The sequence below is a fragment of the Kribbella sp. NPDC058245 genome (assembly GCF_042882005.1).
GTDB lineage: Bacteria > Actinomycetota > Actinomycetes > Propionibacteriales > Kribbellaceae > Kribbella.
Map to the genome: position 1 here is coordinate 129,915 of NZ_JBHVWY010000018.1, position 93,608 is coordinate 223,522.

The 93,608-nt window shown below is 67.6% G+C and carries 84 protein-coding genes; 43 read left to right on the forward strand and 41 right to left on the reverse strand.

Features of this window, described 5'->3' with window-relative positions; translation table 11 throughout:
- Nucleotides 1-209 precede the first annotated feature (209 nt).
- Nucleotides 210-2,567 carry a hypothetical protein gene (locus ACFVWG_RS34210; protein ID WP_391547609.1) on the forward strand — a complete coding sequence of 786 codons (2,358 nt, stop codon included), beginning with the start codon at nt 210-212 and terminating at the stop codon, nt 2,565-2,567.
- Here ACFVWG_RS34210 and nudC read toward each other — a convergent pair whose 3' ends face one another.
- A complete protein-coding gene (gene nudC / locus ACFVWG_RS34215) occupies nt 2,568-3,461 on the reverse strand; it encodes an NAD(+) diphosphatase (protein WP_391547610.1) in 894 nt (297 codons plus the stop codon).
- A gap of 39 nt (nt 3,462-3,500) precedes the next feature.
- Between nudC and deoD the strand changes: the two genes are divergently transcribed.
- Nucleotides 3,501-4,214 carry a purine-nucleoside phosphorylase gene (deoD, locus tag ACFVWG_RS34220; protein ID WP_391547611.1) on the forward strand — a complete coding sequence of 238 codons (714 nt, stop codon included), beginning with the start codon at nt 3,501-3,503 and terminating at the stop codon, nt 4,212-4,214.
- Nucleotides 4,215-4,240: 26 nt separating this feature from the next.
- Nucleotides 4,241-4,774, forward strand: coding sequence for a hypothetical protein (locus ACFVWG_RS34225; protein WP_391547612.1), 534 nt, complete (start codon nt 4,241-4,243; stop codon nt 4,772-4,774).
- On the opposite strand, the gene ACFVWG_RS34230 is transcribed toward ACFVWG_RS34225, so the two are convergent.
- Nucleotides 4,775-5,416, reverse strand: a complete 642-nt coding sequence (locus tag ACFVWG_RS34230; RefSeq protein WP_391547613.1) for a TetR/AcrR family transcriptional regulator — start codon at nt 5,414-5,416, stop codon at nt 4,775-4,777.
- A 173-nt stretch (nt 5,417-5,589) separates the two neighbouring features.
- On the opposite strand from ACFVWG_RS34230, the gene ACFVWG_RS34235 reads away from it, so the two are divergent.
- The 3 genes from ACFVWG_RS34235 (at nt 5,590) to ACFVWG_RS34245 (ending at nt 9,203) form a co-directional block, all read left to right on the forward strand.
- Entirely contained in the window at nt 5,590-6,396 is an 807-nt protein-coding gene (locus ACFVWG_RS34235) for an SDR family NAD(P)-dependent oxidoreductase (protein WP_391547614.1), read from the forward strand.
- A 122-nt stretch (nt 6,397-6,518) separates the two neighbouring features.
- Complete coding sequence (locus tag ACFVWG_RS34240) at nt 6,519-7,643, forward strand: DUF5938 domain-containing protein (protein ID WP_391547615.1); 1,125 nt, start codon at nt 6,519-6,521, stop codon at nt 7,641-7,643.
- Nucleotides 7,644-7,652: 9 nt separating this feature from the next.
- Complete coding sequence (locus tag ACFVWG_RS34245; RefSeq protein WP_391547616.1) at nt 7,653-9,203, forward strand: long-chain fatty acid--CoA ligase; 1,551 nt, start codon at nt 7,653-7,655, stop codon at nt 9,201-9,203.
- Here the strand turns inward: ACFVWG_RS34245 and ACFVWG_RS34250 are convergent.
- Nucleotides 9,200-9,877, reverse strand: a complete 678-nt coding sequence (locus tag ACFVWG_RS34250; RefSeq protein ID WP_391547617.1) for a GPP34 family phosphoprotein — start codon at nt 9,875-9,877, stop codon at nt 9,200-9,202. The two genes, ACFVWG_RS34245 and ACFVWG_RS34250, sit on opposite strands and share 4 nt — an antisense overlap.
- A gap of 404 nt (nt 9,878-10,281) precedes the next feature.
- Here ACFVWG_RS34250 and ACFVWG_RS34255 point away from each other — a divergent pair, with 404 nt between their 5' ends.
- Complete coding sequence (locus ACFVWG_RS34255) at nt 10,282-10,839, forward strand: Uma2 family endonuclease (RefSeq protein WP_391547618.1); 558 nt, start codon at nt 10,282-10,284, stop codon at nt 10,837-10,839.
- A 272-nt stretch (nt 10,840-11,111) separates the two neighbouring features.
- Here ACFVWG_RS34255 and ACFVWG_RS34260 read toward each other — a convergent pair whose 3' ends face one another.
- The 5 genes from ACFVWG_RS34260 to ACFVWG_RS34280 form a co-directional block, all read right to left on the reverse strand.
- The gene (locus ACFVWG_RS34260; protein WP_391547619.1) at nt 11,112-14,345 is read right to left on the reverse strand and encodes a UvrD-helicase domain-containing protein; all 3,234 of its coding nucleotides are present in this window, start codon (nt 14,343-14,345) and stop codon (nt 11,112-11,114) included.
- Nucleotides 14,345-17,560 (reverse strand): ATP-dependent helicase, encoded by a 3,216-nt coding sequence (locus ACFVWG_RS34265; RefSeq protein WP_391547620.1) that lies wholly within the window; start codon nt 17,558-17,560, stop codon nt 14,345-14,347. The genes ACFVWG_RS34260 and ACFVWG_RS34265 overlap by 1 nt, the downstream gene beginning before the upstream one ends.
- 231 nt (nt 17,561-17,791) lie before the next feature.
- The gene (locus tag ACFVWG_RS34270; protein WP_391547621.1) at nt 17,792-18,094 is read right to left on the reverse strand and encodes an MGMT family protein; all 303 of its coding nucleotides are present in this window, start codon (nt 18,092-18,094) and stop codon (nt 17,792-17,794) included.
- A 10-nt stretch (nt 18,095-18,104) separates the two neighbouring features.
- Nucleotides 18,105-18,944, reverse strand: a complete 840-nt coding sequence (locus ACFVWG_RS34275) for a TIGR03560 family F420-dependent LLM class oxidoreductase (RefSeq protein WP_391547622.1) — start codon at nt 18,942-18,944, stop codon at nt 18,105-18,107.
- A 270-nt stretch (nt 18,945-19,214) separates the two neighbouring features.
- A complete protein-coding gene (locus ACFVWG_RS34280) occupies nt 19,215-19,481 on the reverse strand; it encodes a DUF2277 domain-containing protein (protein WP_355457548.1) in 267 nt (88 codons plus the stop codon).
- Between the two features lie 88 nt (nt 19,482-19,569).
- On the opposite strand from ACFVWG_RS34280, the gene ACFVWG_RS34285 reads away from it, so the two are divergent.
- Both ACFVWG_RS34285 and ACFVWG_RS34290 read left to right on the forward strand, forming a co-directional pair.
- Nucleotides 19,570-20,229 (forward strand): TetR/AcrR family transcriptional regulator, encoded by a 660-nt coding sequence (locus ACFVWG_RS34285; protein WP_391547623.1) that lies wholly within the window; start codon nt 19,570-19,572, stop codon nt 20,227-20,229.
- A complete protein-coding gene (locus ACFVWG_RS34290; protein ID WP_391547624.1) occupies nt 20,207-20,995 on the forward strand; it encodes a maleylpyruvate isomerase family mycothiol-dependent enzyme in 789 nt (262 codons plus the stop codon). The genes ACFVWG_RS34285 and ACFVWG_RS34290 overlap by 23 nt, the downstream gene beginning before the upstream one ends.
- A gap of 1 nt (nt 20,996) precedes the next feature.
- On the opposite strand, the gene moeZ is transcribed toward ACFVWG_RS34290, so the two are convergent.
- The 4 genes from moeZ to ACFVWG_RS34310 form a co-directional block, all read right to left on the reverse strand.
- Nucleotides 20,997-22,187 carry an adenylyltransferase/sulfurtransferase MoeZ gene (gene moeZ, locus ACFVWG_RS34295; protein ID WP_391547625.1) on the reverse strand — a complete coding sequence of 397 codons (1,191 nt, stop codon included), beginning with the start codon at nt 22,185-22,187 and terminating at the stop codon, nt 20,997-20,999.
- A 140-nt stretch (nt 22,188-22,327) separates the two neighbouring features.
- Nucleotides 22,328-25,078 carry a Calx-beta domain-containing protein gene (locus ACFVWG_RS34300; protein ID WP_391547626.1) on the reverse strand — a complete coding sequence of 917 codons (2,751 nt, stop codon included), beginning with the start codon at nt 25,076-25,078 and terminating at the stop codon, nt 22,328-22,330.
- Between the two features lie 152 nt (nt 25,079-25,230).
- Nucleotides 25,231-27,930, reverse strand: a complete 2,700-nt coding sequence (locus ACFVWG_RS34305) for a Calx-beta domain-containing protein (protein WP_391547627.1) — start codon at nt 27,928-27,930, stop codon at nt 25,231-25,233.
- Nucleotides 27,931-28,030: 100 nt separating this feature from the next.
- Nucleotides 28,031-28,945, reverse strand: a complete 915-nt coding sequence (locus tag ACFVWG_RS34310; RefSeq protein ID WP_391547628.1) for an alpha/beta fold hydrolase — start codon at nt 28,943-28,945, stop codon at nt 28,031-28,033.
- Between the two features lie 43 nt (nt 28,946-28,988).
- On the opposite strand from ACFVWG_RS34310, the gene ACFVWG_RS34315 reads away from it, so the two are divergent.
- From ACFVWG_RS34315 to ACFVWG_RS34335, 5 genes are all read left to right on the forward strand, one after another.
- On the forward strand, nt 28,989-29,399 hold the full coding sequence (locus ACFVWG_RS34315; RefSeq protein ID WP_391547629.1) for an MmpS family transport accessory protein: 411 nt from the start codon (nt 28,989-28,991) through the stop codon (nt 29,397-29,399).
- Between the two features lie 1,285 nt (nt 29,400-30,684).
- Nucleotides 30,685-31,611 (forward strand): non-homologous end-joining DNA ligase, encoded by a 927-nt coding sequence (gene ligD / locus ACFVWG_RS34320; protein WP_391547630.1) that lies wholly within the window; start codon nt 30,685-30,687, stop codon nt 31,609-31,611.
- Between the two features lie 112 nt (nt 31,612-31,723).
- A complete protein-coding gene (locus tag ACFVWG_RS34325; RefSeq protein ID WP_391547631.1) occupies nt 31,724-32,356 on the forward strand; it encodes a TetR/AcrR family transcriptional regulator in 633 nt (210 codons plus the stop codon).
- A gap of 124 nt (nt 32,357-32,480) precedes the next feature.
- Complete coding sequence (locus ACFVWG_RS34330; RefSeq protein ID WP_391547632.1) at nt 32,481-32,708, forward strand: DUF3107 domain-containing protein; 228 nt, start codon at nt 32,481-32,483, stop codon at nt 32,706-32,708.
- Between the two features lie 145 nt (nt 32,709-32,853).
- Nucleotides 32,854-33,126, forward strand: a complete 273-nt coding sequence (locus ACFVWG_RS34335) for a GlsB/YeaQ/YmgE family stress response membrane protein (RefSeq protein ID WP_391547633.1) — start codon at nt 32,854-32,856, stop codon at nt 33,124-33,126.
- A gap of 13 nt (nt 33,127-33,139) precedes the next feature.
- Here ACFVWG_RS34335 and ACFVWG_RS34340 read toward each other — a convergent pair whose 3' ends face one another.
- Both ACFVWG_RS34340 and ACFVWG_RS34345 read right to left on the reverse strand, forming a co-directional pair.
- Complete coding sequence (locus tag ACFVWG_RS34340) at nt 33,140-34,342, reverse strand: glycosyltransferase (protein ID WP_391547634.1); 1,203 nt, start codon at nt 34,340-34,342, stop codon at nt 33,140-33,142.
- Nucleotides 34,343-34,397: 55 nt separating this feature from the next.
- On the reverse strand, nt 34,398-35,078 hold the full coding sequence (locus tag ACFVWG_RS34345) for a ferritin-like fold-containing protein (protein WP_391547635.1): 681 nt from the start codon (nt 35,076-35,078) through the stop codon (nt 34,398-34,400).
- 318 nt (nt 35,079-35,396) lie between these two features.
- Here ACFVWG_RS34345 and ACFVWG_RS34350 point away from each other — a divergent pair, with 318 nt between their 5' ends.
- Nucleotides 35,397-38,192: a DEAD/DEAH box helicase gene (locus ACFVWG_RS34350; RefSeq protein WP_391547636.1), complete on the forward strand. Its 2,796-nt coding sequence runs from the start codon at nt 35,397-35,399 to the stop codon at nt 38,190-38,192.
- A gap of 79 nt (nt 38,193-38,271) precedes the next feature.
- Nucleotides 38,272-39,162, forward strand: coding sequence for a DUF4349 domain-containing protein (locus tag ACFVWG_RS34355; RefSeq protein WP_391547637.1), 891 nt, complete (start codon nt 38,272-38,274; stop codon nt 39,160-39,162).
- A gap of 604 nt (nt 39,163-39,766) precedes the next feature.
- Here ACFVWG_RS34355 and ACFVWG_RS34360 read toward each other — a convergent pair.
- On the reverse strand, nt 39,767-40,519 hold the full coding sequence (locus ACFVWG_RS34360; protein WP_391547638.1) for a ParA family protein: 753 nt from the start codon (nt 40,517-40,519) through the stop codon (nt 39,767-39,769).
- An 84-nt stretch (nt 40,520-40,603) separates the two neighbouring features.
- On the opposite strand from ACFVWG_RS34360, the gene ACFVWG_RS34365 reads away from it, so the two are divergent.
- On the forward strand, nt 40,604-41,506 hold the full coding sequence (locus ACFVWG_RS34365) for an alpha/beta fold hydrolase (RefSeq protein ID WP_391547639.1): 903 nt from the start codon (nt 40,604-40,606) through the stop codon (nt 41,504-41,506).
- Here ACFVWG_RS34365 and ACFVWG_RS34370 read toward each other — a convergent pair.
- The 5 genes from ACFVWG_RS34370 to ACFVWG_RS34390 all read right to left on the reverse strand — a co-directional run bounded on the left by ACFVWG_RS34370 (nt 41,490) and on the right by ACFVWG_RS34390 (nt 49,113).
- The gene (locus ACFVWG_RS34370) at nt 41,490-44,747 is read right to left on the reverse strand and encodes a DUF2961 domain-containing protein (protein WP_391547640.1); all 3,258 of its coding nucleotides are present in this window, start codon (nt 44,745-44,747) and stop codon (nt 41,490-41,492) included. The two genes, ACFVWG_RS34365 and ACFVWG_RS34370, sit on opposite strands and share 17 nt — an antisense overlap.
- Nucleotides 44,748-44,857: 110 nt before the next feature.
- Nucleotides 44,858-45,880, reverse strand: a complete 1,023-nt coding sequence (locus tag ACFVWG_RS34375; protein ID WP_391547641.1) for a hypothetical protein — start codon at nt 45,878-45,880, stop codon at nt 44,858-44,860.
- The gene (locus tag ACFVWG_RS34380; protein WP_391547642.1) at nt 45,877-47,397 is read right to left on the reverse strand and encodes a family 43 glycosylhydrolase; all 1,521 of its coding nucleotides are present in this window, start codon (nt 47,395-47,397) and stop codon (nt 45,877-45,879) included. Before ACFVWG_RS34380 ends, ACFVWG_RS34375 begins: the two co-directional genes overlap by 4 nt.
- A gap of 97 nt (nt 47,398-47,494) precedes the next feature.
- Entirely contained in the window at nt 47,495-48,601 is a 1,107-nt protein-coding gene (locus ACFVWG_RS34385) for a hypothetical protein (protein WP_391547643.1), read from the reverse strand.
- A complete protein-coding gene (locus ACFVWG_RS34390) occupies nt 48,598-49,113 on the reverse strand; it encodes an RNA polymerase sigma factor (protein WP_391547644.1) in 516 nt (171 codons plus the stop codon). Before ACFVWG_RS34390 ends, ACFVWG_RS34385 begins: the two co-directional genes overlap by 4 nt.
- A gap of 189 nt (nt 49,114-49,302) precedes the next feature.
- On the opposite strand from ACFVWG_RS34390, the gene ACFVWG_RS34395 reads away from it, so the two are divergent.
- From ACFVWG_RS34395 to ACFVWG_RS34405, 3 genes are all read left to right on the forward strand, one after another.
- Entirely contained in the window at nt 49,303-50,118 is an 816-nt protein-coding gene (locus tag ACFVWG_RS34395) for a hypothetical protein (protein ID WP_391547645.1), read from the forward strand.
- Nucleotides 50,115-50,426: a hypothetical protein gene (locus ACFVWG_RS34400; protein WP_391547646.1), complete on the forward strand. Its 312-nt coding sequence runs from the start codon at nt 50,115-50,117 to the stop codon at nt 50,424-50,426. The genes ACFVWG_RS34395 and ACFVWG_RS34400 overlap by 4 nt, the downstream gene beginning before the upstream one ends.
- A 93-nt stretch (nt 50,427-50,519) precedes the next feature.
- Nucleotides 50,520-50,756: a hypothetical protein gene (locus ACFVWG_RS34405; RefSeq protein WP_391547647.1), complete on the forward strand. Its 237-nt coding sequence runs from the start codon at nt 50,520-50,522 to the stop codon at nt 50,754-50,756.
- A gap of 24 nt (nt 50,757-50,780) precedes the next feature.
- Here the strand turns inward: ACFVWG_RS34405 and ACFVWG_RS34410 are convergent, their stop codons facing one another.
- The 7 genes from ACFVWG_RS34410 to ACFVWG_RS34440 all read right to left on the reverse strand — a co-directional run bounded on the left by ACFVWG_RS34410 (nt 50,781) and on the right by ACFVWG_RS34440 (nt 57,081).
- Nucleotides 50,781-51,725 carry an ATP-binding cassette domain-containing protein gene (locus ACFVWG_RS34410; RefSeq protein ID WP_391547648.1) on the reverse strand — a complete coding sequence of 315 codons (945 nt, stop codon included), beginning with the start codon at nt 51,723-51,725 and terminating at the stop codon, nt 50,781-50,783.
- Between the two features lie 11 nt (nt 51,726-51,736).
- A complete protein-coding gene (locus tag ACFVWG_RS34415) occupies nt 51,737-52,552 on the reverse strand; it encodes an ABC transporter permease (protein ID WP_391547649.1) in 816 nt (271 codons plus the stop codon).
- Complete coding sequence (locus ACFVWG_RS34420; RefSeq protein WP_391547650.1) at nt 52,545-53,342, reverse strand: ABC transporter permease; 798 nt, start codon at nt 53,340-53,342, stop codon at nt 52,545-52,547. Before ACFVWG_RS34420 ends, ACFVWG_RS34415 begins: the two co-directional genes overlap by 8 nt.
- A gap of 233 nt (nt 53,343-53,575) precedes the next feature.
- Nucleotides 53,576-54,409 carry an alpha/beta fold hydrolase gene (locus ACFVWG_RS34425; RefSeq protein ID WP_391547651.1) on the reverse strand — a complete coding sequence of 278 codons (834 nt, stop codon included), beginning with the start codon at nt 54,407-54,409 and terminating at the stop codon, nt 53,576-53,578.
- A gap of 299 nt (nt 54,410-54,708) precedes the next feature.
- Nucleotides 54,709-55,569 carry a RecB family exonuclease gene (locus tag ACFVWG_RS34430; RefSeq protein ID WP_391547652.1) on the reverse strand — a complete coding sequence of 287 codons (861 nt, stop codon included), beginning with the start codon at nt 55,567-55,569 and terminating at the stop codon, nt 54,709-54,711.
- A 13-nt stretch (nt 55,570-55,582) separates the two neighbouring features.
- Nucleotides 55,583-56,200 (reverse strand): MarC family protein, encoded by a 618-nt coding sequence (locus tag ACFVWG_RS34435; RefSeq protein ID WP_391547653.1) that lies wholly within the window; start codon nt 56,198-56,200, stop codon nt 55,583-55,585.
- On the reverse strand, nt 56,197-57,081 hold the full coding sequence (locus tag ACFVWG_RS34440; protein ID WP_391547654.1) for a PHP domain-containing protein: 885 nt from the start codon (nt 57,079-57,081) through the stop codon (nt 56,197-56,199). Before ACFVWG_RS34440 ends, ACFVWG_RS34435 begins: the two co-directional genes overlap by 4 nt.
- A 114-nt stretch (nt 57,082-57,195) precedes the next feature.
- On the opposite strand from ACFVWG_RS34440, the gene ACFVWG_RS34445 reads away from it, so the two are divergent.
- Nucleotides 57,196-57,600 (forward strand): NUDIX hydrolase, encoded by a 405-nt coding sequence (locus ACFVWG_RS34445; protein WP_391547655.1) that lies wholly within the window; start codon nt 57,196-57,198, stop codon nt 57,598-57,600.
- On the opposite strand, the gene ACFVWG_RS34450 is transcribed toward ACFVWG_RS34445, so the two are convergent.
- Nucleotides 57,601-58,311, reverse strand: coding sequence for a helix-turn-helix domain-containing protein (locus tag ACFVWG_RS34450; protein WP_391547656.1), 711 nt, complete (start codon nt 58,309-58,311; stop codon nt 57,601-57,603).
- A gap of 86 nt (nt 58,312-58,397) precedes the next feature.
- On the opposite strand from ACFVWG_RS34450, the gene ACFVWG_RS34455 reads away from it, so the two are divergent.
- The 3 genes from ACFVWG_RS34455 to ACFVWG_RS34465 all read left to right on the forward strand — a co-directional run bounded on the left by ACFVWG_RS34455 (nt 58,398) and on the right by ACFVWG_RS34465 (nt 61,049).
- Complete coding sequence (locus ACFVWG_RS34455) at nt 58,398-59,228, forward strand: NAD(P)H-binding protein (RefSeq protein WP_391547657.1); 831 nt, start codon at nt 58,398-58,400, stop codon at nt 59,226-59,228.
- A gap of 17 nt (nt 59,229-59,245) precedes the next feature.
- On the forward strand, nt 59,246-60,001 hold the full coding sequence (locus tag ACFVWG_RS34460) for a GNAT family N-acetyltransferase (RefSeq protein ID WP_391547658.1): 756 nt from the start codon (nt 59,246-59,248) through the stop codon (nt 59,999-60,001).
- Nucleotides 60,002-60,266: 265 nt separating this feature from the next.
- Nucleotides 60,267-61,049 carry a hypothetical protein gene (locus ACFVWG_RS34465; RefSeq protein WP_391547659.1) on the forward strand — a complete coding sequence of 261 codons (783 nt, stop codon included), beginning with the start codon at nt 60,267-60,269 and terminating at the stop codon, nt 61,047-61,049.
- Nucleotides 61,050-61,062: 13 nt separating this feature from the next.
- On the opposite strand, the gene ACFVWG_RS34470 is transcribed toward ACFVWG_RS34465, so the two are convergent.
- On the reverse strand, nt 61,063-61,479 hold the full coding sequence (locus ACFVWG_RS34470; RefSeq protein ID WP_391547660.1) for a DUF4267 domain-containing protein: 417 nt from the start codon (nt 61,477-61,479) through the stop codon (nt 61,063-61,065).
- Nucleotides 61,480-61,567: 88 nt separating this feature from the next.
- On the opposite strand from ACFVWG_RS34470, the gene ACFVWG_RS34475 reads away from it, so the two are divergent.
- The gene (locus ACFVWG_RS34475) at nt 61,568-62,122 is read left to right on the forward strand and encodes a TetR/AcrR family transcriptional regulator (RefSeq protein WP_391547661.1); all 555 of its coding nucleotides are present in this window, start codon (nt 61,568-61,570) and stop codon (nt 62,120-62,122) included.
- Here the strand turns inward: ACFVWG_RS34475 and ACFVWG_RS34480 are convergent.
- Nucleotides 62,119-62,694 (reverse strand): histidine phosphatase family protein, encoded by a 576-nt coding sequence (locus ACFVWG_RS34480; RefSeq protein ID WP_391547662.1) that lies wholly within the window; start codon nt 62,692-62,694, stop codon nt 62,119-62,121. The genes ACFVWG_RS34475 and ACFVWG_RS34480 overlap by 4 nt on opposite strands.
- A 104-nt stretch (nt 62,695-62,798) precedes the next feature.
- On the opposite strand from ACFVWG_RS34480, the gene ACFVWG_RS34485 reads away from it, so the two are divergent.
- The 8 genes from ACFVWG_RS34485 (at nt 62,799) to ACFVWG_RS34520 (ending at nt 72,873) form a co-directional block, all read left to right on the forward strand.
- A complete protein-coding gene (locus tag ACFVWG_RS34485) occupies nt 62,799-63,812 on the forward strand; it encodes a LacI family DNA-binding transcriptional regulator (protein WP_391547663.1) in 1,014 nt (337 codons plus the stop codon).
- 27 nt (nt 63,813-63,839) lie between these two features.
- Entirely contained in the window at nt 63,840-65,123 is a 1,284-nt protein-coding gene (locus ACFVWG_RS34490; RefSeq protein ID WP_391547664.1) for a sugar ABC transporter substrate-binding protein, read from the forward strand.
- Entirely contained in the window at nt 65,123-66,058 is a 936-nt protein-coding gene (locus ACFVWG_RS34495) for a carbohydrate ABC transporter permease (RefSeq protein ID WP_391547665.1), read from the forward strand. The genes ACFVWG_RS34490 and ACFVWG_RS34495 overlap by 1 nt, the downstream gene beginning before the upstream one ends.
- Nucleotides 66,058-66,870, forward strand: coding sequence for a carbohydrate ABC transporter permease (locus tag ACFVWG_RS34500; RefSeq protein WP_391547666.1), 813 nt, complete (start codon nt 66,058-66,060; stop codon nt 66,868-66,870). Before ACFVWG_RS34495 ends, ACFVWG_RS34500 begins: the two co-directional genes overlap by 1 nt.
- A 10-nt stretch (nt 66,871-66,880) precedes the next feature.
- Nucleotides 66,881-68,467 (forward strand): glucoamylase family protein, encoded by a 1,587-nt coding sequence (locus tag ACFVWG_RS34505; protein WP_391547667.1) that lies wholly within the window; start codon nt 66,881-66,883, stop codon nt 68,465-68,467.
- 151 nt (nt 68,468-68,618) lie between these two features.
- Nucleotides 68,619-70,430 (forward strand): xylan 1,4-beta-xylosidase, encoded by a 1,812-nt coding sequence (locus tag ACFVWG_RS34510; RefSeq protein ID WP_391547668.1) that lies wholly within the window; start codon nt 68,619-68,621, stop codon nt 70,428-70,430.
- Nucleotides 70,431-70,525: 95 nt separating this feature from the next.
- Complete coding sequence (locus ACFVWG_RS34515) at nt 70,526-71,827, forward strand: alpha-L-fucosidase (RefSeq protein WP_391547669.1); 1,302 nt, start codon at nt 70,526-70,528, stop codon at nt 71,825-71,827.
- Nucleotides 71,828-71,895: 68 nt separating this feature from the next.
- The gene (locus ACFVWG_RS34520; protein WP_391547670.1) at nt 71,896-72,873 is read left to right on the forward strand and encodes a hypothetical protein; all 978 of its coding nucleotides are present in this window, start codon (nt 71,896-71,898) and stop codon (nt 72,871-72,873) included.
- Here the strand turns inward: ACFVWG_RS34520 and ACFVWG_RS34525 are convergent.
- Together ACFVWG_RS34525 and ACFVWG_RS34530 are read right to left on the reverse strand one after the other, a co-directional pair.
- A complete protein-coding gene (locus tag ACFVWG_RS34525; protein WP_391547671.1) occupies nt 72,870-73,373 on the reverse strand; it encodes a MaoC family dehydratase in 504 nt (167 codons plus the stop codon). The two genes, ACFVWG_RS34520 and ACFVWG_RS34525, sit on opposite strands and share 4 nt — an antisense overlap.
- Nucleotides 73,374-73,481: 108 nt before the next feature.
- Nucleotides 73,482-74,021: a general stress protein gene (locus tag ACFVWG_RS34530; RefSeq protein ID WP_391547672.1), complete on the reverse strand. Its 540-nt coding sequence runs from the start codon at nt 74,019-74,021 to the stop codon at nt 73,482-73,484.
- A gap of 76 nt (nt 74,022-74,097) precedes the next feature.
- Between ACFVWG_RS34530 and ACFVWG_RS34535 the strand changes: the two genes are divergently transcribed.
- Together ACFVWG_RS34535 and ACFVWG_RS34540 are read left to right on the forward strand one after the other, a co-directional pair.
- On the forward strand, nt 74,098-75,207 hold the full coding sequence (locus ACFVWG_RS34535; RefSeq protein WP_391547673.1) for a magnesium and cobalt transport protein CorA: 1,110 nt from the start codon (nt 74,098-74,100) through the stop codon (nt 75,205-75,207).
- Nucleotides 75,208-75,427: 220 nt separating this feature from the next.
- The gene (locus ACFVWG_RS34540; protein WP_391547674.1) at nt 75,428-76,459 is read left to right on the forward strand and encodes a winged helix-turn-helix domain-containing protein; all 1,032 of its coding nucleotides are present in this window, start codon (nt 75,428-75,430) and stop codon (nt 76,457-76,459) included.
- A gap of 114 nt (nt 76,460-76,573) precedes the next feature.
- On the opposite strand, the gene ACFVWG_RS34545 is transcribed toward ACFVWG_RS34540, so the two are convergent.
- Both ACFVWG_RS34545 and ACFVWG_RS34550 read right to left on the reverse strand, forming a co-directional pair.
- Nucleotides 76,574-77,764 carry an acyl-CoA dehydrogenase family protein gene (locus ACFVWG_RS34545; RefSeq protein WP_391547675.1) on the reverse strand — a complete coding sequence of 397 codons (1,191 nt, stop codon included), beginning with the start codon at nt 77,762-77,764 and terminating at the stop codon, nt 76,574-76,576.
- 115 nt (nt 77,765-77,879) lie between these two features.
- A complete protein-coding gene (locus ACFVWG_RS34550) occupies nt 77,880-79,364 on the reverse strand; it encodes a serine/threonine-protein kinase (RefSeq protein WP_391547676.1) in 1,485 nt (494 codons plus the stop codon).
- A 120-nt stretch (nt 79,365-79,484) separates the two neighbouring features.
- On the opposite strand from ACFVWG_RS34550, the gene ACFVWG_RS34555 reads away from it, so the two are divergent.
- Nucleotides 79,485-80,138 carry a peptidylprolyl isomerase gene (locus ACFVWG_RS34555; protein WP_391547677.1) on the forward strand — a complete coding sequence of 218 codons (654 nt, stop codon included), beginning with the start codon at nt 79,485-79,487 and terminating at the stop codon, nt 80,136-80,138.
- A gap of 319 nt (nt 80,139-80,457) precedes the next feature.
- Here ACFVWG_RS34555 and ACFVWG_RS34560 read toward each other — a convergent pair whose 3' ends face one another.
- Together ACFVWG_RS34560 and ACFVWG_RS34565 are read right to left on the reverse strand one after the other, a co-directional pair.
- Nucleotides 80,458-81,420 (reverse strand): HpcH/HpaI aldolase/citrate lyase family protein, encoded by a 963-nt coding sequence (locus tag ACFVWG_RS34560; RefSeq protein WP_391547678.1) that lies wholly within the window; start codon nt 81,418-81,420, stop codon nt 80,458-80,460.
- A gap of 110 nt (nt 81,421-81,530) precedes the next feature.
- Nucleotides 81,531-82,424 (reverse strand): GNAT family N-acetyltransferase, encoded by an 894-nt coding sequence (locus ACFVWG_RS34565; RefSeq protein ID WP_391547679.1) that lies wholly within the window; start codon nt 82,422-82,424, stop codon nt 81,531-81,533.
- A gap of 47 nt (nt 82,425-82,471) precedes the next feature.
- On the opposite strand from ACFVWG_RS34565, the gene ACFVWG_RS34570 reads away from it, so the two are divergent.
- The 6 genes from ACFVWG_RS34570 to ACFVWG_RS34595 all read left to right on the forward strand — a co-directional run bounded on the left by ACFVWG_RS34570 (nt 82,472) and on the right by ACFVWG_RS34595 (nt 87,776).
- Entirely contained in the window at nt 82,472-82,978 is a 507-nt protein-coding gene (locus ACFVWG_RS34570) for a hypothetical protein (RefSeq protein ID WP_391547680.1), read from the forward strand.
- A gap of 101 nt (nt 82,979-83,079) precedes the next feature.
- The gene (locus tag ACFVWG_RS34575) at nt 83,080-84,342 is read left to right on the forward strand and encodes a magnesium transporter MgtE N-terminal domain-containing protein (RefSeq protein WP_391547681.1); all 1,263 of its coding nucleotides are present in this window, start codon (nt 83,080-83,082) and stop codon (nt 84,340-84,342) included.
- Nucleotides 84,332-84,859 (forward strand): DUF1003 domain-containing protein, encoded by a 528-nt coding sequence (locus ACFVWG_RS34580; protein ID WP_391547682.1) that lies wholly within the window; start codon nt 84,332-84,334, stop codon nt 84,857-84,859. The genes ACFVWG_RS34575 and ACFVWG_RS34580 overlap by 11 nt, the downstream gene beginning before the upstream one ends.
- 31 nt (nt 84,860-84,890) lie before the next feature.
- The gene (gene htpX / locus ACFVWG_RS34585) at nt 84,891-85,790 is read left to right on the forward strand and encodes a zinc metalloprotease HtpX (protein ID WP_391547683.1); all 900 of its coding nucleotides are present in this window, start codon (nt 84,891-84,893) and stop codon (nt 85,788-85,790) included.
- 4 nt (nt 85,791-85,794) lie between these two features.
- Entirely contained in the window at nt 85,795-86,358 is a 564-nt protein-coding gene (locus ACFVWG_RS34590; RefSeq protein WP_391547684.1) for a hypothetical protein, read from the forward strand.
- 269 nt (nt 86,359-86,627) lie between these two features.
- The gene (locus ACFVWG_RS34595; protein ID WP_391547685.1) at nt 86,628-87,776 is read left to right on the forward strand and encodes an Mrp/NBP35 family ATP-binding protein; all 1,149 of its coding nucleotides are present in this window, start codon (nt 86,628-86,630) and stop codon (nt 87,774-87,776) included.
- Between the two features lie 136 nt (nt 87,777-87,912).
- Here ACFVWG_RS34595 and ACFVWG_RS34600 read toward each other — a convergent pair whose 3' ends face one another.
- The 5 genes from ACFVWG_RS34600 to sigE form a co-directional block, all read right to left on the reverse strand.
- Nucleotides 87,913-88,248, reverse strand: a complete 336-nt coding sequence (locus ACFVWG_RS34600) for a sec-independent translocase (RefSeq protein WP_391547686.1) — start codon at nt 88,246-88,248, stop codon at nt 87,913-87,915.
- A 48-nt stretch (nt 88,249-88,296) separates the two neighbouring features.
- Entirely contained in the window at nt 88,297-89,748 is a 1,452-nt protein-coding gene (locus ACFVWG_RS34605) for a trypsin-like peptidase domain-containing protein (RefSeq protein WP_391547687.1), read from the reverse strand.
- 77 nt (nt 89,749-89,825) lie between these two features.
- The gene (locus ACFVWG_RS34610) at nt 89,826-90,881 is read right to left on the reverse strand and encodes a transcriptional regulator (protein ID WP_391547688.1); all 1,056 of its coding nucleotides are present in this window, start codon (nt 90,879-90,881) and stop codon (nt 89,826-89,828) included.
- Between the two features lie 3 nt (nt 90,882-90,884).
- On the reverse strand, nt 90,885-91,502 hold the full coding sequence (locus ACFVWG_RS34615) for an anti-sigma factor family protein (protein ID WP_391547689.1): 618 nt from the start codon (nt 91,500-91,502) through the stop codon (nt 90,885-90,887).
- On the reverse strand, nt 91,499-92,173 hold the full coding sequence (sigE, locus tag ACFVWG_RS34620; protein WP_391547690.1) for an RNA polymerase sigma factor SigE: 675 nt from the start codon (nt 92,171-92,173) through the stop codon (nt 91,499-91,501). The genes ACFVWG_RS34615 and sigE overlap by 4 nt, the downstream gene beginning before the upstream one ends.
- Before the next feature lie 245 nt (nt 92,174-92,418).
- Between sigE and ACFVWG_RS34625 the strand changes: the two genes are divergently transcribed.
- Entirely contained in the window at nt 92,419-93,426 is a 1,008-nt protein-coding gene (locus ACFVWG_RS34625; protein ID WP_391547691.1) for a serine hydrolase domain-containing protein, read from the forward strand.
- Nucleotides 93,427-93,608 lie beyond the last annotated feature (182 nt).

Here is a 93,608-nt window from a genome sequence, read left to right on the forward strand (position 1 = left end):
TAACGACACCGCCCGAACGACCTTGTTGGTGGCCCGGGTCGGGGGGAAGCTGCTCTTCGACCACTGAACCGTCGGGGCGCGGCTCCTTCCTTTGGGGACAGCCCCCGCGTTCTGTTTCCGGTCCCGGCGGGGCGGAAGTTTCCCGAACCATGGACTTACGGTCATGGCCGTTTTACCTTCGAGGGAACTACGCCGCAGGGAGAACCGCCATGATTCCGCGTCGTCCTTTTCGCGCTGCCCTGTTCCTAGCGGTCCTGGCCGTCATCAGTGGTTTGTTCACCACGGCCCACGCCGCTCCACCCGCCGGGAGACCGGACCCGTTCCCGTCCGAGGTCGGACCGGAGCGCCCTGATACCGGACGGCGCACGATCGCGCCGGACCCGGTCACCAACCTCGGCGCACCGATCAGCTCGCTCACCGTCATGGAAGGCACCGTCGGGCGTACGCCGGACGGCCGCGACGTCGTGTACGCCGTACCAGCCGGTGAGAACGCCAACCTGAACGTCGTCGACGTGCACAGCCGGCAGCTCCTCAACACCGTGCCGCTGCCTGGTGCGGCCGGTGCCTGGGGGATCGTCATCGCCAGTGACGGCAGGCTGTACGTCGGTACCTATCCGAACGCGCACCTCTATCGCTTCGACCCCGTGACGGCCGTGGTGACCGACCTCGGCCAGCCCATCGCGGCCGAGTCGTTCATCTACGGCCTCACCGCCGACCAGAACGGCAACGTGTACGGCGGGACCTATCCGAACGCCCACGCCTTCAAGTACGACGCGGGCACCAGCCAGGTCACCGACTACGGCTCACTCGATCCGGTGGAGCAGTACGCGCGGTCGACCGTCTACGACCCTGACCACAACGCACTGTTCGTCGGCATCTCCACACCGGTCGGGAAGATCCTCCGCATCGACCTGGCCACCGGTACGACGCAGAACGTGACTCCGCCCAGCCTGGTCGCCACAGACATCATTGACCTCGACTACGCGGGCGGACGGGTGTTCGCCAACGCCAGCGGCAAGCTGGCGGTCATCGACGCGGTCACCTTCGAGCAGGTCAAGTTCACCGACACCGCGACCGGGACGCTGGTCCTGACCTATCCACTCGCGGCCCGGGGCGTCTCCAACGCCGGTCCAGGTGGCGTCTACTTCACTACCGCGACCACGCTCAACCTGATGCGCTACGACCTCGATGCCAACACCGTCGGCACAGTGACCACGCCGCCGACCCGCATGACGCGTGGTGCAGCCATCGGCTACGGCTGGGTGACCGAGAACGGCCAGCAGATCCTCTACGGCCTCGCCGGCAACTACTCCGGCGGAACGTTCCGCTACGACCCAGTGGCTCGCACGCTGGCGCAGTGGAGCTCACCGTTCCAGTACGTGCCAGTGGCGCTCCAGCACACGATCGCTGACCCCGCCACCGGCAGGGTCTACGTCAACGCGTACCTGAACGGCTCCACGTCGTACTACGACCCCGCTACCGGCAAGTCCACAGTCACTGCCCGCCAGGGCCAGGTCGAGGGCTGGAACTGGGGCACCGGCAGCAAGATGTGGGTCGGCATCTACCCGTACGGGCGGCTGCAGCTCTGGGACACGGCTCTGCCCGAGAGCACGACCAATCCGAAGATCATCTTCAGCCTGGTCGACAGTGATCATCAGAACCGCCCGTTCGACGTCGTACCGTCCGGCGACAAGGTGTACGTCGGCACCACGCCCGGGTACGGCGAGTACGGTGGCGCGATCACCGTGTACGACGTACCGAGCAACACGTTCAAGGTCTACCGGAACCTGGTGACCGACCAGTCGATTGCCACCCTGCTCCCTATCGGCGACAGCCTGTGGGCCGGATCGGCCATCGAAGGCGGTCAGGGCACCGAGCCCAAGGCCACTGAGGCTCACCTGGTGCAGGTCGACCCGACCACGGGCACCGTGACGGCGGACGTCGTACCGGTGCCGGGGGCGGCCAGCATCAACGAGCTGACCATCGGACCGGACGGCAACATCTGGGGTCTGGCCGACGGCAACGTGTTCGTGGCGAACAAGATGACCGGCGCGATCCTGCGCACGTACACGGTCTTCTCCGGACGGATCACCGGACACGACGGAGCGCTCTCCTGGCGCGACGGCTACCTGTACGGCGTCTCCGGCGGCCGCCTGTTCGTCCTGGACGGTCTGAGCGGGACGTCGACCATCCTCCGCGACCACGGCCTCAACCGGCTCACCCAAGGACCGGACGGCACGTACTACTCATTGCTGCGACTGGACGGCTGGACGATTCCGACCAACCTGGCGTCGTACAAGCCACCGGTCGACCCGTGCCCCAAGTCGGACCTGCGGACCAACGTGTGGACCGGCAACATCAACAGCCACGTGCTGAACCGCCACCTGGAGTACGGCTGCACGCTGGCCGACAAGCTGCCCGATGCGAAGGCACAGTGGCCCAGCCACGGGGCCTACGTGGTCGCAGTGGACCGCGCACTCCGGCCACTCGAGGCTTCCGGTCAGGTGGAGTACTGGGAAGGCATCCTGATCAGGTTCGCTGCTGCCATCTCCAACGTGGGGCGGTGATCACCAGCTCCCGGTGAGCTCCTCGCCGTACCAGCCCTCGATCAGGCGGCGGGAGATCGAGATGTTGCCCGGGAGGGCCATCGTGCCGGCTTCGACCAGCGCACGGAGGTCCTCCCGGGTGAACCACCGGGCCTCGGCGATCTCGTCGCCGTCCACGTCGATGTCGGTCCCGGTCGCCTTCGCGTAGAAGCCGAGCATGAGGCTGGACGGCAGCGGCCACGGCTGGCTACCGGCGTACTGGATGTCCTCCCCGATGACCACGCCGGACTCCTCGAACACCTCACGCCGTACGGCGGCCTCCAGCGACTCGCCTGGCTCGACGAACCCGGCCAGCGTGGAGTACCGCCCCTCGGGCCAGGCCTCGTTCCGGCCGAGCAGGGCGCGGTCCTCGTCGTCGGTGACCAGCACGATGATCGCCGGGTCGCTGCGCGGGAAATGGTGCAGGCCGCAGTTCGGGCACTCCCGGACGTGTCCGGCCTCGATGACCACGGTGTGCTCACCGCAGTTCGCGCAGTGCGTGTGCACGGCGTGCCAGTTGGCCAGTCCGATGACGTGGACCGCCATACCGGCCTCACGGTCGCCGAGCACCCCGCCGATCTCCCGCAGGCCGGCAAACGACTCGTCTGCCTCACCAGGAGTCAGTACGGCGAACACTGCGCCACCGTCGATGCCCAGGAAGACCCGGACTCCCTCCGGAGCCTTGGACGGCGCGATCAGGTCCAGTGCGGTCCGGTCGGCGGTCACTCTGAGCTTGTCGCCGGCCACCACGAGCACCTGCGTGTCCGGAGCGGCCCACGCCTTCTCCAACCAGTCCTCGTCGCGCCTGCGATCGGCAGCGCGGTCCAGAACGGAGCGGGACAGAGTCAACGAACCAGGAGCGATCGAGTAGGCCACGTAACTCAACATATCCCGGTCGCGTGAGAGCATCCCCGCATGAGTATTCACATCGCCGCCGAGAAGGGGCAGATCGCACCGCGGGTCCTGTTCCCCGGTGATCCGCTGCGGGCCAAGTGGATCGCGGAGACCTACCTGTCCGACGTGATCTGCTACACCGAGGTCCGGAACATGTTCGGGTTCACCGGCACCTACAAGGGTGAGCGGATCTCCGTCCAGGGCTCCGGGATGGGTCAGCCGTCCGCCTCCATCTACGCGAACGAGCTGTTCGCGGAGTACGACGTCCAGACCCTGATCCGGGTCGGGACGTGCGGTGCGCTGAAGGAGGAGGTCCGGGTCCGCGACGTGATCGTGGCGATGTCCGCGAGCACCGACTCGCAGATGAACCGCCTGCGCTTCCACGGCATCGACTACGCGCCGACGGCCGACTACCAGCTGCTGCGCGCCGCTGTGGACGCCGCCGAGGCAGCCGGGCTGAACGTGCACGTCGGCCAGGTGTTCTCCGGTGACCTGTTCTACAACGACCGTCCGGACCTGGTCTCGCGGACCGCGGAGTACGGCGTACTGGGGATCGAGATGGAGGCCTCGGCGCTCTACACGCTGGCCGCCAAGTTCGGCCGCCGGGCGCTCGGCATCATGACGGTGTCCGACCACCTGATCACCAAGGAGGAGACGACTGCCGAGGAGCGGCAGACCACGTTCTCCGAGATGATCACGATCGCCCTCGATGCTGCGATCGGGGTGCCGGTCTGAGCCGCGTCAGGAGCGCCGCTACCGCGATGGCTGCGCTTCTGCTGCTGACCGCCTGCTCCTCCAACAGCGCGACCCCAGAGGGTTCGCCGTCCGCACCGAAGCTGGAGCCGGCCTCGTCGGTGCCCACCTCCGGAACCACGTCAGGACCCGTCGCGACTACTCCGGTCAAAGCGGACGCAGTGGTGGCTGGACTGACCAGTGCGGGCTTCAAGTGCGGCACTGACGAGGCCTACGCCCTCTGTACGTCGGGCGCCGCGTCGGTGTCGATCCTCAACGGTGACCACCCGCGCCCACCCGTGGTGTCGGTGAACGCCAGCGGACCGGTCGACACCGCGTCCGCCGAGATCGCCAAGGTGCTGCCGAAGGTGCTCGAGGTCGCCCACATCGGCCAGCCCCAGGAGATCGCCACCTGGTACGGCGACCAGAAGGGCAAGCCGACCGCCACCATGACCTCGGGCGACTGGCTGATCAACTACGCGGCCGAGACGGAAACCGAAGAGCCCGGTGTGCACCTGACCGTCACCGACAAGCTGTGCAAGTCCAGCTGTCAGGCGGAGTAGTCACGCCACAGTGATGAGCTTTGGCAGGACGCGCTGGACGCGTCCTGCCAGGCGCTCAGCCACTCCGGCCGGGTCGTCGGCATAACCGACCACGGCCTGCTCGAACAGCCCGTCGACCAGCGCGTACGCCGTAGGCGCGTCCACTGCGGGTTCACCACCGACCAGTTCGGCGTACCGGCTCAGGATGCGCCAGATCATCGCTTCCAGCAGCTGGTCGATCGCCACGACGTCCGCGCGCAGCTGCTCCTCGAACATGCTCTGGGCGCGCAGGTCGTACCAGAGGCGGTGCATCGGGGTCTCTTCGACCAGCGTCTGGGTCATCTTGGCCAGGAAGCCCACACCGAGCTCGTCGGCGGTCGTAGCGGTCTCCACGACCTCGTCGTACCGCTGGGCGCACTTGGTCTTGTAGTAGCGCACGCAGTAGCTGATCAGGTCGATCTTGTCGCGGAAGTAGTAGTGCACGACGCCGTGCGTGAACTCGGAGTTGTTCGCGATCTCGCGCAGGCTGGTGCGGGCGTAGCCCAGCTCACCGAGCGTCTTCAGCGCCGACTCGGCCAGGGCGATCCGGCGGCGCTCGACCTTGTCGATCCCGGAGATCCGCGCGGGTCGCTCCGGGGACGTGAGGTCTGCTGCCGAGCTCATCGCCACTCCTGTCGTGGGGTTGATGCGTCAGCCTACCCGCCGCAAGCCAGGCGCGTCCTGCGGCGGGTCGACTTCTTGACAAGTGTCCAGCAAAGTCTTGACGCCTGTCAAAGGACGGTCCAGAGTGGTGCCGGAATCACCCTCCGCAGCCACTCGAGCAAAGGAGCTCCCCGATGGGCGGACTCGATCTCTCCGGGCGTAAGGCCCTTGTCACCGGCGGGGCCCAGGGACTGGGCGAAGGGATGGCCAAGGCCCTCGCCGCAGCGGGCGCCAAGGTCGTCGTCGCCGACCTGCAGAAGGACGCCGGCGCCGCGGTCGCCGACGCACTCGACAGCGAGTACGGCGCCGGCAACGGCTTCGTCGCCCATGACGTCACCGACGAGGGCAGCTGGGAGAACGCGGTCGTCGCGGCCACCGACGTCCTCGGCGGTCTGGACATCCTGGTGAACAACGCCGGGATCGAGATCACCAGCCTGCTCACCGAGGTCACCGCGGACCAGATCCGCAAGATGCTCGACGTGAACATCCTCGGCACCGCACTGGGCATCAAGTACGGCCTGCGCACGATGCGTCCGGACGGCCTGGCCGGCCAGGGCGGCGCGATCATCAACATCTCATCGGTCGCCGCCACTATCGCCTTCCCCGGGATCGCGATCTACTCGGCCACCAAGTCCGCGGTCGACCGACTCACCCGCGTCGCCGCGATGGAGTCCGGCAAGCTCGGGTACGGCGTTCGCGTGAACTGCATCTACCCCGGTCTGGTGCCGACTGCGATGGGCGCCGGGCTGGCGAACGACGTCGCCGAGCTCGGTCTGTTCGGGTCACCGGAAGAGGCAGTGGGCGCAGTCATCGGACTCACCCCGGCCGGACGGCTCGGTGAGGTCGCCGACATGGCCGACGCGGTCGTCTTCCTGGCGTCGAACGAGGCCCGCTTCATCACCGGCATCGGTCTGCCGGTCGACGGTGGAATGGGGATGTGACCCATGGCTGAATTGAATGCGACGCCTCCGGCGCCGCGGTCATTGGGTTTTAACTCCAGCCCTTCCCTCGTCACTCCAGTCGCTTCGCTCCCTACGCTCCTCAGTCCAGGTCAGGAGACCCAATGACAGGCAAGCCTGTCGTCGTGTACGGCGCCTCCGGGTACACGGGCCGTCTGGTCTGTGAGTACCTCCGCCAGTACCACGTCCCGTTCGTGGCCGCCGGCCGCAGCGAGGACAAGCTCAAGTCCTCCATGGCCTCGAATGTGGCCGGCATCGAGACGGCCGACTACGAGATCGCCACTGTCGACCATGACGTGTCAGCACTCACCGATCTGTTCAAAGGCGCGTCGGTGGTGCTCAACACCGTCGGACCGTTCAGTGAGCTCGGTCCTGCGGCCGTAGAGGCTGCCCTGGCAGCAGGTGCGCACTACACCGACACCACTGGTGAGCAGGACTGGCTGATCACCTGCGACGAGAAGTACGGCGAGCAGTTCGCCGATGCCGGTCTGCTGCTGGCCCCTGGTATCGCTCAGATGTACACGACGGGTGAGATCGCCGCACAGCTCTGCTTAGAGCAGCCAGGGCTCGACACCTTGGACATCGCGGTGTTCTGGGGCGGCAGCCCGACCATCGCCTCGACCCGCACGATTCTGGTGAACGCTGCGACGTCAAAGGCACATTTCCTCGAGCAGAACCAGTACGTCGAGTTCCCCGAGCAGGGGCTCGTTTCCCTCGTCGTACCGGGGCAGCACGAGCTGGCGCTGTCCCTGCCGTGGGGTGGCACCTCACACCCGGTCTGGTTCAAGCGTGATCCTCGGGTCGCCAATGTGAAGGCGCAGGGGGGTGTCTTCAACGCTGCGCTGATGAACGGCGTACCGCAGATCGTGGCGGCCGCACTGGACGCCACGAAGGACATGGCTCCCGACGACCGCAACGAAGCCCTCACTGCGACCGCACGCCAGGTCATGGACCAGATGCCGCCGCGGGAGAACCCACGCGTCAACAAGTCCCTCGACTCGGTGCACGCCTCCGGTCCACTCGGCCGGGCGCACTGTGTCATCCACGGCAACAGCAACTACCAGCAGACCGGACTCCTGCAGGCGTATGCGGCGTACTCACTGCTGCAGACGCCGCCGAAGCGCGTCGGGTTCGCCAGTGGTTGCCAGGCCTTCGGTCACCGGGAGCTGCTCGGCGTACTGCGTAGCTTCGGGCTGGTCGCCGAGCCGCAGCTGACTGTGGTGCATTAGGAGCTCGCTATGCGGCTGGTCGACTACCTGGACAAAGGCGCGTCACTCGGACCGGACAGGCCCTGCCTGACCACCGACGGCGAGACACTCACGTACGCCGAGGTCCAGGAGCTGTCGTACCGGATCGCCAGCGGATTGGCGGCCCGCGGCGTCCGGCCGGGCGGAAAGGTGGCGATCCTTTCCGCCAACGACCCGATCGCGTTCAGCTGCGTGTTCGGGATCAGCCGGGCCGGTGCGGTCTGGTGCCCGATCAATCCGCGCAACGAGGCGGCCGAGAACCGGGAGCTGCTCGACCGGTTCGACTGTGAAGTACTGATCTACCAGCCGGCGTTCGCGCCGCTGGTGGACCGGATCCGGGATGCGCTACCGAAGGTCCACACCTTCGTGTGCCTGGATTCCGGTCAAACCTCCGGCACCGACCCCCACGGTGACCGGACTGTCGGCTGGGACACGTTCTGCGGGGGCGCGTCCCAGCCGGCCCCTGATTTGCACGAGCCCGACGGGCTGGCGCTCATCGTCGGTACTGGCGGCACCACTGGCCAGCCCAAGGGCGTCATGCTCAGCAACACCAACCTGGAGACCATGACGGCGCTCACGCTGATGGGCTACCCCATCGGCGTCCGGCCGGTCTATCTGGCGCTCGCGCCGCTCACTCACGCCGCAGGTGTGCTCTGCTTCCCCATGCTGGCGTCCGGCGGCGAGATCGTCATCATGCGCGCACCGGACGTGCATGCCTTTCTCAAGCTCATCCCGCAGCACGGTGTGACTCACACGTTCCTGCCGCCGACACTGATCTACATGGTGCTCGCAGCGGAGGAGCTCGACCACACAGACCTCTCGTCCCTGCGCTGCTTCTGGTACGGCGCTGCGCCGATGTCGGTCGCCCGGCTCGAAGAGGCGTTGCGGCGGATCGGTCCGGTGATGGCGCAGCTGTTCGGTCAGACCGAGGCGCCGATGATGATCTCGATCCTGCCGCCGGCCGACCACTTCGATGCCTCCGGCAACATTGCGCACGACCGGCTCGCCTCCGCCGGGCGGCCGTCCGCACTTGTCACCGCGGCGATCATGGGGCCGGCCGGAGAGTTGCTTCCGCCCGGTGAGCGCGGCGAGATCGTCGTCCGGGGTTCGTTGGTGATGCGCGGGTACTACCGGGACGCCGAGGCGACGGCGACAGCATCGGCGTACGGGTGGCATCACACCGGCGACATCGGCTATCTCGACGAGGACAACTACCTGTACATCGTCGACCGGGCCAAGGACATGATCATCACTGGTGGATTCAATGTGTACTCGACCGAGGTTGAGCAAGCATTGATGAGTCATGACGCTGTCCAGGATTGTGCAGTGATCGGCCGCCCGGACGAGAAGTGGGGCGAGCGGGTCGTGGCCGTCGTCCAGCTGCAGGCGGGTGCCACTGCCGATCCGGCCGAGCTGATCGCGTTCGCGAAGGCACGGATCGGCAGCGTCAAAGCGCCCAAGGAGGTGCTGATCTGGACCGATCTGCCACGTTCGAAGGTCGGCAAGGTCCTCAAGCCGGACATCAAAGCCCGGCTTCTTTAGCTACTGGCGCCACCAGCTGTTGCCGAGACCACGATGGCTGCGGTGATCGCAGCCTGCATCTCGGCGACGGCCTTCTTCACCGCGGCCGCAGCCCAGTCGGAGTCGGCAATGACCTTCGCACGCGCCCGAAGCTGCCGCTTGTCGACCGCATCGGTGATCACCTTCGGTACGACGTCCAGTGCGCTCAGCAGCGCGATCAGTGCGCCGGTCCGCTGATCCGGCATGGTTCCGACCTTCAGAACGCTTTCGAGCGCAGCCCGCACCTCACCCTCGTGCTGCGCGTCCTTGGCCGGCCAGCGAGTGACCGGGAACAGTCCGAGCACCTTGCCCTCGTCCGCCTCCAGAATGCCGCGCTCCGCCAGCCGGGCGAGCAGTTGGTCGCGCATCTTCTTCGAGAGGCCGCTCAGCATGTCCTTCGGCTTCTTACCGGCCTTGCCGACCGCATAGGCGAGGCGGTCGTCCAGGATCGGGTCACCGGTCGACGAGGTGTCCAGCACCTTCAGCCGGCCGGCCTTCTCACCGTCAGCGCCGCTGGTGATGTCCACCTTCCCGAGCGTGGTCAGCTCGATCAGCAGCGCACCACCGAGTGCGTAGTCCAGTTTCGGTGACCCGACGATCGGCTTGCCGGTCTCGTCGTCGTACATCAGGAGCAGCAGGTCCTCGGCAATCAGCATGTACTCAACGTAAGCAACCTCCCGGGTCACCCACATCCGCCGCGCGGGCTACCCACGGCATCCGCCTGCAGTAGTGGTGAACCCCCACAACGTCCGAAGACTCGCGGGCGCTCGTCGGCGATTCTTCGGACGCTACGGGGATGATCCACGGAGCAGTTGAGCGATCAGGGTGGCTCGCCGTCCGCTGGCTCACCGCCGCCGGCCTGGGCCCGTCCTGGCTTCCCCACGCCGACGCCCCTTCCTGGGACACCCCCATCGCCCACCAAATGGACCGCGTCGACGTCCTCCCCCGGCAGCCGTTCAGTAGTCCCCCGCCGTCGCCTGACCGGGGCACCCCTCGGGGCATCCCAGGGCAGATCGCCCAAACGGCCAAACCACCCCGGAACCGGCGACATGCTGGTCGCATGTACGCAACGTCAACCGAGCCGTACGGGGCAGATCCCTTCACACTGGCCTACCTGGAGACCACTCCGGACAACGGCAAACGCCACGAGATCATCGACGGCGTGTTGTTCGTGAGCCCGGCCCCCGGGCGCGACCACCAGCGTGCCTTGCTCCGGCTGGCCCAAACTCTCGAGATCGTTCGCCCCGACGGACCGGAAGTTCTGCCAGGTCCGTACGAATACCGTCCGACCGACGAACGCTCCCTCCAACCCGATCTCCTCGTACTGTCGCCCGACGACGCGAATCCGGCATACACCGACAACCCCTTGCTGGTGGTCGAGATCATCTCGCCGTCCACGCGGCTGATCGACCTGCACCTGAAGCGGAACGTGTACCTCGAAGCGGGGCTTACGTCGTACTGGATCTTCGAGCCCGAGGCCCTGGTGCTGACCGTGCTGGAACTGGAAAACGAGCAGTACGCCGAGCGGACATTCACAGGCGACGAGGTCTTCGAGGCAACGCTGCCCTTCCCGGTCCAGGTAGTTCCGGCCGAGCTGACCCGCTCTCGTCTCGCATGACGGCCCCGGTCTATCGGCTAGTGGGCGACCGCGTTCAGTCGCTCCTCGTGGCGGCGTGTCCGGATGCCCTTCAGCTATCGGCTGCCCGCTGAGGATTCGCTGCTAGCTGACCTCATCGTCCGCCACTGCCTCGAGGTGCGTCACGGGCTCGTTGGCGGGCGCATCGCGGGCGGCCAGGTGTCGGGGGGTCGCACTGGCTGTGGGGGGCTTGAACACGCTATTTCTTGTTCACGGCCACGAGGTCCTGTTCATGCCCCCGATGAAGGGCGGGGTCAGCCGTTCAGGAGGTCGATGAGTTTTTGTTTGTCGGGGAGGGTTTCGGGGCGGATGATGTCGGCGGTGCGGACGTAGTAGAAGGCTGCGCCTACGGAGTCGAGGGGGATGTTCATGAGCTCGGCCCAGGCGACTCGGTAGATGGCTAGCTGGAGGGGGTCGGCGGATTCGGAGCGGCTGGTTTTCCAGTCGACGACGTCGTAGCCGCGGGAGCCGTCGGGGCGGACGACTTGATACACCGCGTCGATGCGGCCGCGGATGGTGCGGCCGCCGAGGGCGAGGGCGAAGGGGGCTTCGATCTCGTAGGGGGAGGTTTCGCCGTAGGGGCCGGTGCGGAAGGCTTCCATCAGGTCGGTGAGGTCGGTGTCGTCGACGATGTCTTCGTCGGCTGCGCCGGGGAGGTCGTCGGGGTCGATCAGGAGTTGCTGGCCGAAGTAGGACTCGACCCAGGCGTGGAAGCGGGTTCCGAAGCGGGCGGCGCGGTTGGGTTTGCGGGGCATCGGGCGGGCGAGCTCGGAGGCGAGGCCGTCGGGGTCCTTGGCCAGGCGCATCACCTGGGTCGCTGACAGCGCGCTCGGCAGCGTCACGTCGTACGCCTTGCGGCTTCGGCTTTCCCTTGCCTCGGACAACAATCTCTCAAGCTCGGAGTCCCAGCGCGCAACCAGCGCCTGCTCATCCAGCAGCAGTGACTCCTCCGCCTCTGCCGACGGTCCTTCGGCCCGCGCCTGCTGCACGAGCCCGGCCGCCTCGAGCCGGAGCCGGTACGCATCGGCGTCGAATGCGGCCGGCCAAGGTGCCGTGGTTGCCTCGGCGAGCTCCGGGTTCTCCGCTTCGAGATCCGGCTGATCAGCCCAGGCGACGACTCGCTCACCGGCGTGCTTCTTCAACGTCTCCAGGTACGACGAAGGTCCGCGCGGCCGCTTCTGGGTGGGACCCCACCAGTGACCGGTCGCGACCAGGATCTCCTTCGCGCGCGTGAAGGCGACATATCCGAGGCGGCGCTCCTCGAGTGCGTTCACGTCCTTGCACTCATCCGCGAACGCCTTCAGTCCGGCGTTCGACAGGTCGTGGAAGTCGGGCAACGTGTCGGCGTCACCGCGCAGCGGCCACGGGAGGACCTTCGCGTTCGTCGTCCATTTGTCCCGGCCGCGATCGGACGGGAACACCTTCTGCACCAGCGTCGGCACGAAGACGATCGGCCACTCCAGTCCCTTGGACCGGTGCGTGGTGAGCAGCTTCACCGAATCCGCCTCACTCGGTACGGCGAGGTCCAGGCCGGCGGCGTACTCCTCCTCGGCCGCGAGATAGGCGAGCAGTCCGTCGAGCGAACCGTCCGACTCGGTCGAGACAAAGTTGCCTACGGCATCGAGGAACGCGGCCAGGTGATCGCGCCGGCCCGAGTCGAGGTGATCCGGGGTCGCGGTCAGCTCGACGTCCAGGCCGATCGTCGCGATCACCCGTCGTACCAGGTCGAGCAGGGGTTCACCGGCGTGCGCCCGCAGCTCGCGCAGTTCGGTCGACAGCTCCTTGAACCGGACCAGCGCCTCGGCCGAATATCCCCACGCCTCGGATCCCGGGTCGTCGACCGCTTCGGCCAGCGAGATGACCTCGGTCGAGTCCATCCCGGCGACCGCCGCGTCGAGCGCGGCGACGAGGTCGTCGGCGGCCGGACGGGCGCCGGTGTCGGCAAGGGAGCGGGAGCGATTCGCGAGCAGGGCAAGGTCGCGGTGGCCGATCCGGTACCGCGGTCCGGTGAGGATGCGGAGCATGGCGGCGTTCGCGGTCAGGTCGTTGACAGCCTGCAACGTGGCGACGACGTCGACGACCTCAGGCAGCGCGAGCAGTCCGCCGAGGCCGACCACCTCGACCGGGACCTTGCGAGAGATCAGGGCCTCGTGGACGGCGCTCAGGTCGACGTTCGTCCGCATCAGGATGCCGATGTCTTTCCAGCGCCGGTTCGGCGTCCGGTGCGCGGCGACGATCGCGTCGGCGACCCACTCGATCTCCTGCGAGCGCGTCTCGAACAGACCGACGGTGATCGCACCCTCCGGCGCGTTGTCCGGTGCCTCGAGCGGGATGACGCCCGGGTGCGCTTCGTACAGCTCGGCGGCATGCTGGTTGGCCGCGGCGAGGATGCGGCTGCCGCAGCGGCGGTTGACGCTCAGCACATACCGATGGGCCGGCGAGCCGTCACGGTTCGGGAAGTGTTCGGGAAACTCGTCCAGGTTCGCGACCGAGGCACCACGCCAGCCGTAGATCGCCTGACACGGATCGCCAACCGCAGTGACGGGGTGACCGCGCCCGGCCGGGCCGGCGAACAGCGCGGTGAGCATCCGGCGCTGCGACACCGAGGTGTCCTGATACTCGTCGAGCAGCACGACCTTGTACCGCGCGCGCTCAGCGACCGGAACCTCCGGGCACTCCTCGGCCAGCCGCGCGCCGAGCGCCATCTGGTCGGCGAAGTCCACGACGCCGCGTTCGCCCTTGTAGGCCTGGTACTCCTCGACCAACTGCAGGATCTCACTACGCTTCAAAGCGGTCTCGGCGAGCTTCTTGACCTCAACCGTCTGCTTCCGCGCTGCCGCAGCCTCCTGCCGAACAGCCTCGTCATGCTCCCGTACGGCGTCTGCCCGGAGCAGGTGGTCCGCCAGCTCACCGTCGAGCGAGAGCAGGCTGTTGACCAGCGTCGGCACGTGATGCGACGCGAACCGGATCGGTCCGGCCGATCGCCGGACGACGCGTCCTGCCAACTGGAACCTGGTCGCGTCGGCCAGCACCCGCGCATCCGGTTCGAGCCCGAGCCGCAACCCGTGCTCGGCGATCAACGTGCCCGCAAACGCGTGGTACGTCGACACCACCGGCTCACCCGGCTCCTCTGGTTCCCAGTTCGGCACGTTGCTCCGCAGGTGCGCGGCCAGAATCGGATGCTGGTCCGGCGGCAACGTCGACCCCAGTACGCCGGCCTTGGTCAGGTCCTCGCGGATCCGCACATCCAGCTCGTTGGCGGCCTTCTTCGTGAACGTCAGCCCGAGCACTTCCTCCGGCTTGACCTGCCCCGTGCAGATCAGCCACACCACCCGAGCCGCCATCGCCGTCGTCTTGCCCGACCCGGCCCCCGCCACAATCACCCCAGGCGCCAAAGGCGCGGTGATCGCCGCCAACTGCTGGTCCGAGAACGGAATCCCCAGCAGATCGCACAGCTCAGCCGTCGTCTGCAACTTCGCAGCAGTCATCAGACGATCTCCCGGCCTTCGGGCTGGATGGGGCAGAGGGCGCGGGCTTCGCAGCGGGAGCAGCCGTCGTTGCGTTGGGCGGTGAAGGCTTCGGTGCGGACCATTTCCTCTGCGTCCTCTACGGCTTCGTCGAGCCAGGTCTTGCCGTCTTCATCGGGTTCCAGTGGGCCTTGGTGCTGGACTTTGGGGAAGCCGCTGTCGTCGTGGCGGAGCTGGACGAGCTCGGCGCCGCCGGCCACGGCACCCTCTCCGGCCTGCGCTACCTGGCGGGAGGCGATGGCTCGCTGGTAGATGGCTAGCTGGACGTGGCGGGCCAGCGCCGGCTTAGTTGGGAGGTTTCGCCCGGTCTTGAGGTCGACGACGCGGATGGTGCCTTCGCCGTCGGTTTCGACGCGGTCCATCCGGCCCTTGACCCGGACGGCGGGCTGCTCCGCATCGGGCAGCAGTACGTCGAACTCCACCTCGGACCCGACCAGCGTCCGCTCAGGGCGACCCTGGTGCCAGGCGACGAACCGCCGCAGCGCCTGCTCGGCCTCGACGCGCTCGCGGTCGGAGATCCACGCGGACTCGAAGTCGAGCTGGGTCCAGACCTTGTCGAGCCAGAGGTTCAGCTCATCGGTCGACGGCGGCAAAGCCCCGGTCGCGACCGCATCGGCCAGCGTGTGCAGCACCTGGCCGAAGCCGATCGCCGACGTACTGGGTGTTTCACCGCCCGCACGTCGAGTCAGGAACCAGCGCAGTGAGCAGTCCACAATCGTCGTCAGCGCACTCCCCGACAGCGGCACCGGAAGCTCCGGATCCGCGATCGGTCGCTCGGACTTCGTCCGCTCGCGCACACCCCACCAGCGCCCCGGGTCGGCGGTCGGCACCAGCGCCTGCTCGCGGTCGTCAACGGCATCGGCCAACTGCGCCAACCGGTCCGCCGCGACCCGCTTCAGCGCAGGCGATGAGGCCGGATCCGCCAGCACACACCGCAGATCCGCCACCAGACCAGGCAGCGACAACGGCCGACGCGGCCGCCCTGCCACCAGCTTCAAAGGAATGTCGAGCTCGGCCAAGAAACGTGACGGCTGATCCCCATCCGCCTCAGGCGCCTGCACTGCAGTCACGATCAACCGCTCGCGCGCCCGCGTGATCGCGACGTAGAACAGTCGCCGCTCCTCAGCCAGCAACGCCCCGGCAGACAACGGATCAACCAACCCGTCGCGCCCAAGCCGGTCCGGCTGCAGCAACGATCCACGCCGCCGCAGGTCCGGCCACTGCGCCTCCTGCACACTCGCCACCACGACGAGCCGCCATTGCAAGCCTTTCGACCGGTGCGCAGTCATCAACTGCACACCCGCCTCGCGATACGTCCCGTCGAACCGGTTGTCCCCCGCGATGTCCAGCGACTCCAGCTCACTCAGGAACGCCGAGACGCCCTTGAAGCCGATCTGCTCCTCGGCCCGCCCCGCCGCATCGAACAACGCACACAACGAATCCAGATCCCGGTTCGCCGTCCGCGCCGTCTCGCCGCCGGAGTGGGCCTGACCGCGCAACCGCCGCAACCACGGCGACTCCGACCACAGCGACCACATCACCTCGTCCGGCGCGGCACCGGCGTTCACGATATTCCTTGCCTTGAGCAACCTCTCCCCCAGCGCCGCGAACCGCGCCTCGGCCGGAGAGGCCTCCTCGTCGAGCAGCAACGGGTTCAGCAGCGCATCGCGCAGCAGCTCATCCGAAGACTTCGGCAACCGCTGCCCGTCGGCCGCGTCGCGATCGCGCCGTCGCAGCACCCGAGCCAGCCGCCGCAACTGGCCGGCGTCCATCGCTCCCAACGGCGACAGCGCCAACGCCCGTACGACGTCCACCGTCAGCGTGACCGGATCTGCCACCGCTCGCAGCGCCAGCAACATCGGGCGCACAGCAGGTTCGCGCGACAGCGGAAGTTCGTCACCCGCAACGTCGACCGGGATGCCGGCAGCCGCGAGCGCGCGTCGCAACGGCGGGATCGAACGACTCCCGGATCTGACGAGCACTGCCATCTCGTGCCACCCGACACCGTCCTGGACATGCGCTCGCCGCAGCAGATCGGCGATGTGCTCCAGCTCCGCACCACTGGTCGAGTACAGATTCGCCTCGACCTTCCCGGCCCCGTAAACACACGACGACGCATCGGGGTTCCGGAACCGGTCGAACGTCTCGCGATCCAGCGTGCCCGGCACCCCGAGCCGGTTCACGACATTGCGCGACACGCGCTGCAGCGTCGTACCGAATCGTCGTGTGGTTGCCAACGCGATCTGCGGTGCCTCCGCACCTGCCACAGTCGGGAACTCTTCGGTGAACCGCAGCAGCCCGCGCACATCGGCACCGCGGAAGGTGTAGATCGACTGGTCCGGATCACCCACGACCACCAGGTCGCGCCCGTCTCCCGCGATCGCCTGCAGCAGCATGGTCTGACCGGGATCGGTGTCCTGATACTCGTCGACGAAGACCGCCTTGAACTCCGCGCGCAGCTTGTCCTGCACCGCCGGCTGCTGGGCCAGGATCACCGCGCGGTGAATCAGCTCGGAGTAGTCGAGCACCTGCTCGGCATCGAGGATCTGCAGATACTCCTCGAAGAAGTCACCGACCGCGACCCACTCGGCGCGCTCGGCCGACCGCCCGATCGCGGTCAGGTCCTCGGGGTCGAGCCCGAGCTGGCGCGCCTTGCCGATCACGGCCTGCACCTCGTCGGTGAACCCGCGCGTCTTCAGCGCCGGATGCAGACTGCGCGGCCAGTGCACCGCGCCGACCTCGCGGCTCCCGGACAGCGCCTCGCTCAACCGCAACGACTGCTCCGGGCCCGACGGCAACCGCAGCGGTACGTCGAACGCGTCGGCCGGCGTGAAGCGTCGCAGCAACGCATAACAGAAGGAATGGAACGTCATCGACGGCATCACCCGCGTCGTCTTGCCGAGTCGTCCGGTGATCCGATCGCGAAGCTCGGTGGCCGCCTTCCGCCCGAAGGTCAGCACGAGCACCTCGTCCGGACTCAGGCCACGGTTCCGCACCCGGTCGACGACGGCCTCGACCAAGGTGGTCGTCTTCCCGGTCCCCGGACCGGCGAGCACGAGCAGCGGCCCACCCGGATGATCGACCACGGCCTGCTGGTCCGCATCCAGGACCGGCGCCTGCGCCGCGCGTCCCTCGGCCCGGACGAGCCGATACCGGGATCCCTGTCTGCTGACCATCGCACCATCCCACCAGACCCCACCGACAGTTCCTTTTCGGGCACCCCGATGCTGCCGATCATTCCCGAAAAACGGACACCGCAACTATTCCGGCTACGGTCGCATCATCCGTTGTGAACAACGGTTCCCGAGACGCGACCGGGCCGGTCACCCCAACGACTGGCCCGGCCGCCCGGCACCGGCGGTGCAGGCTCGGGGCGGAGCCGCGCACCGCCGGTGTCTTCCAAAGAATTACTCAGCACGCAAAGGATCCCAGCGAACCTCACGCAGGTTCACGCGACCGTTCGTCACCCGCACCCCGTCCGAGCGCAGGTTGTGCAACTGCTCGTCGCCGACCTCGTCAGCCGGAACGCCGGATGCCCGGATCACTCGCCACCACGGCACACCACCGCCGTACTCGCGCATGATCGCGCCCACCTGGCGCGGCCCGCCCTGACCGACGTACTCGGCAATGTCTCCGTACGTCGCGACGCTGCCCGGCGGGATCGACTCCACCGCCCGCAGCACCGCCTCGACGTACTCGTCCCTGTCCACGAATCCAAACCTAGGCCAACGGAGCCAGGGCCTTCGCGAGCGGCTCGAGAACGGACGGCGATGCGTCGAGCGGCAGGTTCATCACCACGAGGTCGACTCCTGCTTCCCCGTACGCCGCTGCTGCCGCAACCGCGTCATCGAGTGGCTGGTCCGGGTCGATCCGGACGTTGACCGAACAGGTGATCTCGTTGACGTCCCGGCCGACCTCCTCGCAGCGCTGCACGAGAACATCCTTGAGCGGCTTCCACTCCTCCGGATTCGCGACGATGACGTTCCAGTGCTGGGCCCACTTCGCCACTGCGCGCAGCGTGCGCTTCGGACCTTTGCCACCGATGGCGATCGGCGGGTGCGGCGTCTGCACGGCCTTCGGCTCGCAGTACGCGTCGGTGAGCTTGATGTACTGCCCGTCGAAGTTCGCCGACTTCTCGGTGAGCAGCGCGATGATCGCCTGCACGCCCTCGTCGAATCGGTCGAAGCGCTCCTTCAGCGGATACAGCTCGATGCCGTACGCCGCGGTCTCCATCTCGTTCCAGCCCGCGCCGATGCCGAGCTCCAGCCGGCCGCCGGAGATGATGTCGGTCGTCGCCGCCATGTTCGCCAGCACCGCGGGATGGCGGTAGATCATGCCGGTCACCTGGCAGCCCACCCGGATCCGCGACGTCGCCTGGGCCAAAGCGGCCAGTGTCGTCCACGCCTCGAGGTTCGGTCCGGCCATGTCACCGGTGAGGGGGTAGAAGTGGTCCCAGTGCCACGCGGATTCGAAGATCTCCAGCTGGTCCGCGGCGACCCACACATCACGCATCTGCTGCCACGTGGTGTGTTCCGGCCTGGTCTTGACGGCGAATCGCATTCCGGCCTCCAGTCAAACAAGCAAACGCTTCCCGAGCCGACGATAGCTCGCGCGCGCACGGCACGCCGGACAGCGGAGGCGCCACGCCCGGGGTCTCGCCGACACTGAGTACAGGAACGGCAACGAAGAGGGGTCGGGGTGCTGGGGATCCGCCACGGGAACGCTCGAAGTCGCCGGGTCGGACGGGATCGCGGTGGCAACAACGCGTTCGAGTAGTTCCTTCAGCATCCCGACCGGTGGCCGCCCCGCTGTCGCCGATCGATCGGCGACCTAGTCGAGTCCGAGGCGTGCGCGCACCTCGGGCCGGCGTAGCGGCGGCACGGTCTGCGGCGGGACGCGGCGATCGGGCATCTCGGCCAGCAGCTCTTCGGTGATGCGGGCGACCTCGGTCGCCGCGCGCTCGATCGGCCCCCGCGTGGTCGCACTGAGCGAACCGACGCCGGTCACCTTGCGTACGTATTGCAGCGCGGCCGCGTAGATCTCCTCAGAGGTCGCGGCGGGCTCCAGTCCCCGGAGCACAGTGATGTTTCGGCACATGTCCCGACAGTACGTGCTGCCAGGGACAATCAGGCAGAAAACCTACGGGGTATTGACTTCCCTAACACCATTCGGGTTTCCTCAGGGGATGAGCAACGCTGGACTGGACCGTCGGACCCGGCGCCGGCAGGAGACCATCGAGGAGATCCTGACCGCCGCCATCGAGCTGATGGAGGCCGAAGGGGTCGCCTCCCTCAGTCTGTCCGCGGTGGCGCGGCAACTCGGGATGCAACCGCCGTCGCTCTACCAGTACTTCCCGTCCAAGATGGCGATCTACGACGCGCTCTTCCAGCGCGGCGCCGAGTTCTTCCGCGACGCCCGCCGGGAAGCTCAGGCGGCCGCGGGGACGGACGACATCCGTGAGCTCGACCTGATCGCGGTGACGGCGTACACCCGCTGGTGCCTGGAGCATCCGGTCTACTCACAGCTGCTGTTCTGGCGGACCATCCCCGGATTCGAGCCGAGTCCGGAGGCGTACGCCCCGGCACAGGAGACGCTCGAGGACCTGCGGCAGCACCTGCAGGCCGGGGTCGACCGGGGACAGCTACGGCCGGAGGCCGCGACCGACGAGGGCCTGGCCCTCTACACGTCGATCACGGCCGGCCCGGTCTCGCAGCAGCTGGCCAACGAGCCGGATGCCTCGTTCGAGGAAGGACGCTTCGTCCGGCTGCTGCCCACCGTGCTCGACATGTTCTACCAGTACTACGCACCATCAGGGGGACGACATGACAGCAGTACTAGCGACTGACATCGGCCGCGCCGACCGCACCACCTGCGCCAAGCACCGCGGTGCAGAGCTCCAGCTCTGGCATGAGCTGCTCGCTTCCATCCACGGCACGGACTGGCAACGCCGTACGGTCTGTGACGAGTGGGACGTCGCCGACATCGCCGGGCACCTGATCGGACAGGCCGAGGACGTCATCCGGCCGCTGTCGTTCCCACGACGGTTCCTGAAGGCCAAGCGGGCCTACCCGAACACTCCGAAGTTCGACGCGCACATGATGGTGCAGGCCGACGAACACCGCGGGACCCCGCCGGACGCACTGCGCAGTACGTTCGACCAGGTCTGGACCAAGGCGACCCGGAAGATCCTGCGAAACCCGGCACTGATCCGCCGGATCAGCTTTCCGGTGGAGGAGCACCCCGGGTTCTCGCTGAATCTCGGGTACGTGCAGGACATCCTGCTCGCGCGGGACCTGTGGATGCATCGCGACGACGTCTGCCAGGCACTCGGCAGACCGTTCGACGCCGGCCAGTACGGCGAGGAGCTGATCGCGCAGGTGATGCGCGACGTGATCGACGGGCCGTTCTGGGGCGACCGTCCGGCCGTGGACGTGGAGCTCACCGGCCAGCGGGGTGGGACCTACCGGCTGGGGAGGGGCGAGCCGGTCGGTCGCGCCGCTGTCGACGCCGTCGGCTACATGCGCACCCTGTCGGGCCGCGACGACAGTCCGGTGGTGTCCGGCGACCCGGCGGCGGTTGTTGCCGTCGCCGGGTGCCGGATGCCGTTCTGATTCAGTACGACGGCTGGCTCGGGTCGATCTGGTCGACCCAGGCGACGACGCCGCCACCGACGTGCACCGCGTCGGAGAAGCCCGCGCCCTTGACGATCGCGAGCACCTCGGCGGAGCGGACGCCGGACTTGCAGTGGAAGACCAGCTGCTTGTCCTGCGGGAGCTTCTCGAGGGCGACACCGGTCTGGAAGTCGGCCTTCGGGATCAGCACCGAGCCCGGGATCCGGTTGATCTCGTACTCGTTCGGCTCGCGGACGTCGATCAGCGCGAAGTCCTTCTCGCCGTTCTCCTTGAGCTTGATCCACTCGCTGAGCTGCTTGACCGAGATGGTCGAACCGACGGCCGCGTCCGCGGCCTCCTCGGTGATCGCGCCGCAGAAGTTCTCGTAGTCGATCAGCTCGGTGACGGTCGGGTTCTCGCCGCAGATCGCGCAGTTCGGGTCCTTGCGGACCTTTAGGGCGCGCCAGTTCAGGTCGAGCGCCTCGTAGATGTTGAGCCGGCCCAGCGACGGGTCGCCGATGCCGGTCAGCAGCTTGATCGCCTCGGTGACCTGGGCCGCGCCGACCGACGCGCACAGCACACCCAGGACGCCACCCTCGGCGCAGGACGGGACCATGCCGGGCGGCGGCGGCTCCGGGTAGAGGCAGCGGTAGCAAGGGCCGTGCTCGGCCCAGAAGACGCTGACCTGGCCGTCGAAGCGGAAGATCGAGCCCCAGACGTACGGCTTGCCGAGCAGCACCGCGGCGTCGTTCACCAGGTACCGAGTGGCGAAGTTGTCGGTGCCGTCGACGATCAGGTCGTACTGCTCGAAGATCTCGAACACGTTGTCGTTGTCGAGGCGGACCTCGTGCAGCACGACGTTGGTGTTCGGGTTGGTCTCCAGGATCGAGTCCCGGGCCGACTGGGCCTTGGACTTCCCGACGTCGGACTGGCCGTGGATGATCTGGCGCTGCAGGTTCGACTCGTCGACGGTGTCGAACTCGACGATGCCGAGGGTGCCGACCCCGGCCGCGGCCAGGTAGAGCAGCGCGGGGCTGCCCAGACCGCCGGCCCCGATGACCAGGACCTTGGCGTTCTTCAGCCGCTTCTGGCCGGCCATCCCGACCTCGGGAATGATCAGGTGCCGCGAGTACCGGCGGACCTCGTCGATGGTCAGCTCGGCGGCCGGTTCGACCAGCGGTGGCAGTGACACGTGTCGGCTCCTCGGTAACGGGTGCGAGTCTCAGGCTGTCCAGGTTTCAACCGTCGGCCTGCCTTCCATGTTCCCGCACAATGCCGGAGACCCCAGCCCGGGTCCGAATCCCGGGACTGGGGTCTCACTCAATGGTCGGGTCAGTCGTTGTCGGTGATCGTCGCGGTGACGGTCACCGGCAGCTTGACCTCACCGCCGTCGACCTGATCCAGGACCGCCGAGAACGTCTCGGTCGGCTCCTTGACCTTGTCGTCGACGATCTTCACGAGCGCCTCGCCGGTGAGCTGGCCGGGCTCGATGTAACCGTCGATGACTCGCGAACCGGGATCCCACTCCTCGTTCTCGCTCACATAGTCCTGCTTGAACACGGCGGTGCCGTCCTTCAGCGTCCCGCGCAGACCGACGTACTTGTCGCTCGGCGCGGACAGCTTCAGCGGGAAGGCCGCATCACCGTTCTTCTCCGCGGTGGTGAGATTCCCGACCGTCAGCGCCGGCGTCGGGTCGTCGTCGATGACCTGGCCCAGGCCGAACGACTTGTCGAGCAGCGCCTCGTGCGGCACCGACAGCGTCAGGTTGAACTGCAGGTCGTAGCTGTCCCGCGTGTTCGACTTCACCGGCACACTGATCTTCTGCTTGACCTGTCCCGGCTTGAAGACCACCGTGCGCACCACGTCACCCACCGTGGTCCCGAGGTCACCGGAGGTCTCGGCGTAGACCGTGACCGGCCGGGTGGCCGCGTGGTTCAGCCGCACGTAGAAGTCGACCGTCTGCGTGCCCGTGTTGCCTTCGTTGACCTTGACGTCCGATGCGGACACCTTCGGCAGCTTCGTCGCCGGTGCCGAGACACCGACGCCTGCTGACGAGAAGGACAGGTCACTCAGGTACACCGTGCCCTTGGCGACCTGGTCGGTCCGCAGCTCGACCGAGCGCACGTCCCTGAGGTCGAGGCCCTTCAGCGAAGACAGCGGGATCCGGACGGTCCGCAGCAGGTTCTTCGGCAGACCGTTCTCTTTCGGCCCAGGCAGCCGCATCAGTGCGTCACTGACCTTCGACACCGGCACCGAGACTGCCTTGCCATGCCCATCGACTACCCGGACGCTCAGATCGAGCTTCGCAGCACCCACTGGGTCCGGAGCCGTCCGGAACGACAGAGCAGCAAACTTCCGTACGTCGCGTTGTGCGGCCGGCAGGTTCAACTTCAGTACGCCGGTCTTGTCGCGCCATGACAGTCGCGTGGCCGCCAGGGTCGGCGTACGGGCTGCAAAGTAGGCAGGGTCCCAGTGCGGTGCGTCACCGGAGCCGTCTGTCGACAGACAGGTCGGAGTGGCCGCCCGCGCCTGTGCCAGCTTGGCACCAGCACACACGACCGCGGACGCCTTGCCAGTGAGCGCACCCTTCGGCAGTGCCTGGTCGAAACGGTTCACGTCCCGACGCGACGCCAGCGGCGCCTGTGCGACCACCCGGACCACCGCGCGACCAGCAGACGCCGCACGGGCGTCAGAGCCGTCGAACAGCGGCAGGAACTGCTTCTCGTTACCCAGGTGCAGCCGGAAGAAGCCCGACAGGTACGCCGTACCGACCGCCTGCTGCTCCTTGGCCTTCAACCGACCGGCATACTTCTCGCCGCACGGAGACGCCTTCGCCTCGCCACCCCAGTCGTCGTTGGACGGCGCCTCGGACTGCCCCGGGGTCCACTCGGTGTTGAAGAAGTTGTGGTTCGCGCCGAGCACCGTCACCGTCGACCGCGGAGCGGTGTCACCGGTGACCGAGTAGCGGGTGTCGTCGTAGAACTTCTGGCCTTGCAGGTCGGAGACGTCACCGTCACAGGTCGGCAGGATGACGCTCATCGCGACCCCCGGCACCGTCGACCGCGCGAAGTCCACCGGAGCCAGCGGCAGCACCGCACGGATCCCGAACTCGCCACCACGGTCGGCGTTCACCACGGCAGCGCGGGCAACGCCCTCACCGCCGCGCGAGTGACCCATCAGGCCGACGTTCTGCAGGTCGACCTTGCCGACGTACTTGGTGCCGAACGGCGCACCGCCAACAGTCGACCACTTCTTCCACAGGGCCAGGTGGTCGAGGATCAGCTCGGCCCGCGCCTGCGCACCGGCGTCGTACACACCGCCGTCGTACGCGTTGACCGCGTTGGAGCTGATCGACACGACCTGGTAGCCGTTGCTGGCCAGGGCCTGCGCCGCACCGTCGTACCCGCGGTAGCTCGGTATCGGCTTGCTGCCCTTGGCGCACGGCCAGGGCTTGTCCTGCGGCTCGTTCTCGTCGCCGCCGTAGCAGTACTGGTGGCGGCCGTGCAGGAAGAGCACGAACGGCCGCTTGCCGGTCGCGCCGACCGGTGTGTAGACCTTGCCGACCACCTCGGACTTCTGCCCCAGTCCGGGCAGGAAGACCGCCTCGTCACCGAGGTTGTACTCCGAGGTCTCGACCTTGAACTTGCCCAGCTTGGCCGGGTCGTCCTTGAGCAGCGCGCCCAGTCGCGGCTTCAGCCAGTAGGCGTCGTTCGGCCCCACCGCTGCCGCACCGCGGCTCTGCGCCTTCTTGGTGTCCTTGACGTCACCGGACCACACCAGCTGGACGTCCTTGGCCTTCAGGACCTCCGGGTCGGTGGTGACCAGGGAGAGCGTCCGCTGATCGGGTGCCTGCTTGGCCACCCCGATCGGCTCGCCGTCCACGGCCAGCAGCGGCAGTGCCGAGCGCATCGGCGCCGGCGCTCCCAGCCGCAGCGTGAGCTGGTAGCCGCCGGCCACCTGACGGACGTCCCAATTGTTGCCTTTGGCAATTGCTGGTGCGGGCGCCGGCGCCGCGGACGCGAACGGCGCCGTCGTCAACCCCAGCCCTAGTAGTGCGACCATCCCCAGCGACAGGTGCCTCAATCTGCCGATCTCTCGCACAGTTGTCCTCTCGAGTTTTGACGAAACAGACCACAAAGCTGACTTCGTGGGCGAGAGGAAAGTTGACCTGACCAGCCGCTCGATCATGTCTCAGTCCGGCGACAGCTTCGACTCGATCGCGCGATCGGGTCGCGTCAATCGTTGTCTTTGATCGTTCCGATCCCCGTGAGTGGCAGCTTGAGGCCGTCGATCCCGTCCACCGTGTCGATGACCGCCGTGAAGTTCTCGGTCGGTTCCTTGGCCTTGTCGTCGGTCACGAAGACGGTCAGTTCACCGGTGAGCTTGCCGACCTCGACACCTCCGGTGAGCGTGTGCTCCGGCGGGTCGTACTGCCCGTGGTAGTCCTTGCCGAGGACCGCCGTGCCGTCCTTCCACACCCCGCCGAAACCGATGTGTTTGTCGCTGAGCGCCGACAACGTGACCGGGAAGGTGACCTCACCCTTGCCCTCGGCCGTGACGAGATTGCCGAGGACGAACTTGGGCGACGGGTCGTCGTCGAGCACCAGGCCGTGCCCGAAAGCCCTGGTCAGCAAGGCCTCGTACGGCGCGGACAACACCACCTCGAACTTGATGTCGTAGCTGTCCCGGGTGTTCGCCTTGACCGGCACCCGGAGTGTCTGCCGGACCTCTCCGGGTTTGAAGACGACAGCTCGCGCCACGTCGCTCACCGGCATCACCTCCGCGAACGGAAGGCTGGTCTCGGCGTAGACGACGACCGGCCGGATCGTCGGCCTGGACAGCCGCACCACGAAGTCGGCGTACGTCGTGCCCTTGTCGCCCTCCTTGACCATGACGTCGGCCACTGCGACCTTGGGCGTCGTCAGAGCCGGAGCGGAGACTCCGATGCCAGGCGACGAGAAGGACAGATCACTCAGGTACGCCGAGCCTTTCGCCACCCGGTCGGTCCGCAGCTCGACCGTCCGGACGTCACGCAGGTCAACACCCTTGAGCGACGCCAGCGGGATCCGCACGGTCCGCAGCAGGTTCTTGGGCAGTCCGGACGCCTTGTTGCCCGGCATCCGCACCAGAGCGTCACTGACCGCGGACACCGGTACGGACGACGCCCGTCCACGACCGTCGATCACTCGGACGGTCAGATCGGTGGTCGGCGTACTGGCTGGATCTGGTGCGGCTCGGAAGGACAGAGCGGCGTACCGACGCACGTCACGTTGTGCACTGGGCAGATTGAGACGCAGTACGCCGGTCTTGTCGGTCCAGGACAGTTTGGTGACCGCGAGGGTGGGCGCGCGCGAGGCAAACGCAGCTGGGTCCCAGTGCGGCGCATCACCAGAGCCGTCGGTCGCCAGACAGGCACCCTTGCCCGTCTCACCGACACAGACCGACGCAGTGGCCTTGCCGGTCACAGCACCCTTCGGAAGCGCCTTGTCGAAGGCGGTCACGTCACGCCGGGAAGCCAACGGTGCTTGGGCGACCACGCGCACTACAGCCTTCCCAGCGGACGCCGAACGCGTGTCAGAGCCGTCGAACAATGGCAGGAACTGCTTCTCGTGGCCGAGCTGCAGCCGGAAGAAGCCGGCCACGTACGCCGTTCCGACCGCCTGCTGCTCCTTTGCCTTCAACCGGCCGGCGTAGGTGGAGTCACACGGCGCACCGTTGCCCTCACCACCCCAGTCGTCACTGGACGGCGCTATGGACTGGCCTGGTGTCCACTCGGTGTTGAAGAAGTTGTGGTTCGCCCCGAGCACAGTGACCGTGGAGCGGGCAGCACCGTCGCCGGTGACGGAGTTTCTGGTGTCGTCGTAGTACTTCTGGCCCTGCAGGTCGGACACGTCACCGTCGCAGTACGGGAGCACGACACTCATCGCCACACCCGGTACGGCGGAGCGGGCGAAGTCGACCGGTGCCAGCGGCAGTACGGCGCGGATGCCGTACTGGCCACCGCGGTCCGCGTTCACCACGGCAGCGCGGGCGACACCCTCGCCACCACGTGAGTGACCCATCAGACCAACGTCCTGCAGGTCGACCTTGCCGACGTACTTGGTGCCGAAGGGCGCACCGCCGACAGTCGACCACTTCTTCCAGAGGGCCAGGTGGTCGAGGATCAGCTCGGCCCGCGCCTGCGCGCCGGCGTCGTACGCGTCGAAGTCGTAGGCGTTGATCGCGTTGGAGCTGATCGAGACGACCTGGTAGCCGTTGCTCGCGAGCGCCTGCGCGGGACCGTCGTACCCGCGGTAGCTGGGGACCGGCTTGGAGCCCTTCGGGCAGGGCCATGGCTTGTCGCCGTCCCCCTCGCCGTAGCAGGACTCGTGTCGGCCGTGCAGGAAGACCACCAGCGGACGTTTGCCGACGGCACCGACTGGTGTGTAGACCTTGCCGAGCATCTCGGACTTCTGTCCCAGTCCGGGCAGGAAGACCGCCTCGTCACCGAGGTTGTACTCCGAGATCTCGACCTTGTAGCTGCCCGTCTTGCCCGGGTCGTCCTTCAGCAGCGGGCCCTTGCGCGCCTTCAGCCAGTAGGCGTCCGTCGGTCCACCGGCCAGCGCACGGGCGCTCTTACTCGGGTCCCCCGGCCACGCGAGCTGTACGTCGTGAGCGTCCGCCGCTGCCTTGTCGGTTGTGACCAGAGTCAGCGTCCGGCCGTCCGCCGATTGGCGAGCCACTCCGACCGGCTTCCCGTTCACAGCGAGGAGCGGCTGGGACGCACGCATCGGTACCGGTGCGTCGAGATGCAGGGTGACCCGGTAGCCGGCCGGCACCTTCTGCACGTCCCACTGCTTACCCTGCACAACAGCGGGAGCGTCCGCGTGCGCGGTCAGCGGTGCGACCGCCAGCACAGTGGCCAGCCCCAGGGTGATACTGCCGAGAACCCGCACGGTCTTCCTCTCGTCGACGGACAGCTCTCCATGAGATAGCCCGAGCGAGCGAAAGGTTGACCGACTTACTACCTTCGATCTGATTCCAAAATCGGCTCAGTTACGCGATCAGCTCCCGGAAGGCGCTGGCCACCTGCTCCGGGTGCTCCATCTGAGCGACGTGACCCGACCTCGGCAGGTACAGCAACCGGGCGTCCGGGAACGTGCGCTGCGCCTTCGTCCGGATGCGCGCGTCTACCAGGCGGTCGCGGCCGCCGTACACGAGCAGGACTGGGCACTGGACGCTGGCGGCGTCCGCCCATAGCGACCGGCGCGGTGGTGTCAGTGACGAGCGCAGGATGCTCTTGGCGGCGTCGGTGGTCGCCTGCATGTTCCAGGGGTCAGTGTCTCGGCGGTGCAGCTCCGCCTCGTAGTTGGCGCGCACCTCCTGCGGCAGGGTGCGCGGGTCGCCGAAGACCATCGACAGTGACGCTTGGAAGCGTCGGTCGAACGGCAGCCGCTGAGCTCGCTGCAGAACCACCGGTCCGATCCGCGGCGTGGCCAGCGCGGTGAACCACAGGGCACTGGCCGACACTCGCGGATGCGGCAGCGCTGGGGACACCAGCGTCAGTGACGCGACCAGATCCGGTCTCCGCGCGGCCAGCGCCACCGATGCGGCGCCACCCATCGAGTTGCCGAAGACGTGCGCCGGCTGGTCGAACTGACCCTCCAGCAACTCGACCAGAACGTCGGCCTGCTCCGAGATCCCGGCCGAACCGGCCAGCGGCGTCAGCCCGAACCCGGGGAGGTCGGGAGCGATCCCCCGCACCGTGTCGTTCAGCAACAGCCCGAGCGCGGTCCAGTTCAACGACGAGCCGCCCATGCCGTGCACATAGAGCGCGGGCGGAAGCTCCGCCGCCGCGTCCGGCACGTCTCTGACCAGCAGGTCCACGCCTGCGACCGGCACCTGACGAGCCGGCCATTCCTGTGTCGCCAGCGGCACTTCAGTGCCGGTTACTGCCCCGTAACTCTCCACGATTCCCATGGTAGGACCCCGCCAGCCGCAACACTTGCGACCTATGAAGCGCAGAGTCCCCAAACCACTACTGATCGTGCTGCTCGTGGTGGTCCTCGCCTACCCGGCGTTCCAGATCTTCCTGCTCGGCTACACCGGTCTCCGGATGGTCATCGCGAGCCAGGAGACCCACGAGGTCGTCTACAAGGTCACCGGTACGGCGAAGCAGCCGGACATCGACTACCTCCGTGACGGCCACGACGACTCCGTGGACCTGAAACACGCCTCTCTGCCCTGGGAGAGCGAGAAGCTCAAGACCAAGGGCCGCAACCAGCTCCTGTCCGTCAACGCCGTGCCGCAGCTCGACGACGACACCAGTTCGGTGCACTGCGAGATCTGGGTGGACGGGAAGCTGGTCGACAGCAACGACTCTCTGTACGCCGGCTTCAACGCGGACTGCACGCACCAACCGTGAATCCCGCACCCCATCGCTGCGATGTGCCCGGTCCCGTACGGCGCTCGGCTGCTCGCCAATCCCACTGCGGCCGGACATGTACGACGTGTGGTTGCTCGCCAATCCAACTGCGGCCGGAGACGTGCGCCTACGGTTACTCGCCAATCCAACTGCGGCCGGACATGTACGAAGTGTGGTTGCTCGCCGATCCGACTGCGGCCGGGAACGTGCGCCTTGGGTTGCTCGCCGCTGCGGCCGATTTACAGTGGCGGGTGGCTGGCGCCCGGCGCGGGGCTGAGGGGGATGGATCCGTCAGCGACCACAGTTGAGGTTGCCCGAGCTTCCGGGCTTCGGTTGCGGCCGGAGACGTGCGTCTTGTGGTTGCTCGCCATTCCGTCTGCGGCCGGGGATGTGTGCCTTGGGTTGCTCGCCGCTGCGGCCGATTTACAGTGACGGATGGCTGAGCCCGGCGCGTGGCTGAGGGAGATGGATCCGCCGGCGACCACAGTTGCCGCCGCCTGAGCTTCCGGGCTTCGGTTGCCGCCAGTAGCAACGAAGCCTGAAAAGTGACCCACCGTGGCGAACGCTCCCGCACAGGCCCCCGCCCCCTCCGCATCTCATGGGTTCCCCCACCAGCTTGTGGGTTCTGCACCCGCATGCGAGTCCAAAACCCACCACCTCATGGGGTAACCCATCAGATGGCAGAGGCCCGGGGTGCCGGGTGCGCGGGGGGTTGGGAGCGGGGGTACTGCCGCGCCTGGCAACCCTCGCTAAGTGGTGCATTTTCGTCACCGGGGTCCCTAAAACTCACCAATTAGCGCGATAACCCAGCGCTCCGGTCCGCCCGGCTCGCTAATTGGTGGATTTTCGTCACCGAGTCCCCAAAACTCACCAATTAGCGCGACTGGCCCGCGCTGGGGGCCGGCTGCTCGTTATCGGTGACTTTTTCGGCGCATGGACCCGAAAAACTCACCCATAACGCGGAACATGCCCCCATGCCGGCCGTCCCGTTCGCTGGGGTGGAACGTTTTGTCCAAATGGCGACCAAGACCGTCTCCTCGGCGCAGATCTTGGACCCCAGCCACAACCCGGAAGCCCAAACAACGGGAACCGCGGTCGCCGACAGATCCATCCCCCTCAGCCCCGCGCCGGGCGCCGGCCACCCGCCACTGTCAATCGGCCGCAGCGGCGAGCAACCACAAACCCACGCCCCCGGCCGCAGACGGATCGGCGAGCAACCACGCCGCCGTACCGGCTGCACCGCAGCCACACCGACCCAAACGTTTCTGGGTGGAGACTGGGAGGTATGGCAGCAGCTTCGCAGCAGGTGACTACCGAGGTTGACGGGCAGACTTTGAAGCTCACGAACCTTGGCAAGGTGCTGTATCCACAGACTGGGTTCACCAAGGCCGAGGTGATCGACTACTACCACCAGGTCGCCGCACTGCTGCTGCCACACCTGTCGGACCGCCCTCTGACCCGGAAGCGGTGGCCGGACGGCACGGAGGCGTCGTACTTCTTCGAGAAGAACGCACCGCGCGGTACGCCGTCCTGGGTGCGGACCGAGACCCTGCCGACGCCCGGTAGCTCGACCGGACGGGACGAGGCCGACTTCGTAGTCGCGGACGACGTACAGACCGTGGTGTGGCTCGCGAACCTGGCTGCGCTCGAACTGCACGTGCCGCAGTGGCGGATCGGTCTGTCGGACGGCGGCAAGGACCCGCAGGCCGACCTGATCGTGTTCGACCTCGACCCGGGGCCGGGCGCGACCATCGTGGAGTGCTGCGACGTCGCGCTGGCCCTGCGTGAGCTGCTCGGTCACTACGGGTTGGAGGGCTGGCCGAAGACATCTGGCAACAAGGGCATGCACTTGTACGTGCCGATCGAGCCGGCGTCGTCCCGCCGTACCAGTGCGTTCGCCAAGCAGCTGGCCGAGCAGTTGGCCGAGGCCCTGCCCGAGGACGTGACGGCGAACATGACCAAAGCGCTCCGGCCGAACAAGGTCTTCATCGACTGGAGCCAGAACGCCAGTGCGAAGACCACGCTGGCGCCGTACTCGCTGCGAGGTTCTGACGAGCCGCGGGTCTCCACCCCGATCGACTGGGACGAGGTGGCTTCGACGACCTCTCCGGAGGAGCTCAAGTTCCTCCCGCACGAGGTGCTGGCCCGGATCGAGGAGTACGGCGACGTCCTGGCCGAGCTGTACGACGATCCGCGCCCGCTGCCGGAGTAAACCGGGGTCAGATCGCGGGGAAGCTACTGACCGGGAGGACCGGTGGGTAGGATTCGGCCTACGACCCGGTGGCGCGACCTGCCGCCGGTGCCGCACCACCGAAGGAGCCGACGTGTCGACGACACCGGAGACCGCACCGAAACGCGGCAGCCGCCTGCCCCGGCTGGCCCGCCGCGCGCAACTGCTCGAGGCGGCCCAGGAGGTCTTCGTCGCGAACGGGTACCACGCCGCCGCGATGGACGACATCGCCGAGCGCGCGGGCGTCTCCAAGCCCGTCCTGTACCAGCACTTCCCGGGCAAGCTCGAGCTGTACCTGGCGCTGCTGGACACCTCCTGCGAAGCGATCGTCGCCGCGGTGCACGACGCGCTGAAGTCGACGGACGACAACAAGCTGCGCGTCGCCGCCACCATCCACGCGTTCTACGACTACGTGGCGAACGCGCAGGGCGCGTTCCGGCTGGTCTTCGAGTCGGACCTGACCAACGAGCCGGCTGTCCGTGAGCGGGTCGACCGCGTCACCCACGCCTGCGCCGAGGCGGTGTCCGAGGTGATCAGTGCGGACGCCGGCCTGAACCGGGAGCAGTCCATGGTGCTGGCCGTCAGCTTGGTCGGCATGGCTCAGGTCAGCGCGCGCTACTGGCTGGCCTCGGCCGACCAGTCGCTGCTGGGCCAGGAGCAGGCCGCCGACATGGTCGCCTCACTCGCGTGGCGCGGCATTCGCGGCTTCCCGCGCACCGACGGCTGACCGCACCACGCCGTACGGCGGATGTTCTGCTCTCGGCGGACGGGTGAGAGACCCGGGCCGGCAACGGATAGGCTCGAAGTGTCACCGGCGAGAGCCGCCGGTCGGAACGTGCCCGGAGGGTTTCGTGGAGGTCAAGATCGGCGTGCAACACGTCAATCGCGAGTTGGTGCTCGAGAGTGAGCAGAGCCCGGACGAGGTACAGGCGCAGGTGTCGGACGCGCTCAGCGGCAAGAGCAATCTGCTGGAGCTGACCGACGACAAGGGCCGCCGGATCCTGGTCCCGGCCGACCGGCTCGCCTATGTCGAGATCGGTGAGCCTTCGGTCCGGAAGGTCGGCTTCGGCGCGATCTGATTCCGTTCCGGACACGTCTGCGCGTGTCCGGGTTCCGGATTCCGGTTCGGTGGGCACCATGTGCGGTGAGACCTGCGTCGTAGTGGTCTGGTAGCTACGGGGCGCCGCCCAGACGCAGGTCCGTCACCCCTCACAAGGAGGAACCGTGGGTTACTGGATCTGGATGATCATCGTCAGCCTGCTCGCAGGCGTCATCTTCGGGCCGCTGGCGCGGCTCGTGCTTCCAGGCAAGCAGAACATCAGCCTCGGCTGGACCATCCTCGGCGGCGGTATCGGCGCCTTCATCGGTGGTCTGATCGCTCACTTCGCGGGTGTCAAGGACACCTCCGGCCCGGACTGGATCCAGTACCTGATCCAGATCGTCTGTGCCGCGATCGTCATCGCGATCATCGCAGCACGCAAGCCCAGGACAGCCTGACCGACCTAGGGCATCACCCGACGGCCGCCACCCCACCCGGGGCAGGCGGCCGTTGTGATGCCAGCCCTTCGTAGAGCGCCAGCAGCTTCTCGGCGTGCTCACGCGGCGCAGGCCGGTACCGCGGCGCCCAGGCCCGGTTGGCGTCCGGCACACGCAGCACCTGGCCGACCACTGCGGCCATCCCGGCCGGATCGGCCGGTGCGAACGTCCGGGTCCGCTCGTGGCCACGGAACAGCCACGGGTCGACGACCACCAGCGGACAGCCGGCAGCCTCTGCCTCGTGCGCGACCAGCGACTGGGTCTCTGAGACCGAGGCGATCACCACTGCGTCCGCGGCCAGGTAGTACCCGGCCAGCTCAGCCCGCGGCAGTACGCCGGGCATCCGCACCCGCGGGCCGATGCCCAGCCGGTCGATGAGCTCGGTGACTCGCTTCCGGTCGGCATAGCCGCCGACCATGACCAGGCAGGCGTCCGGCCGGATCCGCAGCAGCTCGGCGAACGACTGCAGCAGCAGCTCGTGGTTCTTCTCACCACTCAACCGGCCGACCGACAACACGATCGGATCCTTCGCACCGAGGTTGAGCTGCCGCCGGATCTCCAACGCGGACAGCGACGGGGCAGGCATTGGGAGCGTCGGACTCGGCAACACCACAGTCGGCGCCTCACAGCCGAGGTCGTCCAACTGCTGCACCACCTTGGCTGTCGGCGCGACCACCAGGTCGACAGCACGCAGCAGGTTCTGCACCTCAGTGCAGTCGCGCTGGTAGCCGCGCGGCGCGCCGAGGCCGACCCGCCAGGCCTTGCCCGCAAGCCACATCGCCAGCCGGATCTCCGCGTAGTGCTGGCGGTAGACCTCAAGATCCGTGTGCCACGTCAGTACGACGGGGAGCTTCCGGCGCCACGCGGAGTACAGACCGGCCACGCCGACCGGGCCCAGCGTGTGCACGTGGACGACGTCGTACTCCGGCTTGTTCCGGGTCGGCCGGAGCATGCCCAGCCGGTAGTCCCGACCCCACGCCTCAGTGCCGGGCACCGACCGGATCGGCAGCCTGCTCTGGTGGCTCTTGGCGTCGTACGGCGCGACCACCTCGAGCTGGACGCCGAGCTCACACAGCGCTCGTCCGGCGGCCTCCAGCGAGACGGCCACACCGTCGGCCCGCGGAACCAGGGTGTCGGAGTAAATGCCCAGGCGGACCGGGCGGTAGGACAGTGTCATGCAGGCAGGCTCTCCGGCGTCGACCCCCGTCAACAAACGAACGGGAGACATGCAATCAGGCCTGCAGGCCAAGCGCAGTCATCCTTGCGGTATGTGCCTCGGTCAGTCGGGTGAACATCCGGCCAATGGCAGCCAAATCGAGCCCGGGCCGGTCGACGCTGCCGGCCAGCAGTGCGGCCAGTGAGTCGCGGTCCGCAGCGATCCGCTGAGCCTGGCTGAGCGCCTCACCGACCAGCCGACGGCCCCACAGCGCGAGCCGGCCGCCGAGCTTCGGGTCTTCCTCGATCGCGGCCCGGACCCGCTCCACGATGAACTCGGCCTGTCCGGAGTCGGCGAACACCTCAAGCACCAGGGCCCGGGTCTCCGCGTCCACGAACGACGCGATCTCGCGGTAGAAGTCGTTGGCCAGCCCGTCCCCGACGTACGCCTTGACCAGACCTTCCAGCCAGTCCGACGGCGCGGTGTGGTCGTGGAAGGCATCCAGCGGCGTGACGAACGGCTGCATCGCCTCCATCGCATCCACGCCGAGGATGACGAGGCGGTCGCGTAGTTGCTGGAAGTGCCCGAACTCGGTGGTCGCCAGTGCGGCGAGCTCCGCCTTGTCGTTGAGGGTCGGTGCCAGCTTGGCGTCCTCGGCCATCCGCTCGAAGGCGGTCAGCTCGCCGTACGCGAGGACTCCCAGCAGATCCACCGCCGCGGCCCGGTAGGCGGGATCGTCGAAGGCCGTCTGTTCCATGCCCGGCACCTTATCCGTGATCCGGGCCGGGTGGCTCGTCGAGGAGCGCTGGAGGTGCCGAACGTTTCTCGCCGAGTCACTGGAACGGCCGTCGAAAATCTGCGTGGCGCAAAGCACACGAAACGGCGTTGACGCGGGTTGCGGTTACACTGGTGAGCGATTCGCCGGTGACGCGCCCACATGGGCACGCTGGTGCGAGGTGCTTGCACAGTGTCCCCGCGCCTCTTCTGACGAGGCTTCACTCGCCTCTGGCGCCCGGCCACTGTCCGTTCAAGCATGTGAGAGGCGATCAGCCTGACCACCTTCCGAGAGCTCGGCGTGCTGCCCGAGATCTGCGACGCGCTCGACCGCGTCAACATCGTGGAGCCCTTCCCGATCCAGGAAATGACGCTCCCCGTCGCCCTGATGGGCACCGACCTGATCGGCCAGGCCCGGACCGGGACCGGCAAGACGCTCGGCTTCGGGATTCCGTTGCTCCAGCGCACGATCTCCCCCGGCGAGGCCGACTACAACGAGCTCGCCGCCCCCGGGAAGCCGCAGGCCCTGGTCGTCACGCCGACGCGTGAGCTGACCATCCAGGTCGCCAAGGACCTGGTCACCGCGTCCACCGTCCGCTCCGTGCGGATCCTGACCATCTACGGCGGCGTCGCGTACGAGCCGCAGCTGGACGCGCTGAAGACCGGTGTCGACGTCGTCGTCGGTACGCCGGGCCGGCTGCTCGACCTGGCCAACCGCGGTGTCCTCGATCTGAGCCACATCAAGGTTCTGGTGCTCGACGAGGCCGACGAGATGCTCGACCTCGGCTTCCTGCCGGACGTGGAACGCATTCTGCGCAAGACGCCTGAGCTGCGGCAGACGATGTTGTTCTCGGCAACTATGCCGTCGGCCGTCATCGGCCTGGCCCGCACCCACATGCGGCACCCGCTGAACATCCGGGCCGAGTCGCACGACGACTCCCAGATGGTTCCGACGACGGCACAGTTCGTCTACCGGGCGCACGACCTCGACAAGCCCGAGGTGGTGGCCCGGATCCTGCAGGCCGACGACCGCGGCCGGGTGATGATCTTCTGCCGGACCAAGCGCGAGGCCGGCCGGCTGACCGACGACCTGATCGACCGCGGCTTCAAGGCCGCCGCGATCCACGGCGACCTGAACCAGCAGGCGCGCGAGCGGGCGCTGACCCGGTTCCGCGGCGACAAGGTCGACGTCCTGATCTGCACCGACGTCGCCGCCCGCGGGATCGACGTCGAGGGCGTCACGCACGTCATCAACAACACCTGTCCCGAGGACGAGAAGGCCTACGTCCACCGGATCGGCCGGACCGGTCGCGCCGGTGCGAGCGGGATCGCGGTGACCTTCGTCGACTGGGCGGACCTGGTTCGCTGGAAGACGATCAACCAGGCGCTCGACCTGCCGTACCCGGACCCGCAGGAGATCTACTCGACGTCGCCCGAGCTGTACCACGATCTCGGGATCCCGACCGAGGCGAAGGGCCGGATCAAGCCGGCCGCCGATCGCGAGGAGCGCGAGCCGCGCGCCGAGCGCCCGGCCAAGCGCCGTACCGATGGCCGTCCCGAAGGGCGTCGTGACGACACCCGTCCCGAGGGCCGTCGCGACGAGAGCGGCGAGTCGTCCGGCCGCAAGCGGAGCCGGAACCGGACCCGCAAGCGCACCCGTTCGGGTCAGCCGCTCGAGGCAGGCGCGGACGTCACGACCAGGACCGAGGTCCCGCCGGCCGTTGAGGCCCGCGACGCCGGCGAGGCACCGCGCGAGCGCAAGCCCCGCAAGCGCAACCGGAACCGCAATCGCCGTTCGGGCGCGACGCCCGAGGTCGTGAACCAGCAAGCCGGTACGCCGATCTTCGCGTCCCCCGCGGCCGAGTCGGCTGCACCTGCTTCGGCTGCACCTGCTGACGCCGCGCCTGTTCAGGCTGCTGCTCCGGTCGAGGCCGCTGCTCCGGTGGAGCGGAGCGAGCGTCCGTCGCGTCGGTCCCGTAACCGCCGGTCGTCCACCGAGGCGCCGGCAGCGCCGGTGACCGAGGTCGCGGCCGCGGCTCCGGTCGAGCAGGTTCCCGCGGTCGTCCAGGCACCCGCCAAGGTTGCTGAGGTTCCGGCCAAGGTTGCTGAGGCTCCGGCTAAGAAGGCTGCCGCGCCCGTCAAGAAGGCTCCGGCCAAGAAGGTGGCTGCTGTCGAGGCTCCGGCTCCGGTGAAGAAGGCTCCCGCGAAGAAGGTTGCGGTTGTCGAGACTCCGGCGAAGAAGACCGCTGCCAACAAGGTTGCGGTCGCCCCGGCGCCGGCCAAGAAGGCTCCGGTCAAGAAGGCCGCTGCTGTGAAGACCACCGCGCCCGCCAAGAAGGCGGCACCGGTGAAGAGCACGGCGAAGAAGGCAGCAGCCCCGGCGAAGAAGGTTGCCGCCAAGAAGGTTGCGGCCGCTCCGGCTCCCGCCAAGAAGGCGCCTGCCAAGAAGGTCACTGCGGTGAAGACCGCAGCTCCGGCCAAGAAGGCAGCGCCGGTGAAGAGCACGGCGAAGAAGACGGCTCCCGCCAAGAAGGCACCGGTCAAGGCCACGGCCAAGAAGGCGACCGCCGTGAAGACTGCGGCGCCCGCCAAGAAGACGGCTCCCGTCAAGAAGACCGCGGCGAAGAAGGTTGCCGTTGTCGCGGCCCCCACCAAGAAGGCGCCTGCCAAGAAGGCCACCGCGACGAAGACCGCGGCACCGGCCAAGAAGACCACGGCGAAGAAGGTGGCGGCACCGGCCAAGAAGGCGCCCGCCAAGAAGGCCACTGCGGTGAAGACCGCGGCGCCCGCCAAGAAGACGGCGGCGAAGAAGGTCACCGCATCGCCGGCCAAGAAGACCGCAGCCAAGAAGGTCGCGGTCGCCCCGGCCAAGAAGGTTCCGGCCAAGAAGGCGGCGCCGGTGAAGAGCACGGCGAAGAAGGCCGCGCCGGTCAAGAGGGCGACCGCTGTGAAGAGCACCGCCAAGAAGACCGCGCCCGTCAAGAAGGCGACTCCGGTCAAGAAGGCGACTGCTGCCAAGAAGACGGTGGCGGTCAAGAGCACGGCGAAGAAGACGGTGGCCAAGAAGGCACCGGCGAAGAAGACCGCTCGCAAGTGATCAAGTTGTAATTTCGCGCTGCAACACCCAGCCCCTCGTGGAGCGTCCCTGGACGTAACCACACGAGAGGGGCTGGGTGATGAGGCGCAAGGGTGGGATGGCGGTGCTCGCCGCCGCAGGACTAGTGCTGCTGGTCGGCTGCGGGGCGAGCGGCTCCAGCAACGACAGCGCGTCCGGGGGTTCGGCACAGCAGCCGGAGAGCGCCGCGGCTGACAGCGGCGGCAAAGCAGTAGGCAGCCAAGCACAACCGAAGGCTCCGGCCGCGGATCAGCCGCCCGTGACGCGGGCGATCATCAGGACCGGTTCGCTCACCGTCGAGGCCGACGACGTCGAGAAGGCGCGCCAAGAGGCCATCACGGTGATCAGCGGTCTCAAGGGCCAGGTCGCCTCGGAGAACACCGGCGACGACGCCAACGGCAAGATCTCCTCGGCGAATCTCGTCGTGAAGGTCCCGACAACCTCGTACGACGTCGCTGTCGACCGCCTGTCCGCTTTGGGGAAGCGGCTGCAGATCCGGCAGGAGTCGACCGACGTCACCGAACAGGTCGTCGACGTGGACAGCAGGATCCGCACTCAGCGCGCGAGCCTGGACCGGATGCGCGCACTCCTCGCCAAGGCGAACACGATCGGCGAGATCGTCTCGGTCGAATCCGAGCTGACCCGCCGCGAGGCGGACCTCGAGTCCATGCTCGCCAAGCAGAAGAACCTCAGCCTGCAGACCGAACTGGCCACCCTCAATCTGACGCTGACCAGCAAAGACACCCCGCCGGTCATCACCGAACCGGATCGCGGATTCCTCGGCGGCCTCAAGGGCGGCTGGCACGCGTTCACCGCCACGTTCTCCGCGCTCGCCACCGCACTCGGCGCAGTACTCCCGTTCCTCGTGCTGATCGCGCTGATCGCCGTACCGGCCTGGTGGTTCCGCCGCCGTCTCCGCCGCCCAGCACCCCCGACCGCCCCAACCCAGTAGACCCCGGCCCCGCCTAAGAGGCCTGGCCCGCCCCGCCCCGGCCCCGCCTAACCCCGGCTCCGTCTGGCCCCGGCTCCGTCTGGCCCCCGGCCCCGTCTGGCCCCCGGCCCCGCCTCACCCGCGGCCTGGCCTACCCCGGCGCCGCCGGCTGCCCGGCGCGTCCACCGCCCCCGCCACCCGCCACCCCCTGCGCGCCATTTGAGGGGATCTCCGTTGAAGTTGACCCTTCTCCCTCCAAATTTCGGACTGAGAACCGGCAACCTCAGGGGATCTCCCCTCAAATTGCCGGAGGGGAAGGGAGGCGCACGACGCCGGTACGGTGGGCTGCGAGCGCAGCGGGGGCTGGGAGCGCGGCGGGGCTGGGGTGGGAGCGCGGCGGGGCTGGGGTGGGAGCGCGGCGGGGCTGGGGTGGGAGCGCAGCGGGCCGGGATCACGGCGGCGCGAGACGGTGCACCACAGGTCTCACGCCACTATTTCCTGTCTCACGCCACTACTTCCTGTCTCACGGCACTACTTCCTGTCTCACGCCACCAGTGGTGGCGCGGGCGTAGGCAGGGTGGTTCCGCCGCAGTGTCCGCCGGCCGGCGGCTCCCGACAACCCTGCTTAGAGGAGGGTGGCGGCTAGGGCTCGGTAGGCCTTGGCGCCGACGGAGGTGGGCGAGGTGGTGAGGATGGTCTCGCCGACCGCGGGGGCCTCGGCGAACCGGATGGACTTCGGGATCGCCGGGGCGAGCACGTCGAGCGAGTAGGTCTCGGCGATCGTCTCGAGGACGGCGCGGGCGTGCGTTGTGCGGCCGTCGTACAGGGTCGGCAGGACGCCGAGAACGTTCAGTCCGGGGTTGGTCAGCTGCTGTACGTCGTGCACGGTGTCAAGTAGTTGCCCAACGCCACGATGTGCCAAAGTCTCGCACTGCAAGGGAATCAGTACGTCGCTCGCCGCCGACAGCCCGTTGACCGTCAGCAGGCCGAGGGTCGGCGGGCAGTCCACGATGATCCAGTCGTACGACGAACGCACCGATCGCAACGCGGTCCGTAGTACCTGCTCCGGGCCGCTCTCGCGCGCCAGCTGCACCTCCGCGGTGGCCAGCTCGATCGTCGCCGGCAGCAGGTCCGGGCCTTCCTCGAACTCGATCAGTACGTCGAGTGCCTGCACCCCGCCGAGCAGCACGTGATGGATCGACTTGTCCAGGTCCTCGGGGTCGATCCCGATCGAGAAGGTCAGGCACGCCTGCGGATCGAGGTCCACCAGCAGCACCCGCTGACCGAGCTCGGCCAGGGCAGCACCGAGCGTGGCGACAGTGGTCGTCTTGGCCACGCCGCCTTTCTGGTTGGCAACCGCGAGAGTGCGAGGAGGCACCCGGCCATTGTGCCGCACTGCGGAACGCCCGGTGCATCTGCGGGTGTCTGTCCGTCGCGGGCTGAACGGCTACTCTCTTGACTTGTGAGTACGCCACGAACCATGACGCTGCCGGACGGGGTTCATCCAGCCACTCTGGAGACCGACCGTGGCTCTTTCGCGACGCTGCGAGCCGTGCCGGAGATCGGTACGCCGCTCGGCACGGTGCTGCTCGTTCCGGGCTGGACGGGGAGCAAGGAGGACTTCACGCCGCTGCTCGATCACCTGGCGCGGTATGGGTGGATCGCGGTGGGTGTCGACCAGCGAGGTCAATTCGAGACTCCCGGTCCGGACGACGCATCGGCGTACACGCTTGAGGAGTTCGGCGCCGACGTGGTGGCGATGAGTGTGGCGCTCGGCGGCTACAGCCAACTGGTGGGGCACTCGTTCGGCGGACTGGTCGCGCGCGAGGCCGTGCTCATCGATCCGTCGGTGTTCTCGACGCTCACCCTGCTCTGCACCGGCCCGGCCGGCTTCACCAACGAGGAGACCCTGCAGGGACTCCAGATGCTCGCCTTCGGCCTCGAGAACCTGCCGATCGAGCAGGTCTACGACCTGAAGCTGGAGCACGACGCCAAGAACCCTGGGTACGTCGAACCGCCGGCGGAGATCGCGGCGTTCGTCCGCAATCGCTTCATCAGCAACACCCCGGCCAGTCTCGCGGCAATCACCCGGCACCTGACCAGCGCGGTCGACAAGACCGACCAGCTGGCCGAGGCCGGAGTCCGCACCCAGCTCGTGTACGGCGAGACCGACGACGGCTGGCCGCTCCCGGTCCAGAACGACGTGGCCGAGCGGCTCGGTATCGAACCCCAGATGGTTCCCGACGCCGGCCACTCCCCCGCCATCGAGCAGCCGGCCGCCACCGCCCGCCTGCTCATCGACTTCTTCCACAAGCGCAGCGGGTTCACGGACCCTCCGACGCCGTCGGCTACGGACGCAGACTAGAAGGAGCGGGCCACTCGCCGTTGGGGGCGAAGTAGTCCTGCCAGAGTTCAGCTTGTGGGCTGGGCACGAAGTCGTGGCCGTTGGAGCGGGCAACGAACACGTCGCCGGCCGTGCCGCGCGTGAACGTGACGATGTCGGAGAGCCCGTCGCCGTCGAAGTCACCTGAGCCCGGTACTTCGCCGTTCGGGGCGAAGTACTCGTGCCACAGATCGCCGTCGCCGGTGAACCCGGTGCCGGTCGAGGTCGCGACGTACACGTCACCCGCCGTACCGCCGGTGAACGTCGCGATGTCGTCGCGGCCGTCGCCGTTGTAGTCACCGACATCGGGCGTCTCGGTGCCGACCGCGAAGTGCCCGTGCCACTTCCAGCCCGATCCGAGGAACGACTTCCCGTCCGACAGCGCGACGTAAACACTCGCCGCCGTACCACGGGTGAAGGTGACGATGTCGTCGCGGCCGTCACCATCGAAGTCGCCGACGTCGAGCAGTTCTCCGGGCAGGCCGAAGCCGCCGTGCCACAGCCAGCTGTCTTCGACGAACCGGCCACCGTCGGACAGAGAGACGTACACGTCGTTCGTCGAGCCGCGGGTGAAGGTGACGATGTCGTCCTTGCCGTCGCCGTTGAAGTCGCCGACCATCGGTACCTCGTCACCGACGGCGAAGTGATCGTGCCACTTGGTGGCCGGCAGATAGCCGTCGACGCCGTTCGAGAGCGAGACCCAGACATCCGCGGCGGCACCGCGGGTGAACGTGATGATGTCGTCGCGGCCGTCGCCGTTGAAGTCGCCGGTCGCCGGGATCTCGGTCCCGATCGCGAACGACGGGTGCCACAACGCGCCGGCGCCGAACTTGCTCCCGGTCGACTTGGCGACGTACACATCGGCCGCGTCACCGCGCAGGAACGTCACGATGTCATCCTTGCCGTCGGCATCGACATCGGAGGTCGTGGCAACCTTCGCCGCGGAGGACAACGACGCCGCCGTACCAAGGTTGCCTGCGGCATCGACTGCGATCACCTTGTAGAACCGTTGCTGTCCACCCTTGAGCGCCTTGTCCAGGAAGCCCGGCGTGGGCGCGGTTCCCACCAGGTCGGCCGATCCGTCGGCAGTGGCCGCCGCATAGATCCGGTACGACGTTGCCCCGAGCACCGGGTTCCAGCTCAGCAGCACCGCGTGTTCCCGAGGTGTCGCGGTCAGTCCACCAGGCGCGGTCGGCGTTCCAGTGGCGACGTACGGGTCGACGATGCTCGCCGCGAGATAGCGAGCCGCGGTCCAGGCCGGCGTACCGGCGGCTGGGGTGAGCGTCACCTTGATGCTGGACTTGCCTGCCGTTGCTGAAGCAGGCAAGGGGAATTGGTCGGTGAGCCAGCGCATCCCGCCGTTGCCGAGCGGCTGCCGCCACGTGCCGACCGGTACGCCGTCCACGCTGACGGCCGCCTCCTGGTACTTCTGCGCCTGATCCGAGATCCGCTTGAGCAGCACACCTCGGTTGACCGCGTCGACAGCCAACTGGAAGGTGATCGGTCCCTGACCCGAACGCACCTGGTCGGTGATCGGCAGGTAGTCGAAGTCCCCTTCGGCAACGCTGTTCAGAGTCGCCGAAGTGCCGCTGTCGGCGTACTGGTGTGCAGTGCGAGCCGCCGCGTCGCCCAGATCGATGGCGTCGGTCTCGCGGGTGCTGACCGTGGGTTGGGTGTAGAGGAACGCGGTCGAGCCGTAGTCGGCGAACCAGTCGTTCTGCTGCCCGTGCTCGATGCCGAAGCGCAGCGCGGAGTCGTACGAGATGGATTCGGTCAGCAGCAGCCGATAGACGGCGTCGCACTCGCGCGCGCAGCCCGACCCCTGGACCTCGTGGGCGGTGTTGCCGGTGAAGGCCGCGCTGAACGGGCCGCCGGCGAAGTACCAGCCGCCTTCGTAGAAGTCCTCGGTGCCGGTGCCGTGCTGCTGCGGCGACATCGAGCCGTCGATGTAGACCCGCTCGTCACCCTCGAGGTAGCCGCGATTCGTCCCCATCTCCGCGCCGATCGCCATCGTCTGCGCGACCCCGACGAGCTTGCCGCGACCGGTCTGGTCGGCGACGATCCAGTCGTCGCCCCAGCTCGTCTTCCCGCTGCGCGAGGCCGCGGTGAAGTACGCCGCGGGGCCGCCGGGCGCGAGATCCGTTGCCCACTTGGCATCCGGTGCACTCGTCAGCTGGAGCTCTACATTGCCGACGGCCGCACCGGTGGAGTTCACCAGCGACACCGCGGCCGACTCGCGGTACGGCATCGGCCACCAGGTCGTGAACCAACCGCCTGCGGCCGGATCGGCAGCGAACATCAGCGACTTCACCGAATACGCGCCCAGACCGGTCCCGAAGAACTCACCGACCGGCGAGTCGACCGTCCGCCGACCGTCGAACGACAGCCGCAACCGCAGCCCAGCCAGTACGGCGTCCGATGGCGTCGCGCCGACGAATCGCAACCGCAGCGCACTGATCGCACCCGGCCCCTGAACGGTGCCGAAGGCAACTTCCTGACCGGCCGGGATCGGGTGCGTCTCCCCCGCGGTGGTCGCACCGGCCGCGGCCGGCTTCGGGTCCGCCGTACCGGCTGCGCGCAGTCTGGTCAGTACGTCGTTCGCCGGGTCGGCGGGGTCGAACCTCGTGACGCCGTCCGCGTCCGGGAAGTGCCGGTAGTTCACGTGGTAGAAGAGCGGGTTGTGCTGGACCACGATCTGCATGGACTGCCGGTACGCCATCGGCACCTTGATCTGGAAGCCGCCGCCGGCCTGGGTCGCAGTGGCGACCAGCGGGTGCACGAAGGGGGCACCAACCCGGCCGTCGGTGACGTCCTTCAGGGACCGGTTCAGCACGGTCGTCCCGTCCAGCGTGACCGCGATCGTCCCAGTGTCGGTGACGTCTGGAACGTTGTTGTGCAACCTCGTAAACCAGATCGAGTCGATCTGACCGGGGCCGGCGTCCTCGGCGATCACACACCCGGCCGCGACCTGCCGCAGGCACGAGTCCGTGCCGTCGAAGCCGTCCTGGTTACTGCCGTTCCGCGCGAACCCGGAGAACTCACGGGTGCTCGTCCCGGCGGCGAGGTACGGCAACCGGTCGAGCTGCCGCAGAGTGTCCCAGCCCACCGCGCCCTTCCCCACCACTGCCGGAGCGTCGGCCAGGGCGGGGACCGGCGCGCTGAGGGGTACGGCCAGGGCGAGCGAGGCCAGCAGGGCAACAGGCAGGCGGAAGCGTCCGGACATCAATGGTCTCCTCGGGGGGGACGGTGGTGAGACTCCGTCAGCAGAGTCTCACCACGCGCAGGAAATCGATATCTGTACGACCTAGGTCAAAAGGTTGGGTCCGAAGTGCTTCAGGTGTGGTCCGGCGGGAAGCACCCGGTCGAGGTGATCGCGCGCGGGCTCGGCTCGTGGCCGTCGTACCCACCGGCGGAGACCGAACGGCCGCGGTCGAACAGGTGGTAGATGTTGCTCCACTCCGGCAGCTCGACGCGGCTGCCATCGGCCTTGACGATCACCGCGCCCTCACTCAACGACGGCTCGATCGCCACATCGCCGTTCACGTTGATCGAGTTCACCGGACGTGCGCGCGACTCGACCGCCAGCGTGCTGAGGTTCCACACCAGGCCGGCCCAGCTGCCGTCGGACAGTTGTTCCTTGCCGCCGATCCAGTCACCCCGGATCTCCTGGACCCGGGTCGTCTCCGCCTGCTTGCCCGGCAGCTGGCTGCCGGACGACTGCCAGTCGGTCCAGATCCAGCCGGCGTTCCCGGTCGGCGTCTGCACGTTGCCGACCACGACGCCCTTCTCGTTGATGTCGACCACCAGCGCCGACCACTTGGCGTCCAGCCGGATCGCGGCGCCACCCTTCGGCCAGACCACCCCGGCGAAGCCGAACGTCGCCGGGTCCCAGCCGTAGCCCGCGATGTCACCGCGGTTGTTGATCGCGCTGACGGTCACGTCCTCCAGCCCCGCAGGGCCGGCCAGGTCCTTGTACGAACCACCCGACCAGGTCCACGGGTGGCTGCCACCGGTTTCGTCGCCGGTATAGCCGACCACGGTGCCGTCGTTATTGACGTCCACCGCAGTGGAGCCGACCCCAGGCTGCCGGTCGAGCCACTGGGGGACGCCGTTTGTCCACAACACCGGACGCATCGCGGAGTGGTCCGGCAGGGTGCTCTCACCGAGCAGGTAGCGCCCGGTGTCGTCACCTTCGGTCACCCAGGCAGTGCCACTCGACGGCGTCCCCGGAGCCGGTTCGAGCACATTCATGGTGCAGCCGAGCGTCGTGGCGTGCGCCGGGACGGTCAGCGTGGTCAGGAGTAGAGCGGTCGCAGCGAGCTTGGCGATCGCCAGGGGTCCTCTCGAATGCTTCATCCGACCTTCTCCAGCTTCCACTGCTGACAAGCTCCCTGCCAGTACGGCCAGACCCGGACGTCGGCCCCGCTCGCGGTCGAGCAACCGTCGACGTCGAGCGTCTTGCCGCCGACCTTCGAGGTGACCTTGTAGTACCCGTTGCCGAGGGCATCGAGATACCACTCCTGGCAGTCGCCACCCCAGTACGGCCACTGGATCACGTCGGCGTGGTTGTCGGGCGAACAGCCGGCCACGTCGAGCGCCTTGCCGCTGTGGTTGGCGAGCAGCTTGTACGAACCGTCACCGTTGTAGGTGAGCTTCCACTGCTGACAGCTGTTGCCGTTCGCCGTTCCGACCTGCACGTTCGCCGCGTCGGCAGTGGAGCAGGAAGCAACCTCGAGCAGGTTGTTCGGGTTGTTCTTCGGCGACAACTTATAGGTGCCATCGGCCACAATGTCGCCACCCGGGTCGCCGCTCGGCAGGGTGATCGTCTCCCATGCAGCCTTCGGTACGCCGAGTTGCGGCTTGCCGGCGGCGTCGTACGAGACCTTGCCGATCCGAACCGCACGACCCGCGCTGCAACTGCCGACCGGTGCGCCGTTCGAGCTGGTCACGCCGTGGTAGACGATCCAGGTCTCCTTGCCGTCCGGCGAGGTGAAGAATCCGTGGTGGCCGGTGCCGAAGACCCAGCCGGCGTCGTTGCGCTTGAAGACCGGACCGGTGGACTTGGTCCATGAGGACTGGCTGAGGACGTCGGTGCCGGTCAGCTCCAGAGCGCCGAGCGAGTAGTCGGCCGACTCGCACGCGCTGGCCGAGTAGTAGATGTAGACCTTGCCGTTGTGGACCAGGGATACCGGCCCCTCGGTGACCTTGCGGCCGTTCTGTTCCCAGGGCTGGTCCGGGGTGGTGAGCAAGGCGGGCGGACCACTGATCGTCCACGGGTCGCTCATCGGCGCGACGTACAGGTTCTGGCCGTTGGCGCGGCCGCTCGACCAGATGTGGAACAGGCGACCGTCGGGGAGTTTCATGACGCTGCCGTCGATCGAGTGGAAGTCGCCGGTGTCGAGCTTGGCCTTGAAGGTGTACGGGCCCATCGGGTGGTCGGCCTCGAGGACGAACATCCGGTGCTGGGAATCGGTGCCGTTGTCGGCGGTGTAGTAGAGATACCACTTGCCGTCGAGCTGGTGGATCTCCGGCGCCCAGAGGTTGCAGCAGGCCTGGTCGGGCCGCGGCGGTGGTTGCCAGAGCGTCTGCTGAGGCGCGGACGCGAGGCCCGCGACCGAGGGAGCCGAGACGCCGACGAGTTTGTCGCCGTGCGTGTAGAGCAGGTTGTAGTTGCCCTCGGCAAAGACCATCCAGGGATCGGCGGCGTTCTCGCGGATCGGATTGCGAGTGGTGTTGGGGCGGGCCGGGAGCACCTCTTGCTGCGCCTGTTGTGGTCGTGACGCGGGCACCGGAGTGGCGTCGCTGGTGATCGGCAGGAACGCCGAGAGCACCAGCGATGCCCCTACTACGAGTCCGGACAGTACTCTGGCCATACCTCACCAACCTCACGCCTCGTGTCGATGCGGACACGATGGCATGGCGAGGACAGGTCCGTCCGGTGTTTCGATCCTGCTCGAAGGTCTACTGCAATCAGTGGACGGGACGGATCTCCGGCTCCACGCGCAGGTCGCCGAGACCGATCGGGGACAGCGCCGCCTTCACCGCGTCCGTGTAGACCAGCAGTCGCACGTTCTCACTGGCGCCGTCCATCTGGGTGTAGCTGGTGGTGATCCCCAGGTCGGCACGATCCATCAGCCCGCCGACATCCTTGGAGATCCGGTCGGCATCACTCTGACTCAGCCGGGCCGGCCCGACACAGAGATTCCCCGTGTAGACCTGCTCGAACGCCTTGCGGAACGCGGCGCGATCACCGTGCGCGACCCCGATGAAGGCAACGACCACCTTGGTCGTACCCGGACCGTCCACGGAGTAGGTCACCGGGCCGAACGCCTGCCCGCGATGACTGTCCAGGAACTTGGTGACCGCGGGAGCCTCGAGGTTGGCCGGCTTCGCCTTCCAGCCGCCCTGCGGCGGCAGGCACTGCAGCGGTGGGGTGACGAAATCGCGGTCCGGTTCGGGCGCGCTCTGCTGCTGGACGTCGATGGTCTTGTCGTTCCAGATGCCAGTGAGCGCAGCACGGCCCTCGCGGACGCCGTCGATCGTCTTCAGGTCCGCCAGCCGACTGACGTCCACGCCCTTCAACGTGACCCCGAGGCCGGGCGGGCAACTGGGCTTCGGCGCGGAGCCGGGCAGGTAGCCGATCATCGGGATCGGGTGGGACGGGCAGAAGATCGGCGCGGTATTGGGGGCCGCGATGATGTCGCCGCTGAGGTGGACCTTGTCGCCGTTGCGGACCAGCAGGTCGTCGTTCGAGCCGGTCTGCTGGTTGCCATTAGCAACGGACTCGACAGCCTGTGGGGTCGGTCCTGCGGGCGGCAGGCTCGCCGGTCCCACCTGCGGGGCCGACTGTTGTACTGGCTGGCGGCCGGTGTCGGGGAGCACGGTCAGCGTGACGGCCGCGATGGCCGCGACACTGGCCGCAGCGAGCGCCGGTACCCAACGCCGTGGGCCGTTTCCGGCGCTTTTGGTGCCGTTGGTGATCCGGTCCAGGTCCGGCTCAGGTGCTGACGGCTGCTCGGCGCGCCACTGCGCACCGGCCTGTCGCAGCAGGTCGTCGACCTCGTCGATCGGATTCATTCGCTGACCTCCAGCAATGTACGCAGGCGGGCCCGCGCATCGGACAACGTGGACTTCACGGTGCCCTCGGAACACCCCATGACCGCGGCCGTGTCGGCAACCGACAGATCCGCGAAGTAAAAACAGTCGACCGCCAGCCGCTGCCGCGCCGGCAACTCCCCCAGCGCCTGCCCGACGTCGATCCGCCCCTCGACATCAGGCCGCACCCCCGGCCCGTCGTACTCCTCCAGTACGCCGGCCGGCCGCACCCGCTTGACCGCCTTGCGCGCCTGGTCCGCCGTAATCGCCAGCAACCACGCCGACGCGGTCCCCCGGCTCCCGTCGTACTGGCTCCGCTTCACCCAAGCCCGGGCCAACGCCTCCTGCACAATGTCGTCCCGGTCCGCCCCGACCCCCAACCGCCCCGCCAACCGAGCCATCGCCCCGACATGCGGCCGCACCCACTCGACAAAGGCAGACCCGTCTCCCGGCGGCCCCTCCACCACCACGGCCTCACCCGTCAAAGTCGGCATACCTGTTCTACCCCTCGAATCCCACTCAGGTTGGGTCCCAACCCACATTTCAACGACCCCACCACCCCCAAGTCACCCCCACCCCACCCTTCGTAACCACCCCGAGTTATCCACAGATCCCCATACTCACCCCACAGCCCCCACCAAACTCCCTACCGTCAAAGGAGACCCACGACCTGGGGAGACCACATGCCACCCACCCGCGACGACCCGCCCGACCCCACCACGCTCCTCCGAAGCTTCTCCGCTCACCACGAGCTCGACTGGGGCAGTACGCCGTACGACGCAGCCGACATTGCCCACCGCCACGGCGCCAAGGCAGCCCGCAAAGCCCTCCGCCTCCTAGCCCAAGCCGCAGCCGTCGAGCCCGACCGAACAGCCGAGTTCCTCGCCTCCCTCCCGCCCAACGGATCGGCCTACCAACTCAACCGCCGAGTGAAGTCCCCAGAATCCCTCGCCCGAAAGCTCGGAGATTGGGCGAAAGACAGGAGCCGACGGCCTGTCGACGACCTTCTCCGCTACACGGTCGTGATGGACCGGCCGGACCAACTTGTCGCGGCGGCCCGGCACACCATCGACCAACTGACCGACAGAGGATGGCGCGTTCGCCATGCGATGCAGTCGTACACGAACGGCTCCCGGTACAAGGGCCTGCATGCCTACCTGGAGGTACCGGGTGTCGCCCGGGTCGAAGTGCAGTTCCACTCCGTCGCTTCGCTGGAGGTGAAGGAACTGACGACTCCGTGGTACGAAATCGAGCGCAGCGCGACAGCACCCGACGAGGAGCGCGAAGCAGCCAGACAGCGATCCGTCGAGGCGTCCAACACCCTCGATCCACCAGCAGGTATTGCTGAGCTGCGAACGCTGGGTGATCGACCCGTGGCCGTCAACAACTACAGTGACTCACGGCAAGCCCTGGCGAAAACCTCGCAGGAACAGCCTGATCTGACTCGGCCGACACCTCGGGCACCGGCCATTGAGAAGAACGACGGAGTGGCGCGATGAAACTGTTTCTCGTGAAAGAGGACGAGCGACTCGTATGGGTAGCCGCCCTGGCGCATGAGCGCATGTACGGCTACGTCGCCAACACCGGGAAGTTCCACGACAACAACCCTCTGCGGAACGACTACTACATGGAACGGTGGTTCACCTACGTGGAGATCGGTCCGGCTGAAGCACGTCGGCTGATCGCCCAAGGCGTTGGCACCCTGGACGAGGTCGAGGACGACGAGGTGCTTGTGGAGTGGCGCGCGGATCCCCAGCCGCTCGACCCGGCCGACGTGCTGTCGATGGCGGCCGGCTACCGCGCATGACCCGATTGTTCTTGATCAAGGACGGGGCGCAGTGACTTCAGTTCGTAACTGGAGGTAACACTGTCGACCATTGGGCTTTGTAGCGTCGTCGGTGTGACATCAGGCAGGCCCGCTCCTTCGTCGCCACGGCGCCGTGTCCGGGTGTGGTTCGGGCAGAACCAGATCAGCGACTACATCGGCGAGCCCGCGTACGCCAACCGCTACGAGGCGGCGATGCGCCGGCGCTTCCCCGGCCTCGAGATCACCAATGTCCCCTTGCGTTCCGATGGCCGCCTGGAATCAGCCGGCAGGCCCGCCTCCGACGCGAGTCACGCGCTCTTCTCGGCCTAAGAGCTCGTTCGACCCGACCGGAGGTCAGGGGGTGGGGGTGTAGAGCTGGGTGATGATGGATTCGATGGTGGGTTCGGCGATGGTCAGGTCGGCCAGGGGGTAGTTGGCGGCCAGGTGGGCTACCAGAGGGGCTGCGCTGGTGGTCGGGGGAAACGTGAGGTGCTGGCGGGGGCCGTCGACCTTCGTCACGGTGGCGCCGGGGATGGTGATGGGGGGCAGTGAGGTGGCCAGGTCTACTACCAGGGTTCTGGGGGCGGACTGGCTGGAGCGGAGGTCTGGGAGGGTGCCGTCGAAGATCTGGCGGCCGTGGTCGATGACCATGACTCGGGTGCAGAGGGCTTCGATGTCGTCCAAATCATGAGTGGTGAGGATGACGGTGATCTTGCGTTCGGCGTTGATCTGGGCAAGGAACTCGCGGAGACGGGCCTTGCTGATCACGTCGAGGCCGATAGTGGGTTCGTCGAGGTAGACGATCTCGGGGTCGTGCAGGAGGGCTGCGGCGATGTCGCCGCGCATCCGCTGACCCAATGACAGCTGGCGGACCGGTACATCGAGGAGGTCGCCGAGGTCGAGGAGTTCCACGAAGGTCGCCAGATTCTCGCGGTGCCGCGCCATCGGGACGCCGTACATCTTCTGCAACACCGCGAAGGAGTCCTTCAGCGGAAGGTCCCACCAGAGCGTCGTGCGCTGGCCGAAGACGACGCCGATGCGCTTGGCGAGCTTGAGGCGGTGACGGGACGGGTCGACGCCGGCGACGCGGATGGTGCCGCCGGTGGGGACCAGGATGCCGGTGAGCATCTTGATGGTGGTGGACTTCCCGGCGCCGTTCGGGCCGATGTAGCCGACGACCTCGCCGGGTTCGACGTTGAACGACAGGCCGTCGACCGCACGGACCTCGCGCTTGGTGCGGCGCAGACCGTTGCGTGAGGTGACGGTGAAGGCTCGCGACACGTTGTCTAGTTCGATCACTGGCACGATTTTCAGCTCCCTGTACTGCGATAGCGACGAAGCCCGCCGCGCCAGCCGAGGGCGGCGAGGGCGACCATGACGGCGGCGGCGACCGGGGACAGCAACCCGATCCAGGACGGCAGCCCCAGCGGAGCCTGCTTGCCCAGCACGAACAGCACCGGGTAGAAGTTCACGAAAGCCAGCGGTACGACGAACGTGACGGCCCGGACGATGTCCTTCCCGAAGGCGGTCAACGGGTACTGCGTCAGCGTCCGCCCGCCGTACGTGAACGAGTTGGACAGCTCGGCGGAGTCGATCGCGACGAACTGGAAGGCTGCGCCGAGCACGAAGAACGACCCGAAGATCAGCGCACCGGCGAGCGTCCCCACGAGCAGCATGAGGCCTTTGGCAACAGTCCAGTGGACGTCGATGTGGACCAGCGCGACCACCAGCACCGTCACCGCCTGCAGGATCCGGCCGACCTTGTCGAGCCGGAACTCGTCGGCCGCGGTCTGGATGATCGCCGGCACCGGCCGCACCAGGTACGAGTCCAGGGCACCGCTGCGGATCCGCCGCCCGACCTGTTCGATCTTCCCGACGATCAGGTCGGCGATCCCCATCGTCAGCGAGGACGTTGCGTACAGCAACGCCATCTCGGCCAGCGAGAAGCCGCCGAACGCGTTGATATGACTGAACATCAGCAGTACCGCGACGAAGTCGGTGATCGTGATCAGGATCCCGGTCACCATCATCAGCGCGAACGACGCCGGATAGGCCAGCGTGGACCGGATCCACATCACCGCGAGCATCCAGAACTGTCCCGGAGCCTGCCGGATTCGCTCAACCACCCTGGACCACCACCTTGCGCATCGCCAGCTGGGTGAGCGACTGCCCGGCCAGGAACAGCACCAGGATCCAGCCGATCTGGAACAGCAACGCGCCGCCGATCCCGTTCGGGTTCCGGCCCAGCCAGATGTCGATCGGCACCTGCAGCGTGCCGGCCCACGGCGTCGCCCGGGCCAGCTCACCGAACCAGCCCGGGAACACCACCAGCGGCAGGATCGTCCCGGAGAAGAACAGCGACACCATCATCGCGGCCGCCTCCATCCCGCGGGAGTCGGTGATCCAGAACGCCGACAGCGCGACCAGGTACCGGATCCCGAAACTGACCAGGATCGCCAGCACGAGGCCGACGGCAACGGCCAGCCAGGCCACCACACCGGACGGGAAGTTCAGGTCGAAGACCAGAGCTCCCACCAGCAACGGGATCCCGCCGCGCACGATCAGCTGGAACATCGCCCGGCCCATGTCCATCGAGAGCCACCACAACAGCAGATGTGTCGGCCGGTACAGGTCGACCGCGATCTCCCCGCTCCGGACCCGTTCCCCGAGCTCGATCGTCGTACTGGCGCCGAAGATCCCGATCGGCAGCAGCAACCCCTGCTGCAGCCACACGAACGTCAGCGCATCGTTGACGTCGTACCCGCCGAGCCCCGGCCGCTCGTGCCACAACGTCAGGTACACCCCGCACAGGATGAACCCGAACACCGAATTGGTGAACGCGCCGGACACAGTCGCGATCCGGTACGTCGAAAAGCGTCGGAACGACCGGACTGCGATCGCCCAATAGACGCCCACGGCAACCTCCTCTCACAAACCTCAAGAGCGGTGTCCGAGAGCTCACAGCAGCACGCAGAACTCCCCCGAATCCATCAGGACCCGGGGGTTCGGACACCACTGTGGCAGGCATGGGTGATCCATGCCGTGTTGTCAAGGAAAGGTGCCGACCGTACGACGCCCGCCAGGCGGCCGTCAACTGAGTTAACCAACCGGGCCGGCCGGAGACCCCTCAGACTCCGGCCGGCCGGGGGTCAGTCGGTCTCGAGGACCCGGGCGAGAAGGGTGGCGAAGGGCTCGGGGTGGCTGGCGTAGCCGCCGTGGGCGCCGGGGAAGGTGACGACGGGCCAGCCGAGGGTTTCGGCGATCTGGTGGATCGGACGGGCCGGGAGGTGCTCGATCGATTCCACGCCCGCGGCGGGGACGATGCGGGCGGCGGCTGCTTTCAGGGCGTCCAGGTCGGGCTGGTAGCGGGTGAAGGGCAGCAGCTTGTGCTTGTAGAAGTTGGCCGCGTTGGACTGGAAGCGCAGGAACATCTCCAGGATCTCCGGGTACAGGTCCTCCGGCTTCGGCGGCTCGTCCTCGTCGGTACCGATGCCGCGGCTGAACAGGACGTCGGCCGCTTCGACGCCGTCGGTGCGGTAGGTGTCGTAGACCTGCTCGAAGAACGCGCGGTGGTCGGCCGGGTTGGGCAGGACCTCGACGCACGGGGGTTCGTGGGCGATCAGCAGCCGGACCCGGTCGGGGTGCCGGGTGATCAGCTCGAGGCCGGTGATCGCGCCTGAACTGCTCCCGAACACGTACGCCGGTTCGTCGCCGCCGACCGCGTCGAGGAGGGCCAGCGCGTCCTCGGCCGACTGGTCGACCCGCTCGTCGGCTGCGCCACCGTCGTACGGGCTGCGTGAATTGCCGCGCGGATCGTACGCGACGACCGTGTAGTCCGCGGCGAGCCGGCCGACGATCCCGTCGAAGATCCCCGCGTCGGTCCCACCACCGGCGATCAGCAGCAGCACCGGCCCCGACCCCGTGACCTCGTAGTGCAGCGTCGCACCCGGCACGGCCAGTTTGTTCACCGTCTTGGTACCCATCGCAGCCAACCCCTCTCCACTCGTTGCCCCCAGCGTGCCGGGACCCGCTGGCACGCCACGCACACAGCGCTGACACGGCCCCATCCGCAGCCCACAACGTCCGAACGATCGGAGAGCCCGCCTCCGGTTCTTCGGACGTTACGAAGATCCCGCGGCTAACGTCCGAACGATCGGAGAGCCCGTCTCCGGTTCTTCGGACGTTACGAAGATCCCGCGGCTAACGTCCGAACGATCGGAGAGCCCGTCTCCGGGTTTTCGGACGTTAGGGCGCGGCTCCGGGAGGACGCGGTGCGAGGGGGTCAGTCGAAGTCTTCGGTGGGGGTGACGTCTTCGAGGGCGGCCCAGGGGTCGCGGGGTGGGGCTACTCGGCGGCCTTGGGGGCAGATGCGGGCGAAGTCGCACCAGCCGCAAAGGGGTGAGGGTTCGGGCGGGAAGGCTTCGTCGGCCTCGGCTGGGGTGAGGCCTTCGGCCCAGCGGGCCTCGGCGGCGGAGGCGTCGTTGACGATGGATTCGGCGCGGCGTTGGTGCCGGGCGAGGGAGGCGTCGTCGTGGTCGGCGGCGGCGACGGTGTTGGTCGGGAGGTGGTGCAGCTCGACGCGGGTGCACGGGCGGTGCAGGACCCGGCGCGCGCCGAGGACATACAGCGCCATCGCGAGGGACGACCGCGCGTCGTCCGAGGTGAGCGGGCGGCGGCCGGTCTTGTAGTCGACGATCGCCAGCTCGGTGCCACCACCGGAGCGGGCCGGTCGCTCGTCGATCCGGTCGACCCGGCCGCGCAGCGAGGCGCGCTCGGTGGTGAAGGCGACTGTCCGCTCCACCCCGCGAGGTTCGTAGTACGGGTCGGATTCGCGCAGATACCCGAGCACCATCTCGGTGGCTCGGTCGCGCCACTCCAATGACTGGGCTTCGTCGCGGAACCCCTCGTTCCGCCAGCCTTCCCGGATGCGCGTGACCACTTCGTCCGGCGTACGGCGGGAGGCCGGCCACCGACCGAAGAAGTCCGCGAGCACCTCGTGGACGATCCCGCCGACCGTGTTGTGCGCCCACGGCGGACCCTTCGGCGGACGCGGCCGCTCCAGGTACGTGTAGCGGTATTTGCGCTTGCAGTCCGCGAACGTCATCAGCTTGGTCGGCGTCGCGACGAACAACCGCGTCGGCATATCGGGCAGCAAGTCAGCCTGCCTTGATGAAGTCGCTCACCGCGTCCGCCACCAGCTGGACGGCGATCGCGCTCAGCAGCAGACCGGCGATCCGCGTCACCAGCAGTACGCCGTTCTCTCCGAGCAGCCGCATGATCAGCCCGGAGAACCGCAGCGTCAGCCACATGATCAGGTGGATCAGGATGATGCCGACCGAGATCGCGACCACATCCGGGAGCGAACCGTTCGCGCGCTGCACGAACACCATGGTGGCGACGATCGCACCCGGGCCCGCGAGCAACGGCGTACCGAGGGGAACGAAGGCGATGTTGACGTTCTTGGTCTGAACCGGGTCCTCGGCGGTGTCGGTCAGGAGCTGCAACGCGATCAGCAGAAGCAGCAGACCGCCCGCGCACTGCAGGGCCGGGAGCGTGATGCCGAGATGGGACAGGATCTGCTGGCCGAAGGCCGCGAACACGACGATCACGCCGAACGCGACCAGCACCGCCTGCCACGCAGCCCGCTTGCGGACCGCGCGGGACTGGCCGGCGGTCAGTGAGATGAACACGGGCACGGTGCCCGGCGGGTCCATGATCACGAAGAGCGTGACCACGACCTCGCTGAGCAGACCGACGTTGATGATGCTGTTCACGGCAGGTACGCCTCAGGAGCCTGTACGCCGGGAGCGGCGGCCGCGTTGACCTTCGCCACCTCGAGCAATCGCTCGAACTGCGAAGGGTCTGTCGTGTTCACACCGAGGTCGTGGTCGATCTTGCCCGCGCCGTGGTGGTCACTCGAACCGGTCCGGATGATCCCGAGATCGTCGGCGATCCGGGTCAGCGCGGCCCGCGACTGCGGCGAATGGTCCTGATGCTCGACCTCGATGCCGGCCAGACCATGCTCATTGACCAGCTGCGCGATCATGTCCTCGGTCATCACCTTGTAGCTGGACCGGCCCCACGGATGCGCGATCACCGGTACGCCGCCGGCCTCCCGCACCAGGTCGATCGCGTGCCCGGGGTCGATCGCGTAGTGCGAGACGTGCCCGGCCCGGCCGTCGGCCAGGAACCGGTCGAAGGCCTCGGTCCGGTTCGCGACGGTGCCGTTGGCAACCAATGCGTCGGCGACGTGCGGTCGCCCGACCGACGGCGTACCGGTCGCTTGGGCGAGCACCTCGTCGACGGTCAGCGGGACGCCGATGCTGTTGAGCCGGGCAACAATCGCCGGGATCCGGTCGGTACGGCCCTCGCGAACCGTCCGCAGCTCCTCGGACAGCTGCTGCGACGACGGATCGAGCAGATAGCCGAGCAGGTGCACGCTGATCCCCTGAAGCTTGCAGGAGATCTCGATCCCCGGCACGAACCCGATCCCGAGGCGCTCGGCCGCCAGCCGCCCCTCCGTCCAGCCGTCGGCGGTGTCGTGGTCGGTGAGCGCGATCACGTCGAGCCCCGCCTGCTGGGCGTGCGTGATCAGGTCGTCCACCGGGTCGGTGCCGTCCGAGCGGTTCGAATGGGTGTGCAGGTCGATGCGCACGAGCGGTTGGGATCCCTTCGCCGTACCTGATATGGACATCTGTCACCGCAGATGCTATCCGCCGTTGACCCCTGGACCTGCCGCTTATCCACAACAACGCTTACTGTGCCTGCCATGGACCCGGAACGCATCGACTGTGTGGGAGCACTCGTGTACGACGAGCAACGCCGCCTGCTCGTCGTCCGCCGCGCCAACGACCCCGGCCGCGGCCTGTGGGCCCCACCCGGCGGTCGCGTCGAGCCTGGCGAGGACGATTCCACCGCCGTGGTCCGCGAGGTGGCCGAGGAGACCGGTCTCACGGTCGCGGTCGGCACCCTGGTCGGCGAGGTCGAACGCGAAGCCCCACAAGGCCGCCTCTACGTGATCCGCGACTACGAAGCCACTCCTACCTCCGGCACCCTCACCCCCGGCGACGACGCGACCGACGCCCGCTTCGTCACCCGCTCCGAACTCCTCGCCCTCCCCACGACGACGTTACTCATTTCCACGTTGGACCAGTGGAACGCCCTCCCGAGTTGATCAGCAGGCGGTCACCGGGACCCGCCCGGCGGCGAAGGCAGCCGGGGTCACCCCCATCAGGGAACGGAAATCGGCGATCAGGTGCGACTGATCGGCGTACCCGGTCTCGGCCGCAGTGACGGACCACGACGAGCGCTGCCGCCCGATGACGTCCCGCACCCGGCTGATCCTGGCGAAGTGCTTGGGCGACACGCCGACCGCCTGCCGGAAGACCCGCCGCAGATAGCGCTCGCTCACTCCAAGACGGTCCGCCGTGTCGCTGGTGCTGGTCCCACCAGCCAACTCCTGCACCGCGGCGCCGACCAACTCATACCTGGTCGGCAGGTGTTCTGGGAGCCGCTCAAGCAAATAGTCACCCAGTACGTCGATGCCCCGCTGCGGCTGGTCGCGCAGCAGCCCGAGCCGCTCGCCAAGCCGATCCGCGGACGGACCGGTCAGCTCAGCCAGCGGGATCACCTGGTCGGTCAGCTCGTCAGCGGCCACTCCCAGCAATGCGGTCGCGCGGCCCGGCCGGACCCGCAACCGCACGCAGACCGGGAGGAACTTAGGCACCGGGTACGACGCTTTGGTCCGCGGACCGATCACCAGTACGTCGCTCACCCCGGCCGGTGTCACTCGCCACAACAACGTGGTCGCGGGGTCGGGCGGGAGCACCGTGACCGGTTCGTCGGCCCGGCTGATCCCGTCCAGCCAGGGCTCGAGGGTGCGCACCTATCCAGCGTAGCCAGGTGATGACGAGTGGGCGTAGTACCGAAAGTTCCTATCCCTCGGTACGCCGGGCCGCGCAGGGTGAGCGCATGATCCTGATCTCTGGTGCCACCGGCACCATCGGAAGTGAACTGGTCCGGCAGTTGGCTGCGCGCGGCGTACCGGTCCGGGCGATGACCCGGGATCCGGGCCGGATGCAACCAGTGGCCGGAGTCGACGTCGTACAAGGGGATTTCGACGACGCGGAGTCATTGCGGAAGGCAACCGCCGGGATGGCGGCAGTCTTTCTCCTGAGTCCGCCGGGAGGATCGGCACCTGAGCACGATCTGGCGATGTTGCGGGCGCTCGACGGTGTTCGGAAGGTGGTCAAGCTGTCGGCGATCGGCCTCGGCGGTGCGGCCGCCGAGTGGCATCAGGTGGGTGAGGCGGCGGTTCGCGAGAGTGGGGTCGCGTGGACGTTGCTGCGGCCGACCGGGTTCGCGTCGAACGCGCTGCGGTGGTTGCCCGCCCTTCAGGCAGGTCAGCCGATTCCGAATCTGACCGGATCCGGGACGCACGCCTTCGTGGATCCCCGCGACGTCGCCGCGGTCGCAGCCGAGGCGTTGCTGTCTTCGGACCACGATGGGCAGCTCTACACCTTGTCGGGACCCGAGTTCCTGAGCGTGCCGGATCAGGTGGCACAACTCTCGGAAGTCATCGGGCGCGAGCTCACGGTGGTCGACGTACCGATCGAGATCGCGGCGGAGCAGCTGCGGGCGAGCGGGGTCGACGAGCTGGTCGTCTCGACGATGGTCAAGGGGACGAAGCTGATCCGGTCCGGCGCGGAGAAGACCATCACCACCGATGTCCAGCGTGTCCTCGGCCGGCCCGCCGGTACCTTCCGCGGCTGGCTGGAAAGGCATCGCGAAGCCTTCGCCTGATCGACCACACTGGGGCGATGGACGTCGTACAAGCGATCGAGGAGAACGCCGCCGAACTGCTGATGGCGATGGGCGCGGCCGGCGGCGGTTCGCAGCGCGACGACACCACGGCCCGGTGGACGATCGGCGGATCACCGCTCGACTACCACAACGCAGTCGTCGCAGGCTCCGGTGAGCAGGTGATCGCGGAGTCGGTGGCCGAGCTGCGCCGGTACGACGTACCCGGCTGCTGGCATGTCGGACCGTCCATGCGAACCGCCGACCTGGGTGAACGTCTCCTGGCGGCCGGGTTCACGCATGGTGGGAGCGAGCCGGGGATGGCGGTTGCCCTCAGCGAGCTGGTCCGGCCGAGCGGCGTACCGGGGCTCGAGCTTGTGCGAGTCGTCGACGACGCCGGGCTGGCCGTTTGGGCCGACACCCTGGGGCGGGGATTCGGTGAAGGCGAGAAGGAAGCCCGCTGGGTCGCCTCGGTCTACCGCAAGCTCGGGTACGCCGATCCGTGGCGGCACTACCTCGCGACCCTCGACGGCTCCCCCGTCGGCACCATCACCATCTACTTGGCGGCCGGCGTCGCCGGCGTCTACTTCGTGATGACCGTCCCCGAAGCCCGCCGCCGCGGCATCGGCGCGGCCCTCACCCACGAGGCCCTCGCCCACGCCAACACCGAGTACGCCGTACTCGGCTCCTCTCCCGCCGGCCGCTCCGTCTACGAGTCCCTCGGTTTCCGCACCCACTGCACCGTCGACCTCTACGAGCTGGCCGCCTCCGATTAGCGGGGATCTGCTGCCTCTGAGCGGCAGTAGATCCCCGCAAAACGGTTATCCACAGGACGTCTGACGCGGTCGGCGGAAATCCGTCACGCTGGTCTGGTGGGTTGGTGGTGGGAGCGGCAACTCGATGCCGAAGGGCTAGAGGCGCTGATTGCGCATCAGGGCCAGATCGTGTCGCGGGCGCAGCTGTTCGCGGCGGGCTGGTCGGAGGCGCAGGTCCGGCAGCCGTTGCGCGCGCGGCGCTGGCGGGTTGTGCATCCAGCGGTTTATGCCACGCACACCGGCCCAGTCGGGTACGACGGGGCTCCTGGTTGCCGGGTTGCTCTATGCCGGCCCCGAGGCCGCGTGGAGTCACTACACCGCGGCCGAACAGCTCGGGCTGATCAAACCCGACGATGGCCGGCCCGTACACGTGGCGACTCCGGAGCACCGCCAGATCGCGTCGCGACCTGGGCTGGTGATCCACCGGGACAGGCACTGGGCCGATCGGCTCGCTCGAGCCGTGCCGCCTCGCCGTACGGCGGCGCACGCCGTACTGGACGTGGTCGGCGGATCGCGAACCCTCGACCAGGCAGCCGCGGTCGTCGCCGAGGCCTGCCAGAGCGGCAGGGTCACGGCGGCCGACCTGCTGGCGGCGTTGGATGTTCGGACGCGGTTGCGCCATCGGCGGGAACTGCGACCGATCATCGCGGACGTGGCTGCAGGCTCGCATTCGCTACTGGAGCTTCGGTACCTGCAGGATGTCGAACGGCGGCACGGGCTCCCGGTCGGGGAGCGTCAGCGGGCGGTGGACGACGAGTACACCGACGTGTACTACGAAGGGTTGAGCGTCGAGTTGGACGGGCGGCTGCATCTGGTACCGCAGCAGCAATGGCGGGACCTGGACCGCGACAACCGCGCGACGCTGCGGGGGGAAGCGACGCTGCGGTACGGCTGGTTCGACATCACGAGCCGGCCGTGTGCGGCCGCCGTACAGGTGCTGGCGGGCATTCGCCGGCGCAAGCCCGCCACGAAGGCCCACGCCTGCAGCCCGTCATGCCCGGTTCGGTGAGCTTTGCGGGGATCTACTGCCCCTGAGAGGCAGTAGCTCCACGCAAAGGGGCTGATTCGGGGGTTTGGGCGGGTTCGCGGAGGAGGAGGGCGGCGTCGAGGAGCATGACGGCGGCGGTCAGGGCGTGGACGAGGAGAGCGGTGGCCAGGGAGCCGCCGTGGGTGGCGACGACGATGGCGTCGGTGATCGGGACGATCGCGGTGACGGCCATGGCGACGCCGGTGGAGCGGCGCTGCCGCAGGGCGAAGAGGGCCAGGATGATCAGCGCCAGGGCGATGTCGCGGATGCCTTTGGCGGGGAAGAAGCCGCCCGCGTCGGCGACGAGGCCGTACCCCGCGCCGGCGGCGGGGCCGTCGAAGAGGAAGCGGGGGCCGAAGGTGAGGGGGAAGAGGCCGAGCAGGATGGTCAGGACGGTGGTGAAGCGGCGCATCATGTTCTCCGGTTTCTAGCGGTGCTAACTTTCCTAGCGAAGCTAACATTGCGAGCGCTAGATTGTCTAGCACTGCTAGCATCGGGATATGCCGAGCCTGGATCGTCGTGAACGCGCCCGTATCGAGCGGGGGGCGCTGATTGTGCGCACCGCCCGTGAGCTTGCCGAGGCGGACGGGTGGGATGCCGTGACAACGCGACGGCTGGCCGAGGCGGTCGAGTACAGCCAGCCCGTTCTCTACAGCCACTTCAAGAACATGCAGGCGATCGTCACCGCGGTAGCGCTCGACGGGATCGCCGAGCTGGCCGTCGTACTGCGGTCTGCGCGGGAAGCCGATGGGTTGAGAGGCCTGGCCGAGGCCTACCTCGGGTACGCCGAGGCGCATCCGGCCGTCTACGCGGCGATCTTCACGCGCCGGACCGATCTGATCTTCGGCTCAGCCGACAGCCCGGAGATCCTGAAGGCAACCTTCGGTGAACTACGCGCCGCCGTAGAGCCCTACGCCGACGACGACGCGGAGACGCGGACCGAGGTGTTCTGGAGCGCCCTGCACGGTCAAGCGACACTCAACCAAGACCGCCGGTTGCGACCGGCCCAGCGCTCCGATCGCATCGCGCAACTCGTTCGCCTCGTGACCGCTTAGCTGTTCCAGCGCAGGATTGCGGGGGAACCGCGGTCCCAGCCGAGGGTGGAGACGGTGGCGGTGTCGAGGACGAAGTGGCGGCCTTCGGTGACGCCTAGTTCCAGCCAGCGGGCGGCGAGGGCCCGGAGGGCGTGGGAGTGGCCGAAGATGAGGGTGTCACCGTCGGTCGCGGCGATCCGGGCGACGACGCGGTCGAGGCGGGTCGAGACCTCGAGGGGCGTTTCGCCGTTGGGTACCGGGTCCGCCCAGACCGTCCAGCCGGGGACAGTTTTGCGGATGTCCGCGGTGGTCACGCCTTCGTAGTCGCCGTAGTTCCATTCGGCGAGGTCGTCGTCGACCTCGGCGTGCGGGAAGCCGGCGAGTTCGGCGGTACGGCGGGCGCGAGCGCGCGGTGAGGTGAGGACGAGGTCGAAGTCCTCGTCGGCCAGCCGGGCCCGGAGTGAGGCAGCGACCGCTTCACCTTCCGGAGTCAGCGGAAGGTCGGTGACGGAGGTGTGCCGGCCGTTCTTGCTCCATTCGGTCTCGCCGTGCCGAACCAGGAAGAGCCGGTCTTTGCGTTCCGCAGTGGTCACGCTTTCATCCTGTCAGATCACCCGCCGGGTGGATCCGAGGCCTTGACCGTTTGATCGATCCAAGGCAGGGTAACGAAAGTGTAAGCGCTTCCACTGGAGGTTTCATGGCGCCCGGCCGCCCGGCGACGATCTACGACGTCGCAGCACGCGCGAACCTGTCGATAGCGACGGTTTCCCGTGTACTGCAAGGGACTGGACCGGTTTCGGAGAAGGCACGCGCACAGGTCGGGCAGGCTGCGGCCGAACTCAACTACATGCCGTTGCGGGCCGCGCGGAGTCTTGCGGTGCAACGGCATGAGGCGCACGGGTTGGTGCTGCCGGATCTGAGCGGTCCGTTCTACGGCGATCTGCTGATGGGATACGAGCGCTGGGCAGGTGCGCACGGACAGAGCGTCGTACTGACAGTCACGCAGGGCAATGCGGATCCGCGACGGTCGGTGCGGGATCTGGCCGGCCGGGTCGACGGGATCGTTGTCCACGGCAACGCTCTCGAACGGTCCACGATCCAGGAACTGCACAAGGCCGGCGTACCGCTGGTGCTGGTCGCGCATCCACCGCTGACGGGGTGCGATTCGGTTCGCACCGAGAGTGCGTCGAGTGCCGAGCGGCTCACATCCCGGCTGCTCGACCACGGTCGCCAACAGCTCGTGTTCGTCGGTGATCCGGCCAGCTCGTACGACGTTTCCGAGCGGTACGCCGGATTTGCCGCCGCACTGCGGTCTCGAGGCAAGGCAGTCGGCGAACCCCTTCGCGTACCACTGACGGAGGAGTCGGGGAAGCAGGTCGCCGAGAAGGTCCTTGCCACGGACAACCGTCCGGACGGACTGGTGTGTGCGAACGACGAGCTCGCGCTGGCGGTGCTCACCACCTTGCGGGCCGCGGGCATCGCCGTACCGGATGACGTTGTAGTGACGGGGTGGGACGACGTGATGGCAGCTCGTTATGTGTCGCCAGGTTTGACGACCGTGCGACAGCCGATGGCTGAGCTGGGGCGGCTGGCGGCGCAGCGGCTGCACGAGCGGGTGACCGGAGAGCGGTCCCGTGCACGGAACGACGTACTCGCCACTGAGCTTGTCCTGCGGGACAGCTGTGGCACCTCGGGGGCAATACAGCAGTAGGCAGTAACCGAGTGAGGAGACAAATCAATGTTCACCCACAGCATCCGCCGCCGACTGGTGATCGGCTGCGCCTTAGCGCTGACACTGGCCGCCTGCGGCCGGTCGACCGACAGCCCGGACGCCGGCGCTCAGGCGACCACCACCGTGAGCGACGGACCCGCCACCGGGAACCTGACCGTCTGGGCGATGGGCACCGAAGGTGAGAACCTGCCCAAGCTCATGGAGCAGTTCGAGCAGGCCAACCCTGGCGTGAAGGTGACGGTCACGCCGATCCCCTGGGATGCGGCGCACAACAAGTTCACCACCGCGATCACCGCGCAGAGTGTGCCGGACGCCGCGATGGTCGGCAGCACGTGGATGGGTGAGTTCGCCGATCTCGGCGCGCTCGATCCGACCCCGCAGGGCTTCGACAACTCGTCCTTCTTCGAGGGTGCGCTCGACACGACCAAGGTCAAGGACGTCCAGTACGGCGTTCCCTGGTACGTCGAGACGCGGCTCGTGTACTACCGCAAGGACCTGGCCAAGAAGGCCGGCATCACCACGCTCCCGACCGACTGGGCCGGCCTGAAGGCGATGGCGAAGGCCATGCAGGAGAAGGCCGGATCGAAGTACGGGATCAACCTGCAGCCGGGCGGAACCGGGTCCTGGGAGACCGTGATGCCGTTCGCGTGGTCGGCCGGCGCCGAGATCACCGGGGACGACCAGAAGTCGTTCACGCTGGACACGCCTGCCATGCAGGAAGGACTGCAGTACTTCCAGAGCTACTTCACCGACAAGATCGCCGGGACCGACCTGCCGCCGAACCAGACCGAGGCCCAGTTCGTGAACGGTACGGCGCCGATGTTCATCTCCGGACCGTGGATGGCCGGGTCGGTCGCGAAGGTCGGTGGGCCTGCGATGAAGCCGAACATCGGCGTCTTCCAGCTGCCGAAGAACAAGACCGCGACCTCCTTCGTCGGCGGCGCGAACTTCGCCGTCTTCAAGAACTCCAAGAACAAGGACAGCGCCTGGAAGCTGGTCAAGTGGTTGTCGGAGGCAAAGACCCAGGCCGCCTGGTTCAAGCTGTCGACCGATCTGCCGGCCGTGAAGAGTGCCTGGGCGGACCCGACGATCGCGGACGACCCGCTGCTCCCGGTCTTCGGCAAGCAGCTCGAGGACGCCAAGGCACCCCCGGCGATCGTGAACTGGGAGCAGGTCGCCGCGGCCTTCGACGCCGAGGTCGAGAAGATGGTCAAGGCCGGCCAGTCCCCCGCCGACACCGCCAAGGCCATTCAGACCAAGGCCAGCCAGATCGGCACCGGCGGTAGCTGATGGCAACGATCACGGAGCCGCGGACGGTACGACGAACGCCGCCGCCCGAAGGTGGTCGCCGCGGACCGGGCCGGGAGACCCTCGCGGCCTGGGTTCTGGTGCTGCCGTTCGTCGTGCTCTTCCTCGCGTTCACAGCGGGGCCTGTGCTCGGTTCGCTCGGGATGAGCTTCACCGATACCCGCCAGCGCGATCTGCGGACGCCGTTCGCGGTGGAGGGTGTCGGGTTCGGCAACTACGTGAAGGCGTTGCAGGACGAGACATTCCGCAAGGCGGCGTTCAACACGGCGTACTTCGTCGTGGTCGGGGTCCCGCTGACGCTCGTGGTCGCGCTGGCGGCCGCCGTACTGCTGGATCGTGGCGTGAAGCGGTTCCAGGCTTTGTTCAAGGTCGGCTACTACCTGCCGGTGGTCACGTCGATCGTCGCGATCGCGGTGATCTGGCGGTTCGTGCTCGCACCTGATGCCGGGCTGCTGAACACCGTGCTCGGCTGGTTCGGCATCGACGGACCGAACTGGCTGGGGTCGAAGACCTGGGCGATGCCGTCGCTGATCGCGATGGCGATCTGGCGCAACTTCGGCTCGGCGATGATCATCTTCCTGGCCGGGCTGCAGGGCATCCCGCAATCGGTCGAAGAGGCCGGTCAGCTCGACGGTGCGGGCTCCTGGCAACGATTCCGGCATCTGATCCTGCCGTTGCTCAGGCCGACGATCCTGTTCACCAGCGTGACCACGGGGATCGGCTACCTGCAGTTCTTCGAGGAGCCGCTGGTGATGACGCAGGGCGGTCCGCTGAACAGCACGATCTCGGTGTCGATGTACACCTACCAGCAGTTCGGCTTCGGCAACTACGGCCTGGCGACCTCGATGGCCTACCTCCTCTTCGTCGTGATCGCCGTCGTCACGTTCATCCAGTTCCGGCTGCTGAGGGAGAAGTGATGCGCCGCACCTGGTGGATCTACCTGATCGGAGTCCTCGGCCTGATCGCGGTCGCCGCGCCGTTCGTCTGGATGCTGCTCGGCAGCTTCAAGACGCAGGGCGAACTGCTCCGCGTCCCGCCGACCTGGCTCCCCGAGAACGCCACCACCGAGAACTACGCCGCCCTGTTCAGCAAGGCGCACTTCCCGCGCTACTTCCTGAACTCCGGCATCGTCGCGCTGGTCGTGACCGCGGGCAACCTGATGTTCTGCTCGATGATCGGCTACGCCCTGGCGAAGCTGCACTTCAAGGGCCGGAACGCGTTGTTCCTGCTGGTGCTGGCGACGCTGATGATCCCGGGCATGGTCACGTTCGTCCCGCTGTTCGTGCTCGTCACCAACGCCGGGCTGGCCAACAGCTATCCCGGCCTGATCCTGCCGTTCCTGGTCTCGCCGTTCGGCGTCTTCCTGATGCGGCAGTTCTTCGGATCGCTGCCCGACGACCTGATGGACGCGGGTCGCGTCGACGGCGCCGGTGAGCTGGGCATCTTCGCGCGGATCATGCTGCCGCTGACCCGGCCCGCCCTGGCCACGCTCGGCATCCTCACCTTCCTCGGCTCCTGGAACAACTTCCTCTGGCCGCTGGTGATCGCCCAGACCGAGGACAAGTACACGCTGCCCGTCGCGCTCGCCCTCTACTCGACCGGCCAGAACGCGCAGAACTTCGGCCTGCTGATGGCCGGCGCGGTCGTGGTCGTCGTACCGGTCCTGGTGCTCTTCCTGGTGTTCCAGCGCCACGTCACCAAGGGCATCGCCATCACCGGACTGAAATAAGGAGACTCTGATGACCGCCACCATCAACCGTCGCATGTTGCTGACCGCCGCGGGATCCGCCGCACTTCTCGGGGGTGTGAGCCGAGCCTACGGCGGAGAGCCCGGGCCGGGCGCGTCGCCCGCTGAACTTCTCCGGGGCGGCTGGCGTCCGAGCCGTGAGGACAAGGCGCTCGTGGGGCGGTGGGCTCGGGATACCTGGCGCAGCATCGTCGCGATGACGGACGAGCGCACCGGTCTGCCTGCCGACAACATCGGCGAGTCCGTCTCCCACCCGACCCGCAGCAGTTACACGTCACCGACCAACATCGGCGGGTATCTGTGGAGCACGGTCGTCGCGCGGCACCTGGGAATCATCTCGCCCCAGGAGTCGCTGCGCCGGATCACCCAGACGCTGACCACGATGAAGAACGTCGTCCATCACGAACCCAGCGGCATGTTCTTCAACTGGTACGACGAGGCGACCGGCGAGGTCCGGTACGTCGATCCTGACGGCACCAAGCCGATCACCCCGTTCGTGTCGAGTGTCGACAACGGCTGGTTCGCCTGTGCACTCATGGTTGTCCGCAACGCGGAGCCGCGTGCTCGCGCCCTCGCGGATTCCCTGCTGGACAAGATGAACTTCGCCTACTACTACAACCCCGCGGCCCGCCCCGGCGGTCTGATGCGCGGTGGGTTCTTCGAGACCCCGCCGCCGGACGAGGAGACCGAGAAGGGCAATCACGCCGGCACCGGTCCGGACGTGTACTACCGCAAGTTCCACTACGACACCCTCAACACCGAGGCCCGCATCGCCGGGTACGTCGGATTCGCGCTCGGGCAGGTCCCCCACACCCAGTACTTCGCGACGTACCGGACCTTCCCCGATTCGTGTGACTGGTCCTGGGTCGAGCAGAAGCCGAAGGGTGTGCACCGCACCTATCTCGGGCTCGACGTCTTCGAGGGCACGTATTCGTACCGCGGGATGCGGCTCGTCCCGTCGTGGGGCGGCGACATGTTCGAGTCGCTGATGCCGGACCTGTTCGTCCCCGAGTCGACCTGGGCGCCGCGCAGTTGGGCCATCAACCACCCGCTCACGGTCCGCGCGCAGATCGAGCACGGGCTGGACGAGGCGAAGTACGGGTACTGGGGCTTCTCCCCCGCCTCGAACCCGAAGGGCGGCTACTCCGTGTACGGCGTCGAGCCGATCGGCATGGATCCCGGCGGTTACCCGTCCGACCTCGAGGGGACGAACTTCGACGCCGGCTTCGAGGGTTGTCGCGACGGCGTCAACCCCCACCCGACGTACGGCGATGGTGTGGTGACCCCGCATGCGGCGTTCCTCGCGATGTCGTACGCACCCCGGCAGGCGATCGAGAACCTGAGCCGGATCGAGACCAAGCTGCACGCGTACGGCGCCGGCGGCTTCTACGACTCGGTCGCCGTCAAGTCGGGACTGATCGCGAAGCGCTACCTGTCGCTGGACCAGGCGATGGTGATGGGTGCCATCGGCAACGTCTTCGGCAACGACCTGATCCGCCGTAGCTTCGCCGACCGCCGCGCCGAACGCGGCATCCGCCCGGTGATCAGTCTCGAACGCTTCGAGTCGGGGCTCGCCTGACCTGACCACCGCTAGCGTCCGAAAACTCGCCGACATCCCCCGCGAGCCCTTCGGACGTAACGGGTATCCAGGGACGCGATCGCGAGTACGTCCGAAGACTCGCCGAGATTCCTCGCGAGTCGTTCGGACGTTAGGAAAGTGAGGAGAGTTGATGGAGTACGACGCGAAGGTCGATTGGGACGCGCGGATCGCGGTGCGGAGTGATGAGGAGCGGGGGTTCGACTTCCCGGAGCTGGAGCCACCTAAGGAGGTCAGTGCGGTTGGTGGGGTCGGGCAGGTCACCGTCGACTGGTCGCCGGTCGACGGCGCTGTTGGGTATCTGATCCTGCGCTCGACCGGTGATCACGGCCCACTCGAACCGGTCGATCATCACAGCGGTGACGTGCTCTCCGTGCCCGGACCGCCGTACGTCGACACCACGTGCACGCCGGGAACGCCGTACCACTATGCGGTCGCGAGCGTGCCCGAGGTGACGGTCGCCGGACGGCCGAGCACACCCGTCGGCGCCGTACCGCTGGTTGCCGATGACACCGTTCCGCGGGTGGACGTGACCGTCGATACGGTTGCCGAAGGCACCGAGCTGTACCGGCCGTGGGTACCGATGATCGGCAGTGAACGGCTCAGTCAGTTGCTCTGCAAGGACACCACCGGCGGTCACGAGATCGGTGGCGGGCTCGAGGACGCCCTACGCCGGATGCATGACGAGCTCGGTGTCCGCGCGGTCCGGGCGCACGCGATCTTCCACGACGACACCCACGTGATCGACGGAACGTCGTACGACTTCTCCGTGGTGGACGCGATCTACGACAAACTGCTCGCGATCGGACTGCGGCCGGTGGTCGAGCTCGGCTTCATGCCGCGCGAGCTGGCCGGCGATCCCACCAAGACCGTCTTCGAGTACGGCGCGATCATCTCGCCGCCGACGTCGTACGAGGCCTGGCACGACCTGGTCCACGCCCTCGTCGAGCACCTGATCGACCGCTACGGACTCGACGAGGTGATCGCTTGGGACTTCGAGGTGTGGAACGAGGCGAACCTCGAGGTCTTCTGGTCCGGCACCAAGGCCGAGTGGCTCCACCTGTACGACGTGACTGTGGCGGCCGTGAAGGCGGTGGACCAGCGACTGGCGGTCGGTGGGCCGTCGTCGGCCGCTGCCGGCTGGGTGGACGATCTGCTGGCCCACGCCCGGGCCAACAACACTCCGGTCGACTTCGTCTCGACACACACCTACGGTTCGCCGCCACTCGACGTACGGGCGTCTTTGGAGCGGCATGGGTTCGGTGATGCGCGGATCCTATGGACTGAGTGGGGCGTCACGCCACGGCACTTCAACCCGATCAACGACTCTGTGTTCGCCGGGGTGTTCCTCCTGCGCGGCATGCGGTCCGCAGCCGGGCGGGTGGACGCGCTGGCGTACTGGGTCGCGTCTGACCACTTTGAGGAGCTAGGCCGGCCCCCACGCTTCCTGCACGGTGGTTTCGGGCTGCAGACCGTCGGTGGGCTACCGAAGCCGCGCTACCACGCTCTGAGCCTGCTGAACCGACTGGGACCGGTCGAACTGCCAGTCACCGTGACCGGTGATGGAGGCGGCAGCCTGATCGAGGCGTGGGCCTCGCGGGACCGCGACCGGATCGCCGTACTGCTCTGGAACCTCACGCTGGACCAGACCAAGGCAGACGGCGCCCCAGAGCTGACCAGGACGGTCCACGTGGAGCTGGCCGGCGTGGATCCGTCCTGGCAGGTCACCTCGACCACACTGGGCATCGGTGCAGGCGACCTGGCAGCTGCGACCGCGGAGCTCGGGATCACCGAGTGGCCGACCGAGGGGCAGCTGGCGCAGCTCACCGAACGCAGCAGGATGGTCAGCACCCCGCTGGAGCTGACCGGGTCCGTGGTCGAGGTGACGCTCCCGATGCCGTACGCCGTTCTCCTGGAGCTCACTCCGAATAGATCGGATCTCTAGGACTTAACTAAGTGAATTAATGACAAACTCTGGCGAGTCGCAACCAAACGATCGACCATAGATCGGATGTCCGCGACTCCCTGAGGAGCTTTGCCATGCCCGATGGTCCACCCGCAGCCTCGATCGAGAGGTTCCGCGACTGGCGGTTCGGCCTGTTCGTGCACTGGGGCCTGTACGCCCTGCCCGCCCGCCACGAGTGGGTGAAGAACCGCGAGCGGCTGACCGACGAGGACTACCAGCCGTACTTCGACCACTTCGAGCCGGACCTGTACGACCCACGCAAATGGGCGCGTGCGGCCCGTGAGGCCGGCATGCGGTACGCCGTGCTGACGACCAAGCACCATGAAGGCTTCTGCCTGTGGGACTCCGCCGTCTCGGACTACACGGTCGCGCACACTGCCTGGGGCGCCGGGAAGGACCTGGTGCAGCAGTTTGTCGAGGCCTGCCGCGAAGAGGGACTCGGCGTCGGTTTCTACCACTCGCTGATCGACTGGCACCATCCTGAGTTCCCGATCGACCTCATGCACCCGCAGCGCGACGACGAAGAGGCGATCGCCAAGGCGGCGGGCCGCGACGTCCAGGTGTACGCGGACTACCTGCACGCGCAGACCCGCGAGCTGCTCACCAACTACGGCCAGATCGACCTGATGTGGTTCGACTTCTCCTACCCGGGCCGCAACTACGAGGACGGCCGGGACGGCCACGGCAAGGGCCGCGACGACTGGCGCTCGGTCGAGCTGATGGCGATGGTGCGCGAGCTGCAGCCCGGCATCCTGATCAACGACCGCCTGGACATCCCCGGCGACTTCGTGACGCCCGAGCAGTACCAGCCGGACGGACCGATGACCCGCGACGGCAAGCCGGTGCTCTGGGAAGCCTGTCAGACACTGAACGGCAGCTGGGGCTACGACCGCGACAACCTGGACTGGAAGTCACCGGAGCTCCTGGTGAAGATGCTGGTGGACTCTGTCTCCAAGGACGGCAACCTGCTGCTGAACGTCGGCCCCACCGCCCGTGGCGAGTTCGACCCGCGCGCGCTGGCCACTCTGGCCGCCATCGGTGAGTGGACCCGCCTGCACGAGCGCTCGTTCCGTGGTGCCGGACCAGCAGAGTTCAAGGCGCCCACCGACACCCGCTACACCCAGGTCGGCAACCGCCTCTACCTCCACCTGTTCTCCTGGCCGATGGGCCACGTCCACCTCCCCGGCCTGGCCGGCAAGGTCAAGTACGCCCAGCTCCTGAACGACGCCTCCGAGGTGAAGCACCTCGTCCACGACTCGTCGGCCGAGGCGCACAACACGACGATGGGCGCCGCAGGCGACGGCGTACTGACGCTCAAACTCCCCATCCAGAAGCCGGACGTGCTCGTACCGGTCATCGAGCTCTTCCTGAGCTGACTTGTCCTGCGGTCCTCGCTCCGGTCATAGTGACCTGTCGGTAACTGCCCCGGTTGCGAGGACTGCACATGCTGCACAGGAACCTGACTCTGAAGACTGCCGCGGTACTGGTGCTGACCGGCGCCGGCCTGCTGGGCCTGTCGTCAGGCGCCACGGCGTCGGTCGCCGGCGACACCCCCGGACCCGCGGTGACGGTCGGCAAGCTATGGGACGGTCTGAAAGCGGACGGCAGCAAGAACACCTCGATCTCGCAGAGCGTGCTCTACCAGCCGTCAGGTCTCGGGGCCAGCCGGATCAACCCGCACGTGCAGTACGTGCACAGCGAGAAGGACCGCCAGACGATGGTGGCGGTCGACAGCGGCACCGCGCAGGTGGTCGGCAAGTACACCGTCACCATCCCGAACGTCTTCGACTGGGAAGACATCGCCACCGGCCCATGCCCGACCGGCAGTTGCTTCTTCGCCGGTGACATCGGTACCGCTCGGGACATCCCCAAACCGAACGGCACCAGCTCTGTCGTCCGGGTGCCGGAGCCGAAGCTGAAGTCCGGGCAGACCAGCGGCACCCTGACCGGCGACTACTTCCCGTACACCTTGCCCGGCGGACCCAAGAACTCCGAAGCCCTGATGGTGCACCCCGGCACCGGTGACATCTACGTGATCACCAAGTCCACGTCGGGGGTCAGCGACGTCTACAAGTTCCCGAACCCGCTACCGAAGCCCGGAACCTCCAGCGTCCTGACGAAGGTGGCGACGCTGACCCTGCCACTCAAGGAAGGCGATCTCCCGTACGGCGAGGTCACCGCGGCCTCGATTCACCCGACACTGAACCGCTTCCTGGTTCGTACCTACCGCAAGGTGTACGAGTACCGCGGTACGCCCGGCGGCTCCTTCGCCTCAGCCCTCACCGGCACCCGCGTCGAGATGACCGACACCGCCGAAGGCCAAGGCGAGGCCATCGAGTACGCACCGGACGGCTCGGCGTACTTCACCCTCAGCGAGCAGCTCGCGGCGCCGTACACCCTGAAGCGGGTGGACCTGCACTAAGAGGCGGGAGTGGGGCGGCCGGGCTGCTCCCCGCCGCGGGCCTCCAGGTAGGAGTTCTTCGGGACCATCACCTTGCGGCGGAACAGGCAGACGACGGTGCCGTCCTGTTTGTAGCCCTTGGTCTCGACGTAGACCACGCCACGATCGTCCTTGGACTTCGACTCCCACTTGTCCAGTACGACGGTCTCGCCGTAGATGGTGTCGCCGTGGAAGGTCGGGGCGACGTGCCGCAGCGACTCGATCTCGAGGTTGGCGATCGCCTTGCCGCTGACGTCGGGGACCGACATCCCGAGCAGGATCGAGTAGATGTAGTTGCCCACCACAACGTTCTGGCCGAACTGGGTGGTCTCGGCGGCGTAGTTCGAGTCCAGGTGCAGCGGGTGGTGGTTCATGGTCAGCAGGCAGAACAGGTGGTCGTCGTACTCGGTCACCGTCTTGCCGGGCCAGTGCTTGTAGATCGCACCGACCTCGAACTCCTCATAGCTACGCCCGAACTGCATGCCGCTCCTCCTAGGTCTGAGACACCCCATGCTGGCGGATCGGACCACTGGCGGCCGTGGTCTGGCTCTCACCGGGCGGAGAGACCTGCGTCACTCCGCCCGGGAGGCTCAGGCCTGCGGGGGCTGCTGGCTGGACTGCTGGATGGGGTGATCCGGCAGCCGCGGGCTGACCTCACCCTTGAGCGCCAGCTTGGCCAGGTGGTTGCGGGCCTCCTCGGCGAACTTGAAGTCGCACAGGACGTCGTACGTCGTCGCCACCACCGCGGTCCGCGAGGTGAAGTCGCGCCGGCCCGCCGACTGGGCGTAGCTCAGGCCACCGAACACCAGTCCGAAGACGGCACCCAGCACCACACCGGTGAGCAGAGCGGCCAGCCAGTTCGCGTTGGTGACGGCGCCCAGCAGGACGCCGACGAACAACCCGAACCAGGCACCACTGGCGACGCCGGCGGCCAGCGCCCGTCCCCAGGTCAACCGGCCGGTGATCTTCTCCACCTGGCGCAGGTTGTTGCCGACGATGGTCGTGTGCTCGACGGGGAACTTCTCGTCCGAGAGGTAGTCGACAGCGCGCTGCGCCTCCCGGTAGGTGTCATACGTCCCGATCGTCAGACCGCTCGGCCGCGGGTCCATCAAGGGCATGCCTTGCGTCATCGTCGTTCCTCTCCACGTGCTTCCACCCCCATCATTGCCGACGGCTGGTTACCGCGTCTTGATAGCCTCGCCGGTGATGGGCGGACGACGGTGGGACCTGGCTGCGACACGCCGGATGGGACAGCTGTTCGCCCGTCGGCCGGCCGGTGACGGCCCGGCCCGTCCGGACCTCGTCGCGAGCGGCAAACTCGACGGCGCACTGGTCGACTGGGCCTTCTACCGCGACGGTCACCGCGACGAGCGGATCAACTCCTACACCGAGGCGCTCGGGCGGGCCGAACGCGGCCAGGGGTTCGTCTGGATCGGCCTGTTCGAGCCGACCGACCACCAGCTCGCGATCATCGGCAGAGAGTTCGGTCTGCACGCCCTGGCCCTGGAAGACGCCTCCGAGGCACACCAGCGACCGAAGCTCGAGCGGTACGACGACACGCTGTTCGCCGTCCTCAAGACCGTCAGCTACGTACCGCACAAGGACCTGACCGCTACCAGTGAAGTGGTGGCGACCGGTGAGGTGATGGTGTTCTGCGGACCAGGCTTCGTGGTCACTGTTCGCCATGGTGAGCACAGTGAGCTGACTGGACTACGGCAGGACCTGGAGGCTCAGCCGGAGCGGCTGGCGGTCGGACCGGGCGTCGTACTGCATGCGATCGCCGACCATGTGGTCGACCGGTACCTGGAGGTCGCGGACGCCGTACAGGCCGATATGGATCTGATCGAGTCCGAGATGTTCACTCCGCGCGGGTGGCGCAACATCGACCGCGTTTACCAGCTCAAGCGGGAAGTGCTCGAGCTGAAACGAGCAGTGGCGCCTTTGACCGGTCCGATGCGGGCGCTGTCCACGCTGCGACATCCATTGATCGCCGATGAAACCCGGAACTACTTCCGCGACGTCGACGACCACCTGTTGCGGGTGAAGGAGCAGGTGATCTCGTTCGACGAGTTGCTCAGCTCCATCCTGCAGGCCGGGCTGGCCCAGGTTCAGGTGGCCGAGAACGAGGACATGCGGCGGATCTCGTCGTGGGTCGCGATCCTCGCCGTACCGACGATGATCGCCGGAATTTACGGGATGAATTTCGACTACATGCCGGAGCTGCGACTCCGGTATGGGTATTTCGTGGTGCTCGCCGTGATGGTGGCTGCGTGCGTCGGTCTTCACCGATTGTTCAAGCGCAACCACTGGCTTTGATCAAATTCGTCCAATACCACGCGAGCAGCGACCGGACCAGGGGTTGGCAACCTTCTGCCATGGCCGGGAGTCGCGGCCGATTGGATGGATCAAACAGTTGTGCATCGCTCGCCGGAATTGATTTACTGCCGCCATCGCGTTCGGTCAGCAGGCCGCCACAGACTGCTACCGACGGCATCGGGGGATGTCGTGATGGTTTTGCCGCTGGGAGGGCGTTGCCGTGCTCAGAATTCATTTCACGCCGCGCGACCTGACGCGCGTCACGGTCGCCACCAGACCGGCGCCGTTGTGGGAGGTGCTGCTCAGCCTCCACATGCTGCAGCACTCCGACGGCCGGTTGATCTTCGAGGACTGGCGCCGGCACGTCCGGACGTCGGTCGCACCGGATCAGATGCGGCTGCTGCTGGAGCTCACCCCACCGAAGGGGTACTCCCCTGACTTCCTGACGCCGGCCGAGTCCGCACCGGACTTCGAGACCGCACTGGACATCGCCCTGTCGACGCCGAGCCAGCAGATCCGCGGCCAGCTCGACCTGCTCTCCAAGTACCGCCCGGCCTCGCCGTGGACCCGGGAGCTCGCCCAGGGCGAGCGGGGTTCGCTGCACAAGCTCGGCCGGGCACTCCGGACCTACCACGCGGCGGCGATCGCGCCGTACTGGAAGTCGATCGGGACGCACATCTCGGCCGACCATGCGCATCGTGGTGAGGCACTGGCCCGGCACGGGGTGGACCGGCTCCTCTCCTCGCTGCACCCACGGGTGCGCTGGGTCGCACCGGTGCTGCAGGTGCTCGACATGAACGACCGCGACCTCTACCTGGACGGCCGGGGCATCGAGCTGCAGCCGTCGGCGTTCTGCTGGCAGGTGCCGACCAAGCTGCGCGACCCCGAGCTGAAGCCGATCCTGGTGTACCCGATCCAGCACGCGCCGGGCATCCTGCGGCAGGGCTCACTGGACCAGATGAGCTCCAGCGACCCGCTGGGCTCACTGCTCGGCTCAACCCGCGCGGCGGCTCTGGAGGCCGCAGTGGCGGGCTGTACGACGACAGAGCTGGCCAAGCGCTGCAAGATCTCCCCGGCCGCGGCCAGCCACCAGGCGACCGTGCTGCGGGAGGCGGGCCTGATCACCACCCGCCGGGCCGGCGCCTCGGTGCGGCACGAGATCACTCAGCTGGGGATCTGGCTGCTGTCCGGTTACGGCTCCGGCAACACCCGTCACCAACATCCCCAGTCGGTCCCCCGTCTGACCGCCTGAGGTACCTCGACGCCTGCCCGCGCAGCGTGCTGGGCCGACTGGCACCGCCCCGCCCGTCGACCCAGCGCGCCGCCGGTGCAGGCGTTGGCGTTTTCTAGAGCTTGTAGTCGCTTTCTAGAGCTTGTAGTCCTCGAGCAGGCGCCGGCCGATGATCATCCGCTGGATGTCGGCGGTGCCTTCGCCGATCAGCAGCATCGGCGCCTCCCGGTAGAGGCGCTCGATCTCGTACTCCTTGGAGAAGCCGTAGCCGCCGTGGATGCGGAACGAGTCCTCCACGACCTGCGAGCAGTACTCACTGGCCAGATACTTCGCGACACCGGCCTCGAAGTCGTTGCGGGAGCCGCTGTCCTTCTTGCGGGCCGCCTTCACCATCAGCTCGTGCGCGGCCTCGACCTTGACCGCCATGTCGGCCAGCCGGAACAGCACGGCCTGGTGCTCGGCGATCTTCTTGCCGAACGTCTCGCGCTGCTGCGCGTAGGAGATGCCGAGCTCGAACGCCCGCCGGGCCACCCCACAACCGCGCGCTGCCACGTTCACGCGGCCCACCTCGACGCCGTCCATCATCTGGTAGAAACCCTTGCCAGGAACGCCGCCCAGGATCTGGTCCGCGCCGATGGAGTAGCCGTCGAAGATCAGCTCGGTCGTGTCGACGCCCTTGTAGCCCATCTTCTCGATCTTGCCCGGCACCGTGAGGCCCTTGTCGACCTCACCGAAGCCCGGCTCCTTCTCGACCAGGAATGTGGTCATGTTCTTGTAGACCGAGTCGCTGCCCTCGTCGGTCTTGGTGAGCACCGCCACGAGGTTCGACGAGCCACCGTTGGTCAGCCACATCTTCTGGCCGTTGATCGTGTACAGGTCACCGTCGCGGACGGCCTTGGTCTTGATCGCGGCCACATCGGAGCCACAACCCGGCTCGGACATCGAGAACGCGCCCCGGACGTCACCGGTGGCCATCCGCGGCAGGTACTTCTGCTTCTGCTCGTCGGTCCCGTGCTGGAGCAGCATGTACGCGACGATGAAGTGCGTGTTGATGATGCCGGAGACGCTCATCCAGCCGCGCGCGATCTCCTCCACGCAGAGCGCGTAGGTGAGCAGCGATTCACCCAGACCGCCGTACTCCTCGGGAATCATCAGGCCGAACAGCCCGAGCTCCTTGAGCCCCTCGACGATCTTCGTCGGGTACTCGTCCTTGTGCTCCAGCTCGGTGGCGACCGGGAGGATCTCCGACTCGACGAACGCACGGACCGTCTTCAGGATCTCCTCCTGAATGTCGGTCAGCCCCTCCGTCTGCTGCAATCTACTCATGCGCCGGTCTCCTCGGGTGCTCATAGCCGCTACTCGTGAGTATTGCGGCTTTCAGCATCCCGGGACAGCGCCGACACCCGCTGTGACTCCGGCCACCCGATCGGCGTCGCCTAACTCACTCGTCCCCGTCATTGCCGTCGCCGTCGCCCTGCGGCATCGAGCGGTCGAGCTGGGCGAACCCCAGGTAGATCTCGGCGGTCGGCTGCCAGCGGTGCTCACGCTGTGCGTTGACGAGGCGCTCTTTGGCGTCGTCGTAGTTGTTCCGGGCCGCGTTCGTCTCACCGCGAGCCAACTGAGCAGCTGCCTGCTCCAGGTCCTTGGCGGCCAGGCCCGGCGCCTTGCTCTTCGGCTGGTTCTGGCCGGGCCACTGCGGCTGGTTCTGACCGCTCGCGCGCACCTTGCCCGCCAACGCCCGCAACTGCGCGACGACCTGCGGGTACTGGTCCGGGGTCTTCGACGGCTTCTTGCTCGGCGTCTTCGACGGCGTCTTGCTGGGGGTGTGGCTGGGTTTCGGCGTCGGCGTCGGCGTGGGCGTGGGCGTCACCTTCACCTTGGCCGCCGGCGCGGACGGCGTACCGACGGCCTGCGCGGGCGAGTCAGTCGACACGCCCTCCTTCAGCAACGCCACACCCACAGCAGCAGCCAGTACGACGGCCATCGCCGCGATGACCTTGGCGAACGGGAACACGCGCTTAGGCTGTTCGGGCTCCTCCTCAACCTCTTCTTTTCGAGGAGGCAGGTGCAGCACCTGCGTGCTGTTGCTCACCGGTGGGAGGGCGATCGCCTGCGTCTCGTTGTGCGCAGTGGAGGTCAGCAACGCCGTGACCTCAGTAGCCGACGCTGGACGGTCTGCGGGGTTCTTGGCGAGCATCTGCATCACCAGAGCCGACAGGGCCGGCGTGACGTCGTTGCGCACGATCGGTGCGGGCTGCGCCTGCAGGTGCTGGTGCATGACCGTCTCCACGGTCGTTCCGACGAAGGGCGGCGTACCGGCGAGCAGTTCGTAGAGAACGCAACCCAGTGAGTACCAGTCGCTGGCCGGCGTGGCTGCTCCGCCACGCACCTGCTCAGGCGACACGTACGACGCGGTGCCGAGCAGCACGCCCAGCCCGGTCGTCTCGTTGCCGGCTCGCTTGGCGATACCGAAGTCGGTCATCTTCAGCGTGCCGTCGGGTGCCAGCAGCAGGTTGCCCGGCTTCACGTCCCGGTGCACGATTCCGGCCGCGTGAGCCGCGTCCAGTGCCCGTGCACCCTGCGTGGCGATGTCAGCCACCAGTTTGGCGCTCGGCAGACCCGCCGTACGCATCAGCTGGGCCAGGTCCGGTCCGGAGACCAGCTCCATCACCAGGAAGACGTGGTCGCTCGTCGCACCGACGTCGTACGTGGCGACCACGTTCGGGTGCATCAGCCGGGCAGCAGCCTGCGCCTCGGCCTGGAACCGCGCAACGGCGTCCATCGGGTCACCGTCGAGACTCCGCAGGAGCTTGACTGCCACCTGCCGGTCCAGAACGAGGTCCTCAGCCTGCCAGACCTCTCCTGCACCACCTCGCCCCACCAGGGTGAGTAATCGGTAGCGACCTGCCAGTACCTCGCCGTTCACAAACAAACACCTTCCGCAGCGGACCGGCCTTACCTTAGGCGGCTCCGGCGATCAGATCGAGTTCAGAGCCAATTCCTTGCAAACCTCTGCGTTGCGCAGCGGCGGTATTACCGTGTGCCCATGAAGCGAACGTTTGCCGCTGTGATCGCGGCCACCCTGCTAGCCACGACGTTCACCACCGCGGCTTCGGCAGCACCGGTTCACCAGTCGAAACCCACTGTTCGATGCGAGTTCACCCCGACGCCGGAGAACCCGGCCGCCAAGCCGGTCCGGATCCCGTCCGCGACCGCCAAGGCGCGCGGCACCGTCGACGTCTTCTTCGTCACCAACTACGGCTCGTTCGTGGTCCGGATGGATCGGGCGAACGCACCGTGCGGCGTCGCGAACTTCGTGCACCTGGTGCGCAGCCGGTTCTACGACTTCACCCAGTGCTTCCGGCTGACGAACTCGGCGCGGCTCGGCGTCCTGCAGTGCGGTGACATCTACCGCCAGGAGGAGGGCGGACCGGGCTACAAGTTCCCTGACGAGGTCACCGGCAAGGAGACCTACCCGCGCGGAACCGTTGCCTACGGCAACCAGGGACCGGGGACGAACGGATCCGAGTTCTTCGTCGTGCACTCGTTCGCGAACATCCCGCCGAACTACACCGTGCTCGGCCACGTGATCGCCGGCATGCCGACCTTCGACCGGATGGTCAGGGCCGGCATCGCCGACCCCGACCAGGACGGCCCCCCGGTCCGCCCCATCCGCATCCTCAAGGTCCTCTCCCTCTAACCCCACAACGTCCGAACGAACGACGTACAGGGTCGGCGTGTTTTCGGACGTTAACGGGTTCCCGCGCACAACGTCCGAACGATCGGAGTACTGGGTCGGCGTGTTTTCGGACGCTAAACCACTGCCGGGCCGCGCGATCCGTTGCGTCCGAACGAACGACGTACAGGGTCAGCGTGTCTTCGGACGTTAACGGGTTCCCGCGCACAACGTCCGAACGATCGGAGGGCGGGTCTCCGGTTCTTCGGACGCTACTGCACTCCCCGCGCTAACGTCCGAACGACCGCAGTACAGGGTCGGCGTGTTTTCGGACGCTAACTCATCAGTCGGTGGGGGGTTGCCAGGGGTCGGTGCGGGTCATTCCGGCCGCCCGGCCCTTGGCGGAGATGACGAGCGCCATCTTGCGGGAGGCCTCGTCGATCATCTCGTCGCCGAGCATCACCGCGCCGCGGGCGCCACCGGCGGCCGAGGTGAAGTGGTCGTAGGCGTCGAGGATGTTCTCGGAGTGGTCGTAGTCCTCCTGGCGCGGTGAGTAGACCTCGTTCGCGGCGGCGATCTGGTCCGGGTGCAGCACCCACTTGCCGTCGAAGCCGAGCGCGGCCGAGCGGCCGGCCACGCGGCGGAATCCGTCGACGTCCTTGATCTGCAGGTACGGACCGTCGATCGCCTGCTTGCCGTAGGCGCGGGCCGCCATCAGGATCTGCATCAGGATGTAGTGGTAGGCGTCGCCGACGTCGTACCCGGGCGGCTGCTCGCCGACCACCAGCGACTTCATGTTGATCGAGGCCATGAAGTCGGCCGGGCCGAAGATGATCGTCTCGACCCGCGGCGAGGCGGCCGCGATCGCGTTCACGTTGGTCAGGCCGAGCGCGTTCTCGATCTGCGCCTCGATCCCGATCCGGCCCGGCTCGTAACCGTGCACCTTCTCGATCTGGGTGATCAGCAGGTCCAGCGCGACCACCTGCTCGGCGGTCTGCACCTTCGGCAGCATGATGCAGTCCAGGTTCGCGCCGGCGCCGCCGACGACCTCGATCACGTCGCCGTAGGTCCACTCGGTGGTCCAGTCGTTCACCCGGACGACGCGGACCTTCTTACCCCAGCCGCCCTCGTTCAGCGCCGCCACGACGTTCTTGCGGGCATCCACCTTGGCGATCGGCGCGACCGAGTCCTCCAGGTCGAGGAACACCTGGTCGGCGTCCAGCCCCTTCGCCTTGGCCAGGAACCGCGGGTTCGACCCCGGGGTGGCCAGACAAGACCTCCTGCTTCGCAGCACCTGCTCAGACATCTCCGGACCTCCGCCTCGGTTACCCACCGGTCACTCGGCAGCGTACGGCGAAATCGCGCCGCCGTCCGGTGACCGGGCTCACGTCGCGGTGCGATGTGGCCGGACTCTCATCAGCCCGGCCGGTGGCTCTTCGTGAGTTGAGTGCGCAGTCCGACCGGGCGGTACCCGAGCCGGCGGTTGACTGTGAGCATCGGCTCGTTGACCAGGTTCATCATGGTGTAGGCGGCAGTCACGCCTGCATTCCGCGCAGCGGCGAGCGAGGCTGCCTTCACGACTCCGGCGAGACCCCTGCCCCGGTGACTGCTCGCTGTCCCGGTCATGTCGGTCCACAGCCTGGTCTCCTCGCGGAAGGCGATGCTGAAAGCGACGACAACGCCACCGTCGACCAGAGCCACACTCAGCTCGGGGTCGAACAACGGCCCCGACCACACGTGTGACTCGTACCAGTCGAACTCCGCATCGATAGCCGAACCGCCCGGGATGTCGGCAGCTGTCTCGCGGTAAACCGGGAAGACGTCCCTGGGCGTCAACTGCGAGAGCGGAACCAGTGTGAGACCTTCCGGGACCTGCACGGTGGGAGCCGCACCGTCGAGCTCGACGCCGGCGTAGGTGAGCTCACCAGCAACGGTGAAGCCTGCCCGCCGGGCGAACTCGATGCCGTGCTCGTCCGCGATGGTCTGTGCGAGCCAGGTAGACCGGGCCTCGAGCCAAGCCTCGCAGGCGCGCAGCAGTTGGGTCCCGATGCCTTGCCGTCGGTGGTCCGGGTGAACTATCACCTGCAGGGAATAGGCGTCGTCGGAGTTCAGCCAGGGCGCAGGGCGCACAACACTCCAGCCGATCAGCTGTCCGTCGAGTTCGGCCGCAAACGCGACGCCCGTGCCGTCGGTCACAGCTGCGAGACCGCTGCTCAGTCCCTCGCGCGCACCGACCGCATACGGCCGGACAGCGGTGTTCAGAACCACGAGTTGGTCGAGATCGTCGAGCCTGCCACTCCGGATGTCCACGACCGGAACGTACCCGCCAGCAAGACCAGCTGTGACAGTCTTAGGGCGTGGATGCTGCCGCTGAGATCGCCGGGGTCATGAAGAAGGCCGGACTGGTCTGGCTGTCCTGGGACGGCGGCCGCCCGGCTCCTGCGTGGTTCGCGACGGTCGACGGCCAGTACGTCGTACTGGCGGATGCGGACGGTAGTGCGGAGCAGCCGCTGGCCGGACTGGTCACGGCCGGTACGGCGGAGGTCGTCGTACCGGCTAAGCCTGCTACCAACCGGCTGGCGAGCTGGACTGCGACGGTACGGCGGTTGGCGCCGGGTACCGAGGAGTGGACGGCTGCTGCGCTGGTTCTGCGGACGGAACGGCTCAACGCGGCCGGACTGGATACCCAGCTGGAGCGGTGGCGTTCTGAGGCGGACGTGCTCGTTTTGGAGCCCACGGGCGAGATGACCGGCTTTGACGGGGCTTCGCCGTACGAAACGCCTGCTGAGACCCCTGCTACGACCCGGGGCAAGAAGCCGATCACGCTGCACCGGCGCGTCCGTGGCCGTCGCAAGTTGAGCTGAGGCGCTGCGGGTTAGCCTTCGGTCATGAACGAGCGAAGCGAGTTCATCAGAAAGCACAGCGCGACTTGTCGCTCATCCGCGCTCGGAGCGGAGCGACGCGGATGAGCGGACCTACGCGTGTCTATGTCGCACGGCTGGCTGGTCTGCCTGTTTACGACCCCAATGGGGATCAGGTCGGCAAGGTGCGCGACGTGGTCGCGATGCTGCGGCAGGGTACGCAGCCGCCGCGGATCCTCGGGCTGGTGGTCGAGGTGTTCGCCCGGCGGCGCATCTTCGTGCCGATGACGCGGGTGACCTCGGTCGACGTCGGTCACGTGATCACGACCGGTCTGGTGAACATGCGGCGCTTCGAACAGCGCACCACCGAGATCCTGGTACTGGGCGAGATGCTGGACCGCACTGTCACCGTCCGGGAGACCGGAACGGTCGGTGTGGTCTTCGACATGGCCATGGAGCAGTGGCGGACCAAGGACTGGGTGCTGTCGAAGGTGGCGGTCCGCGAAGGCAGTAAGCGGTTCCGGCGACGTGGTCAGTCCTACGTACTCGACTGGGCCGAGGTGACCGGGTTCGCGCAGGTCGAGGAGGGTCAGGGAGCCACCCACATCCTGGCTGCGTTCGACTCCATGCGTGCAGCCGACCTGGCCGCCGTACTGCATGATCTGTCGCCCAAGCGGCGTAAGGAGATCGCTGCGGCGCTGAACGACGAGCGTCTGGCCGATGTGCTCGAGGAGCTGCCCGAGGACGACCAGGTGGAGATCCTGGCCGGACTGGACACCGAGCGCGCGGCCGACATACTCGAAGAGATGTCACCGGACGACGCGGCCGACCTGATCGCAGAGCTGCCCACCGAGACGGCAGAGGCCCTGCTGACACTGATGGAGCCGGACGAGGCTGAGGATGTACGGCGACTGCTCACGTATGAGGAGCGCACTGCCGGTGGTCTGATGACGTCAGAGCCGGTGATCCTGCCAGTGGACGCAACTGTGGCCGATGCGCTCGCTCATGTCCGCAACGCCGAGCTCAGTCCGGCACTGGCCGCGATGATCTACGTCTGCCGGCCACCACTGGAGACTCCGACCGGACGGTTCATCGGAGTCGGCCACATCCAGCGTCTGCTCCGGGAACCGCCGTCAGAGCTCGTGTCCGCCGCACTCGACACCGACCTGGACGGTCTGCGGCCGGACGACAGTCTGACCGCGGTCAGCAAATACCTGGCGACGTACAACCTCGTGGCGGCGCCAGTGCTCGACGACGAGGGCCGGCTGCTCGGCGCGGTCACCGTGGACGACGTACTGGACCATCTGCTGCCCGCTGACTGGCGCGACAACGACCAACCGCAGGAGGTGGACCACGATGGCTCGTGACGACCGCGGTACGGACGACCGGCGCTCGCGCAGCGCCAACCGCCTGGACATCCCGCGGGAACTGCGCCGCACCCTTGCCATCCGGTCCGCGTACGACGCCGATGCGTTCGGCCGGTTGTCGGAGCGGATCGCGCGGTTCCTCGGCACCGGCAAGTTCCTGGTCTACATGACCGCGACGATCCTGTTCTGGGTGATCTGGAACATCTTCGCGCCGGAGAGCGTGCGGTTCGACCAGTACCCGTTCATCTTCCTCACGCTCGCGCTCAGCCTGCAGGCGTCGTACGCCGCACCGCTGATCCTGCTCGCGCAGAACCGGCAGGAGTCCCGCGACCGCGTCCAGTACGAACGCGACCGCGACATCGACACCCGGACCCGGGCCGACATGGAGTTCCTGGCCCGCGAGATGGCGTCGCTGCGGATGGCCGTCGGCGAGGTCGCCACCCGCGACTTCCTCCGCTCGGAGCTGAAGTCGCTGCTGGCCGAACTGGATCGCGAGAGCCCTTTGGGGCCGCGCTAATCTCGGTGACAGGCAACAGTTGGAGGTCACGGTGAAGAGCAGGTTCGCGCCCGATCGGGGGCTGAGCAGGCGGATGCTCGTGACGAGCTTCCTGCTCGGTCTCCTGTACGTCGGCTTTGTCGCAGCGCTGATCGCGTTGACCCGGAGCGCGGTGCTCGCGGTCGTGATCGCCGGCGGCGCGCTGTTCGTGCAGTACTTCTTCTCCGACAAGATCGCGCTGTACGCGATGGGCGGCCGGATCGTCACGCCGGAAGAGGCACCCCAGCTGCACGGTGCGATCGACCGGCTCTGCGCACTGGCGGACATGCCGAAGCCGCGGATCGCGATCGCCGACGTCGACCTGCCGAATGCCTTTGCCACCGGCCGGAATCCGAACAATGCCGTCGTCTGCGTGACGACCGGGATCATGCGCCGACTCGATGCGGACGAGCTCGAGGGTGTTCTCTCGCACGAGCTGTCACACGTCGCACACCGCGATGTCGCGGTGATGACGATCGCGTCGTTCCTCGGCGTACTGGCTGGACTGATCACCCGCTTCGGGCTCTACAGCGGTCTCGGCGGCCGGCGTGATCAGAACACGGCCGTCATCGTGCTGACGATCGTTGCGGTGTCGGCCGCGGTCTACGCAATCTCGTTCCTGCTGACGCGTGCACTCTCGCGCTACCGCGAGCTGGCCGCGGACCGAGCCGGCGCGATGCTGACCGGCCGGCCATCAGCGCTGGCGTCTGCGTTGACGAAGATCAGCGGGGATATCGCGCGAATACCGTCCCGCGACCTGCGGCAGGCGGAGGCCTTCAACGCCTTCTTCTTCGCCCCGGCCATCTCCGGCAAGGGCGTCTCACTGTCCTCGCTGTTCGCGACCCACCCGTCGCTGGAGACACGCCTGGACCGACTCGGTGTGCTCTCCCGCGAGCTGGGCGAGCAAGCTTAGGGTTATGGGCTTCCTCGACATCTTGCTCGGCCGCAGCAAAGCAGTGCCGCCGAACCTCGACCAACTGTTCTCGCTGCCATCTGCCGCGATCACGTTGGAGACCGCTGCCGACTACCGCCCAACAGGCAGCGGTTCGGTCTGCTTCAAAGCGGCCGAGGGCGGTGGCTTCTCCACCCTGCGCACCGAGGTCGACAAGCTGCTCGCCCTCGACGACGGCAAGTTCACCAGTACGACGGACTCGTACGGGTTCACGTGGTTGGTCCGCGAGACGACCCCCGACAACGTGGAGGGTCTCGTCACCGACCTGCACGGCGTGAACAGCTCACTGGTCGACGCCGGCTTCGGCCCCGCCCTCCTCTGCACCCTGGTCGCCTTCACCAACGGCACCAAGTCCCTCGGCCTGGTCTACCTCTACAAACGCGGCTCCTGGTACCCGTTCGCCCCCGTCGGCCCCGACCGTCGTGACAACGCCACCGAACTGCAGATCAAGTCCCTCCTGGCCACCGATCTCCGCCTCGAACCAGACCTCTCCCGCTGGTTCCCGATCTACGGCGCCCCCGGCCTCTAACCCCCACGCCCTCCCCTCCCCTCCCCACCAGCCAACGAGCCCTGACCAACGCCCTCCCACCCCGCCACATTTGCCTGGCTAGGCACGGAAATGGGGGGTTATGTACTCATAACCAGGGTGCGGAACCCCTGATTTGGCTGGCTAGGCAGGCAAATCGCTCGGGGTTGTGCGGCGGGCGGGGGACGGACCGCAGCTAAAGGTTGCCTTGCGGGGGCTACGTCACATGGACCGTGGTCCGGTCGGTTCTGGTGAGCACGTAGCCTTGGGGTATGGCTCCCCCCACTGCTGATCAGGTAACCACAGCTCTCGGTGGTGTGCTCGACCCCGAGATCAAGAAACCGATCACCGATCTCGGGATGGTCGAGTCCGTCGTCGTTCGCGAGGACGGCGTGGTCGCGGTCCGGATTCTGCTGACCGTCGCGGGCTGTCCGATGAAGGACACGCTGCGGCGCGACACGACTGCGGCGGTGAGCAAGCTCGACGGTGTCACCGGGGTCGAGATCGACCTCGGGGTGATGTCGGCCGAGCAGCGGGCTGCGCTGCAGACGCAATTGCGCGGTGGCGTCGCCGAGAAGGAGATTCCGTTCTCGCGGGCCGACTCGCTGACCAAGGTGTTCGCGATCGCCTCCGGCAAGGGCGGTGTCGGCAAGTCCTCGGTGACGGTGAACCTCGCCGTCGCGATGGCCCGCCAGGGCCTTTCGGTCGGCGTCCTGGACGCGGACATCTACGGGCACTCGATCCCGGCCATGTTCGGGGTCGCCGACGAGCGGCCGACCGCGGTCGACGACATGATCATGCCGGTGCCCGCGCACGGCGTGAAGGTGATTTCGATCGGCATGCTGAAGCCGAAGCGCGATCAGGTGGTCGCGTGGCGCGGCCCGATCCTGGACCGTGCGCTCGTCCAGATGCTCGCGGACGTCTACTGGGGCGACCTCGACGTCCTGCTCCTCGACCTGCCCCCGGGCACCGGTGACATCGCGATCTCGGTCGGCCAGCGGCTGACCAGCGCCGAGGTCATCGTCGTGACCACCCCGCAGGAGGCCGCCGCCGAGGTGGCCGAGCGGGCTGGCACGATGGCGCAGATGGTGCACCAGCGCGTCGCGGGTGTCGTCGAGAACATGTCGTTCCTGCCCTGCCCGCACTGCGGCCCCGAGCACCGGATCGAGATCTTCGGCTCCGGCGGCGGCGCCCGCGTCGCGGAGACCCTGTCGGCCCGCCTCGGCTACCCGATCCCCCTGCTCGGCGAGATCCCCCTGGACGAGCGCCTCCGCAGCGGCGGCGACCTCGGCCAGCCCCTGGCCCTCGCCAACCCGGACACCCCGGCGGCTCAGGTCCTCGAAGGCATCGCCGCCAAGCTCGGTGGCAAACCCCGAGGCCTCCTCGGACGCCAACTAGGCCTCAGCCCCGCCGGCCGCTGAACCGCCGTACCGGCTCCTGACGGCCGCTCGGCCGTCCGGGGAGCCAGAACCGTAGGACTTGAACAGGGTGTGGGGGCCTGGAACAGGTCATGACTTGTCCAAAGCCCCCGGGCGCTGTGCAGCGCCACCGCTCAGGTCAGGTGGACTCGGGGTCGTAGGGGGGCTTGGCACCGGCGGGCAGCCGCTGAGGCGTGTCGGCGAAGTCCGTGGAGACGGGCTTGTCGTCGAAGTCGTCGCCCTCGAGGAGGTGCTTGCGGACGAAGTTGCGCGGATTGAGGTCCTGCAGCTCCAGGTCGGCGAACTCCGGGCCGAGCTCACTGCGCAGATCGTTCTGCGCGTTGCTGACCATCTGGCGCACCTGCCGCAGCAGGCGACCGGCCGTCCGTGCGAACTCCGGCAGCCGATCCGGACCGAAGACGAGGACAGCGACGATCGCGATCACGACCAGCTCGAGCGGCCCGATGCCGAACATGGATTCACCTCACTTCTCGTGCCCCGGCACAGCGTACCCGAGCGGGTGTCAGCCGACCTGCGGGGCGAGCGTCACGGTCGCCTCACGCGGACGGCCGCTACGTTCGTAGACCAGGCGGACGCTCTCGCCGGGCTGGTGCGAGCGAATGGCGACGATCAGTCCTTCGGCGGTGTCGACCAGTTGCTTGTTGATCTCGGTGATCACGTCGCCGACCCGCAGCCCGGCCCGTGCGGCCGGTGAGCCGGCATTGACCAGGTTCACCCGGGCGCCGCCCTCGAACTGCATGTCGACGTTCGCGCCGATCACCGGGTACGTCGCCTTGCCGTTCGCGATCAGCTGCTGCGCGGTCCGGCGGGCCTGGTCGATCGGGATCGCGAACCCGAGCCCGATGTTGCCGGTCTGGCCCTCCTGCGCACCGCGGACGGCGGCGATCGCGGAGTTCACGCCGATCACCCGTGCGTTCATGTCGACCAGCGGCCCGCCCGAGTTGCCCGGGTTGATCGCCGCGTCGGTCTGCAGGGCATTGATGTACGACGCCTGGTCCGCGCTGTCCCCGGCCGTCACCGGCCGGTTCTTCGCCGAGATGATGCCCGACGTGACGGTCCCGGCCAGCCCGAGCGGTGAGCCGATGGCGACCACGTCCTGCCCGACGACCGCCTGCTCCGACTGACCGAACTGCACCGACGGCGCGGCCAGCCCGACCACCTGGACGACAGCCAGGTCGTACGCCGGAGAGCGGCCGACCAGACGCGCGGTCTGCGACTTGCCCTGCTCGGTGATGACCTGGATCGATCCGCCCTTGGCGGCGTCGGCGACGACGTGGTTGTTGGTGAGCACGTGACCGGCGTTGTCGATGACGAACCCGGAGCCCGTCGACTGGGAGTTGTCCGCCCCCTCGACCCGGAGCTGGACCACACTCGGCAGCAGGGTGCTGGCGACGGCCGAAACCGATCCGGTGCGGATCTTCGGGTCGGTGCCGGTCCCGACCGGGACGTCCGGCTGCTGGGCGATCGGGCCGTTGCCGTCGTTCAGGGCGACCACGGTGACGGCCGCACCGCCACCGGCCAGCAGGCCGACGACCAGCGCCACGATGCCGGCGATCAGGATGATGCGGTTGTCGAACTTCTTGGGCGGCTGACTCGGCGTGTACGCGCGGGCCTGCTGCTGATGCCAGTCCAGCGGGGGCGGGGGCACCGGGCCCTGGTAGCCGGGGCGCTCGGTCGGCCAGGCCTGGCCCGGGTAGACCGGGCGGAACGTCGGCTCCTGCGCGCCGAAGCTGCGCTGCGTGACAGAGCGCATCGGTCCGGGTTGGCTCGACTGCAGCGGCTGCTGCGGCAGCGCGGGCCGCTGCGAGCTGGCCGTCTGCCGGTAGGCCTCATCACTGCGCGGCGGAGCCAGCGGTGTGGTCCCGGAGCCGGGCGCAGGCGGCGTCAACCCGGTCAACGGAGCTGTGGTCTCCGGCGTACTGGGGGGCGTCGGTTCGGCGTCGTTGGTGCTCACGTGATCGCCTCACTCGGGTCGGGAACATCGGCCGGTGCCACTCCCGAGAGTAGCCGGGAGAATCCATCCGTCTCCGATTATCCCAGCTTTGGCGAAAGCGCACCCATCGGAGTGAGCCAGGTCGCGATTCTGGCCAGTCCACTACCGATCCGCTGGACCGCGCTGAGCTTCTCCGGCAGGTCGTGCGGGAAGGAGTCGACCACCTTCCCGAGGGAGTCCGGCGGCAGGTCGCCGATCAGTGTGTAGACGATCCCGCCCGACGACCAGACGACGTACGAGGGCATGCCGTAGCGGACGTAGACGCCGGGCGTAGCGGTCGGGGTGAAGCCGGCCACGGCGGCCGGGTCCAGGGCACCGCGCTGCTCGAACAGGGAGACGTTGAAGAGACCGTCGGAGTACGAGAACTGGAGTGAACCGTTGGTGGTGTCCCGGTGGACGTCATACAGCTTGAGGGCCGCGGGCAGCTCAGGTGCGCAGACCCAGCCGTCGGCCCGCAGGCTGTCGACCTTGCCGAGGCCGAGCGGCTCCACACCGTTCGGAGTCATCGGCGGCAGGTGCCCGATGAAGTCCGAGCTCTCGATCGCCAGGTCGGTGAACACGGTCGCCCGGACCATCGTCTTGCCGTCCACGCTGAACAGCTGACGCTGCAGCAGCAGTCCGGTCGCCTTGTCGATCCAGAACCGCCCGGCGAGCGTCTGGTCGTCGCGCACCGCCTCGACCAGGATCGCCGTCCGCCCGATCAGCTCCAGGCAGCACTTGTAGACCAGCTTGTACGTCGCCTGCAGCAGCGAGAGCGGACCGCCGTCGATCGAGGCCTCGGTACTGGTCACGCGTTGCACGAACGCTTTGGCACCCGGTGAGGACGCGGAGCCGACCACACTGATCTCTGAGCCCTGCGAGGCCGCGTGCACGATGTCGAGCATCGCCGAACTGGCGCCCTGCGGTCCCCAGGCAGTGATGATCTGGGTGCCGTGGTACGAAACCTCGTTCGGAGCCGCCGCAGCGCGCTCGAGCGCGTTGACGGCCTGTGGGGCGTCCTCGCGGTCGATCGCGGAGGCCGCGGTGGCAGGCAGGGGCAGGCCGATACCGATCAGTGCGGTGCTGACCAGAACGGCGAGCCGGTTGAGGCTCACCGATCAGCGCCCGGTCAGGGCCACCGGCTGCAGCGTCGAGCTGAACCCGTTGTAGGAGTTACTGAACCCGCCGTAGGGGTTGAAGGTCGAGACAGGGTCAGCGAAGGGCGTCCCACCGCTGGTGCTGGCGTGGTCGGACGAGAAGCTGGTCATCGGCGGCTGCAGCGACGGCGGCTGCTCCGACCGAGCCGGGTCGCCGACGACAAACGCCGTACCGAGCAGTGAAGCGACGGCGGCTGCGGAGCCTGCTGCGCTGAGCACGCCGGTACGACGGCGCGAGCGCGTCGGCCGGGGTGCTCCCGGGCGACTGACGCCCGTGCGGGCCGCCGGGAAAGCAGAGCGCTGCGGGAAGAGCGTCGGTGCCGGTGTGACCACCGGGCGGACTTCTTCACGCGGCTCGGTGGCGAACGACGAGACACCCATCAGCCGCTGCATCAGGTCAGTGGACGGATCCGGCGCCTCCAGGGCAGCCATCCGGGCCTTCAGCCGACGCTGGGCGTCCACCTCGGCGCGGCAGGTGTCACAGCCGACCAGGTGGCTCAGGACCTTGTCCCGCGAGTCATGGTCGAGTTGGCCGTCGACGACGGCACTCAGCTTGTCCATCGGGTGCTGAAGGGTCACCGCCACTCACCTCCGGAACTCTCACCGAGCAGTCCGTCCACGGAGGGACCGCTGATCCGGGTCTGGCCGGGCCGCGGGGCCCGGTGCTCCAGGTGCTTGCGCAGCATCGACCGGCCGCGGTGGATCCGGCTGCGGACGGTGCCGAGCTTCACGTCCAGCACGTCGGCGATCTCGTCGTACGTCATGCCCTCGATGTCGCAGAGCACCACGGCGGCGCGGAAGTCCTCGGGCAACGAGTCCAGGGCGTCCTGGACGTCGTGGTCGAACAGCTCCGAGTTGAGCTTCTCGGCCGGGCCCTCGCCCTTGGCCGGCAGCCGGTCGTGCGCGTCGTCGGGCAGGCCGTCGAACCGGATCCGCTGCTTGCGGCGGGCACCGTCCAGGAACAGGTTGGTGGTGATCCGGTACAGCCAGCCCTCGAAGGTGCCAGGGGTGTACGACGACAGCGACCGGAAGACCCGGACGAAGACCTCCTGGGTGAGGTCCTCCGCGTCGTGCTTGTTCCCGGTCAGGCGGTAGGCCAGCCGGTAGACCCGGGCGGAGTGCGTGCGGACGATCTCGTCCCACGAGGGCAGCGTCTCCGGCACTGGCTGGCGCACGGGCGCGAGCGACGTGTCGAGCGGCTTCACCGCGACGCCTCCCTGGGTCCTCTCGGCAATGAGCGTGAAGGCCATGGTGCCTCGGTCACCGTCCTCTGCGCACGTCGGGAACACCCGGGTTCGACCCTGAGATGCTGGTACGACGGCTCAACGCGGTGCTCCGGCCGGAAGTTCCCGGACAGTGCCTTCACCTACAAGACGCGCTGCGGACCGATTCGGTTGAGCCGGCCCACGGTCCGATCTTAGGTGGGGTTATCCCCCGCCCGACTTCGGGGGCTGGCCGGATATCGCCGGCGCGCCTGAATTCATAGCGTTCTGGCATGAACTTCACCGCCCTTCTGGCCAGCGCCGTGCTGGCGATCTTCCCCTCCCCTCAGCTCCAGCAACTCGTCGACGACGGGGCCGCGTCCACCGCCGTGCTCGCGGTCGGCGCGCAGTCCGGTGCGGCCGGTCCCATCACACCCGACGCCTATTTCCGGATCGGCAGCGTGACGAAGACCTTCGTGGCGACCGTCGTTCTCCAGCTCGTGGACGAGCAGCGGGTCCGGCTCGATACACCGATCGAGCGATACCTGCCCGGCGTCGTACCGGACGGGCGTCGAATCACCGTCCGGCAACTGCTCGACCACACCAGCGGCATCTACGACTACGCCCACGACGCCGGGTGGTCGACCAACCGCTGGCGGGGAGCCGACCGCTTCCGGCACTACGAACCGGCACAACTACTGCAGGTCGCCTTCAGCCACCCGCCGTACTTCCCGCCCGGCACCGGCTGGCACTACTCGAACACCAACTACATCGTGGCCGGTCTGCTGATCGAGCGCGTGACAGGCCGTCCGTACGGCGCTGAGATCAGCCGGCGGATCCTGAGACCGCTGCGGCTCACGCACACAAGTCTGCCCGGAGATCGGCCCGGACTTCCGAACCCGCATGCGCCCGGCTACACCTCGGTCGACGGCCACCTGGTCGACGCGACACTGATGAACCCGTCACTGGACTGGGCGGCCGGCGAGATGATCTCGACGACAGCCGACCTCAACCGCTTCTTCGACGCGCTCTTCGCGGCCCGACTGACGAGCAGAGCCGCTTTGGCCGAGATGCGGCGCTATGTGCCGGCCACGTCGCTGTTCGACTACGGCCTGGGACTGCAGCGGTTTCACCTTCCGTGCGGGACGACCGTCGAAGGACACAGCGGCGAGATCCTCGGCTACACGACGTACTCGACACACTCCGGTTCCACCCACGCCACGCTCTCCTACAACCCGCTTCCGGGCGGCGACGCGTCGGCTGCGGTGATCGGTCTGTTCACAGCAATCCACTGCGACTGACTGGACCCGGCTCCGCCGCTGAGCGAGGCACAGCTCAAGCACGCGGTGACCAGTAAGACCTGGTTCTAACCTGCTACCGGTCGGGGGGGGGGGTGTCGTGTGAAACGGGGACACGCCGAGCAGAAAAGGAAAACCGAACAATGGCCCCCTAACGAAGAGGGAGCCACCCAGCCAGGGAAGGG

Coding starts and splice junctions, on each gene's coding strand:
- ACFVWG_RS34210 (WP_391547609.1), top strand. CDS start 210: ATGATTCCGCGTCGTCCTTTTCGCGCTGCCCTGTTCCTAGCGGTCCTG.
- deoD (WP_391547611.1), top strand. CDS start 3,501: ATGAGTATTCACATCGCCGCCGAGAAGGGGCAGATCGCACCGCGGGTC.
- ACFVWG_RS34225 (WP_391547612.1), top strand. CDS start 4,241: ATGGCTGCGCTTCTGCTGCTGACCGCCTGCTCCTCCAACAGCGCGACC.
- ACFVWG_RS34230 (WP_391547613.1), bottom strand. CDS start 5,416: ATGAGCTCGGCAGCAGACCTCACGTCCCCGGAGCGACCCGCGCGGATC.
- ACFVWG_RS34235 (WP_391547614.1), top strand. CDS start 5,590: ATGGGCGGACTCGATCTCTCCGGGCGTAAGGCCCTTGTCACCGGCGGG.
- ACFVWG_RS34240 (WP_391547615.1), top strand. CDS start 6,519: ATGACAGGCAAGCCTGTCGTCGTGTACGGCGCCTCCGGGTACACGGGC.
- ACFVWG_RS34245 (WP_391547616.1), top strand. CDS start 7,653: ATGCGGCTGGTCGACTACCTGGACAAAGGCGCGTCACTCGGACCGGAC.
- ACFVWG_RS34250 (WP_391547617.1), bottom strand. CDS start 9,877: ATGCTGATTGCCGAGGACCTGCTGCTCCTGATGTACGACGACGAGACC.
- ACFVWG_RS34255 (WP_391547618.1), top strand. CDS start 10,282: ATGTACGCAACGTCAACCGAGCCGTACGGGGCAGATCCCTTCACACTG.
- ACFVWG_RS34260 (WP_391547619.1), bottom strand. CDS start 14,345: ATGACTGCTGCGAAGTTGCAGACGACGGCTGAGCTGTGCGATCTGCTG.
- ACFVWG_RS34265 (WP_391547620.1), bottom strand. CDS start 17,560: ATGGTCAGCAGACAGGGATCCCGGTATCGGCTCGTCCGGGCCGAGGGA.
- ACFVWG_RS34275 (WP_391547622.1), bottom strand. CDS start 18,944: ATGCGATTCGCCGTCAAGACCAGGCCGGAACACACCACGTGGCAGCAG.
- ACFVWG_RS34280 (WP_355457548.1), bottom strand. CDS start 19,481: ATGTGCCGAAACATCACTGTGCTCCGGGGACTGGAGCCCGCCGCGACC.
- ACFVWG_RS34285 (WP_391547623.1), top strand. CDS start 19,570: ATGAGCAACGCTGGACTGGACCGTCGGACCCGGCGCCGGCAGGAGACC.
- ACFVWG_RS34290 (WP_391547624.1), top strand. CDS start 20,207: ATGACAGCAGTACTAGCGACTGACATCGGCCGCGCCGACCGCACCACC.
- ACFVWG_RS34315 (WP_391547629.1), top strand. CDS start 28,989: ATGAAGCGCAGAGTCCCCAAACCACTACTGATCGTGCTGCTCGTGGTG.
- ligD (WP_391547630.1), top strand. CDS start 30,685: ATGGCAGCAGCTTCGCAGCAGGTGACTACCGAGGTTGACGGGCAGACT.
- ACFVWG_RS34340 (WP_391547634.1), bottom strand. CDS start 34,342: ATGACACTGTCCTACCGCCCGGTCCGCCTGGGCATTTACTCCGACACC.
- ACFVWG_RS34345 (WP_391547635.1), bottom strand. CDS start 35,078: ATGGAACAGACGGCCTTCGACGATCCCGCCTACCGGGCCGCGGCGGTG.
- ACFVWG_RS34355 (WP_391547637.1), top strand. CDS start 38,272: ATGAGGCGCAAGGGTGGGATGGCGGTGCTCGCCGCCGCAGGACTAGTG.
- ACFVWG_RS34370 (WP_391547640.1), bottom strand. CDS start 44,747: ATGTCCGGACGCTTCCGCCTGCCTGTTGCCCTGCTGGCCTCGCTCGCC.
- ACFVWG_RS34375 (WP_391547641.1), bottom strand. CDS start 45,880: ATGAAGCATTCGAGAGGACCCCTGGCGATCGCCAAGCTCGCTGCGACC.
- ACFVWG_RS34380 (WP_391547642.1), bottom strand. CDS start 47,397: ATGGCCAGAGTACTGTCCGGACTCGTAGTAGGGGCATCGCTGGTGCTC.
- ACFVWG_RS34385 (WP_391547643.1), bottom strand. CDS start 48,601: ATGAATCCGATCGACGAGGTCGACGACCTGCTGCGACAGGCCGGTGCG.
- ACFVWG_RS34390 (WP_391547644.1), bottom strand. CDS start 49,113: ATGCCGACTTTGACGGGTGAGGCCGTGGTGGTGGAGGGGCCGCCGGGA.
- ACFVWG_RS34395 (WP_391547645.1), top strand. CDS start 49,303: ATGCCACCCACCCGCGACGACCCGCCCGACCCCACCACGCTCCTCCGA.
- ACFVWG_RS34400 (WP_391547646.1), top strand. CDS start 50,115: ATGAAACTGTTTCTCGTGAAAGAGGACGAGCGACTCGTATGGGTAGCC.
- ACFVWG_RS34425 (WP_391547651.1), bottom strand. CDS start 54,409: ATGGGTACCAAGACGGTGAACAAACTGGCCGTGCCGGGTGCGACGCTG.
- ACFVWG_RS34430 (WP_391547652.1), bottom strand. CDS start 55,569: ATGCCGACGCGGTTGTTCGTCGCGACGCCGACCAAGCTGATGACGTTC.
- ACFVWG_RS34445 (WP_391547655.1), top strand. CDS start 57,196: ATGGACCCGGAACGCATCGACTGTGTGGGAGCACTCGTGTACGACGAG.
- ACFVWG_RS34455 (WP_391547657.1), top strand. CDS start 58,398: ATGATCCTGATCTCTGGTGCCACCGGCACCATCGGAAGTGAACTGGTC.
- ACFVWG_RS34460 (WP_391547658.1), top strand. CDS start 59,246: ATGGACGTCGTACAAGCGATCGAGGAGAACGCCGCCGAACTGCTGATG.
- ACFVWG_RS34465 (WP_391547659.1), top strand. CDS start 60,267: ATGCCACGCACACCGGCCCAGTCGGGTACGACGGGGCTCCTGGTTGCC.
- ACFVWG_RS34470 (WP_391547660.1), bottom strand. CDS start 61,479: ATGCGCCGCTTCACCACCGTCCTGACCATCCTGCTCGGCCTCTTCCCC.
- ACFVWG_RS34475 (WP_391547661.1), top strand. CDS start 61,568: ATGCCGAGCCTGGATCGTCGTGAACGCGCCCGTATCGAGCGGGGGGCG.
- ACFVWG_RS34485 (WP_391547663.1), top strand. CDS start 62,799: ATGGCGCCCGGCCGCCCGGCGACGATCTACGACGTCGCAGCACGCGCG.
- ACFVWG_RS34490 (WP_391547664.1), top strand. CDS start 63,840: ATGTTCACCCACAGCATCCGCCGCCGACTGGTGATCGGCTGCGCCTTA.
- ACFVWG_RS34495 (WP_391547665.1), top strand. CDS start 65,123: ATGGCAACGATCACGGAGCCGCGGACGGTACGACGAACGCCGCCGCCC.
- ACFVWG_RS34500 (WP_391547666.1), top strand. CDS start 66,058: ATGCGCCGCACCTGGTGGATCTACCTGATCGGAGTCCTCGGCCTGATC.
- ACFVWG_RS34505 (WP_391547667.1), top strand. CDS start 66,881: ATGACCGCCACCATCAACCGTCGCATGTTGCTGACCGCCGCGGGATCC.
- ACFVWG_RS34510 (WP_391547668.1), top strand. CDS start 68,619: ATGGAGTACGACGCGAAGGTCGATTGGGACGCGCGGATCGCGGTGCGG.
- ACFVWG_RS34515 (WP_391547669.1), top strand. CDS start 70,526: ATGCCCGATGGTCCACCCGCAGCCTCGATCGAGAGGTTCCGCGACTGG.
- ACFVWG_RS34520 (WP_391547670.1), top strand. CDS start 71,896: ATGCTGCACAGGAACCTGACTCTGAAGACTGCCGCGGTACTGGTGCTG.
- ACFVWG_RS34525 (WP_391547671.1), bottom strand. CDS start 73,373: ATGCAGTTCGGGCGTAGCTATGAGGAGTTCGAGGTCGGTGCGATCTAC.
- ACFVWG_RS34530 (WP_391547672.1), bottom strand. CDS start 74,021: ATGACGCAAGGCATGCCCTTGATGGACCCGCGGCCGAGCGGTCTGACG.
- ACFVWG_RS34535 (WP_391547673.1), top strand. CDS start 74,098: ATGGGCGGACGACGGTGGGACCTGGCTGCGACACGCCGGATGGGACAG.
- ACFVWG_RS34545 (WP_391547675.1), bottom strand. CDS start 77,764: ATGAGTAGATTGCAGCAGACGGAGGGGCTGACCGACATTCAGGAGGAG.
- ACFVWG_RS34555 (WP_391547677.1), top strand. CDS start 79,485: ATGAAGCGAACGTTTGCCGCTGTGATCGCGGCCACCCTGCTAGCCACG.
- ACFVWG_RS34560 (WP_391547678.1), bottom strand. CDS start 81,420: ATGTCTGAGCAGGTGCTGCGAAGCAGGAGGTCTTGTCTGGCCACCCCG.
- ACFVWG_RS34575 (WP_391547681.1), top strand. CDS start 83,080: ATGAGCGGACCTACGCGTGTCTATGTCGCACGGCTGGCTGGTCTGCCT.
- ACFVWG_RS34580 (WP_391547682.1), top strand. CDS start 84,332: ATGGCTCGTGACGACCGCGGTACGGACGACCGGCGCTCGCGCAGCGCC.
- ACFVWG_RS34590 (WP_391547684.1), top strand. CDS start 85,795: ATGGGCTTCCTCGACATCTTGCTCGGCCGCAGCAAAGCAGTGCCGCCG.
- ACFVWG_RS34595 (WP_391547685.1), top strand. CDS start 86,628: ATGGCTCCCCCCACTGCTGATCAGGTAACCACAGCTCTCGGTGGTGTG.
- ACFVWG_RS34600 (WP_391547686.1), bottom strand. CDS start 88,248: ATGTTCGGCATCGGGCCGCTCGAGCTGGTCGTGATCGCGATCGTCGCT.
- sigE (WP_391547690.1), bottom strand. CDS start 92,173: ATGGCCTTCACGCTCATTGCCGAGAGGACCCAGGGAGGCGTCGCGGTG.
- ACFVWG_RS34625 (WP_391547691.1), top strand. CDS start 92,419: ATGAACTTCACCGCCCTTCTGGCCAGCGCCGTGCTGGCGATCTTCCCC.